The sequence below is a fragment of the Edaphovirga cremea genome (assembly GCF_003332275.1).
Lineage (GTDB): Bacteria > Pseudomonadota > Gammaproteobacteria > Enterobacterales > Enterobacteriaceae > Edaphovirga > Edaphovirga cremea.
In genome coordinates this window covers 173,015-288,357 of sequence record NZ_QOVA01000004.1, presented here as the reverse complement: position 1 = coordinate 288,357, position 115,343 = coordinate 173,015, and the positions used below count along the sequence as shown (strand labels likewise).

At 50.3% G+C, this 115,343-nt stretch carries 97 protein-coding genes (2 of these 97 running past the window's edge); 58 read left to right on the top strand and 39 right to left on the bottom strand.

Translation table 11 applies throughout. From position 1 onward, the window contains the following. Positions 1-290, bottom strand: partial view of a pilus assembly protein PilM gene (pilM, locus tag DRI82_RS08280; protein ID WP_114193029.1) — the start only. Its footprint begins 559 nt before the window's first position; only the first 290 of its 849 coding nucleotides appear in the window; it begins with the start codon at positions 288-290; the stop codon falls past the left edge of the window. A 121-nt stretch (positions 291-411) separates the two neighbouring features. On the opposite strand from pilM, the gene mrcA reads away from it, so the two are divergent. After that, positions 412-2,967, top strand: coding sequence for a peptidoglycan glycosyltransferase/peptidoglycan DD-transpeptidase MrcA (mrcA, locus tag DRI82_RS08275; protein ID WP_114193028.1), 2,556 nt, complete (start codon positions 412-414; stop codon positions 2,965-2,967). A gap of 73 nt (positions 2,968-3,040) precedes the next feature. Here the strand turns inward: mrcA and nudE are convergent, their stop codons facing one another. Further along, positions 3,041-3,589, bottom strand: a complete 549-nt coding sequence (gene nudE / locus DRI82_RS08270) for an ADP compounds hydrolase NudE (protein WP_114193027.1) — start codon at positions 3,587-3,589, stop codon at positions 3,041-3,043. Positions 3,590-4,088: 499 nt separating this feature from the next. On the opposite strand from nudE, the gene DRI82_RS08265 reads away from it, so the two are divergent. The 5 genes from DRI82_RS08265 to pckA all read left to right on the top strand — a co-directional run bounded on the left by DRI82_RS08265 (position 4,089) and on the right by pckA (position 10,191). After that, positions 4,089-6,236, top strand: coding sequence for an intracellular growth attenuator family protein (locus tag DRI82_RS08265; protein WP_114193026.1), 2,148 nt, complete (start codon positions 4,089-4,091; stop codon positions 6,234-6,236). Between the two features lie 101 nt (positions 6,237-6,337). Further along, complete coding sequence (gene yrfG, locus DRI82_RS08260; protein WP_114193025.1) at positions 6,338-7,009, top strand: GMP/IMP nucleotidase; 672 nt, start codon at positions 6,338-6,340, stop codon at positions 7,007-7,009. A gap of 24 nt (positions 7,010-7,033) precedes the next feature. Then, positions 7,034-7,441, top strand: coding sequence for a ribosome-associated heat shock protein Hsp15 (gene hslR / locus DRI82_RS08255; protein WP_114193024.1), 408 nt, complete (start codon positions 7,034-7,036; stop codon positions 7,439-7,441). Positions 7,442-7,466: 25 nt separating this feature from the next. Further along, the gene (gene hslO, locus DRI82_RS08250) at positions 7,467-8,345 is read left to right on the top strand and encodes an Hsp33 family molecular chaperone HslO (protein ID WP_114193023.1); all 879 of its coding nucleotides are present in this window, start codon (positions 7,467-7,469) and stop codon (positions 8,343-8,345) included. A gap of 226 nt (positions 8,346-8,571) precedes the next feature. Beyond that, positions 8,572-10,191 (top strand): phosphoenolpyruvate carboxykinase (ATP), encoded by a 1,620-nt coding sequence (gene pckA, locus DRI82_RS08245; protein WP_114193022.1) that lies wholly within the window; start codon positions 8,572-8,574, stop codon positions 10,189-10,191. Between the two features lie 104 nt (positions 10,192-10,295). Here the strand turns inward: pckA and DRI82_RS08240 are convergent, their stop codons facing one another. Genes DRI82_RS08240 through ompR form a run of 3 tightly spaced genes read right to left on the bottom strand, consistent with a single transcriptional unit; the run spans position 10,296 to position 13,236 of the window. Then, on the bottom strand, positions 10,296-11,108 hold the full coding sequence (locus DRI82_RS08240) for a MipA/OmpV family protein (RefSeq protein WP_114193021.1): 813 nt from the start codon (positions 11,106-11,108) through the stop codon (positions 10,296-10,298). Next, positions 11,105-12,520, bottom strand: coding sequence for a two-component system sensor histidine kinase EnvZ (gene envZ, locus DRI82_RS08235; RefSeq protein WP_245956796.1), 1,416 nt, complete (start codon positions 12,518-12,520; stop codon positions 11,105-11,107). Before envZ ends, DRI82_RS08240 begins: the two co-directional genes overlap by 4 nt. Beyond that, the gene (gene ompR, locus DRI82_RS08230) at positions 12,517-13,236 is read right to left on the bottom strand and encodes an osmolarity response regulator transcription factor OmpR (RefSeq protein WP_009635740.1); all 720 of its coding nucleotides are present in this window, start codon (positions 13,234-13,236) and stop codon (positions 12,517-12,519) included. Before ompR ends, envZ begins: the two co-directional genes overlap by 4 nt. A 409-nt stretch (positions 13,237-13,645) precedes the next feature. Here ompR and greB point away from each other — a divergent pair, with 409 nt between their 5' ends. The 6 genes from greB (at position 13,646) to DRI82_RS08200 (ending at position 21,288) form a co-directional block, all read left to right on the top strand. Continuing rightward, positions 13,646-14,116: a transcription elongation factor GreB gene (gene greB / locus DRI82_RS08225; RefSeq protein WP_114193020.1), complete on the top strand. Its 471-nt coding sequence runs from the start codon at positions 13,646-13,648 to the stop codon at positions 14,114-14,116. Positions 14,117-14,487: 371 nt separating this feature from the next. Continuing rightward, a complete protein-coding gene (gene lpxA / locus DRI82_RS08220; RefSeq protein ID WP_114193019.1) occupies positions 14,488-15,276 on the top strand; it encodes an acyl-ACP--UDP-N-acetylglucosamine O-acyltransferase in 789 nt (262 codons plus the stop codon). A gap of 267 nt (positions 15,277-15,543) precedes the next feature. Then, positions 15,544-17,880, top strand: coding sequence for a Tex family protein (locus tag DRI82_RS08215; protein WP_114193018.1), 2,337 nt, complete (start codon positions 15,544-15,546; stop codon positions 17,878-17,880). Between the two features lie 539 nt (positions 17,881-18,419). Beyond that, entirely contained in the window at positions 18,420-18,644 is a 225-nt protein-coding gene (gene feoA, locus DRI82_RS08210; RefSeq protein ID WP_114193095.1) for a ferrous iron transporter A, read from the top strand. 68 nt (positions 18,645-18,712) lie between these two features. Next, positions 18,713-21,028 carry a Fe(2+) transporter permease subunit FeoB gene (gene feoB / locus DRI82_RS08205; RefSeq protein ID WP_114193017.1) on the top strand — a complete coding sequence of 772 codons (2,316 nt, stop codon included), beginning with the start codon at positions 18,713-18,715 and terminating at the stop codon, positions 21,026-21,028. Positions 21,029-21,045: 17 nt separating this feature from the next. Continuing rightward, complete coding sequence (locus DRI82_RS08200) at positions 21,046-21,288, top strand: FeoC-like transcriptional regulator (RefSeq protein WP_114193016.1); 243 nt, start codon at positions 21,046-21,048, stop codon at positions 21,286-21,288. A 7-nt stretch (positions 21,289-21,295) separates the two neighbouring features. Here the strand turns inward: DRI82_RS08200 and bioH are convergent, their stop codons facing one another. Then, positions 21,296-22,078, bottom strand: coding sequence for a pimeloyl-ACP methyl ester esterase BioH (gene bioH / locus DRI82_RS08195; protein WP_114193015.1), 783 nt, complete (start codon positions 22,076-22,078; stop codon positions 21,296-21,298). A 52-nt stretch (positions 22,079-22,130) separates the two neighbouring features. Here bioH and gntX point away from each other — a divergent pair, with 52 nt between their 5' ends. Together gntX and nfuA are read left to right on the top strand one after the other, a co-directional pair. Beyond that, positions 22,131-22,814, top strand: a complete 684-nt coding sequence (gene gntX / locus DRI82_RS08190) for a DNA utilization protein GntX (protein ID WP_114193094.1) — start codon at positions 22,131-22,133, stop codon at positions 22,812-22,814. 59 nt (positions 22,815-22,873) lie between these two features. Next, the gene (gene nfuA, locus DRI82_RS08185; protein WP_114193014.1) at positions 22,874-23,449 is read left to right on the top strand and encodes a Fe-S biogenesis protein NfuA; all 576 of its coding nucleotides are present in this window, start codon (positions 22,874-22,876) and stop codon (positions 23,447-23,449) included. Between the two features lie 145 nt (positions 23,450-23,594). On the opposite strand, the gene malQ is transcribed toward nfuA, so the two are convergent. The 3 genes from malQ to DRI82_RS08170 all read right to left on the bottom strand — a co-directional run bounded on the left by malQ (position 23,595) and on the right by DRI82_RS08170 (position 29,653). Beyond that, positions 23,595-25,685 carry a 4-alpha-glucanotransferase gene (malQ, locus tag DRI82_RS08180; protein ID WP_114193013.1) on the bottom strand — a complete coding sequence of 697 codons (2,091 nt, stop codon included), beginning with the start codon at positions 25,683-25,685 and terminating at the stop codon, positions 23,595-23,597. Between the two features lie 9 nt (positions 25,686-25,694). Then, a complete protein-coding gene (malP, locus tag DRI82_RS08175; RefSeq protein ID WP_114193012.1) occupies positions 25,695-28,100 on the bottom strand; it encodes a maltodextrin phosphorylase in 2,406 nt (801 codons plus the stop codon). Between the two features lie 260 nt (positions 28,101-28,360). Further along, positions 28,361-29,653 carry a porin gene (locus tag DRI82_RS08170; RefSeq protein ID WP_245956795.1) on the bottom strand — a complete coding sequence of 431 codons (1,293 nt, stop codon included), beginning with the start codon at positions 29,651-29,653 and terminating at the stop codon, positions 28,361-28,363. A 744-nt stretch (positions 29,654-30,397) separates the two neighbouring features. On the opposite strand from DRI82_RS08170, the gene malT reads away from it, so the two are divergent. Beyond that, positions 30,398-33,112 carry an HTH-type transcriptional regulator MalT gene (malT, locus tag DRI82_RS08165; RefSeq protein WP_114193011.1) on the top strand — a complete coding sequence of 905 codons (2,715 nt, stop codon included), beginning with the start codon at positions 30,398-30,400 and terminating at the stop codon, positions 33,110-33,112. A gap of 1,617 nt (positions 33,113-34,729) precedes the next feature. On the opposite strand, the gene DRI82_RS08160 is transcribed toward malT, so the two are convergent. The 6 genes from DRI82_RS08160 to ulaA are packed head-to-tail and all read right to left on the bottom strand — an operon-like array spanning position 34,730 to position 39,173. Then, positions 34,730-35,419, bottom strand: a complete 690-nt coding sequence (locus DRI82_RS08160; protein WP_114193010.1) for an L-ribulose-5-phosphate 4-epimerase — start codon at positions 35,417-35,419, stop codon at positions 34,730-34,732. Then, on the bottom strand, positions 35,419-36,279 hold the full coding sequence (locus tag DRI82_RS08155; RefSeq protein WP_114193009.1) for an L-ribulose-5-phosphate 3-epimerase: 861 nt from the start codon (positions 36,277-36,279) through the stop codon (positions 35,419-35,421). Before DRI82_RS08155 ends, DRI82_RS08160 begins: the two co-directional genes overlap by 1 nt. A gap of 10 nt (positions 36,280-36,289) precedes the next feature. Beyond that, complete coding sequence (locus DRI82_RS08150; protein ID WP_114193008.1) at positions 36,290-36,946, bottom strand: 3-keto-L-gulonate-6-phosphate decarboxylase UlaD; 657 nt, start codon at positions 36,944-36,946, stop codon at positions 36,290-36,292. A gap of 12 nt (positions 36,947-36,958) precedes the next feature. Further along, positions 36,959-37,441, bottom strand: coding sequence for a PTS ascorbate transporter subunit IIA (gene ulaC / locus DRI82_RS08145; protein WP_114193007.1), 483 nt, complete (start codon positions 37,439-37,441; stop codon positions 36,959-36,961). Positions 37,442-37,449: 8 nt separating this feature from the next. Continuing rightward, positions 37,450-37,758 (bottom strand): PTS ascorbate transporter subunit IIB, encoded by a 309-nt coding sequence (gene ulaB, locus DRI82_RS08140; RefSeq protein ID WP_114193006.1) that lies wholly within the window; start codon positions 37,756-37,758, stop codon positions 37,450-37,452. A gap of 14 nt (positions 37,759-37,772) precedes the next feature. Further along, positions 37,773-39,173, bottom strand: coding sequence for a PTS ascorbate-specific subunit IIBC (gene ulaA, locus DRI82_RS08135; protein ID WP_114193005.1), 1,401 nt, complete (start codon positions 39,171-39,173; stop codon positions 37,773-37,775). Between the two features lie 414 nt (positions 39,174-39,587). Here ulaA and ulaG point away from each other — a divergent pair, with 414 nt between their 5' ends. The 5 genes from ulaG (at position 39,588) to DRI82_RS08110 (ending at position 43,879) form a co-directional block, all read left to right on the top strand. Further along, complete coding sequence (gene ulaG / locus DRI82_RS08130; RefSeq protein ID WP_114193004.1) at positions 39,588-40,652, top strand: L-ascorbate 6-phosphate lactonase; 1,065 nt, start codon at positions 39,588-39,590, stop codon at positions 40,650-40,652. A 127-nt stretch (positions 40,653-40,779) separates the two neighbouring features. Beyond that, entirely contained in the window at positions 40,780-41,535 is a 756-nt protein-coding gene (gene ulaR, locus DRI82_RS08125; RefSeq protein ID WP_114193003.1) for an HTH-type transcriptional regulator UlaR, read from the top strand. Positions 41,536-41,647: 112 nt separating this feature from the next. Continuing rightward, positions 41,648-41,977, top strand: a complete 330-nt coding sequence (glpE, locus tag DRI82_RS08120; protein ID WP_114193002.1) for a thiosulfate sulfurtransferase GlpE — start codon at positions 41,648-41,650, stop codon at positions 41,975-41,977. A gap of 264 nt (positions 41,978-42,241) precedes the next feature. After that, the gene (gene glpG, locus DRI82_RS08115; protein WP_114193001.1) at positions 42,242-43,072 is read left to right on the top strand and encodes a rhomboid family intramembrane serine protease GlpG; all 831 of its coding nucleotides are present in this window, start codon (positions 42,242-42,244) and stop codon (positions 43,070-43,072) included. A gap of 48 nt (positions 43,073-43,120) precedes the next feature. Next, positions 43,121-43,879: a DeoR/GlpR family transcriptional regulator gene (locus tag DRI82_RS08110; protein WP_114193000.1), complete on the top strand. Its 759-nt coding sequence runs from the start codon at positions 43,121-43,123 to the stop codon at positions 43,877-43,879. Positions 43,880-44,011: 132 nt separating this feature from the next. On the opposite strand, the gene DRI82_RS23805 is transcribed toward DRI82_RS08110, so the two are convergent. After that, entirely contained in the window at positions 44,012-44,185 is a 174-nt protein-coding gene (locus tag DRI82_RS23805; protein ID WP_157968031.1) for a hypothetical protein, read from the bottom strand. A 1,081-nt stretch (positions 44,186-45,266) separates the two neighbouring features. Between DRI82_RS23805 and glpD the strand changes: the two genes are divergently transcribed. Then, a complete protein-coding gene (gene glpD / locus DRI82_RS08105) occupies positions 45,267-46,778 on the top strand; it encodes a glycerol-3-phosphate dehydrogenase (protein WP_114192999.1) in 1,512 nt (503 codons plus the stop codon). 68 nt (positions 46,779-46,846) lie between these two features. On the opposite strand, the gene glgP is transcribed toward glpD, so the two are convergent. The 6 genes from glgP to asd form a co-directional block, all read right to left on the bottom strand. Further along, positions 46,847-49,294, bottom strand: a complete 2,448-nt coding sequence (glgP, locus tag DRI82_RS08100) for a glycogen phosphorylase (RefSeq protein WP_114192998.1) — start codon at positions 49,292-49,294, stop codon at positions 46,847-46,849. Positions 49,295-49,316: 22 nt separating this feature from the next. Then, a complete protein-coding gene (glgA, locus tag DRI82_RS08095; protein ID WP_114192997.1) occupies positions 49,317-50,750 on the bottom strand; it encodes a glycogen synthase GlgA in 1,434 nt (477 codons plus the stop codon). Between the two features lie 151 nt (positions 50,751-50,901). Next, positions 50,902-52,179 carry a glucose-1-phosphate adenylyltransferase gene (gene glgC, locus DRI82_RS08090; protein WP_114192996.1) on the bottom strand — a complete coding sequence of 426 codons (1,278 nt, stop codon included), beginning with the start codon at positions 52,177-52,179 and terminating at the stop codon, positions 50,902-50,904. A gap of 11 nt (positions 52,180-52,190) precedes the next feature. After that, the gene (glgX, locus tag DRI82_RS08085) at positions 52,191-54,176 is read right to left on the bottom strand and encodes a glycogen debranching protein GlgX (RefSeq protein ID WP_114192995.1); all 1,986 of its coding nucleotides are present in this window, start codon (positions 54,174-54,176) and stop codon (positions 52,191-52,193) included. Continuing rightward, entirely contained in the window at positions 54,176-56,359 is a 2,184-nt protein-coding gene (gene glgB / locus DRI82_RS08080) for a 1,4-alpha-glucan branching enzyme (RefSeq protein WP_114192994.1), read from the bottom strand. The genes glgX and glgB overlap by 1 nt, the downstream gene beginning before the upstream one ends. Before the next feature lie 423 nt (positions 56,360-56,782). After that, positions 56,783-57,886: an aspartate-semialdehyde dehydrogenase gene (gene asd / locus DRI82_RS08075; RefSeq protein ID WP_114192993.1), complete on the bottom strand. Its 1,104-nt coding sequence runs from the start codon at positions 57,884-57,886 to the stop codon at positions 56,783-56,785. A 210-nt stretch (positions 57,887-58,096) separates the two neighbouring features. Here asd and DRI82_RS08070 point away from each other — a divergent pair, with 210 nt between their 5' ends. Then, the gene (locus DRI82_RS08070) at positions 58,097-58,690 is read left to right on the top strand and encodes a YhgN family NAAT transporter (RefSeq protein WP_114192992.1); all 594 of its coding nucleotides are present in this window, start codon (positions 58,097-58,099) and stop codon (positions 58,688-58,690) included. A 95-nt stretch (positions 58,691-58,785) separates the two neighbouring features. Here the strand turns inward: DRI82_RS08070 and gntR are convergent, their stop codons facing one another. Further along, on the bottom strand, positions 58,786-59,781 hold the full coding sequence (gene gntR, locus DRI82_RS08065) for a gluconate operon transcriptional repressor GntR (RefSeq protein ID WP_114192991.1): 996 nt from the start codon (positions 59,779-59,781) through the stop codon (positions 58,786-58,788). A 135-nt stretch (positions 59,782-59,916) separates the two neighbouring features. Further along, positions 59,917-60,612, bottom strand: coding sequence for a pirin family protein (locus DRI82_RS08060; protein ID WP_114192990.1), 696 nt, complete (start codon positions 60,610-60,612; stop codon positions 59,917-59,919). 382 nt (positions 60,613-60,994) lie between these two features. Here DRI82_RS08060 and DRI82_RS08055 point away from each other — a divergent pair, with 382 nt between their 5' ends. Further along, complete coding sequence (locus DRI82_RS08055; RefSeq protein WP_114192989.1) at positions 60,995-61,504, top strand: GNAT family N-acetyltransferase; 510 nt, start codon at positions 60,995-60,997, stop codon at positions 61,502-61,504. 179 nt (positions 61,505-61,683) lie between these two features. Beyond that, positions 61,684-62,517: a MurR/RpiR family transcriptional regulator gene (locus DRI82_RS08050; protein ID WP_114192988.1), complete on the top strand. Its 834-nt coding sequence runs from the start codon at positions 61,684-61,686 to the stop codon at positions 62,515-62,517. Positions 62,518-62,584: 67 nt separating this feature from the next. Here the strand turns inward: DRI82_RS08050 and DRI82_RS08045 are convergent, their stop codons facing one another. After that, positions 62,585-63,793, bottom strand: coding sequence for an MFS transporter (locus DRI82_RS08045; RefSeq protein WP_411705125.1), 1,209 nt, complete (start codon positions 63,791-63,793; stop codon positions 62,585-62,587). Positions 63,794-63,914: 121 nt separating this feature from the next. Then, the gene (locus DRI82_RS08040) at positions 63,915-64,889 is read right to left on the bottom strand and encodes an alpha/beta hydrolase (RefSeq protein ID WP_114192986.1); all 975 of its coding nucleotides are present in this window, start codon (positions 64,887-64,889) and stop codon (positions 63,915-63,917) included. A 563-nt stretch (positions 64,890-65,452) separates the two neighbouring features. Here DRI82_RS08040 and DRI82_RS08035 point away from each other — a divergent pair. From DRI82_RS08035 to DRI82_RS08005, 7 genes are all read left to right on the top strand, one after another. Continuing rightward, a complete protein-coding gene (locus tag DRI82_RS08035) occupies positions 65,453-67,201 on the top strand; it encodes a condensation domain-containing protein (protein WP_114192985.1) in 1,749 nt (582 codons plus the stop codon). A gap of 2 nt (positions 67,202-67,203) precedes the next feature. After that, complete coding sequence (locus DRI82_RS08030) at positions 67,204-68,403, top strand: SDR family oxidoreductase (protein WP_114192984.1); 1,200 nt, start codon at positions 67,204-67,206, stop codon at positions 68,401-68,403. A 131-nt stretch (positions 68,404-68,534) separates the two neighbouring features. Next, complete coding sequence (locus DRI82_RS08025) at positions 68,535-68,846, top strand: DUF6506 family protein (RefSeq protein ID WP_114193092.1); 312 nt, start codon at positions 68,535-68,537, stop codon at positions 68,844-68,846. A 28-nt stretch (positions 68,847-68,874) separates the two neighbouring features. Then, positions 68,875-69,687, top strand: coding sequence for a helix-turn-helix domain-containing protein (locus DRI82_RS08020; protein WP_114192983.1), 813 nt, complete (start codon positions 68,875-68,877; stop codon positions 69,685-69,687). Between the two features lie 178 nt (positions 69,688-69,865). Beyond that, on the top strand, positions 69,866-70,495 hold the full coding sequence (locus DRI82_RS08015; RefSeq protein ID WP_114192982.1) for a TetR/AcrR family transcriptional regulator: 630 nt from the start codon (positions 69,866-69,868) through the stop codon (positions 70,493-70,495). Between the two features lie 265 nt (positions 70,496-70,760). Next, positions 70,761-71,357, top strand: a complete 597-nt coding sequence (locus DRI82_RS08010) for a TetR/AcrR family transcriptional regulator (protein ID WP_157968029.1) — start codon at positions 70,761-70,763, stop codon at positions 71,355-71,357. Positions 71,358-71,397: 40 nt separating this feature from the next. Further along, a complete protein-coding gene (locus DRI82_RS08005) occupies positions 71,398-71,724 on the top strand; it encodes a hypothetical protein (RefSeq protein WP_114192980.1) in 327 nt (108 codons plus the stop codon). A gap of 114 nt (positions 71,725-71,838) precedes the next feature. Here the strand turns inward: DRI82_RS08005 and DRI82_RS08000 are convergent, their stop codons facing one another. Next, entirely contained in the window at positions 71,839-72,624 is a 786-nt protein-coding gene (locus tag DRI82_RS08000) for an NAD(P)H-dependent oxidoreductase (RefSeq protein ID WP_114192979.1), read from the bottom strand. A gap of 90 nt (positions 72,625-72,714) precedes the next feature. Between DRI82_RS08000 and DRI82_RS07995 the strand changes: the two genes are divergently transcribed. Then, complete coding sequence (locus DRI82_RS07995; protein ID WP_114192978.1) at positions 72,715-73,608, top strand: LysR family transcriptional regulator; 894 nt, start codon at positions 72,715-72,717, stop codon at positions 73,606-73,608. A gap of 251 nt (positions 73,609-73,859) precedes the next feature. On the opposite strand, the gene DRI82_RS07990 is transcribed toward DRI82_RS07995, so the two are convergent. The 6 genes from DRI82_RS07990 to DRI82_RS07965 all read right to left on the bottom strand — a co-directional run bounded on the left by DRI82_RS07990 (position 73,860) and on the right by DRI82_RS07965 (position 78,429). Next, a complete protein-coding gene (locus tag DRI82_RS07990; protein ID WP_114192977.1) occupies positions 73,860-74,435 on the bottom strand; it encodes a TerD family protein in 576 nt (191 codons plus the stop codon). A gap of 74 nt (positions 74,436-74,509) precedes the next feature. Beyond that, on the bottom strand, positions 74,510-75,088 hold the full coding sequence (gene terD, locus DRI82_RS07985; RefSeq protein WP_114192976.1) for a tellurium resistance membrane protein TerD: 579 nt from the start codon (positions 75,086-75,088) through the stop codon (positions 74,510-74,512). 51 nt (positions 75,089-75,139) lie between these two features. Then, a complete protein-coding gene (locus DRI82_RS07980) occupies positions 75,140-76,183 on the bottom strand; it encodes a TerC/Alx family metal homeostasis membrane protein (protein WP_114192975.1) in 1,044 nt (347 codons plus the stop codon). A 25-nt stretch (positions 76,184-76,208) separates the two neighbouring features. Further along, a complete protein-coding gene (locus tag DRI82_RS07975) occupies positions 76,209-76,664 on the bottom strand; it encodes a tellurite resistance TerB family protein (protein ID WP_114192974.1) in 456 nt (151 codons plus the stop codon). 23 nt (positions 76,665-76,687) lie between these two features. Next, positions 76,688-77,848, bottom strand: coding sequence for a TerD family protein (locus DRI82_RS07970; protein ID WP_114192973.1), 1,161 nt, complete (start codon positions 77,846-77,848; stop codon positions 76,688-76,690). Further along, positions 77,848-78,429, bottom strand: a complete 582-nt coding sequence (locus DRI82_RS07965) for a TerD family protein (protein ID WP_114192972.1) — start codon at positions 78,427-78,429, stop codon at positions 77,848-77,850. The genes DRI82_RS07970 and DRI82_RS07965 overlap by 1 nt, the downstream gene beginning before the upstream one ends. A gap of 330 nt (positions 78,430-78,759) precedes the next feature. Here DRI82_RS07965 and DRI82_RS07960 point away from each other — a divergent pair, with 330 nt between their 5' ends. From DRI82_RS07960 to DRI82_RS07905, 12 genes are all read left to right on the top strand, one after another. Continuing rightward, on the top strand, positions 78,760-79,824 hold the full coding sequence (locus tag DRI82_RS07960; protein ID WP_114192971.1) for an ATP-grasp domain-containing protein: 1,065 nt from the start codon (positions 78,760-78,762) through the stop codon (positions 79,822-79,824). 6 nt (positions 79,825-79,830) lie between these two features. Continuing rightward, positions 79,831-80,973, top strand: coding sequence for a phosphoribosyltransferase domain-containing protein (locus DRI82_RS07955; RefSeq protein WP_114192970.1), 1,143 nt, complete (start codon positions 79,831-79,833; stop codon positions 80,971-80,973). Continuing rightward, positions 80,966-81,739: an HAD family hydrolase gene (locus DRI82_RS07950; RefSeq protein ID WP_114192969.1), complete on the top strand. Its 774-nt coding sequence runs from the start codon at positions 80,966-80,968 to the stop codon at positions 81,737-81,739. Before DRI82_RS07955 ends, DRI82_RS07950 begins: the two co-directional genes overlap by 8 nt. Before the next feature lies 1 nt (position 81,740). Next, positions 81,741-82,826 (top strand): cysteine protease StiP family protein, encoded by a 1,086-nt coding sequence (locus DRI82_RS07945; RefSeq protein ID WP_114192968.1) that lies wholly within the window; start codon positions 81,741-81,743, stop codon positions 82,824-82,826. After that, positions 82,826-83,773 carry an HpcH/HpaI aldolase/citrate lyase family protein gene (locus DRI82_RS07940; RefSeq protein ID WP_114192967.1) on the top strand — a complete coding sequence of 316 codons (948 nt, stop codon included), beginning with the start codon at positions 82,826-82,828 and terminating at the stop codon, positions 83,771-83,773. Before DRI82_RS07945 ends, DRI82_RS07940 begins: the two co-directional genes overlap by 1 nt. 73 nt (positions 83,774-83,846) lie before the next feature. Beyond that, positions 83,847-84,320: a tellurium resistance protein TerW gene (locus tag DRI82_RS07935; protein ID WP_114192966.1), complete on the top strand. Its 474-nt coding sequence runs from the start codon at positions 83,847-83,849 to the stop codon at positions 84,318-84,320. Positions 84,321-84,514: 194 nt separating this feature from the next. Then, the gene (locus DRI82_RS07930) at positions 84,515-85,153 is read left to right on the top strand and encodes a vWA domain-containing protein (protein WP_114192965.1); all 639 of its coding nucleotides are present in this window, start codon (positions 84,515-84,517) and stop codon (positions 85,151-85,153) included. 20 nt (positions 85,154-85,173) lie between these two features. Continuing rightward, positions 85,174-85,815, top strand: a complete 642-nt coding sequence (locus DRI82_RS07925; protein WP_114192964.1) for a TerD family protein — start codon at positions 85,174-85,176, stop codon at positions 85,813-85,815. After that, complete coding sequence (locus tag DRI82_RS07920; RefSeq protein ID WP_114192963.1) at positions 85,816-86,454, top strand: vWA domain-containing protein; 639 nt, start codon at positions 85,816-85,818, stop codon at positions 86,452-86,454. Between the two features lie 105 nt (positions 86,455-86,559). Beyond that, a complete protein-coding gene (locus tag DRI82_RS07915) occupies positions 86,560-87,600 on the top strand; it encodes a TerY-C metal binding domain-containing protein (protein ID WP_114192962.1) in 1,041 nt (346 codons plus the stop codon). Continuing rightward, positions 87,600-89,186 (top strand): PP2C family serine/threonine-protein phosphatase, encoded by a 1,587-nt coding sequence (locus DRI82_RS07910; protein WP_114192961.1) that lies wholly within the window; start codon positions 87,600-87,602, stop codon positions 89,184-89,186. Before DRI82_RS07915 ends, DRI82_RS07910 begins: the two co-directional genes overlap by 1 nt. A gap of 30 nt (positions 89,187-89,216) precedes the next feature. Then, positions 89,217-90,716 (top strand): helix-hairpin-helix domain-containing protein, encoded by a 1,500-nt coding sequence (locus DRI82_RS07905; protein WP_114192960.1) that lies wholly within the window; start codon positions 89,217-89,219, stop codon positions 90,714-90,716. Positions 90,717-90,859: 143 nt separating this feature from the next. Here the strand turns inward: DRI82_RS07905 and DRI82_RS07900 are convergent, their stop codons facing one another. Further along, on the bottom strand, positions 90,860-92,059 hold the full coding sequence (locus tag DRI82_RS07900; RefSeq protein ID WP_114192959.1) for a BaiN/RdsA family NAD(P)/FAD-dependent oxidoreductase: 1,200 nt from the start codon (positions 92,057-92,059) through the stop codon (positions 90,860-90,862). A 314-nt stretch (positions 92,060-92,373) separates the two neighbouring features. Between DRI82_RS07900 and pitA the strand changes: the two genes are divergently transcribed. Next, the gene (gene pitA, locus DRI82_RS07895; protein WP_114192958.1) at positions 92,374-93,873 is read left to right on the top strand and encodes an inorganic phosphate transporter PitA; all 1,500 of its coding nucleotides are present in this window, start codon (positions 92,374-92,376) and stop codon (positions 93,871-93,873) included. A 91-nt stretch (positions 93,874-93,964) separates the two neighbouring features. Here pitA and uspB read toward each other — a convergent pair whose 3' ends face one another. Continuing rightward, positions 93,965-94,300, bottom strand: a complete 336-nt coding sequence (gene uspB, locus DRI82_RS07890) for a universal stress protein UspB (RefSeq protein WP_114192957.1) — start codon at positions 94,298-94,300, stop codon at positions 93,965-93,967. Between the two features lie 571 nt (positions 94,301-94,871). On the opposite strand from uspB, the gene uspA reads away from it, so the two are divergent. Beyond that, positions 94,872-95,309 (top strand): universal stress protein UspA, encoded by a 438-nt coding sequence (uspA, locus tag DRI82_RS07885; RefSeq protein ID WP_114192956.1) that lies wholly within the window; start codon positions 94,872-94,874, stop codon positions 95,307-95,309. Between the two features lie 124 nt (positions 95,310-95,433). On the opposite strand, the gene DRI82_RS07880 is transcribed toward uspA, so the two are convergent. The 3 genes from DRI82_RS07880 to prlC form a co-directional block, all read right to left on the bottom strand. Beyond that, entirely contained in the window at positions 95,434-96,276 is an 843-nt protein-coding gene (locus DRI82_RS07880) for a MerR family transcriptional regulator (RefSeq protein ID WP_114192955.1), read from the bottom strand. A gap of 169 nt (positions 96,277-96,445) precedes the next feature. After that, positions 96,446-97,192, bottom strand: coding sequence for a 16S rRNA (guanine(1516)-N(2))-methyltransferase RsmJ (gene rsmJ, locus DRI82_RS07875; protein ID WP_114192954.1), 747 nt, complete (start codon positions 97,190-97,192; stop codon positions 96,446-96,448). Between the two features lie 9 nt (positions 97,193-97,201). Continuing rightward, on the bottom strand, positions 97,202-99,244 hold the full coding sequence (gene prlC / locus DRI82_RS07870) for an oligopeptidase A (RefSeq protein ID WP_114192953.1): 2,043 nt from the start codon (positions 99,242-99,244) through the stop codon (positions 97,202-97,204). A gap of 402 nt (positions 99,245-99,646) precedes the next feature. Here prlC and DRI82_RS07865 point away from each other — a divergent pair, with 402 nt between their 5' ends. From DRI82_RS07865 to DRI82_RS07810, 12 genes are all read left to right on the top strand, one after another. After that, positions 99,647-100,489 (top strand): 23S rRNA (adenine(2030)-N(6))-methyltransferase RlmJ, encoded by an 843-nt coding sequence (locus DRI82_RS07865; RefSeq protein WP_114192952.1) that lies wholly within the window; start codon positions 99,647-99,649, stop codon positions 100,487-100,489. A gap of 131 nt (positions 100,490-100,620) precedes the next feature. Then, a complete protein-coding gene (gene gorA, locus DRI82_RS07860; RefSeq protein ID WP_114192951.1) occupies positions 100,621-101,973 on the top strand; it encodes a glutathione-disulfide reductase in 1,353 nt (450 codons plus the stop codon). A 525-nt stretch (positions 101,974-102,498) separates the two neighbouring features. Continuing rightward, positions 102,499-103,224, top strand: a complete 726-nt coding sequence (locus DRI82_RS07855; protein WP_157968028.1) for a fimbria/pilus periplasmic chaperone — start codon at positions 102,499-102,501, stop codon at positions 103,222-103,224. Between the two features lie 124 nt (positions 103,225-103,348). Continuing rightward, positions 103,349-103,876, top strand: coding sequence for a CS1 type fimbrial major subunit (locus DRI82_RS07850; protein ID WP_114192950.1), 528 nt, complete (start codon positions 103,349-103,351; stop codon positions 103,874-103,876). A gap of 79 nt (positions 103,877-103,955) precedes the next feature. Next, positions 103,956-106,643 (top strand): TcfC E-set like domain-containing protein, encoded by a 2,688-nt coding sequence (locus tag DRI82_RS07845; RefSeq protein ID WP_114192949.1) that lies wholly within the window; start codon positions 103,956-103,958, stop codon positions 106,641-106,643. Between the two features lie 4 nt (positions 106,644-106,647). Continuing rightward, entirely contained in the window at positions 106,648-107,778 is a 1,131-nt protein-coding gene (locus DRI82_RS07840) for a CfaE/CblD family pilus tip adhesin (RefSeq protein WP_157968027.1), read from the top strand. Between the two features lie 135 nt (positions 107,779-107,913). Further along, complete coding sequence (locus DRI82_RS07835) at positions 107,914-109,044, top strand: CfaE/CblD family pilus tip adhesin (protein ID WP_157968026.1); 1,131 nt, start codon at positions 107,914-107,916, stop codon at positions 109,042-109,044. Between the two features lie 248 nt (positions 109,045-109,292). After that, positions 109,293-110,231, top strand: coding sequence for a LysR family transcriptional regulator (locus DRI82_RS07830; RefSeq protein WP_114192946.1), 939 nt, complete (start codon positions 109,293-109,295; stop codon positions 110,229-110,231). Positions 110,232-110,332: 101 nt separating this feature from the next. Further along, positions 110,333-111,454, top strand: coding sequence for a GNAT family N-acetyltransferase (locus tag DRI82_RS07825; protein ID WP_114192945.1), 1,122 nt, complete (start codon positions 110,333-110,335; stop codon positions 111,452-111,454). A 245-nt stretch (positions 111,455-111,699) separates the two neighbouring features. Beyond that, positions 111,700-112,722 carry an inner membrane protein YhjD gene (gene yhjD / locus DRI82_RS07820; protein WP_114192944.1) on the top strand — a complete coding sequence of 341 codons (1,023 nt, stop codon included), beginning with the start codon at positions 111,700-111,702 and terminating at the stop codon, positions 112,720-112,722. 329 nt (positions 112,723-113,051) lie between these two features. Continuing rightward, complete coding sequence (locus tag DRI82_RS07815) at positions 113,052-114,374, top strand: MFS transporter (RefSeq protein ID WP_114192943.1); 1,323 nt, start codon at positions 113,052-113,054, stop codon at positions 114,372-114,374. Between the two features lie 124 nt (positions 114,375-114,498). Further along, positions 114,499-115,275 (top strand): CDP-diacylglycerol diphosphatase, encoded by a 777-nt coding sequence (locus DRI82_RS07810; RefSeq protein ID WP_114192942.1) that lies wholly within the window; start codon positions 114,499-114,501, stop codon positions 115,273-115,275. A gap of 33 nt (positions 115,276-115,308) precedes the next feature. Here the strand turns inward: DRI82_RS07810 and DRI82_RS07805 are convergent, their stop codons facing one another. Further along, positions 115,309-115,343 carry the 3' portion of an AsmA family protein gene (locus DRI82_RS07805; RefSeq protein ID WP_114192941.1) on the bottom strand. 2,074 nt of this gene lie beyond the right edge of the window, so the window shows 35 of its 2,109 coding nt (coding positions 2,075-2,109); its start codon lies off the right edge, out of view — the gene reads right to left on this strand; it ends in the stop codon at positions 115,309-115,311.

Sequence of the window (115,343 nt, the reverse complement as noted above, 5' to 3'; positions counted from 1 at the left end):
TATGGCTCGCGCAATCTTGCGTCGGGAGTCGCCACATTGAGCTGCATGACACGTTGTACAGGTAGGGCAATTCGTAACGAGATCTTACCCGGCAGACAGCTTCGCCACTGGGACAAAATATGAATCATTGGCCCCCAATCGTTCAGCGCTCCCTCTCGCAGCATCTCGCCTGGCAAGGGGTGATGCCACCAATGGCGCAACTGCCAGCCATAACGGCGCTGTTGAACTGCCACGGCGCGCATGTACCCCGGTTGAATATCCAGACCCACCCGCCAAGATTGTTTGCGCATATAAGCCCGACCTCCTTATCGTCAAGATGATAAAAGTACGTATCCATGATGTAGGCTTGCCTTTATACTACTGCGCGGTTGTTTATAAACTGCCCAAATGACATTGAATGGGAATTCTCAGGTGAAGTTCGTAAAGTTTTTTCTAATCCTTGCAGTGTGTTGCATTTTGCTGGGAGCAGCCTCGATATACGGTTTGTACAAGTATATTGAGCCGCAGCTCCCGGACGTTGCCACGCTGAAAGACGTGCGCTTACAGACACCTATGCAGGTGTATAGCGCAGAAGGCGACTTGATCGCCCAATACGGCGAGAAACGTCGTATTCCCTTGACCTTGAGCCAGATCCCTCCGGAAATGGTTCATGCGTTTATTGCCACTGAAGATAGCCGTTTTTATGAGCATCATGGCGTAGACCCGATAGGGATTTTTCGTGCAGCCTCTGTAGCCCTGGTCTCTGGCCATGCTTCGCAAGGGGCAAGTACCATTACTCAGCAACTGGCAAGAAACTTCTTCCTCAGCCCTGAGCGCACTCTAATGCGCAAGATCAAGGAAGCGTTTCTGGCCATCAGAATCGAACAATTGCTGACCAAGGACGAGATCCTCGAACTCTATCTCAACAAGATCTATCTCGGTTACCGTGCTTATGGTGTGGGTGCCGCTGCGCATGTGTATTTCGGTAAGGATGTCGGCCAACTCACGTTGAGCCAAATGGCAACCATTGCCGGTTTACCTAAAGCGCCGTCAACCTTCAACCCGCTGTATTCCCATGATCGGGCCGTCGCCCGTCGTAATGTGGTTCTTTCGCGCATGCTCGATGAAAATTACATTACTCAGGCGCAGTATCAGGAAGCGCGTGGCGAAGATCTGGTGGCGAATTACCATGCACCAACTATCGCGTTCTCGGCCCCCTATCTCTCCGAGATGGTGCGTCAGGAGATGATCAAACAGTATGGTGAAAACGCCTATACCGACGGTTACAAGGTTTACACCACCATCACCAGGAAAAACCAATTGGCAGCACAAGAGGCGGTACGTTCCAACGTATTGGCCTATGACATGCGCCATGGCTACCGTGGCCCGTCCAACGTGCTATGGAAAGTGGGTGAAGCAGCCTGGGACCAGAAACAGATCGTCGATTCACTGAAAACCCTGCCGGTCTATGGCCCGCTGTTCCCGGCAGTGGTCACCCAGGTTGATGACGCACAGGCAACGGCCACCCTGGCTAACGGTGACCAGATTACGCTGCCGATGGCAGGTATGCGCTGGGCCCGTGCGTTCAAATCAGACAATTTGCAAGGCCCGACACCGAAGAAGGTGACGGATGTTGTGCGCGCAGGACAGCAAGTTTGGGTACGTAAAGTCGCTAATGACTGGTGGCTGGCGCAGGTTCCGGATGTGAACTCCGCGCTGGTTTCCATCAATCCCAAAGACGGTGCCGTCAAGGCGCTGGTTGGGGGCTTCGATTTTAACCAGAGCAAATTCAACCGTGTTACCCAGTCGGTTCGTCAGGTCGGTTCCAACATCAAACCCTTCCTGTATACCGCGGCATTGGATAAAGGATTGACGCTGGCGACCATCCTGAATGACCTGCCGATCAGCCGTTGGGATGCTGGTGCGGGCACCGACTGGCGGCCGAAAAACTCCCCGCCAACTTACGATGGTCCAATCCGTTTACGTCAGGGTCTGGGGCAATCGAAAAACGTGGTAATGGTGCGGGCAATGCGCGCTATGGGCGTTGACTATGCCGCCGAATACCTGCAACGTTTTGGTTTCCCTGCGCAAAATATTGTCCATTCAGAATCGTTGGCACTGGGTTCAGCCTCGTTTACCCCGATGCAGATGGTTCGCGGTTATTCTGTTCTGACCAACGGTGGCTATCTGGTTGATCCCTATTTCATCACCAAAGTTGAAGATGAAATGGGTAAAGTCTTTTTTGAAAGCAAACCCAAAGTGGTATGCGATACCTGTAACCTGCCGGTGATTTATGGCGATACGCATAAATCAGCCATGTTATCTGATGACAATGTGGAGAACGTGGCGGTTTCACAGGAAAATACTATCAGTACGGTTCCTATGCCACAGTTGGAGCAGGTAGCGCCGGGTCAGGTCGCACCGGGTGGCGAGCAACAATACGCGCCACACGTCATCAATACCCCGCTGGCATTCCTGATGCATGATGCCCTCAACAGCAACATCTTTGGCGAACCGGGTTGGATGGGAACGGGCTGGCGTGCCGGACGCGATCTCAAACGCAGCGACATCGGCGGTAAAACCGGTACCACCAACAGCTCGAAAGATGCCTGGTTCTCTGGCTACGGCCCGGAAACCGTGACATCTGTCTGGATCGGCTTTGATGACCATCGTCGCGACCTGGGTAGAAGTACCGCATCGGGTGTCATTGCGGATCAGATTTCCGGAGCAGAAGGCGGTGCCAAGAGCGCACAACCCGCTTGGGACGACTTCATGAAATCTGCGCTGGAAGGCATACCCGTACAGAAAATGGCACCGCCTCCCGGCATTGTCAGCGTCACAATCGATAAACGTACTGGTAAGCTATCCGATGGCGGTGGCGCCAGCCGTTCGGAGTACTTTATCGACGGAACGCAGCCAACCGAACATGCAGTACGTGATGTCGGTACAACGCTGATGGATAACGGCCAGTCTCACGAACTGTTCTGATTACTGCCAGTGACCTGCAATAAAAAAAACCGATCTGGCAGCAGATCGGTTTTTTTACGTCTGGTAACGGGGATCAGGGATGCAAAAACCGGTACGCCAGAAAAAGTGCGCTGACATTGCGCGCCTCACAAAAATCAGGCTGCTCCAGTAACTCCATCATTCGCGCGATAGGCCAACGAACCTGTGGCAAAGGCTCAGGTTCATCGCCCTCAAGACTCCGCGGATAGAGATCTTTGGCAATCACAATATTCATCTTGCTGGAGAAATAGGAGGGTGCCATCGTCAGTTTGCTGAGGATATCAAAGTGCCGGGCACCGTAGCCCACCTCTTCCATCAGTTCACGATCGGCAGCTTCGAGTATCCCTTCTCCCGGATCGATGAGTCCTTTCGGGAAACCCAGTTCGTACTCTTCAATGCCCACGGCATATTCGCGAATCAACAGCAAATCATCGCCAATGATCGGTACGATCATCACAGCTTCACGCTCAGAAGGCCGCATACGTTCATAAACTCGCTGGACGCCATTGCTGAACTCCAGATCCACAGATTCCACGTTAAACAGGCGTGAGCGCGCAACGGTTTCAACTTTAAGGATTTTTGGTTTTTGCAGGTTTTTATCCATGTTGTCCCCAAATTAATCATTCGCCTGATGAAGAGGAAAGCCATCAACCATCAATCTCCCCCCTTCGGTTGACCGTTGGCAGAATCTCTGGCTTGCGACACACTCTTCCCAGGAACTGGCTAAAACTTAGATCTTGATCTCATTGTGCGTTAATGCAAACCACTATCGCAATCTTTGTGCAAGTAATTTACTTGTTTTTAACAGTCACCACGATCTCTTTCCATCCGTTGCGCTAATCTGCAGAGTTTTAGTAAGAACCGATAACGAAATAAATACAGAGAATAGGATTATGCCGATACCCGCCCCTCTTGGCGGTTGCTATCATCGAATAACGGCCATTTACGTCAACATTGCACGCCAAAAAAATCAGGCAATACGCTGCCTAAGCTTGTTTCTATGAAACCAAGACGGTTCTACGATGCCAGAACAGCATGACTTAATGTAGGATATTGTTATCTAAAGAGTTGACGAGTGTCACGCGCGTCCGTATGGGGATAGGATGAGCACAACAGTTTCAATAATATTGGCCACAGTATTTGCTGTTTTGGTCGCAGTTGGGGGGTATATCGCGTTTATTTTGCGTCAGCGTAGCCCGCTTGCTGCAACTTTCCCCTTCCTGAAACCTACCCATCGTAAGCTACAGGCCGAAGAGCGCGCCGCTGTCGAACGCTATCTACAGCAGAATGAACGCCGTGGCGCAGGTTCGTTTTCCATTAGCACACACATGCTCGGGCTGAATGAAAAACTCACGCTCATCCCGCAGAGCGAGAATGTCTATCCTGTGACGCAGACGATTACCCGCTATGGTGTCGCCAGCGATGAACCCAATAAATGGCGCTATTATCTCGACACGGTTGAAGTCCACCTGCCGCCGTTCTGGGAACCGTATATTACTCAGGACAACCACGTCGAACTGATCAAAACGCAGAGTATTCCTTTGGTCATTTCATTGAATGGCCACACTCTCCTGAACCACGTCTATGAATCGACGCCTTTAGCGACGCCAGTTGTTACCTCGCCCGCACAAAACTCATCGATTCGCAAAGAAGAGAGTGAACATATTGAGTTGTTCAATATTCGCAAAGAGACAGTTCAGGAACATACCCTCAATCAATCCAATGGTGTGCGCGAAGCGTCTGCGATCTGCGTGGCATTGATATTGCTTTTTATCAGCCTGATCAGTCCGGTGATAGTCGTTCCCTGGTTGATTGTGGTTGCGGTGATTTTGGTTGGTTGGGCAAGCTGGGGTTTATTCCGTCGTCCTTCGAAAAAGGATTTGAAAGAGGTGCACTGCCTGCGTGGCACGCCCAAGCGCTGGGGTCTTTTTGGTGAGTCAAATCAAGGGAATATCAGCAGCATTACGCTTGGAATCATTGACCTGATTTATCCGCCTCACTGGCAGACCTATGTCACCCGCGATCTTGGGCAAAAGACGGATATTGAGATCTATTTGAACCGTCAGGTAGTCCGTCAGGGCAATTATCTGTCCCTGAACGATGAGGTGAAAAATTTCCCTTTGCAGCGCTGGGGAAAAAATATGGTGTTAATGTGTGGGTCGCTGCTGGTATTGGTGATGTTGCTGGCCTATATCCCAATGGGTTTACCGCTCAAGCTAAGTCTGGCCTGGATTCAAGGCGCAAACAGCACCCATGTCACCAGCGTTCAGGCGCTGGAAGGCACGCCGTTACGCATCGGCGATACCTTGAAAGTGCAAGGGTTCGGGATGTGTAGTATCCCATCGAATGACAAGAACAACCGCAGTTATGCGTTTATGCCTTTCGACTGTTCAGGAATTTACTGGAATCAAGCCGCTCCCCTGCCCTTACCTGAATCAGAAACCATTGAGAAAGCATCGGTCTTGCTCGCTACGGTGAATACACAGTTACATCCCATCAGTGGCAGCGATCAAAAGATAAACCCCCAGTTGGCGACCGCAATCGAAAAATCAGGAATGATTTTGCTGGATGATTTTCCTGATATTGTATTGAAAACGCAGGATTTGTGCAGGAGCGAAGACACTTGCGTCAGATTGAAGAATGCATTGATAAACCTGGGCAATGCGAAAAACTGGAATGCCTTGGTGAAACGCGCCCAATCGGGAGCCATGAAGGGAATGAACGTCCTGCTGCGGCCGGTAAGTGCTGAATCGTTGGACTCGTTGGTTAACACCGCGACATCCTCCTTCTTCATTCAAGAGACGCGACGTGCTGCTGAAGCGCTCAATAGCCCGCCGCCCGGTGGATTCCTGATCGCCAGCGATGAAGGCAAACAGCTGGTCAGCCATACGCCGTCGAATATTTCCCTGAATGAACTCGGCGCCCTGGAACAATGGCGTGAGTTGCAACGCTTATCCGGGATGCTCTTGCATACGCCTTTCAGTGCTGAAGGCATCATCACCAACATCACTATTGATGCCAATGGTACACGCCACATCTCCCTGCATAGCAAACCCGATGCGATCACGCTGTGGCGTTATCTTGGCACCAGCCTGTTGCTGGTTATTGTCTCGGTGAGTCTGCTCACAAATGGTTTTTTGCTGTTTAAACGCTTCAGGAAAAGTCAGCGCCGGATTGCAGATATCCAAAAACACTATGATAATTGTTTTAATCCTTCGCTCTCGTCAATGTCGTTACGATCCTTCGAGTAAAACGCGATATGCTAGGCTGACGCACTCGCACCACAACATCACCCTTTCAGAAGAAGACTGCATGGCCCGTCTGTGCATCGATCGACTATCAAGGAGTCGCCATGCCCCCCCATTTCAATTGGAAAGAGATCGACACTGTTTTGCTGGATATGGATGGCACACTGATTGATCTGGAACCCGATAACTACTTTTGGCTGCAATTGGTACCCAAGGCATTAAGCGAAAAACACGGGATGACTCTGGAACAGGCACGGAAAACCATTCATCAGGAATATACGGCTGTCCAACATACGATGAATTGGTATTGCTTTGATTATTGGTGCGAAAAACTGGATCTGGATATCTACCACATGACTAATGAGATTGGGGACCGTACTCGCGTCCGTGACGACACCGCCCCTTTCCTCAAGGCGTTGCGTGACAATGGTAAGAAAACGATTCTGCTGACCAACGCTCATCCGCACAGCCTGGCGGTAAAAATGTCGTATACCCGTTTGGACGATCACCTTGATTTATTACTTTCCACCCATACATTTGGGTATCCGAAAGAAGATCAGCGTTTATGGCATGCCGTACAGCAACAGACCGGTTTTGATCCGCAGCGGACACTCTTTGTTGATGACGGCGAACCGATACTGGATGCGGCCAAAACCTTCGGCATCCGCTATTGCCTGGGTATCGAAAATCCGGACTCTAGCATGGCTGTGAAGACATTCCAGCGTCATCCATCAATAAATGACTACCGGACTCTGTTACCTGCGTTTAGCTGCTGAACAACGTCCGGCCAGGAGAGTGTGATGAAGGATAAACCCGAAGCAGACAATGCCGTCAGGCTGGACAAATGGCTGTGGGCAGCGCGATTTTATAAAACCCGCGCCATTGCCCGCGAAATGGTCGATGGCGGTAAGGTGCATTACCACGGCCAGCGCAGCAAACCCAGCAAGTTGGTTGAATTGAATGCTGAAATCAAACTGCGTCAGGGAAATGATGAACGCACTGTGATTGTGCTGGCACTCAACGTTCAGCGGCGCGGTGCCACCGAGGCGCAACAGATGTACCAGGAGACGGAAGCCAGCATTCAGAATCGCGAAAAAGTCGCGCAAGCTCGCAAGATGAACGCGCTTACCATGCCGCACCCCGATCGCCGCCCTGATAAAAAAGAGCGCCGTCATCTGATAAAATTTAAATATGGCGAGTCCGACTGAGCGACTGCCACACTGAGAGAACATTATGGCTAACCACGACCAATTACACCGGTATCTGTTTGAGAATTACGCTGTGCGTGGCGAACTGGTATCGCTAAGTGAAACGTATCAACAGGTCATTGCCAATTATGACTATCCACCCGCGGTGCAAACCCTGCTGGGTGAAATGCTCATTGCCACCAGCCTGCTGACGGCAACCCTGAAGTTTGATGGTGACATCACTGTACAATTACAGGGCGATGGCCCGCTGAAACTGGCAGTCATCAACGGCAATAACCGGCAGGAGATGCGCGGTGTCGCACGCTTGCAAGGCGAAATTGCGGACGGCAGCACACTGCATCAGATGGTGGGCAACGGTTATCTGGTGATTACCATTTCGCCTACCGAAGGTGAACGTTATCAAGGCGTTGTCGGTCTGGAAGGTGAGAATGTGGCGGAATGCCTGGAAAACTATTTCCGCCAGTCAGAACAGTTGCCAACGCGCCTGTTCATTCGCACAGGTAATGTGGAAGGGAAACTGGCCGCTGGCGGTATGTTATTACAGGTTCTGCCCGCACAAAACGCCACCACCGATGAGTTCGATCATCTGGCACAACTGACCATGACGATCAAAGGTGAAGAGCTGTTTACGCTGCCCGCCAATGAAGTACTGTACCGCCTGTATCATCAGGAAGAGGTGACGTTATACGATCCTCAGAATGTGATTTTCCGCTGCACCTGCTCACGTGAACGCTGTGCTGATGCGTTGCTGACGCTGCCACCGGAAGAAATGCAGCAAATGCTGGAAGAGGACGGCTCTATCGATATGCATTGTGATTACTGCGGCAATGATTATGTATTTGATGCGATGGATATCGCTGAACTGCATTCAGGAGCAAAACCCGCAGACGATCAGATACATTAATAGTCCTTATGGGAGGGTAATAAACCATTACTCTCCTTGTACTTTTCCCATTTTTGCTGCTTTCCTCCCCTTTTCCGTTACTTTCTTTTCATACCCGACGTGTGCTACCTCCCATAACCGCGAAAAAAATTAGCGATATATTAATTCTTTGATAGTTGTCGCGTTAAATGTGAGCTGAATCCTTACAATTTGTACCAGTAGCAGATAACGACTAAGGAGCAGTGACATGAGTGTTAAAGGCATAACCCCCGCAGTCCTCGCGCAGTACGGCATTCAAAATGTCGGCGAGATAGTTCACAATCCAAGTTATGAGCTGTTGTTCACCGAAGAGACCTCACCTGATTTACAAGGCTATGAACGTGGCGTGGTGACCAACCTTGGTGCAGTTTCCGTTGATACCGGTATTTTCACTGGACGTTCCCCAAAAGATAAATACATCGTCCGTGATGACATCACCCGTGACACCGTGTGGTGGGCCGATCAAGGCAAAGGTAAGAATGATAATAAACCCCTAAGCCAGGAAACCTGGGCTCATCTGAAATCCCTGGTTACCAAGCAGCTCTCCAACAAGCGGTTGTTTGTGGTTGATGCCTTCTGCGGCGCCAATGCCGATACCCGTCTGAAAGTCCGTTTCATTACTGAAGTCGCCTGGCAGGCTCACTTCGTTAAAAATATGTTTATCCGTCCAACCGACGCAGAAATGGAAGGTTTCGAACCTGATTTCATCGTAATGAACGGAGCCAAATGCACTAACCCTGATTGGCAGAAACAGGGGTTGAACTCTGAAAACTTCGTGGCCTTTAACCTGACCGAACGCATTCAACTGATTGGTGGCACCTGGTACGGCGGAGAAATGAAGAAAGGCCTGTTCTCCGTGATGAACTACCTGCTTCCACTGAAAGGTATCGCCTCCATGCACTGCTCAGCCAACGTGGGCGAAAAAGGTGATGTGGCGATTTTCTTTGGTCTTTCAGGAACCGGAAAAACCACGCTCTCCACCGATCCAAAACGCCAGTTGATTGGCGATGATGAGCATGGTTGGGATGACGACGGCGTATTTAACTTTGAGGGTGGCTGCTACGCGAAAACCATCAAACTCTCAGAGCAAGCTGAGCCGGATATCTACCACGCGATTAAGCGCGATGCGTTGCTGGAAAACGTGACGGTGCTGGCTGATGGAACCATCGATTTCAATGACGGATCCAAGACAGAAAACACCCGTGTTTCTTATCCGATCTATCACATTGAAAACATCGTAAAACCTGTTTCAAAAGCAGGCCATGCCACCAAAGTGATCTTCCTGACCGCTGACGCCTTTGGCGTTCTGCCGCCGGTATCACGCCTGACGGCCAACCAGACCCAATACCACTTCCTGTCTGGCTTTACGGCCAAACTGGCCGGTACTGAGCGTGGAGTGACTGAACCAACGCCAACGTTCTCGGCGTGCTTCGGCGCGGCATTCCTGTCGCTGCACCCAACGCAATACGCAGAAGTTCTGGTTAAACGGATGCAGGCAGCCGGTGCACAAGCTTATCTGGTGAATACAGGTTGGAACGGTACAGGGAAACGGATTTCAATCAAAGATACGCGCGGAATTATCGATGCCATCCTCAGCGGTGAAATCGACAATGCTGAAACCTTTACCTTGCCTATCTTTGATCTGGCCGTGCCTACGTCTCTGCCAGGTGTGGATGACAGCATCCTCGACCCTCGCGCTACCTACGGCAGCATTGAGCAGTGGCAAGAGAAGGCTGAGGATTTGGCTCAACGCTTTATCACCAACTTCGATAAATACACAGACAATGATGCAGGCAAGGCCCTGGTCAGTGCAGGTCCAAAACCTTAATCATTTTTTCCGGGGCGGCTTCTGTAGCGCCCCAACTCGTTAATTGTGAGGCGTGGAAGCGTTATTCCGCGCCTTCTTTTTGCCATCAGTAAATTTACTATTTACTAGTGCCAGGCGTAACCCACGCCAAGACCGTAAGTGAGTTGATCGCGTTCACCGCGCTCGCGAATAATCGGGCTGTCGGCTGCCGCATTCATCATGTGCTGGTTAAAGACCAACGCTCCCGCGTACCAATTAGGTGTAACCTGAACCAATGCACCGATCCAACCGTAGATTTGCTGCAAGCCACCCCCCGGCTGGTACTCCGCCAAACCACTCGCCGCAGAATCTGCTGCAGTCACACCGTAGTAAGTTCGATTGAAATCAGCACTGACCCACGATGCACCAAGACCCGTCCCCAGCACTACCTTGTGACTGACCGGAACCCAGAAAGAACCGCTCACATTCAACCGCGCACCGTTGTATACCATGCCACCATTCGTGGTTAACGAAGCACCTCCGCGTAACCGATATGGCAATCCCTCGCTATGGATATATTCATAGCCAAAGAAGCCACCGGCTTCCACAGTGGTATCAATATCATGAATTTTTGACACCACGGCATCATCAACGTTGTTACGTCCCAACCGCAACGAAACAGCAGGCCCCCATTGCCAACCCGTAGTATTACCGAAGTTGTATTGTGCATAAGGGCCGTACCACTCCAGTAAACGACCGCTGTCGGTTTCATACCTCAAACCCGGCATCACCCCCAGCATACGTTGCTTGCCACCACTATATTCAGTGGTTGAGCCAATGCCAACGCCCACCAGATTAGGCAGGCCGGAGGGTAAATCAATAGGCGCAGCGAAAGCCTGGCTGGCTAATGCACTGACCGTCAGAATGCATAAGCCAGTCTTGGCCAAACGCTGCATCATGTATCGTTCTCTTTGTGGCTTGAGCTATCGCGCGGAGAGGGCAGCTCTTTAGGTTGTAGTGGAACAGATAACTCGTTTTTACTTCTTACTGTCACGGGCAGAGGAAGATAGGCACGGATACGCAGGCCACCGCGCTCACTGGTTCCGATATCCAGCGTTCCTGCATGCGCATCGATAATGCGCTGCACAATCGCCAACCCCAACCCGGTGCCACTTGTGCTCCGCGCACTGTCGCCGCGCACAAACGGCTGGAACAGGTGTTTAAGCTGGTCAGGTTTGATACCGGGGCCATCATCTTCAACCTGGAACCAGCCACGCTGCAACTCACGTCCACTGCTGACTTTAATCCACCCGTTACCGTAGCGGGCGGCATTCACCACCAGATTCACAGCAGCGCGTTTAATCGATAAGGGATGTACATCAACAATCAGTTCACCGTCAGCAAGTTCAGCTTCAATCACTCTCTCATAGCCACTTTCTACGGCAACAACTTCACCCATAATAGAGTTGAGATCGCTGAGTTCAGTCTGCATCTCCTGACCCGTGCGCAGATAATCGATAAACTGTTCGATAATGGCGTTACATTCCTCGATGTCTTTATTAATCGATTCTGCAAGGTAGCCATCTTCGGTACTCATCATCTCTGTCGCCAGACGGATACGCGTCAGCGGCGTGCGCAAATCATGGCTGACGCCCGCCATAAGCAGGGTCCGGTCATCAGCCAGCAGCTTAACGCCGGCAGCCATCTGGTTGAATGCCCGCGTGACGGAACGAACTTCTGACGCGCCATATTCGCGTAGCGGCGGGGGAATAATGCCTTTACCAACCTGAAACGCCGCATGTTCCAGCTCAACCAACGGTCGATTCTGTATTCGGATGAAAAGCCATGCGCCGCCAATCGCCAGTAACATGATCGCCAACGTATAACGGAACAGCGGGGAGAAGTCCCCCTGATGGATTTCAGTTAACGGTACCCGCACCCAAATATCGGGCGATAACCAGGTTTTCAGCCACACTACCGGCGAATTCTTGTTTACCTCAACGCGAACATCGGTCGGGCCACCCAACTGCTGCGCCATCTGCTGGCTAAGAAATTCATAATGCTGCGCCCAACGCAGGCCACTCTCTTCCGCAGCCGCATTGGTATAAAGTGAAATACCGAGTTCACGGTATATTTCCCGGCGAAATGCAGGCGGCACCTCAAGTAACGTGCCATCCTCCAATTGTAGCCGGTCGGTCATCAGCATACGGACTTCGTAGGCGAGAACCTTATTGAACTGCTGCAAACTTGGCAAAATAGCGAAGTTCAGCACCACGAGATAGGTCGTAACCAAGCTGACGAACAGCAAGGTCACGATCAACAGCAAGGTTCGGGCGAAGGAGCTACGCGGAGAAAAGCGCATTCGCCTCATGCTTTACTGCCGTCCGGCACAAATACGTAACCCAAGCCCCATACGGTCTGAATATAGCGAGGATGGGCAGGATCTTCTTCGACCATGCGACGTAAACGGGAGATCTGTACGTCGATAGAACGCTCCATCGCACTGTATTCACGGCCACGCGCCAGATTCATTAATTTATCGCGGGACAAAGGCTCACGCGGATGACTCACCAACGCCTTCAGAACAGCAAACTCGCCACTGGTCAGCGGCATAGGCTCATCTTCACGGAACATTTCGCGGGTACCAAGGTTGAGCTTGAATTTACCGAAAGAGATGACGGCTTCTTCCTGTGAAGGCGCGCCCGGCAATTCATTGGCCTGACGACGCAATACCGCGCGAATACGTGCCAGCAATTCGCGAGGGTTGAATGGCTTCGGAATATAATCATCGGCACCGATTTCCAGGCCAACAATACGATCCACTTCCTCACCCTTCGCCGTAACCATAATGATCGGCATGGGATTGCTTTGGCTCCGCAGACGGCGGCAGATAGATAACCCATCTTCACCCGGCAACATCAGATCCAGAACCATCAGATGGAAGGATTCACGCGTCAGCAGACGATCCATCTGCTCGGCATTGGCTACGCTGCGAACCTGGAAACCCTGCTCGGTCAGATAACGCTCTAACAGGGCACGCAGGCGCATGTCGTCATCAACTACCAGAATCTTGTGATTCTCTTGCATTTTTTTCACTCCCAAAGGCTCAATTGCCCGAAAAGAATATTTTTATTGCTAGGCGTGCATTGTTAAAAATACGCGCAAATACAGACAGCAATTTATGGTATACATTCTAGCCGAAATTGTTACAAAGCTTATTGTTTTCCCCATTTATCAACAATTTCATCATTGAGTCGACAGGGATACCTAATTGCAGTACATAACTTGAGCACTGTGGAGTAAGCCATATTTCCATTCGTTCTCTTAGCATAACCTGCCTTATACAGATTTTCTGTGCGCAAGAAATGCTTTCTTTCTGACGCAACGTGAAACTTATCTCAACGGGTGATTAATCCAATAAGCCGAAGCAAGGTCTACTTTAAAACCCCTCAGGTTGACGTTATAAAAGGGACAGATAAAGACATAGGTTGAGAATATGAAAAGCGATCTGGTAACCCGAGAGGGTTATGACGAACTGAAGCAAGAATTGGACTATCTGTGGCGGGAAAAACGCCCGGAGATCACTGAAAAAGTCTCCTGGGCGGCCAGTCTGGGCGACCGCAGTGAAAATGCTGATTATCAATATAACAAGAAAATCCTGCGCGAGATTGACCGCCGGGTCAGATTCCTGCGCAAACGTCTTGAAGTTCTGCGAGTCGTCGATTATTCACCGCAACAGGATGGCAAAGTCTTTTTCGGCGCCTGGGTGGAAGTTGAAAACGAAGAGGGAGACTCGAAGCGATTCCGCATTGTGGGGCCTGACGAGATCTACAAACGTAAAGATTATATCTCTATCGACTCACCCATGGCGCGCGCACTGATCAAAAAAGAGGTGGACGATGAGGTCAGCGTTCCCACACCTACCGGTCTAAAAAATTGGTATGTAATTGATATAAAATACAACTAATCTTAACAACCTCAGCGAGTGACTTTACTGGGGTTCAGATCATTCCCATGAACCAAAGGTCGAGATAACCAATATTTAATATTTATGAATTTACATTGAAAAATAAATAAAAATAATCTCTGCAAAATAGTGGCATTATCATAGCAACTGCACCGGAAAAAAATCCGCGCGGAGATTCTGTACGCAATCAATTTTACCGGGCGTCTCATTGCCCGGAGTAATGGAATCTCCTTATAAATCATCAGTAACCACGCTGATTTATCTGCCTCCCCGTTCAGCCAGGCCTGGGTCCCAGTGGACTCACACTCAAATTGATGCTGATTTCGCTGAGACAGATTAAAAGCGATCCCGCCATCGGGAGACTACGTTACATGATCCATTCAACAGCTTTTATTAGTTCGGGCTCAATTATTGAAGATGGTGCCATTATTGGTGCCAATGTTCATATTGGCCCCTTTTGCTACATCAGTGCAGGCGTCGAAATCGGTTCAGGCAGCGTGTTGACGTCACATGTGGTGATGAATGGCTTAACACGCATAGGTCGGAATAATCACATTGCGCAGTTTTGCTCGATCGGTGAAGTGAATCAGGATTTAAAATATCGCGGAGAGCCAACGCGGGTTGAAATAGGTGATGGCAATCGGATCCATGAAAAAAGCACCATTCACCGCGGTACCGTACAAGGGATTGGCGTCACCCGAATCGGCAATGATAATGTATTGATGGAAAATACCCACGTCGGCCATGACTGTATTATCGGTAGCCACTGTACCTTTGCTCACAACGTCAATTTAGGTGGGCACGTTGAAGTCGACGATTATACCGATTTGGGTGCGATGGCTGCCATCCATCAATTCTGCATCATTGGTACGCGCGTCAGGGCGGGTAAAGGAGCCTGTGTCGTTCAGGATATTCCCCCCTTCGTTTTAGCGCAGGGAAATCGCGCATCACCTTACGAACAAGATAACTATGCGCTAGAGCAGCAGGGCTTTGGTATCGAAGCGCGCAATGCAATAAGTCTGGCTTATCGATTGATCTACCGCAGCGGCAAATCCCTCGACGAGATTAAAATTCGTCTGGCAGCACTCGCGATAGATTCCCCGGTATTATTGCCGTTTACTGAATTTTTTCGCCGTTCCAACCGCGGTATTATCCGTTAGTGGTAAAAACTGACCGATCTCGCCGTCGATTCTGCGTTTGCCATACCCAACGCCAGGCGCAGAATCATTTCAGTATTATCCGATAATTCCCTCACCAATTCCCTGCATGTCCCGCCTGGAACAGGGATCCTGCGTGTTAAAATCGCGGTTTCAGCGACGGCGGTTTCCTCTCCACACCGCCGTGTCGCTGGCATTTTTAATGCTCAATCCGTATAACTGTCCCCTGTTTTCATTAACCCTTAACTGACCATTATTGATAACCGACTTATGAATGATCCACTGAGCCGCATTATTGCAACCGAACTGCAGGCCAGACCGGAGCAGGTTCTCTCCGCGATCCGTCTGCTGGATGAAGGTAATACCGTGCCCTTTATTGCACGGTATCGTAAGGAAGTGACCGGAGGGCTGGACGACACCCAATTGCGTCAGCTGGAAACCCGTCTCGGCTATCTGCGGGAACTGGAAGAGCGCCGTCAGTCCATCCTCAAATCCATTGAAGAGCAGGGTAAACTGACCGACGCGCTGGCCGCATCCATCAGCGGTACGATGAGCAAGACGGAACTGGAGGATCTCTATCTCCCCTATAAACCCAAACGCCGCACCCGTGGGCAAATCGCTATCGAGGCGGGTCTTGAGCCGTTGGCCGACAGCCTGTGGCAAAACCCCCAGCAAGAGCCAGAACTGGCCGCTGTGGCGTTTATAGACGCCGATAAAGGCGTTGCGGATACCAAGGCTGCGCTGGATGGTGCCCGTTACATCCTGATGGAGCGTTTTGCTGAAGATGCGGGCCTGTTGGCGAAAGTACGCCACTATCTTTGGAAAAATGCCCATCTGGTCGCGCGCGTCGTTGAAGGCAAGGAAGAAGAAGGCGCGAAATTCCGCGACTACTTCGACCACCATGAGCCTATCGCGCAAGTTCCCTCCCACCGTGCACTGGCGATGTTCCGCGGCCGCAATGAAGGAATACTGCAGCTTTCACTGAATGCCGATCCACAGTTCGATGAACCCCCGCGTGAAAGCCAGGGTGAGCAGATCATCATCGACCACCTCGCACTTCGCCTGAACAACGCCCCGGCGGACAGTTGGCGACGTGCCGTTGTGAACTGGACGTGGCGGATTAAAGTCCTGCTGCATCTTGAAACCGAGCTGATGGGCACGATTCGCGAACAAGCGGAAGAGGAAGCCATCAAGGTCTTTGCCCGTAACATGCACGATTTGCTGATGGCTGCACCGGCAGGCATGCGTGCAACGATGGGTCTTGATCCAGGCTTACGCACCGGGGTCAAAGTGGCCGTCGTGGACAACACCGGCAAACTGGTGGGGACGGATACGGTTTATCCGCACACCGGCCAGGCCGCGAAAGCCGCCGCCGCTGTTGCCGCCCTTTGTATCAAGCATAACGTTGAATTGGTTGCTATCGGTAACGGCACTGCTTCACGCGAGACTGAGCGCTTCTACCTCGAACTGCAAAAACAGTTCCCGAACGTTAAAGCGCAGAAAGTGATCGTCAGTGAGGCAGGAGCGTCCGTTTATTCAGCTTCTGAACTGGCCGCGCTGGAGTTCCCGAATCTGGATGTTACGTTGCGTGGTGCAGTTTCCATCGCCCGGCGTTTGCAGGATCCTCTGGCCGAACTGGTGAAAATCGATCCTAAATCCATTGGTGTTGGTCAGTATCAACACGATGTAAGCCAAAGCCAACTGGCGAAGAAACTGGATGCGGTCGTCGAGGATTGTGTGAATGCCGTCGGTGTCGATCTGAACACGGCCTCGGTACCGCTGTTAACCCGTGTCGCAGGTCTTAGCCGGATGATGGCGCAGAACATTGTGAATTGGCGGGATGAAAATGGCCGTTTCAACAACCGCGATCAACTGTTGAAAGTCAGCCGACTCGGACCTAAAGCCTTTGAACAGTGCGCAGGCTTCCTGCGTATTAACCACGGTGATAATCCGCTCGATGCCTCAACAGTGCATCCGGAAACGTATCCGGTCGTTGAGCGCATTCTGGCGGCAACCGAGCAGGCATTGCAGGATCTGATGGGTAATCCGACGGCGCTGCGCAACCTGAAAGCCAGTGATTTTACGAATGAAAAGTTCGGTGTTCCTACCGTTACTGACATCATTAAAGAGCTGGAAAAACCAGGCCGCGACCCACGTCCCGAGTTCAAGACTGCGACCTTCGCCGATGGCGTTGAAACCATGAACGACCTGACGCCGGGAATGATTCTTGAAGGCTCCGTCACCAACGTAACGAATTTCGGCGCGTTTGTAGATATCGGGGTTCATCAGGATGGACTGGTTCATATTTCATCGCTGGCTGACAAATTCGTGGATGATCCGCATACCGTGGTGAAAGCCGGGGATATTGTTAAAGTCAAAGTGATGGAAGTCGACTTGCAGCGTAAACGTATTGCATTGACGATGCGCCTTGATGAACAACCCGGCGAGGCGGCACCGCGGCGAAATAGCGGCAGCACACCGCCAGCCAATAACGCCCGGCCACAACAAAACCGGAATCAGCAGAATCGGGGCAATCCGCGAAGCAGTACACCGGCAGGCAACAGTGCAATGAGTGATGCACTGGCTGCTGCACTGAAAAAGCGCTAATTTCCCCAAGCCGCCGTGTTTTCACGGCGGCTATTAGTTCTGTTCATGACTATTCAGGATTATTTTCGAAGGTAAAGTAAATATTTGTTTCACTATTAATATGTCATAAGTCAAAATAATAACTCGTTGAAGTTAACAGCCCGTGTAACAATATGTCCTGCCACTTCCCTCTTTTACCAAGAAAGACAACACCCTCACCTTGGTGACTCAGGTTATTCAATGTTAAAAAATATCGCACTTCACGAATGATATACGTTAAGTAAGCGGCAACGTATTATCAAAAATGGATCCTGATATTTTATTCCTGACAAGTTCTTTAACTGATTTAACTTCCCAATCTCATTTGCATGTACCAAGGTTTAGTGACAAAATCGCCGAAATGATACTCAGTGAGTAAAACCACAGTTTGGTCTATTGAATTCACTGCCTTTACGTTGTTTATCTATTGTTTCGATAACCATTATCACTATCATTATTTTACGTATTCTCATTTAATTGCGGCGCAATGGCGCAGCATCATGGTAAACCAAGAAGGTTATATGCATCTTCTTCCAGAAAATACTTATAAAATTATCGGTTTCTCACCTGAAATCAGCCCTTCTTATCGCCAGAAATTATTGTCGCTGGGCATGTTGCCGGGCTCGTCATTTAATGTCATTCGCGTTGCGCCCCTTGGTGACCCAATACAAATCGAGACACGGCGCGTCAATCTGGTATTGCGCAAGAAAGATCTCGCGCTACTGATGCTGGATCAGCAATCCTGATCTCCAGGTGATGTGCGGGCCACGCCCTTGCATCCGTTGTTATTGACTTATTTCTCAGACGTTGGCTTATGAAATCACTCACCATCGGGTTAATTGGCAATCCTAACTCAGGTAAAACTACCCTGTTCAATCAGCTGACTGGCTCGCGTCAACGTGTCGGTAACTGGGCAGGTGTGACGGTAGAACGCAAAGAAGGGGGGTTTTCCACGCCAGAACATCAGGTAAAACTGGTTGATCTGCCTGGAACCTATTCTCTGACGACTATTTCTGAGCAAACCTCTCTCGATGAGCAAATTGCCTGCCACTACATTCTGAGTGGTGATGCCGACGTACTGATCAACGTGGTCGATGCTTCAAACCTTGAACGTAATCTCTATCTGACGTTGCAACTGCTTGAACTGGGGATTCCCTGCATCATTGCGCTGAATATGCTCGACATCGCACAGGGACAAAGCATCGCCATTGATATTCCCGCGCTCGCAGAAAAGCTTGGCTGTCCCGTGATCCCGCTGGTTTCCACCCGCGCAGAAGGAATTGCGGAACTGAAGCAGAGTATCGATCTGTTACACGCCTTCGAATTCAAGGCGCTGGTCAATTACCCGCCGCAATTGTTGAAGGAAGTGGAACATCTGGCAAACGCCATGCCCCCTGACCAGCCCCCACAGCAACGCCGCTGGCTGGCTTTGCAAATGCTCGAGGGCGATATCTATAGCCATTCCCGCGCAGGGCGGGCGGTTTCGCTCCTGACCAATTCGCGACATGCGCTTGAGCAACAACAGCAGGAAGATCCTGCCTTGGTCATTGCTGATGCCCGCTATCAAAGCATCACTTTACTGTGCGACGCGGTAAGCAATTCGCAACAATCCAGTCCCAATCGCCTGACGCAAATCCTCGACAAAATCATTCTCAACCGCTTTTTAGGGGTACCGATTTTTTTGCTGGTGATGTACCTGATGTTCCTGTTGGCAATCAACATTGGTGGCGCGCTGCAACCTATCTTTGATATTGGCTCCGCAGCCATTTTTATCCAAGGTTTGCAATGGATTGGTTACACATTCCATTTTCCGGACTGGCTGACCATATTTCTGGCGCAGGGGATTGGGGGCGGGATCAATACGGTTCTGCCATTGATACCGCAGATCGGCATGATGTATCTGTTTCTCTCTTTCCTTGAGGATTCAGGCTATATGGCGCGCGCCGCCTTCGTCATGGATCGCCTGATGCAGGCGCTGGGTTTGCCTGGAAAATCCTTCGTTCCGCTGATTGTCGGTTTTGGCTGCAATGTGCCATCAATTATGGGTTCAAGAACGCTTGATGCACCACGCGAACGCCTGATCACCGTCATGATGGCCCCCTTTATGTCCTGCGGTGCGCGGTTGGCGATTTTTGCCGTGTTTTCTGCGGCATTCTTTGGGCAGGATGGCGCGCTGATCGTCTTTTCCCTTTATTTGCTGGGCATTGTCGTGGCTATCCTGACTGGCCTGGTACTGAAATACACCATCATGCGCGGTGAAGCCTCGCCGTTCGTCATGGAGCTGCCGGTCTATCATGTCCCTCACCTGAAAAGTTTGTTGCTGCAAACCTGGCAACGCCTGAAAGGCTTTGTCTTGCGCGCCGGTAAAGTGATTGTTATCGCCAGTATTTTTATTGGTGCACTGAATAGTTTTTCATTCAGCGGTAAAGCGGTCGATGACATCAATGATTCGGCGCTGGCTTCCGTGAGTAAATTTATCACGCCGATGCTGGCCCCAATGGGTATCCATGCCGACAACTGGCAGGCCACCGTAGGCTTGGTCACTGGGGCAATGGCTAAAGAAGTCGTGGTCGGTACCCTGAATACGCTTTATACCGCTGAACATATCACCCATCAGGAATTTGATGCTGCCAATTTCAATTTACTTGATGAATTGGGGGGTGCCGTAAACGAAACCTGGCAGGGTCTGAAAGATACCTTCAGTCTCAGCGTGCTTTCCAACCCGATTGAAGCCAGCAAAGGCGACGGTGAAATGGCGGTGGGATCAATGGGCGTGATGAGCAGCAAATTCGGCAGCGCGGTTTCTGCGTATAGCTACCTGATATTTGTGCTGTTATACGTGCCGTGCGTTTCAGTGATGGGAGCAATTGCCCGTGAAACCAGCCGTGGCTGGATGACATTCTCCATTGCCTGGGGATTGAACGTCGCATACTCACTGGCAACGTTGTTCTATCAAATCGCCAGCTTCGGCCAACATCCACAGAGCAGCATAATGATTATCGCCATCGTGCTCATCGTAAATGCATTGATTCTCTTTGCGCTGCGCAAGGCACGCAGTCGGGTTTCCGTGAAGTTGCAAGCCAGCGACCCCGGCAACTGCTGTCAGAGCCCAGCCGGTGACTGTCACTAACCCAAAAGGAGCGCGCGATGGCCAGCCTGATTCAAGTTCGTGATGCTGTAGCCTTGCAAGGCAAGGTGAATGCCAGCCAACTGAGCCATCAGTTGGCCGCACCACGCCCACTGGTGGAAGCCATGCTGGATAGACTGGTAGCAATGGGGAAAGTGGTTCGTATAGAAGTGGATGATAGCGCCTGCCTAAGTGGTAGTTGTAAATCTTGCCCCGAAGCAAAGAAATGTATCACCATCGAATATGAAATAAAGCGGCACTGAAAAAAACCTACCCGCCAAAATCGATAACCAACGAAGCAAATATATCGGGATGGGAAATGAAGGGAGCATGGGCTGCTTTATCAATAATGACCGAATCCGAATAAGGCCAAAGTGTATCCAGAAGCGGTGCCACTTTACGGGGTACCAATCCATCCAACGCCCCGTAAATACGCAAAAATGGGACGTTAAGTGTCGTCAGCTTCTGCCGCAGATCGACGGTTCTGAGAATCTCAAGCCCGCCATTAAGTACGTCGACTGTCGGCACAGGTTGCTCAAGCACGATAGAACGAAGCAAACGGGCATCTTTCCTCGCACTCTCTGTACCCAACGTCTGCAACGCAAGAAAACGCTCCACCGTCCGCTGAAAATCCTCACTGAGTTGCTGCTGGAAACCCTGTAACACCTCTGGACGGATCCCTGGCCATGCTTGCTCGGTGCAAGAGGGTTCTTGTGCGGCGAAACAGGGTGATGACGCCACGGTGATAAGCCCATTGACGCGTTGTGGCGCCATCAGCGCGATCTGACTGGCAACCAATCCACCCAAAGACCATCCCAGCCAAAGCGCTTGGGGTGGCGCTTGCTCAATGACACATTGCGCCATATTGGTAAGGGACATGGCAGGAAAATCGTGGCTTCGTCCATAACCCGGCAAGTCGACCAGATGAAGGCGAAAATGCGGGGTAAGCCGCTCACTGATGAAACGCCATACTTCGGCATTCAACCCCCATCCGTGAAGCAACACAAGATCGCGATCTCCTTGACCAGAAGAGTGCCAGTAAAGCTGTGTCATAGGTTATTGTCCTGTTTGCAGTTATTTCATGGAGGATGACGATACGATGACTATGCTAACAATCGGCGGTCGCTGTTGGCTATGCCAACAAACGCTACATCGCCATCAAGACGGTATTTGTTCCCTGTGCCTGCGCCATCTGCCCTCGCCGCCGCTATGTTGCCCGCGGTGTGGGCTGCCTTCCGCACGTAATAATATCGCCTGTGGTCGCTGCATTCAGCATCCTCCACCCTGGAACGCCCTGGTGTTTGTCAGTGATTATCAACCGCCATTGAGCATGCTGATTAAGAAATTGAAATTCAGTGGTAAGCCGGAAGTCGCGGCACTCTTGGCGCGATTACTGTTGATTCAGTGGCTGTCACGCTATCGCGCTGGTGAAGTATACCGCCCTCAGCATCTGATCAGTGTCCCTTTACACCGCAAGCGAATGTGGGCGCGGGGATATAACCAAACCGATCTGCTGGCTCAACCGCTGGCACGCTGGACAAGATGCGATTATCATAGCTCAACCCTGCAAAGAATAAGGGTTACTCAACCGCAACAGGGTCTCCACGCCCACCAGCGTAAACGTAATTTACGTGGAGCATTCCGTTGCCAGCAAAACCTGACTTGCTGCCATGTAGCGTTATTGGATGATGTCGTCACCACCGGCAGTACGGTAACCGAGATTTGTAAAATATTGCTGAATCAGAGGGTTGCCTCAATACAAATCTGGTGTATTTGCCGCACCTTGTAGTCGGTGAGGGAATGGGCGTATTATAACCTACTGGAATAGTCAACTATTGAGCCAATGCTATGATCCGAATTACAGACTCTGCACAAGAGCATTTTGCCAAATTACTGGCAAACCAGGAAGAAGGCACCCAAATCCGTGTATTTGTAATTAATCCAGGTACGCCAACTGCAGAATGCGGCGTGTCTTACTGCCCACCCGATGCTGTCGAAGCGACCGATACCGAACTGAAATTTGAAAAGCTTTCAGCTTATGTGGATGAGTTAAGCGCCCCGTATCTGGAAGAGGCTGAAATCGACTTTGTCACTGACCAATTGGGTTCGCAACTGACCCTGAAAGCGCCAAACGCCAAAATGCGTAAAGTCGATGACAACGCTCCGCTGATGGAGCGTGTGGAATACGTTCTACAGTCGCAAATCAATCCACAATTGGCGGGTCACGGCGGTCGCGTCACGCTGATGGAAATCACTGACGACGGGTTGGCCATTCTTCAGTTTGGCGGCGGTTGTAACGGCTGTTCGATGATTGATGTCACCCTGAAAGATGGGATCGAAAAAGAGTTGCTGCAAAAATTCCCGGATCTGAAAGGCGTCCGTGATTTGACCGAACACCAGCGTGGTGAACACTCTTACTATTGATCTCCTTCATACTTGATATTGCAGGGATTTAGCTACACCAACGCCCCTGCATCTTCAATTAGTTTGGGTACATGAAGCAAATTGTGAACGCTGAAATGAAAAGGGCAACGCATTACGCGCTGCCCTTTTTTGTTTTGCAAAGAACCTAACTTACCGACACTTTCTTGCGACGTTTATCGATATCTTTGATCAATCGGTTTACCTGTGGATCGGCAAACATCTCATCCAGGGTATGGCTTAGTTTCCGCCGCCAATTAGGGTATTCATAACTGGTACCCGGAATATTGACCGGTGGTGCCATATCCAGCCAGTCCTCCGGTTGCAGCCCCAGCAAGGCACTGGCACTGTCAGCGATATAACGTTGCAGCCCTCTGTTGAGCACCGGTGACATCGACATCAATGCCGCCTTGTGTCCCAGCTTTTTAGGCACGCAACCATATTGATGCAACCCATTCAGCAACCCCTGCTTGGCCCGTTCGCGATCGGCATGCAGACCTGCCAGAATCACTTTGTCCGGATAAAGGCCCAACCTCTCGCCCAGCACCAAGTCATCACACTGCCAGTAACCACGCAATGTAGGTAAATCATGCGTGGTAATGGTCGCCATCGCCTGAACCGGATAGGATTGTGGTGCACGGAAAATATTCTCACCGTCGCGTTCGAAATAGAGCACTTTGTAAGAATAGACGCCGCTGTCGCGCAGTTTTGCCACAATCTCAACGGGAACCGTACCCAAATCCTCCCCAATGACCATGCAATTATGACGCTGGCTTTCAAGCGCCAGAATCGCCAGGAGATCGTCAACAGGATATTGGACGTAAGCACCCTGATCGGCGGTTTGCCCATAAGGGATCCACCATAACCGTAACAGCGCCATGACATGATCGATGCGCAGTGCACCACAACTGGTCATATTGGCACGCAATAGATCAATGTAAGGTTGGTACCCCCGACCAGCCATTACATGCGGATCCATCGGTGGCAAACCCCAGTTTTGCCCAAGCGGCCCCAGAATATCTGGCGGAGCCCCTACCGATGCCTTCAGACAATACAGTTCCCCATCACACCAGGTTTCCGCACTGGCTTGCGCAACACCTACCGCCAAATCGCGATACAGGCCGATCGGCATCGATAATTGCTGACTTGCTGCAAAACAGACGGCAAATTGCGAATCTGCCAACCATTGCATCCAAAGATAGAAATCAACGTCATCACGGTTGGATTGGTAAAACGCTTCAGTCGCGCGCTTCCCGTCACGATAGGTTTCTGGCCAGACGGGCCAACCCCACATCGTGTCATCAACGCGCATCAATACACTGTGCAATGCGTCATAGGCCGCCATCTGCCGCAGGCTGTGCCCACCCTGCTCAACAAAGTGCTGAAATGCACGCTTACGGCTGTTTTTCACGGGCAAGGCTTTGAATTGTGGCCAACTGAGTTTCAGTGCCTGCAATTTCAACTGCATTACCGCGGAATAGTTAACATCCTTTTCGCTGCGTGCCTGCGCCAGGGCAGATTGGGTTTCAGGCAATTGCCACCACTGCTGCGCCTCTTCTGTACGCTGAAACTCCTCAACGGCATTTACGTCGATATAGATGATATTCAGCCACCGGCGTGACGACGGGCTATAAGGGCTGGCACTTTCTGGACTGGCCGGATAGAGCGCATGAATGGGATTCAAACCCACAAAGGCCCCACCCCGTTCACCCACCTGCTGAACCATAACCTGCAAATCACCAAAATCGCCAATGCCCCAATTATTCTCTGAACGCAGGGTATAAAGCTGTACACACGCCCCCCAGATTTTCTTTCCGGCCAGCAGTGCATCCGGCTCATAACAGCGTTTCGGCGCGATAATCAACCGACATGACCACTGCTGCTCACCCTGCTCCAACGTCAATTGGTGGTAACCCAATGGCAACCGATCGGGTAACGTCAGGGTTTTTCCTCCACTGGCACGACCTTGCAGACGGGTACCGTTTTCTTGCTGCAACGTCCAGAAAAACTCGCCCTTACTGCCCAATGTCAGAGCCTGTGATTGGCCCTGGGTAAAAACTTTTACTGGGGGAAGTGGGAGAACATGCGTCTTCGCTACCGCTTGTTCTTCCCGCCCCATGGCAGTGAGCAATTTCAACTTGGTTTCGCTGGAAATTGCCTGCTGTTTTCCATGCGCATTGATGAAACTGGCGGCAATGCCTGCCTGCGTGGCAGCCTGATCGATCCGTGTACGATCCATGCCGTCTCCTTAGCGTTTGACTTGCCAAATGCGCTGCTGATAATCGCGGATCGAGCGATCGGAACTGAACATGCCAACCCGGGCAGTATTCAGAATCGCTTTTCGCGTCCATTCATCACGATCGCGGTACAGCACGTCCACCTTTTTCTGGGCTTCGCCATAGGCGGCAAAATCGGCCAGCACCAAATAAGGGTCGCCACCTTCCTGCAAACTATTTAACAGCATGGAGAAAGCTTCTTTATCCCCATTGCTATAAAAACCGCTGGCCAGTTCATCGAGAACTGCTTTGAGGCGTTTATCTTTTTTCTTCCAGGCCAACGGATCGTAGCCCTTGGCTTTAAGAGCCTTCACTTGCTCAACCGTATTCCCAAAGATAAAGATATTGTCTTCGCCCACCTGCTCAGCGATTTCCACGTTCGCTCCGTCCAGCGTACCCACGGTTAGCGCACCGTTCAAAGCCAGCTTCATGTTGCCGGTTCCTGACGCCTCTTTACCTGCTGTAGAAATCTGCTCGGACACATCCGCAGCCGGGATCATCAATTCAGCGACAGAGACACGGTAATCAGGAATAAAGACGACTTTAATACGATCGGCCACCAGCGGATCGTTGTTGATCTTCTCAGCAACCTGATTGATTGCATAGATAATGTTTTTCGCCAGGTAGTAACCCGGAGCTGCTTTTGCACCGAACAAAAACACCCGCGGCACCATGTCGAAATCAGGATTGGCGCGTAATTGCTGGTACAGCGAAACTATTTGCAACAGTGTCAGATGCTGACGCTTATATTCATGCAGACGCTTGATCTGAACATCAAAAATAGCGTCCGGATTCAGGGTAATCCCCATTACCTCATGCACATAAGCAGCCAACTTGACCTTGTTGTCATACTTGATTTGCTGATACTTCTTACGAAAATCAGCATCGTCGGCATAACTTTCGAGGTCCTTAAGCGCATCCAGTTTGGTAACCCACTCAGTTTTCAGCGTGTCATCAATCAGTGAAGAGAGTGCAGGGTTACACTGCTTCAACCAGCGACGTGGGGTAATACCGTTGGTTACGTTGTGGAATTTTTCTGGCCACAGTTGATGGTATTCTGGGAAAAGATCTTTCACCACCAAATCGGAGTGCAGTGCAGCTACGCCATTGACGGCAAAACCGGCGACGACGCAAAGATTGGCCATTCGAACCTGTTTATTGTGATGCACTGCCAGTTTGGCCCAAACATCTTTATCGCCCGGCCATTGCTTATCAACCAGTTTCTTAAAGTTGGCGTTAATCTGCTTAATAATGGAAAAGTGGCGCGGCAGCAGGCTGCGTACCAATGTTTCATCCCAGCATTCGAGTGCTTCTGGCATCAATGTATGGTTGGTGTAGGCGAAAGTACGGCTGGTAATGGCCCAGGCATCGCCCCAACTCATCTGGTGTTCATCGAGCAGAATGCGCAACATTTCCGGAATAGCGATAGTCGGGTGAGTATCATTGAGCTGAATGACTTCATAATCCGGCAATTCAGCCAGTTTACGGCCAGCCAGATGATGGCGACGCAATATATCGGCAACCGAACAAGCACACTGGAAATATTGCTGCATCAGGCGCAGCCTTTTACCTTGCTGATGGTTATCGTTCGGATAGAGCACTTTCGTCAGTTTCGCTGCATCAATACCCTGCTGTTCGGCATGCAGAAAGTCGCCGTCATTGAATTTTTCAAGATTGAACGGATGCTGATGGGTGGCCTGCCAAAGGCGCAGTGGTTGAGTGACGCCATTGCGATAACCCACTACCGGTAAATCCCAGGCTTCACCGCGCAGCATAAAATCAGGTCGCCAATGCTCACTGCCATCGGCGCGTTTTTCCACCTTCCCACCGACACCTACATCAACGGCCAGTGCTGCATTGTGCCGAAACCACGGGTAGCTTTCACGATGCCAGTCATCCGGTGATTCATGCTGTTTCCCACCAGAAAATGACTGGCGGAACAAACCATATTGATAGTTGAGACCATAACCAATCGCAGGCTGATCGACAGTTGCCATTGAATCCAGAAAACAGGCTGCCAAACGACCTAATCCGCCGTTACCCAATGCCGGATCAACTTCTTGCTCCAGTAGATCGCTCAGATTGATATCAAACTCTGCCAGTGCACCCGCAACCGTGTCATACCACCCCAGATTGATCAGATTATTGCCGGTCAATCGGCCAATCAGGAACTCCATCGAAATGTAGTTCACATGGCGTTTTACATCGGCGCGTTTGGTCGGCTGCGGTTGGGCTGAAAGTTGCTCAGCCAGTGCCGCACTGACTGCTTCCCACCATTGGTGTTGCGTCATTTCCTTTGCAGAACTGAGGCCAAAACAATGCCACTGGCGAGTAAGTGCCGCCAAAAAGACATCCTTTTTTAATGTTAGCTGTGACATAGAAAGGTCTGTTTCCTATAAGTGAGAAATTATATCGTTATCCTGACGATCAGCACTGTAAAAGGCATCATCCTGCCAGAGGCTTAGCCGGGGAGGAGAACTAGGGCGTAGCTTAAAGTGAGATCTCAAGCATTTGGATGAGGGGGTAATAGTATAAAAAAAGCCCACCGTGCGCTACGGTGGGCAACAAATAGACAGACACAGGGGAACTACTCTTTACTTACGGGCCCCAGCAGTCGAGCACCAGGGAAAATGATGACTTAGATAAACACACGCAGGCCGATCGCACCTAAATGATCGTCTACGCTGCCGTAATACCCATTATCGTTATACTTCTCGTAGCCATATTCCAGATAAGCAACGGCATTTTTGCCCAGCCAGTAATCTGTACCAATGGTGGTTGACTGGAAGGTCTGACCTTCCATGGCGTCATAACCTTGGGTCCAGTCAAAGTTGGCGTAGACAGACCATTGTGGCGTGATTTTGAGCTGGCTGGCCGCTTCCAGGCCGAGAATGCTCTCTTTGTCGCTGGTATCGCCTGGATGAGCCTGATAAACATTGGCACCTCTGCGCGCCGCCACCCCATCATCGACCTGGTTGACGTAATACGTCGCCTGAACGGCGTTGTACCATACGTGTTCGCCAACGTTAGTGGTGTATTTGGCATTGATACCCGAAGAGTAAGTGCTGCCGCTGTAGCCACCGCCACCGTTAGCCGCATCAACATCATAGTTGTTAAAGGCAAATGCGCCAGAAACTGAAAAACCGTTGTCCCACTTGTAAGCAGCAGTGACGGCCATCGCACCGTTCACATGCGCAGATCCATCGGCAAAGGCGTCATGCATATCTGTTGGGCCATCACCCCAGCCGCTACCAAAGCTGACTTTATCAACATCGTCATTACCCTGGCCCATCAAGCCAAAGCTGAAGTTATCGCCGAAATAACTATAGACCGCTGCCGAACCGACAATATCCGTCGACATCCCGGCGGTGTCATGTTTTGCCTTGCCGCCAAACTGATAGGTGGTATCAATACCCAATGCCCAATCGGTGGGTGCGAATTGTTTACCAAATGTTGCAACACCGTAAGTTTCGCTGCCGACACCCGCATAAGTCTGGCGCATATAAACATCGTTATCATCATTTTTGGTTGAAGAGTCCAACCCATAAACGCCCATTTCTGCATAACCAATAACGTAGTCACGCTGTGCGTTTATATTATGTCTGATAGCCAGACCAATACGGGAATCATTATTTTGGATACTGTGTTCTTGTGACTTTTTAGAGTCAGTTTTTGCTGTTAAACGAATAGAACCCAATAAACCGACAGAGGTGTCTTCGTTTTGATAGACAGTAATCCCTTTTGTCTGTGTCGCGGTGTAAGCAGGGGCAGGCGGAATTGGCGTCTGTACTGGCGCAGGTTGTGCAGGTTGAACAGGTACTGAGGTATCCGCCATCGCTGATGCTGAAAGGGCTGAACCAATCAGCGTGGCAAGTAACGTAAGATTTTTTATATTGGTTAATGTTTTTATATTGGTGAAAGAACGGGCCATTGCTATTACCTTTTATCTTTAGATGAACAATTCACTGAATTATTTATTGCGCAGTGAATTCGACATTAATAAACCATGTGAAATTTTTATTGAAAAAACGTCGATTACATTGATCATCGAAATGTTTATCAATCAATTAATTGATGGTGATTTGTTTGCAGCAAAGGCATTAAAATATGGCAAGAAATAATACACTATGTATTAAGTTGCAAAATTAGAAACGTGTCACAAACAAAATGATCATTCATAGAGTAATCATGTAGATATAAACAATATTAAAATGAGTCAGGATATGTAAATATAATAACAGAGAGAACATAAAACAATATTTAAATGACTTCTTATTTGCTATATAAATAGCATCCTGAAAAACCATCGTTTTTTAAATCAAATTCACGACACATATATTGCCTCCGTGAATATTTCCTAAAACCCCAATATCATTACGCTACAGCCTTACACGCCACAGTAAACGGCCATAACCATAAAGCGTTCCAACAAGGGAAGGTTCTTAAAAACACGATTAACCCTAATTTTTTCTGTATGTATTGATGAAAAAAATGGAAAATGTGATCTACTGCAACTAACTGTAATGGCAAACGCTAACCTTATTGCAATAAGGTTGAGGTTGTCAGACCTTAGCAGTACTGATTAATTACGAGCCGTGAAATAATTGATGTCTATATTCGACTGCAGACACTCTGGTCATGCTGTTGAGGTAAAGACGGTCTGTAAGGGAAGAGTATGCTGATCCCATCAAAACTGAGCCGTCCTGTACGGCTTCAAAATACTGTGATTCGCGATCGATTGCTGAGCAAACTATCGAGCGCCGCTAACTATCGTTTGACGCTGGTAAATTGCCCTGCGGGCTACGGTAAAACGACCCTCGTTGCACAGTGGGCCGCTGGTCAATCCGATTTGGGTTGGTATTCATTGGATGAAAGTGATAACCAACCTGAGCGTTTTATCAGTTATCTGGTGGCTGCTATCCAGCAAGCCACTGGCGGGCATTGCAGTAAAAGTGAAGCTCTGAGCCAGAAACATCAATATGCGACGATGTCTGCACTCTTCGCACAACTGTTCGTCGAATTATCAGAATGGCATCGGCCGCTTTATCTGGTCATTGATGACTATCATTTGATTACCAATGACAGCATTCATGAGGCAATGCGCTTTTTTTTGCGCCATCAGCCTGAAAATCTGACCTTGATTCTGTTGTCCCGAACCCTGCCACCGCTGGGTATTGCGAATCTGCGTGTGCGCGATCAATTGCTGGAATTGAGCATGCGCCAATTGGCATTTACTCATCAGGAAGCCAAACAATTTTTTGATTGCCGCCTCGCTTCGCCACTTGAGCAAGGCGACAGCAGCAGACTGTGTGATGAAGTTGAAGGCTGGGCAACTGCATTGCAGCTTATTGCCTTGTCCGCCCGCCAATCGACCTCTTGCGCACAGCAATCCGCCAAACGTCTTTCCGGCCTGAACGCCAGCCATCTGAGCGATTATCTTGTCGATGAAGTTCTCGATCGCGTGGATCCGGCTTCCCGGCAATTCCTGTTGCGCTGTTCTGTTCTGCGTTCCATGAATGATGCGTTGATCGTCCGTCTGACCGGTGAAGACAATGGTCAGCAGCGCCTGGAAGAACTTGAGCGTCAGGGGCTATTTATCCATCGGATGGATGACACGGGTGAATGGTTCTGCTTCCATCCTCTCTTTGCTTCTTTTTTGCGTCAACGCTGCCAGTGGGAGCTGGCAATTGAGCTCCCGGCCATTCACCGATCCGCCTCGGAAGGTTGGCTGGCGCTGGGTTATCCAGCAGAGGCCATTCACCACGCACTGGCTGCGGGCGATGTCGAAATGCTGCGTGACATTTTATTGCAGCACGCCTGGGCTTTGTTCAACCACAGTGAACTGGCCTTGCTGGAAGAGTGCTTGAATGCATTACCTTACCCGCGACTGGTACAGAATCCTAAACTGGCACTTTTGCAGGCCTGGCTGGCGCAAAGCCAGCACCGGTATGCGGAAGTTAATACCCAACTTGATCGTGCTGAGCAGGCTATGCGCGCTCAGCAATTAACCATTGATAAAACGTTGTCGGCTGAATTTGATGCCTTAAGGGCGCAAGTTGCCATTACCGCCGGGAAGCCAGACGAAGCAGAAAGACTGGCGACCGATGCGCTGAAATATCTGCCACTTTCCAGTTATTTCAGCCGTATTGTTGCCACATCGGTTACCGGCGAAGTTCACCACTGTAAAGGTGAACTGGCGCGGGCGCTGCCCATGATGCAACAGACCGAGCAGATGGCGCGCCGCCACGAATCCTATCACTACGCTTTATGGGCCTTACTGCAACAGAGCGAAATCCTGATCGCCCAAGGCTTTCTGCAAGCCGCTTACGAGACGCAGGATAAGGCGTTCGAGTTAGTCCAGGAGCAGCACCTCGAGCAGTTGCCAATGCATGAGTTTTTGCTCCGCTTGCGCTCGCAACTGCTTTGGTCCTGGTCACGACTTGACGAAGCGGAAGATGCCGCGAAGAAAGGGTTGGAAGTTCTTGCCAACTATCAACCGCAGTATCAGTTGCAATGTCTGGCAATGCTCGCGAAATGCTCATTGGCGCGAGGGGATTTAGACAATGCCAATCGCCATATGCAGCGTTGCGAATCGTTGCTCCACAGTGGTTCCTACCATCGTGACTGGCTGACTAACGCAGATAAAGCGCGGGTTATTTACTGGCAGATGACTGGCGATAAAGCGGCAGCCGCCAATTGGTTGCGCCATACCGAAAAACCGGGAATGGCGGATAATCATTTTCTACAGGGCCAGTGGCGCAATATCGCACGTGCACAAATTTTGCTGGGCCAATACAGCGAAGCCGAAGTGGTGTTGGATGAGTTGAATGAAAATGCCCGACGCTTTAGGTTGTACAGCGATCTGAATCGGAATTTGTTGCTGAGCAATTTACTCTACTGGCAAACCGAGAGGAAAGTTGAGGCGCAGAAAGCCCTGATTGAAGCGTTGTCGCTGGCGAACCGCACGGGTTTCATCAGTCATTTCGTCATTGAAGGTGAAGCGATGGCCCAGCAGTTGCGCCAATTGATCCAACTGAATGCACTTCATGAGTTGGATCAGCATCGGGCACAGCGTATTTTGCGCGATGTTAACCAGCATCACCGCCATAAATTTGCCCACTTCGACGAGAGTTTTGTCGATAAATTGCTGACTCACCCCCAAGTCCCTGAATTAATTCGAACCAGCCCATTAACCCAGCGCGAATGGCAGGTTTTGGGGCTGATCTACTCGGGTTACAGCAACGACCAGATTGCCAGCGAACTTGACGTTGCAGCCACAACCATCAAAACGCATATCCGTAATTTATATCAGAAATTAGGTGTTACACACCGGCAGGAAGCCGTGCAACAGGCGCAGAAGTTAATGCAGATGATGGGGTATAGTGCATAAGGTTTTGTTTTTGATTGCAAAGGTTTTTGGATGTCGCTATCGCGGGTGTTTTACTCTTAGCGAGTTAGGGTATAGGTGGGGATCAGAAGTGGCTTTATTGGTTGTTTTAAAACAGGCTCGGAGCAAGTTTCGGTTGATATCAGATTGGTTTGCGTGAAGGTCAAAAGATAGTTTTGCTGGTTAGATGCTTACGCTATGGTTTTGTTCTTTTAGTGTGAAGATCGGCATCTAAGCAAGGGGTGAAGCGCACCCCTTGCATCCACGCTTTCCGCAGCATAAATTGCCCGCGTTGCGGGTGCCTTCGGTTGTCATTCCGGCGGACGGGTCGGCTTTAGGCTACAGTCCCTGTAGCCGGACGCCTTTCGCCGCCGTCCTGGCGGCTCATCCCTGCCTCCATTCCGCCCTCAGCAATTTATGATGCTCAGGGAAGGTCAACGTCAAAATGAACTTTGTATTTCAATGTCTGTGAACGTCAAAAGATAGCTTTGCTGGTTAGATGCCTATGCTATGGTTTTATTCTTTTAGTGTGAAGATCGGCATCTAAGCAAGGGGTGAAGCGCACCCCTTGCATCCGCGCTTTTCCGCAGCATAAATTGCCCGCGTTGCGGGTTCCCTCGGTTGTCATTCCGGCGGACGGGCCGGCTTTAGGCTACAGTCCCTGTAGCCGGACGCCTTTCGCCGCCGTCCTGGCGGCTCATCCCTGCCTGCATTCCGCCCTCAGCAATTCATGATGCTCGGGGGAAGGTCAACGTCAAAATGAACTTTGTATTTCAATGTCTGTGAACGTCAAAAGATAGCTTTGTTGGTTGGAGGCTTTGGCTTGGTTTTCTTTCTTCTGCTGTGAAGCTGGCCTCCAAGCAGGGCCGTAAGCGCGGCCCTGCACCGCGCTTTTCCGCAGCATAAATTGCCCGCGTTGCGGGTCCCTTCGGTTGTCATTCCGGCGGACGGGTCGGCTTTAGGCTACAGTCCCTGTAGCCGGACGCCTTTCGCCGCCGTCCTGGCGGCTCATCCCTGCCTCCATTCCGCCCTCAGCAATTTATGATGCTCGGGGGAAAGACAAAGACAAAGACAAAAGAAATATAGAAATAAAACCAACATTAAAATATCAAGATTTCATACAGAAATTATCAACTCATTTGTTGTCTTATTTTTTTGACGTTTCTGTTTCCTTTGACTTTCACAGAGCGTCATGACTCGCTGAGCGAAGAACGCAGGCAGGGGCGAACCGCCAGGATGGCGGTTCGAGGCGTCCGCCCACATGGATGTGGGCTAAAGCCGACCCGTCCGCCGGAGAGATGAGCGAAGGGACCGGCGCAGCCGGCGAAGAATGCCGCGGAAAAGCGCGGTGCAGGGCCGCGCTTACGGCCCTGCTTAGATGCCGATCTTCACACTAACAGAACAAAATCATAGCGTAGGCATCTAACCAACAAAGCTATCTTTTAACTAACGTTCGCATCTACGCTTCAAGGTGAAAAATAGACGTATATCAACCGAAACCTGCTCCGAACCTGTTTTTAAACAACCCACCAATCAGGCAAGAAAACATCCTTAACCAAAAGCTTTAAAAAAGTGCCGGGGCGCACCCGCCCCGCTCACCAAATCGCGACTGGCGTTTGCCTACGCCACCTGCCCATAATACGCACCTGCACCGTGCTTACGCGTAAAATGCTTCTCCAGTAAGTCCGGGTTGATCTCACGGGCTGCGGGATTAATCGCCAGAGCAATCCATGCCATACGAGCGACTTCTTCCATCACCACCGCGTTATGTACCGCGTCGTCTGGCGTTCTTCCCCAGGCAAATGGACCGTGCTGATGAACCACCACACCCGGATTGTGCAAGGGATTATCGCTCCCGATCGTTTCTACGATAACAGCACCGGTCTCATGCTCGTATTCTCCTTCAATCTCTCCACGGGCCAGCGGTCGCGTACAGCGAATATTTCCATGAAAATAATCAGCATGTGTTGTCCCCATGGCGGGAATAGGCAACCCAGCCTGCGCCCATGCGGTCGCATGCGTTGAATGTGTATGCACAATCCCACCCAGCTCCGGGTAATGCCGATAGAGTTCAAGATGAGTAGCCGTATCCGAAGAAGGACGATAGCGACCTTCGACCGTTTTCTCGCTCATATCAACCACGACCATATCGTCTGGCTGCATATCCTCATAGGCTACGCCACTTGGCTTAATCACCATCAATCCACGATGGCGATCAATGCCACTCACATTGCCCCAGGTGAATGTCACCAACCCGAAACGCGGCAATGCCATATTCGCCAAATAGACTTGCTGCTTAAGTTGCTCCATCAGGCAACCTCCTCCACTAAAAGCCCGGCATTGCGCATACGGGCTGCGACCCAACTCCGCGCCTCCCTGACTGCCAATGTGGGATCGGGCGCAGATTCACTCCACATCTCAATCAAATAAGGGCCACGATAACCGCTTTCACGCAGGGTGGTAAAACAGCGCTCAAAATCTACTACGCCGCTACCAAAGGGAACGTTTTTGAAAATACCTGGCTGAGTATCTTTGACATGTACTGCCACAATATGACCCGCGCCAGAAGAGAGCTCCATCTGTACATCGTTATCCCAGGCTGACAGGTTGCCAATATCAGGGTAGAGCTGAAACCACGGGTTATTCAGATAGTGCGCATATCCCAACGCCTTACTGATCGAATTCATCAGTGGATAATCCATAATCTCCATAGCCAACGTAACCTGGGCACGGCTGGCCATCTCAACCGCCTGCTGCAGGCCAGCACGGAAACGCTCGCGGGTATTATCGTTAGCCTGTTGATAATAAACATCATAACCCGCCAGTTGTATGACCCGAATGCCGACATCCTGCGCAAACCGGATCGCTTTGTGCATAATCAGCAATCCGCGATCGCGTGTTTCATCATCTTCCGACCCCAGAGGAAAACGCCGATGGGCGCTTAGGCACATGGAGGGAATGCGAACCCCACTCTGCGAGATTGCAGCCACCAAGGTCAGCCGTTGCTCGCGACTCCAGTCGAGTCGTGATAAGCGGTCATCGGTTTCATCCACGGACATTTCGACAAAATCAAAACCCAGTTCACCCGCAAGCTGCAATCGCGCCAGCCAATCATCGCCGGGAGGCAGGGCTTTCTCATAAATTCCAAGGGGAACAGCGTTCTGTTGCATAGCGATTCCCTTAGCCCCATAACTGGCGGATAGAGTGTTTAAACTGTCTCGCTGCGGCCACGGGATCGGTGGCATCACGAATACTGCGCCCAGCGATAAATACGTGAATGGGAATGCCCTTGAAGAGCGGTAAATCATCCAGTGCCAATCCGCCCGTCACCGTGACTTTAAAACCCATACCGGAGAGACGTTTAATCGCGCTGATGTCTGTTTCACCCCAGGCGACCCCGGCGGCCTGCGCATCACGACTGCGGTGATAAACAACTTGCTGGATGCCCGCCCCGCGCCACTCTTGGGCTTGCTCCCAAGTCCAATATCCGGTGAGTTCTATCTGTACATCACCATTGAATTCTTTTGCGACCTCGAGTGCGCCTTTGGTGGTATTGATATCTGCACAACAAATTACTGTGACCCAATCAGCGTTTGCCTCAAAACACATACGCGAAAGTATCTTGCCAGCGTCGGCGATTTTGGCATCAGCCAAGACAATTTTCTCTGGATACAATGCCTTGAGATCGCGTACCGCACGCACCCCTTCGCCAACACAAAGAATGGTACCCACTTCGATAATATCGACTTCACTGGCAATCAAACGAGTCGTCTTGTAAGCGTCGTCCATTGTCTGGTTGTCGAGAGCGACTTGCAGCATCGGTAAGTTATGTGACATTGCGGGTTCCTTTTATTCTTCTGTCGCAGCGAGAGCCGCCGCAGTGGTGCGATCGATTAAATCCAGAACGTCCTGCTGAGTTTGGCAGGCTCGTAAACGGTCAAAGTTGGCCTCATCCTCAAACAAATTGACGACCTGCATAATGCCGACCTCGTTATGCGTATTGGCATCAATGGCCGCCAGCGTTATCAGGATATCGACGGGATCATTCTCCTCATGATTGAACACCAGCGGAGTTTTCAGCGTGACCAGCGCAAAACCGGTTTTCTTTACGCCCTCTTCCGGTCTGCCATGCGGCATGGCCAGACCCGGTGCAATAACAAAATAGGGACCGAATCGCTCTACACCCGCCAGAATGGCCTGATAATATTTCGGCTCCACCACGTCTGCGGCAACCAGGAGATCAACCCCAATTTTTACCGCTTCCTGCCAGGTTTCTGCCTCCGCCTGTAAACGAATGGAGTTATTTTCTGCGAGGGAATCTCGTAGTTTCATTTCTCCCCCTATTTTTTGAGATCGCCAGGAAAGTGAGCGCTGATGACTTCCATCAATTTGGGACCGAAGTCGGCGGCGGAAAGCATATTGCGGACCCCAACGACATATTTGTTGCCGCTGACGGTGATCTCATCGGCAATATGCGTTGAGGCAATAATCACATCCGCGCCGCTCAGTTCAGACTTGTACTCACCTACCGCGCAGCTGTTCATCGTATGGTCAACATTCTGCTGGGTAAGAAACTGCCCAACCTTCATTTTCATGATCATTGAACTGCCTTGCCCACACCCACAGACCGCCAGAATTCTTACTGTCATGATTTTCTCTCCGGTTAATTTGAAGCAGATTCAGATAATTGTTCTTTTTCAGCGTCTTCTTCGGCACGCAGTGTGCGTCCCGCAAAAAACATATATATCAACGCAATAGCAATAATGACGCCCATAAACCACAGGCCAGTGCTGAAACCCTGCATCATAGGTGGGGCGAGAATTGACCAATCGGCCATTCCCATCCACGCGCTCAGCCCTGTCAGCTTGATTGCCCAGACGCAGCCAAAAATTTCGATCATCCCCATCACCAGACAAATCTTCATTGCCGCACGCCAGCCGCCGAAATGGTTGGCGAACACGCCAATCGTGGCGTTGGAGAAAAACATCGGGATAAAACCAGGGATGATCATGATGGAAGAACCCACACCGAGCAGAATCCCAACGGCAATCAATTGCCCGATAGTGCCCCACATAAAACCCCAGACCACTGCATTGGGTGCAAAGCTATAAATGGCGGCACAATCGATGGCTAACACCGCGCCGGGGATCAGTCGTTGGGAGATGCCGTTGAATGCTTCGGTCAGTTCAGCGACAAACATGCGCACGCCCTGAACGATGATAAAAATCGCCACAGAGAACATCAGGCCAGTTTGCAGAATATAGATGGTCCAGTGGGTTTTCCCCGCCATCGCTTGCAGCGTATCCAGCCCGAATGAGCAAAGAATGATGCCAAAGAACAGCGTCATTACGATCGCGGTGGAAACAATGTTGTCATGGAAAATATTCAGCCAGCCAGGGAGCTTGAGATCCTCCACGCTCTCTTCTTTCTTGCCCAGATAGGGTGCAAGCTTATAGGCGAGCCATGATGCAAACTGCTGCTGGTGCCCAATTGAGAAACCACAGCCATCCGTCACTTCCTGCGTCGGTTTGTACATCATGTTTGAGGTAATTCCCCAATACAGGGAAACCAGAACTGAAGTACAGATAATCGTCGTCCACATGGGGTAGCCCATGATGAAGAAAAATACGGCGATCAACCCCGCCTGCTGGAACATGATATGCCCCGTGAGCATGATGGTACGGATGCCCGTGATACGCCGCAGCAATACATAGAGAATGTTCAGCGCCAATGCGATCAGTACGGCATATCCCACCCAACTGTACGCATCACCCATGCGCTCTATGGTTGCCATCATCGATGCATAGGTGTCTGATATTGCGCCATTAATCCCGTAAACCTCAGAGAGTTTGGCAACGACTGGCTTGAATGTGCTGGTCAGGATCCCAGACCCAGCCTGCAAAAGCATGAAACCGATAATGGTCTTTAACGTGCCTTTGATAATGACCGTGGCACTTTTCCTGAGTAGTAAATAACCAATCATGGTCACAATACCCAGCAGTAAAGGGGCATTGGTCATCACCTGGTTAAAGAAAACAGTAAAAATGGTATAGAGGGTTTGCATAACGCTCTCCGTGGCTTTTGGCTTAACCGTTCTTGATGCATTGCCGCCAAAGGGTAATGCATCAAGAATGTAAGAATTAAATCACTCTAACGCTCACGTTAAATCACTAAAAGATCTTTTGTGATTATATGTGAGCGGCCTCGCAAGTTATCTGTCACTCATTCATTCCATGAAAGAAAATTCACATTAAATATTAATAATATCAATTAGTTAATTATTTTTCTGAATTTATCTCGTTTTTTTCACTTTGCAGTTAATCATCAGAAAACGGTATTTCACTGCGATACTCCGCGCAAAATTACGTTGATCATAAATTTTTTCGATGCTAATTTCTCACCATAAAATCATAAATGATCTTGTTATGATAATTTATGATTTATTCATATCATCGAATTTCTGCCAGAGGGCCTTAAAATGAGTAAAGTGAAGAGCATCACCCGTGAATCCTGGATCCTGAGTACTTTTCCCGAATGGGGAAGTTGGCTGAATGAAGAGATTGAACAAGAGCAGGTTGCTGCCGGGAGTTTTGCCATGTGGTGGCTTGGATGCACCGGGATTTGGCTAAAGTCGCAGGGTCATGCCAATTTGTGTGTGGATTTTTGGTGCGGCGTCGGTAAGCAAAATCATGAGAGCCCGCTGATGAAGCAAGGCCATCAGATGCAACGTATGGCTGGCGTAAAAAAATTGCAACCCAATCTGCGCACAACCCCCTTTGTCCTTGACCCTTTTGCGATTAAAAACATCGATGCTGTCCTCGCGACGCACGATCATAACGATCACATTGACGTCAATGTCGCTGCGGCGGTGATGCAGAATTGTAGCGATGATGTCCCATTTATAGGGCCGCAAACCTGTGTCAACCTGTGGATCGGTTGGGGCGTCCCTGCTGAACGCTGTATCGTGGTAAAACCTGGCGATGTAGTAAAAATAAAAGATACGGAAATTCAAGTGCTTGATGCATTTGATCGCACGGCGCTGATCACCCTTCCAGCCGATCAAACTGCAGCGGGCGTTCTACCTGATGGAATGGATCTTCGCGCGGTGAATTACCTGTTCAAAACCCCGGGCGGCAGCCTGTATCACAGCGGTGACTCCCATTACTCCAACTACTTTGCCAAGCATGGAAATGATCATCAAATTGACGTTGCGCTGGGGTCGTATGGTGAGAACCCGCGCGGCATCACCGATAAAATGACCAGTGCGGATATTTTGCGGATGGCAGAATCGTTGAATGCCAAAGTCGTTATTCCTTTCCACCATGATATCTGGTCAAACTTCCAGGCCGATCCGCAAGAAATCCGTGTCCTGTGGGAAATGAAGAAAAACCGTCTGAAATACGGGTTCAAACCCTTTATCTGGCAAGTTGGGGGCAAATTCACCTGGCCACAAGACAAAGATAACTTCGAGTATCACTACCCGCGTGGTTTCGATGATTGCTTTACAACCGAACCCGATTTGCCTTTCAAATCATTCCTCTGAACCGCGTAACGGGCTGCGCAGGCATCTTCTGCGCAGCCAATCTCGGGCTCGATCCGAAATGATGATTTTAATTGCATAACCGCTCGCCTATAATCACGCGGTAATCATTACCCTCCGCGGAGTCTCCATGACAGAATCACAACGACATAATGCCATTCTTGAGTTGCTCCAGCGTCAGGGACAAATCTCCGTCGCCGATGTCATCGGGAGTTTCGATATTTCCCCGGCAACAGCCCGAAGGGATATCAATAAACTGAATGAATTGGGGAAACTGCGTAAAGTGCGCAACGGGGCAGAGGCGATCAGTTCCCAGCGACCGGCCTGGACTCCGCTGAACATTCACCAGACGCAGCATTTGAATGAAAAAATGCGTATCGCCAATGCAGCAGCACAACTCTGTCAACCGGGTGAAAGCGTAGTCATTAACTGCGGATCAACGGCATTTTTGTTGGGGCGTGAGATGGCAGGCAAAGACATCCAGGTCATTACCAATTACCTGCCTTTGGCAAACTATCTGATCGAGAAGGAACATGACAGCGTCGTAATCATGGGGGGGCAGTACAACAAGAGCCAGTCAATTACTCTCGCTCCGCAGGATGGTGATGCCAGTCTCTATGCGGGCCATTGGATGTTTACCAGTGGCAAGGGGCTGACAATTGACGGTTTATATAAAACCGACATGCTGACTGCCATGGCCGAGCAGAAGATGTTGAATTATGTCGGTAAACTGGCAGTTTTAGTCGACAGTAGCAAGGTCGGGCAGCGCGCCGGGATGCTCTTTAGCCGTACCGAGCAAATCGATGTCGTTATTACGGGTGAGGAAGCGGACGCGGCGATTGTTGAGCAATTACGACAGCAAGGCGTGGAAGTGATTCTGGTTTAACGTCTATATTCGAGCAGCGTTTACGAAGACTTTTCTCCTATTCCCTATTGTTGCCCGGGTCTTAATGACCCGAAGAGTCGTTACTGTCATAATTGATGAGGCAATGAGCAGCATGGAACAGTTTGAAGCAATCAACGTTGAGCAGGCGTTCAACCGCTTGCAACAGGGCAATGCGGTATTGGTTGATATTCGCGATCCACAAAGTTTTGAGGCGTCCCATGCGTCTGGTGCATTTCATTTAACCAATGACAGTATGCAAACGTTCATGCAGCGCACTGACTTAGAAACCCCGGTGATGGTGATGTGTTACCACGGCATTAGCAGTCGCGGTGCGGCACAATACCTATTAAATCAGGGTTTTGAAGCTGTATACAGTATTGATGGCGGCTTTGAGGCCTGGGCACGCGAATTTCCCCTAAACCTGGAGCCCGTCAAAAAATAATCACCTCTTATCCCACCGAGTCGAATGCAGGGTTTACCTCTCTACCCTGCGTAATTTTTCTTACGCATATCATCGTGTTACTCTCCTCTTTCATTCTTAACTCCGACAATTTATTCATTGCTGCAATCGCTGGCATATTCGCGCATTATCAGGGCATACAGCAATCAGAGTGCAGGTTATAATCGAGACATCATCCCATTTTCCTGGTTATGATTTTTTCAGGAACATATTACAAACCAACACATTAAGCGGTCATCGAAAAATATGGTTCGAGTAATTGCGTTGTCCAATCCACGGCTGGCTCAGGCTTTTGTCGACTTTATGGCAACCCGTGGGATCACCGTTGAGATGCAGAGAATTGGTCATGATGCCGAGTTATGGCTTGCTGACGATTCACACCTGACTGATGTCGAACAGCAACTTGAGTTATTTCTGCAAGATCCTTTGCATCCCCGCTATCAGGAAGCCAGTTGGCAAGCGGGTAAAACTGATAGCACTATTACTTATCAACGCTATTCCTATCTCCAGCGAATCCGCAGTCAGGCAGGCCCGTTGACGCTGTCAGTGATGGTGTTGTGTATTGTTATCTATGTGCTGATGCAAATCATAGGTGATGACAATGTTATGGTGTGGTTGGCGTGGCCGAACAGCAGCCAATATTTCCAGGTATGGCGCTGGTTCAGTCATGCACTCCTGCACTTCTCCATGCTGCATATTCTGTTTAATCTAATGTGGTGGTGGTACCTTGGCGGTCCCCTTGAAAAACGCCTCGGAACGGGTAAATTACTGACAATTACCTTGATTTCAGCGCTATTGAGCGGTTACGGGCAGTCGATATTCAGCGGTGTATACTTCGGTGGATTATCGGGCGTCGTCTACGCCTTGATGGGGTATGTCTGGCTGATGGGTGAATTGGCTCCCCAGCGGGGACTGAATCTTCCTCGGGGATTAATGATCTTCTCAATTCTATGGCTGGTTGGCGGATATTTCGATATTTTTGGTTTATCGATCGCCAATGCCGCGCATGTTGTAGGTTTAATCATTGGCTTACTGATGGCGTTTATCGATACACGGATTACGCGTACTCTAAAATAATGAGTTATTGTTAACCAACGCCTTACGCTGGCGTATTAGGGGATTATCTTGAAGCAAACACAGCGACATGACGCAATTATTGAGCTGGTACGCCTGCAGGGTTACGTCAGCACGGAAGAGTTGGTTGAGCATTTTGCCGTTAGTCCACAGACCATTCGTCGCGATCTCAATGACTTGGCCGATCGAAATAAAATTCAGCGCCATCACGGCGGTGCGGCACTGCCTTCAAGCTCAACCAATGCGGCGTATCACGATCGCAAGGTGATGTGGTCGGAAGAGAAAGCGCGGATTGCACAACGGGTAGCCAGCCAGATTCCTGACGGCGCAACGTTGTTCATTGATATTGGCACGACCCCCGAAGCTGTTGCCCACGCGCTACTCAATCATAAGAACCTGCGCGTGGTAACCAATAATCTGAATGTCGCAACGCTCTTGACCGCAAAAGAGGACTTCCGTCTGATTTTGGCTGGCGGAGAGGTTCGTACGCGTGACGGTGGGATTATGGGTGAAGCCACATTGGACTTCATCTCCCAGTTCCGCCTCGATTTTGGTATTTTAGGGATTAGCGGCATCGACATGGATGGCTCGCTTCTGGAGTTTGACTACCATGAGGTTCGCACCAAACGGGCGATCATTGAGAACTCCCGCTGCGTTATGCTAGTGACTGATCATTCGAAGTTTGGACGGAATGCGATGGTTAATCTGGGGAATATGAATTTGATTGATTATCTTTTTACCGATCAAATGCCGCCACCCAGCGTGATGAAGATTATTGAGCAACATGAAGTTCAATTGGAGTTGTGTTAGTGCTGGTGGCGCCTGTTTGGCGCTATGGGTGTTGGTTTGCGGCATGAGATGCCGGACTGGTTGGTTGGTTGGTTGGTTGGTTGTTTTAAAAGCTAGTTCGGAGCAGGTTTCGGTTGGCTTACGATCGCTATTCTACTTTAACGTTTTCGCCTCAACCGACAAAGGGCCGCCAGTCGCCGCGGCCCTTTGAACCCGGGCTTTTTCGCTACACGACTCGTCGGCTGCGCCGATACCTTCACTCATCACTCCGGCGGACGGGTCGGCTTTAGCCACCAGTCCCTGGCGGCGGACGCCTCTCACCGCCATCCATGGCGGTTCGCCCCTGCCTGCGTTCTTCGCTCAGCGAGTCATAACGCTCTGGGAAGGTCAACTGAAACATCAACAGATAAAAAGATGATGATTAATTGATAAAATCCTGAGGTTTTAATTTTGTTTTTATTTCTCTATTTCTTTTGTTTTTGTCTTTTGACCGTCCCCTGAGCATCATAAATTGCTGAGGGCGGAATGGAGGCAGGGATGAGCCGCCATGGATGGCGGCGAAAGGCGTCCGGCTACAGGGACTGTAGCCTAAAGCCGACCCGTCCGCCGGAATGACAACCGAGGGCACCCGCAACGCGGGCAATTTATGCTGCGGAAAGCGTGGATGCAAGGGGTGCGCTTCACCCCTTGCTTAGATGCCGATCTTCACACTAAAAGAACAAAATCATAGCCTAAGCATCTAACCAGCAAAGCTATCTTTTGACGTTAACAGACATTGAAATACAAAGTTCATTTTGACGTTGACTTTCCCCCGAGCATCATAAATTGCTGAGGGCGGAATGAAGGCAGGGGCGAACCGCCACGATGGCGGTGAGAGGCGTCCGCCCATATGGATGTGGGCTAAAGCCGACCCGTCCGCCGGAGTGATGAGCGAAGGGACCGGCGCAGCCGGCGAGAAATGCCGCGGAAAAGCCCGGGTTCATAGGGGACGGCTAGGTCCCCTATGGCGGTTGAGGCAGCAAGGTTCAAGTAGAAAAATAGACGTATATCAACCGAAACTTACTCCGAGTCATTATTAAATATCAACAACATAGCCAAAGCCTCCAACCAAAGCCTTCTTTCAACGCTCGCGTCTAAGCCTCAAGTCGAAAACAAATCTCATCTCAACCAATACCTGCGCTATGAAATCGCCCCCAATCGCCAGATTGGCAAAAAAAATCCAAGCCCATTTCCGGGCTCCCCTCCCCCAATAGCGCCCGGGGCGCGCTCTCGCCCCCCAAAATGTTTCCTCTATCACACATAAATGTTTTTATTTGGTTAACCCTTGGCTTATTTGTTGGTTTTTGATTACAATAATGAGCGAAAACGAACATAATAGAGCTGTTTCGAACATCTGGAGGAAGATGACGTGGAAACCAAAGACTTGATCGTAATCGGTGGCGGCATTAACGGTGCCGGTATCGCTGCGGATGCAGCCGGGCGCGGGCTCTCTGTACTGCTACTGGAAGCGCAAGATTTGGCCTGCGCTACCTCTTCAGCCAGTTCAAAACTGATTCACGGTGGCCTGCGCTACCTGGAGCACTATGAATTCCGTCTGGTGAGTGAAGCACTGGCAGAGCGTGAGGTACTGCTCAAACTGGCACCTCATATCGCTTTCCCTATGCGCTTTCGCTTACCCCACCAGCCGCATCTACGCCCGGCGTGGATGATCCGGATGGGTCTGTTCCTGTACGATCACCTGGGTAAACGCACCAGCCTGCCAGCCAGTAAAGGCTTGCGTTTTGGTCCAGACTCGGTGCTCAAACCTGGATTGGTGCGCGGTTTCGAATATTCTGATTGCTGGGTAGACGATGCCCGTCTGGTGGTCCTGAATGCTCAGGAAGTGGTTGAACGTGGCGGTGAAGTTCGCACCCGGACCAAAGTCACCCGTGCATGGCGCGAAAATGGTCTGTGGATGGTCGAAGCAGAAGATGTCTCGAATGGCAAAACCTACACCTGGCGCGCCAAAGGGTTGGTGAATGCCACCGGTCCCTGGGTGAAACAATTCTTTGATGATGGCCTGAAACTCAAATCGCCATACGGTATCCGCCTGATCAAAGGTAGCCACATCGTGGTTCCCAAAGCGCATAATCAGCCGCAGTCATACATCTTGCAGAATGAAGATAACCGTATCGTGTTCGTCATCCCCTGGTTGGATGAATTCTCAATTATTGGCACTACCGATGTTGAATATCACGGCGATCCTAAAGACGTGAAGATTGATGACAAAGAAATCAGCTACCTGTTGAAAGTCTACAACAACCACTTCAACAAACAGTTGAGCCGTGATGACATCGTCTGGACCTATTCCGGTGTGCGCCCACTGTGTGACGACGAATCAGACTCACCACAGGCTGTAACCCGTGACTACACGCTGGATATCGCCGATCAGCAAGGTGCCGCGCCTCTGCTCTCCATCTTCGGGGGTAAACTGACGACCTATCGTAAGCTGGCTGAGCACGCGATGGAGAAACTGTCTAAATACTATCCGACAGCCGGTCCTGCGTGGACTAAAAACGGTTTGTTGCCCGGCGGCGATATCGGCGATGATCGCAGCAGTTATGCGGCAAAACTTCGTCGTAGTCGTTCATGGTTACCCGAGTCACTGGCGCGCCGCTACACCCACACGTACGGTAGTCACAGTGAATTGATCCTGGCTGACGCACAAAGTCTGGGCGATTTGGGTGAAAACTTTGGCCACGATTTTTATGAAGCCGAACTGCGTTATCTGGTCGAAAAAGAGTGGGTCAGGGAGTTGGATGACGCGATCTGGCGTCGGACCAAATTAGGTATGTGGCTGAATGAAACGCAGCAGTTGCGCGTTGCAGATTGGCTGGCCGAACATGTGAAAAACAAGAAAATATTGTCGTTGGCTTCCTGAGAAAAGTGCCGTCTTGGGAGCATGAAGGAATAGAGCCTCCCCCGCTATGGAGGAGGCTCTTTAAAGAACTACAGTTTTACCGGCTTAATATTCCAAATTTCATCGGCGTATTCCTGGATCGTGCGATCCGACGAGAAATATCCCATGTTGGCAATATTCAGCAACGCCCGACGCGTCCACTCCTCAGGCTGTTGATATAACTCATCAACTTTATCCTGTGTATCAACATAGCTGCGATAATCTGCCAGCAATTGATAGTGATCGCCCAGGTTGACCAGTGAATCAAACAGATTGCTGTAACGCTTAGGCTCTTCAGGACTGAATACCCCAGTGCCGAGTTGCGTCAGCACCTGATGCAGTTCACTATCTTGCTCATAATAGGTACGCGGATTGTACCCACCACGCCGCAGTTCCTCGACCTGCTCAGTCGTGTTACCGAAAATGAAAATATTCTCTTCACCGACGTGCTCAAGCATTTCGATGTTCGCACCGTCCAGCGTACCGATGGTCAGTGCCCCATTCAGGGCAAATTTCATGTTACTGGTGCCAGATGCCTCAGTACCCGCCAGAGAGATCTGTTCAGAAAGATCGGCTGCCGGAATGATCATCTGCGCCAGACTGACGCTGTAGTTTGGAATAAATACCACTTTCAGTTTTTCATGCGCACGCGGATCGTTGTTGATCACTTTCGCGACATCGTTGATCAAGCGAATAATCTGCTTGGCGGTGTAGTACGCCGATGCCGCTTTACCGGCAAAAATCACGGTGCGTGGTACCCAATCAGATTCAGGCTCGGCCAGAATCCGGTTATAGCGGGTGATCACATGCAACACATTCAGCAACTGACGCTTGTATTCGTGAATACGCTTAATCTGCACATCAAACAGCGACGCCGGATTAATCACAATATTCAAATGCTGGGCAACGTATTGAGCCAGATTCCTCTTGTTCTCCAGCTTGGCTTTTTGCAGATCATGCAGAAAACTCGGGTAATCCTTGTTCTGCTTGAGCTCAGAAAGCTGCTCAAGATCGGTCCGCCAGGTCTGCCCGATAGTGTCATCGAGAACTTTGGACAAAGGCCGGTTAGCGACGCCCAACCAACGACGCGGCGTCACGCCATTGGTTTTGTTACAGAAACGCTCGGGATATAGGCGGGCGAAATCGGCAAACAGTGACTGCACCATCAATTCTGAGTGCAGCGCTGAAACTCCATTGACCTTGTGGCTGGCAATAACGGCCAACCATGCCATACGAATCTTGCGCCCATGGTTTTCATCAATGATTGATACCCGCGCCAGTAATTCTCTGTCGTCAGGCACTTTTTCCTTCACTTCTTTCAGGAAGAAATCATTGATTTCAAAAATGATTTGCAGATGGCGTGGCAGGATCTTACCGATCATATCTACCGGCCAGGTCTCAAGCGCTTCCGTCATCAATGTATGGTTGGTGTAAGAGAAGACCTGAGTCACTACTTTCCAGGCCGCTTCCCAACTGAATTTATGTTCATCAATCAACAGACGCATCAATTCTGGAATCGACAATACCGGATGGGTGTCATTAAGATGTATCGCGATCTTATCGGCCAGATTATCGAAGGTCTGATGGGTCAGGAAATGACGGTTGAGAATGTCCTGTACGGTCGCCGACACGAGGAAATATTCCTGGCGCAGTCGTAATTCCCGTCCCGAATAGGTTGAATCATCAGGGTAAAGTACGCGCGATACGTTCTCAGAGTGGTTTTTGTCTTCCACCGCAGCAAAGTAATCGCCTTGATTGAATTTACCCAGATTGATTTCATTACTGGCCTGAGCTCCCCAAAGCCGCAGCGTATTGGTCGCGTCAGTATCAAAACCCGGAATGACCTGATCGTAGGCACACGCCAGAATCTCTTCGGTTTCGACCCAGCGGGTTTTTGCCCCTTCATGCTGAATCCGTCCGCCAAAACGCACCTTGTAGCGAGTATTATGGCGCGGGAATTCCCACGCATTGCCATAATCCAGCCAGTTGTCCGGTGATTCGGCTTGCTGACCATCTACAATTTTTTGGCTGAACATCCCGTATTCATAACGGATACCGTAGCCACGTCCCGGCAATGCCAGCGTTGCCAATGAATCCAGAAAACATGCCGCCAGACGCCCCAACCCACCATTGCCCAGTCCTGGATCGTTTTCTTCTTCGATCAAGTCTTTCAGTTCCAGGCCCATCTCATTCAGCGCCTGCTCAATATCCTCATAAATACCAATGGATAACAGGGCGTTGGATAAGGTCCGGCCGATCAGGAACTCCATGGAAAGGTAATAAACCTGTCTGACATCTTGCGAAAGCTGTGCGCGGTTGGAGCGTAGCCAACGTTCGACCATACGATCGCGAACTGCAAACAGTGTGGCATTCAGCCAGTCGTGTTTATTTGCTATGGATGGATCCTTGCCAACCATAAACATCAATTTATAGGCGATAGAGTGTTTAAGTGCTTCAACACTAACTGTCGGTGAGGTGTAGTTAAATGGTGAACTCATTTGGCATTCCCCAAGAATATGATTACAACAGGCGTTGATATAACGACAGATACGCCTCAGCGGCTCTCTGCCAGCCAAAATCAACGCTCATGGCGTGACGCTGGACATGTCGCCAATGTTTAGGCCTGCTCCACAGCACCATGGCACGGCGAATGGCATTCCCTAACGCACTCGCCGTACTGTCCTCAAAAACAAACCCACTGGCCGTACCGTCGGCAAGATTCTCCAGCGCACAGTCAACAACTGTATCTGCCAACCCCCCAGTTCGCCGTACCAGTGGTAACGTGCCATATTTCAACCCATACAGTTGCGTCAGTCCGCAGGGCTCGAAACGGCTTGGAACCATAATCACATCTGCACCACCAATAATCCGGTGGGAGAATGCCTCATGATAACCAATCTGAACGCCAACCTGGCCAGGATATTGCGCAGCTGCAGCCAGGAAAGCCTGCTGTAAGTTTGCATCTCCTGCACCCAGAATGGCAAGTTGTCCGCCTAATTCCAACAGTTGTGGCAATGCATCAAGAACCAGATCCAGCCCTTTCTGATTGGTGAGGCGACTCACAACTGAAAACACCGGGACAGACTCATCAACGTCCAATCCCATAACCCGCTGTAAATACGATTTATTAATTACCTTGGCTTTCAGATCTTCCGCGCTGTAGCGTGCCGAAAGCAGAATATCGTCATGCGGATTCCAGATTGCATCATCAACGCCATTCAGAATACCCGTCAGGCGCCCTTCCCGCTCGCGTTGCTGCAACAGGCTCTCCATCCCATAACCGAATGCAGGCTCAGTAATTTCGCGCGCATAGGTAGGGCTGACCGTAGTGATATGGTCAGCGTAAAAGAGACCCGCCTTGAGGAAGGAGATCTGCCCGTGAAACTCCAGTCCATGCATCTGGAAATAAGCATCCGGCAAATACAACTCATGCAGATGATGGCCGTAATAAAGCCCCTGAAACGCCAGATTATGGATGGTGAACACGGTTTTTGCGGGGTGTCCACGCGCGGCAATATAGGGGCAAGCCAAACCGGCATGCCAGTCATGTGCATGCACCACGTCCGGTCGCCAGTAACTGTCCAGGCCGCTTGCCATCTCCGCCGCGATCCAACCCAGCAGGGCAAACCTGATGTGGTTATCCACATAAGCATTTAAAAACTGATCGTGATAAGGGCTACCCGGGCGATCGTACAGCCAGGGTGCATCTATGATGTAGACGCCCACACCTTTATAATGCCCGTAACGCACACCTACGGTTCCAGCAAAGGTATCGACCGTCCTGACCAATTCCGTTTCTGGAATACCTTTGTAGATATCGGGGAAACCCGGAATTAATATCCGGGCATCTGCACCTTCCGCGATTTGAGCTGCTGGCAGCGCACCAGCAACATCTGCCAGCCCTCCGGTTTTTAACAGTGGAAACAGCTCAGAACACACATGTAAAACCTGCATCATCGCTCCTGATTGTCGGTTCCGGTTCTCACAGATACCGGACAAAACACACATTGGTGAGAAAACGGGTGATCCTTGCATCATTTTCCATTGCTCAGATCCCCGCCATTACCCTTTTCATGCGCAATACGCATAGTGCGCAGTATTAGTATTAAAGCTTGGCCAGCATCTCGCGCGTGACCAGTACAACACCGCCTTCAGAACGATAAAAACGCTTGCTGTCTTCTTCCGCGTTTTCGCCGATCACCATCCCTTCAGGGATATGGCATGCCCGATCGATAATGCAGCGCCGTAAACGACAAGAGCGGCCCACATTGACGTCAGGCAGCAATACGGTCGAATCGATGGTACAGAATGAATTTATCCGCACCCGTGGAAATAACACCGAGTGCACCACCACGGATCCGGAAACAATACATCCACCGGAAACCAGTGAGTTCATGGTCATTCCATGGCTTCCTGATCGATCCTGAACAAATTTTGCCGGTGGTAGCGGCTCCATATGGGTTCGAATCGGCCAGGCACGATCGTACATGTCAAGTTCTGGCGTCACTGACGCAAGATCAAGGTTGGCTCGCCAGTAGGCATCCAGCGTACCGACATCGCGCCAGTAAGGTGTGCGCTTGGCATCTGACGTCACACAAGAAATCGTGAACGGGTGTGCCCAGGCTTTGCCTTGCTCCGTAATTTTCGGAATCAAATCCTTGCCGAAGTCATGGGTAGATTCGGCGATAGACATATCTTCTTCGAGAAGTTTGAAAAGATAGTCCGCATTAAAAATGTAGATCCCCATGCTCGCTAACGCCATATCAGGATGGCCCGGCATGGCTGGCGGATTTTCTGGCTTCTCTAAAAACTTGAGAACCTGATGCTCATCGGACACTTCCATGACACCGAATTCACTCGCTTCGCTGAGTGGTACCGGCAGGCACGCGACCGTGCACTCCCCGCCCTTCTCAACGTGATCGAGCAGCATGCGCGAGTAATCCATTTTGTATATATGATCACCAGCCAATATCACAACATATTTGGCACCGTAGCGCCGGATAATATCGAGGTTCTGATAGACCGCATCTGCGGTCCCTTTGTACCAATGTTCAGTACTTAAACGCTGTTGCGCAGGTAACAGATCGACAAACTCGTTCATTTCTTCATTCAGGAACGACCAGCCGCGCTGAATGTGCTGCACTAACGTATGTGAATGATATTGCGTAATTACACCAATCCGGCGAATACCCGAATTCATGCAGTTGGATAAGGCAAAATCGATGATGCGAAACTTACCGCCAAAATGCACAGCCGGTTTTGCCCGTGTTGATGTCAGATCTTTCAGGCGTGAACCCCTGCCACCAGCCAAAATGAGCGCGACGGAATCAGTGGGCAACTGCCTGGCTAACATCAGGGTATCTCTATTCTCATAACTCACCATGAACGACTCCTTTATTCTTGTGCGAACACGCAAATTGAATGCGCTGGTGCACGCCAGAGCGCGTGCTCTAGCTGGTTTTCTTCCTGATTAAATGGAGGGACAGCAACCCATACACCTTGAGGTATTGCCATATCACATTCACTGTCTGCCGCATTAATCATGACCAACCAACGACTGGAGAGCAGGATTTGTAGTTGCTGCTGCGGTCCTCTCTCCCAACGCTGCGGATTCATTTGACGCCCCTGGGCATTCAGCCAACGCACATCGTCTTTTCCTTCCTGCCACCAATCGTCTTGCTGCAAAGCAGGGATCTGCTGACGCAGCCGGATCAAACCAGCGGTAAATTCAGTAAGGGATCGATCGGCGTTTTGCCAATTGAGCCAGGTTATTTCATTGTCCTGACAGTACGCATTGTTGTTGCCCTGCTGACTGTGGCCCTGTTCGTCCCCGGCCAGCAGCATTGGCGTCCCTTGCGATAACAGCAACGTAGCGAGCAGCGAGCGCTGCACATTATGACGACGTGCAATTACCGCCTCTTCTGCCTCTAATCCTTCTGTTCCATGGTTAAAACTATAGTTATTTCCGTGGCCATCACGGTTATTTTCTCCATTAGCCTGATTATGTTTATAGTTGAAACTGAGTAAATCGAGAAGAGTAAAGCCATCGTGCGCCGTCATCATATTGATGCTGGCATACGGCTTGCGCTGCCCGCGCTGATAAACGTCGCTTGATGCGGCAAAACGACTGGCAAATTGTCCCAATGGCATCCGCCCGTTGAGCCAGAAACGACGCATATCATCACGATAGCGATCGTTCCACTCGGCAAAGTGCCCAGGATAATTTCCCAACTGATAACCACCCAGGCCAATATCCCAGGGTTCAGCGATCATTTTGCAACGTGACAGCAGGTCATCCTGTTGCATGGCAATAAACAGCGGCGCGTCTTGCCGAAAAGTGGGAGTACGTCCCAACACCGTTGCCAAGTCAAAGCGGAAACCGTCCACATGACATTCCGCGACCCAAAAACGCATACAATCAATGACCCATTGCACTACAGCGTCATCAACCAGCCGGATAGCATTGCCGCAGCCGGTCACATTGTCGTAATCACCGCTTTGATGCAGCCAGTAGTAGCTGCGATTATCCAAACCACGCAGCGAAAGAGTCGGACCTTCGAGATCCAACTCTGCTGTGTGGTTGAACACCACATCCAGAATGACTTCAATACCGGCCTCATGCAGCGCTTTGACCGCCTGACGGAATTCATTCAGCGCCGAGACGCCATCCTTTCTTGAGGCATAACGCGGATCGACCGCAAAAGGTGCCAGCGGGTTATAGCCCCAGTAATTGCTTAACCCCAGCCGCAATAGGCGTGCCTCATCGGCAAACCACTGCACAGGCTGCAATTCGATCGCAGTAATCCCAAGCGCCATCAGGTACTTAATCATCACCGGATGGGCGAGTGCCGCATAAGTGCCGCGGATCTCCTGGGGAATATCCGGATGCAGCCGCGTCAGCCCCCGGACATGCGCCTCATAGATCACCGTTTTCGCCCACGGCGTACCCGGCGGCGTGTCGTTCCCCCAGTCAAACTCCTCGTGGCTCACCACACACTTTGGGGCAACGCTGGCGCTATCCTGCTCATCAGGATGGTTAATGCCGTCATATAAAAAGGGATGATCGGTAACGCGCCCCTCTAATTCACGGGCGTAAGGATCGACCAGCAATTTATGCGGGTTAAAACGCAACCCGCGAATTGGCTCAAACGGGCCCGATGCGCGAAAACCATAGCGCTGCCCTGGCTTTCCGCCGGGCAGATAGCCATGCCAGAAATCACCACTGCGGCTGGGCAATACCAGCCGCTCTTCTTTTCCGTGCTTATCAAATAAACAGAGTTCAATTTGTTCCGCGTTTGCTGAAAAGACACTGAAATTGATTCCCTTACCATCAAACAAAGCCCCCGCTGGTGAAGGAGAACCTTTTTCGAGTTGACTCATTACCCCTCCTTGATGAGATAAATCGTTGCCAATGGGGGGATGGTCAGTAACAGTGAATGTTCACGTTGGTGACTGCCAATCGCATCGCTGAAAAGCTCACCCTGATTACCCAGATTGCTACCGCGGTAGAAATGGGAGTCGGTATTGAGAATTTCGCGATAACGCCCCGGCTGATTGATTCCTATACGATAACCATAACGTGGAACCGGGGTGAAATTGCTGACGGCAATCAATTCTCGGCCAGACTTATCGCGACGAAGGAAGGCATAAATAGAATTTTCATGGTCGTTGACGACCAACCATTCAAAACCCTGTCGCTCAAAGTCCAATTCGTAAAGAGGTGCCTGCTGCTGATAACAGTGATTGAGATCGCGAACCAGATTTTGCACGCCGCTATGCCAGCCGTCGTGACCTTCCAGTAAATGCCAGTCCAGACTGGTATCGAAATTCCACTCACGTCCCTGGGCAAATTCACAGCCCATGAACATCAGCTTTTTACCAGGATGGGCCCACATGAAGCCGTAATAGGCACGGAGGTTGGCAAATTGTTGCCAGGCATCACCAGGCATGCGATCGAGAAGCGACCCTTTGCCGTGCACAACCTCATCATGCGACAGAGGCAGGACAAAGTTTTCGGTATAGTTGTAAAGCATACCGAACGTGAGCAGATCGTGGTGGTGTTTGCGGTGAACCGGATCATTTTTGAGGTAATTGAGCGTGTCGTGCATCCAGCCCAGGTTCCATTTGTAATGGAATCCCAGACCATTTGAATCCGGGGGCAATGTCACGCCGGGATAATCCGTTGACTCTTCTGCTAACGTCACCGCGCCAGGCAACTCTTTGCCAAGCGTCTGGTTGGTGTATCGCAGAAACGCAATGGCCTCAAGATTTTCCCTGCCGCCGTAGTAATTGGGTACCCACTCACCTTCAGCGCGGCTGTAATCGCGGTAAATCATGGACGCAACGGCATCAACGCGCAGGGCATCAATGCCATAGCGCTCAATCCAGTAAAACGCATTGCCTGCCAGATAGTTCCTGACTTCATGGCGACCATAATTGTAGATCAGCGTATTCCAGTCCTGATGATAGCCTTCACGCGGGTCGGCATATTCATACAGTGCGGTGCCATCAAATTGCGCCAACCCGTGATTATCACTCGGGAAATGGCCCGGCACCCAGTCGAGAATGACGTTAATCCCGGCCTCATGCGCACTGTCTACGAACGCCTTGAACTCGTCTGGCGAACCGAAACGACGCGTTGGCGCATACATGCCCAACGGTTGATATCCCCAACTGCCGTCAAAAGGGTGCTCATTTATCGGCATCAACTCGATATGGGTAAAACCCATATATTTAACGTAATCGATGAGTTGTTTTGCCAGCTCACCATAACTGAGCCAGAAATTATTGTCGGTATGACGTCGCCAGGAACCCAGATGAACTTCATAAATCGAGATCGGGCGATCAAAATCATTGCTGCGTTGGCGTTCAGCCGTTGTGACCACCTTTTCTGGCAGCGGGCTGACCAACGATGCGGTTTCAGGGCGCATTTGTGCTTCGAAAGCGTAAGGATCGGCTTTCAGGACAATATTGCCGTTACTGTCGATGATTTCATATTTGTAAGTCTGCCCACGTTGGACAGCGGGGAGGAAAAGCTCCCAAATACCACTCTCTTTACGAAAACGCATTGGATGGCGGCGACCATCCCAAAAGTTAAACTCGCCAACTACCGAAACGCGCATGGCGTTTGGTGCCCACACCATGAAACTCACACCGTCGACGTTATCCAGCGAGGACAAATGCGCGCCCAGTCGCTCATACGGGCGAAGGTGGGTGCCTTCTGACAGCAACCAGATATCCAGTTCCTGTAGCAATGGGCCAAAGCGGTAAGGGTCATCCAGTCTGTAGGTTTCATCGTTCCAGATAACTTCCAGTTGATAACGGAAAGTTTTCTTGCGTCGTGGCATAACGCCAACAAAAAAGCCCCGCTCATCACGGCGGGCGAGTTCTGCCACTTTTTTCCCACTTTGGGTATCAATTACCCAAACCTGGCTGGCGTCGGGCAACAATGCACGAACTTCCAGGCCAGCCGCGACCTGATGCATGCCGAGAACTGAAAAAGGATCGGCATAGTGGCCGGAAAATATTTGATTTATCACATGTTGATCGGGAAGTACTGACATGGCATTTCGTCCTATGACTAATGGTATGATTAAATTTAACTACTTCATTTAATTACCAAATAAAGGCTCCATTCCCATATTGCTATCCTTCGCCCCTTAAAAGCGTGACTAAGGAGCAGTATTGCGAATTTCTCTTGTGCGCTTCCTCCCATTCCACTCTTTTTCTGTTTTACTTGCGCGGCCAATTGCAGTGCATGACACCGCTCTACCACGTTTAAGCATAGACAAAGGTTGTTAAGAAAATCGGGGAAAAGACAGGGAATTTTTCTCACTCCGAAAAACAGAAAGAAGCCCTATCGTCTTTTCAGAATAACGCTGTTTTTTTTGCCAAACGAGTCCGAAACAGGACACCGTTTTGGCGGTCTGCTGACAAGAAATGAAGAAACAGAAAAGGACGCGGGGCGACAAGCGCCCCGCGACGAATTAGAGCACTATGCGCAACATGCGGCGCAAAGGTTCAGCCGCTCCCCAGAGAAGCTGGTCTCCGACGGTAAAGGCTGAAAGATACTCCGGCCCCATGTTAAGTTTACGCAAGCGGCCCACTGGTGTATTCAGCGTGCCGGTAACCGCAGCAGGCGTCAGTTCACGCATGGAAAGTTCGCGGTCGTTAGGGATGACGCGAACCCAATCATTATGCGTCGCCAGAAGCTGTTCGATTTCGCCCAGCGGCACATCTTTTTTCAGTTTCAGGGTGAATGCCTGACTGTGGCAACGCAGTGCACCAATGCGCACACACAAGCCATCAACAGGGATCACGCTCGAAGTATTCAGGATTTTGTTGGTTTCAGCCTGGCCTTTCCACTCTTCACGGCTCTGACCGTTGTCGAGTTGTTTGTCGATCCATGGAATCAGGCTACCCGCCAGCGGAACACCAAAGTTATCCATTGGCAGTGTGCCACTGCGGGTCAATGCCGTCACTTTGCGCTCAATGTCGAGAATGGCAGAGGCAGGATCCTGCAGTTCTTTCGCCACGTCGTTGTGCAGCATACCCATCTGGCTCAGAAGCTCACGCATATGGCGCGCGCCACCGCCCGATGCGGCCTGGTAAGTGGCAACCGACGCCCACTCAATCAGATCGTGGGCAAACAGACCGCCCAGCGACATCAACATCAGGCTGACCGTACAGTTACCGCCAACAAAGGTCTTGATCCCCTGATCCAGCCCCTGGCTGATGACCGCCTGGTTAACCGGGTCGAGGATGATAATAGCGTCGTCTTTCATCCGCAGAGAAGATGCTGCGTCAATCCAGTAGCCTTGCCAGCCGATTTCACGCAGCTTAGGATAGATTTCGTTGGTATAATCGCCGCCCTGACAGGTGATAATCACGTCCAGCGCACTGAGTGCATCCACATCGAAGGCATCCTGCAACGTGCCTTGCTGCCCCGTAAAGGCTGGAGCGGGCTGACCGTGCTGTGAGGTAGAGAAGAACACCGGGCGGATGGCATCAAAATCGCGCTCTTCGATCATGCGTTGCATGAGAACAGAGCCGACCATACCGCGCCAACCGACGAAACCTACATTTTTCATAAATACTGTCCTGCCATGGAAGGTGGTTGCTGCATTGAACCGAAGCCTGCGCCATAAGCGTCAGACATAAAAAAACATTATCAACAACCTTACAAAATGTGTACGAAGTGGCAAGTGAAATTATTCGATAGTGAGGGATTTGTTAGCAGCCCCGCTTATAACAAGGCGTTACCGGACGCATTTCCGGACTTTTTCAGGATTGGGTAGACAATGACAGAGATGATTTCGGTTACGGTGCTGCTGTTTTTGATTATGGATCCGCTGGGCAACCTGCCGATTTTCATGTCGGTGCTGAAGCATCTTGAGCCAAAAAGACGCCGGGTTGTGGTGATCCGTGAGATGTTGATTGCCCTGCTGCTGATGCTGATTTTTCTGTTTGCGGGTGAAAAGATTCTGGCATTCCTTAACCTGCGAACGGAAACCGTCTCTATTTCCGGTGGGATTATTCTGTTTTTGATCGCTATAAAAATGATTTTCCCCTCGCATGAAAGCAACGCCAGCGGATTGCCTGCTGGCGAGGAGCCGTTTCTGGTGCCGCTGGCGATCCCGCTGGTCGCCGGGCCGTCAATTCTTGCGGCCCTGATGCTGCTTTCACACCAATACCCGCACCAGATTTCTCATCTGGTTGTGGCGCTACTGATTGCCTGGGGATTGTCGATGGTGATCCTGATCTTGTCCGACGTTTTTCTGCGCCTATTGGGCGACAAAGGGGTCAGCGCACTGGAACGCCTGATGGGTCTGATTCTGGTTATGCTCTCAACCCAGATGTTCCTTGACGGCATCCGCGCCTACCTGAAAATTTAGTCTCTCACTGGCGATCTTGATGAGGTCATTGCGCGCAGCGTCGCGGCGTTACAGGAATGGCCTCGCCAGCAGCCAGCCTCTTCGCCTGAGGCGTGTCAGATACTGCCACCGGGAGACAAGGTGAAGCCGACATCGACCATCTGGGGTGTCACGCTTTCACCACGTAATCTTGCCAGCAAACGTTCGGCGGCAATCTGCCCCATTTTTTCGCGGGGTGTGAGTACGCTGGCGAGTTTAGGCTCCATAGCCTGCCCGATGTCGTGACCATGAAAACCCGCCACAGCGATATCCTGCGGAATGCGTAATCCCTGCCGTTGGCATTCAAACACTGCGCCCACCGCCAAATCGTCGTTGGTACAGAAAACGCTGTCGATCTGCGGATATTCCACCAGCGCCTGCCGAAGCATTTCTGCCCCTGCGGAATAGGATGATGAACGCGGGGTCATAATGCTATGGGGCTGCAAACCCGCCTCTCGTATCGCCTGCTCATAGCCTTTCAGCTTGATCAGCGTCCGCTCATCGTGACGCGCCCCGAAATAGACAACATGCTTATGTCCGCGTGAAATTATTTGCTCGGTCATCCGCCGTGCGGCCTCGAAGTTATCGAAACCTACCGCCAAATCGACACACGGCGAAACGCTGTCCATCAGTTCCACGACCGGGATACCGGCGACTTCAATCATTTTCAGGGTACGCGGGGTGTGCTGACGTTCAGATAAAATCAGCCCGTCAATATTGTAAGAAAGCAGGGAGGTTAACCGGAGCTCTTCGCGTTCAGGCTGGTAGCCGTAATGCGCCAGCATGGTTTGATAGCCACGCGCATCGGTAACGCTTTCAATCCCGCGCAAAACCTCGGCGAAGACCTGATTGGTCAATGAGGGAAGCAGAACACCAATCGCACTGCTCTTGGCATTGGAAAGGATATCGGGTGCGCGGTTGGGAATGTAGCCCAACTCGTCGAGAGCGATGGCAATTTTACCCTGTAGCGGGACTGAAACCTGGGCAGGATCGCGCAGATAACGGCTGATTGTCATCTTGGTGACACCGACGCGGTCGGCAACATCCTGTAGCACTGGCCTTTTTTTCTTCATTATCAACGGAGTGGGCTAAGGTTGAGGAAACGTAGTGTAGCATAACCGTCAGCGGTTAAACCTCGCTGAGATGGTTTTTTGCTATGACGGCGAACAGTGTTGATTACTGTTCGCCGTACTGTTTCCCTGCCACTATCAGACAGGAGGCAAATCAAACAACAGGATTTCACTCTCTTCATCGGCATGAATCGAAAGAGCCACTTCATCCCAGACCGCAAAGGCATCGCCGGTCAACGCTTTATAACCGTTGATGGAAACGTTGCCCCGGACAACCTGAACCCAGATGCGGCGTTCGGCTTCGATCGGGTAAACGGTTTGCTCTTCTTTCTTCAAGGCCCAGCGCGACAACGTCATATCCTGAAAGACTTTCAGTGAACCGTCGCGGGCATCCGGAGACAGAACAAGCTGACGGCCCTGCGGCGCATCAAACATCCGCTGCTCATAGCGTGGCGGTAAGCCATTGGTATCAGGAATGATCCAGATCTGATACAGATGCAGCGGGCGATCGCTGTTGCCATTGTACTCGGAGTGTTTGACCCCGGTACCGGCGCTCATAATCTGGAATTCACCGGCATGGATCTGTTCTTTGTTACCCATGCTGTCCTGGTGCTCAACCGTACCTTCCAGAACATAGGTCAGGATTTCCATATCTTTATGCGGATGGGTACCAAAGCCCTGTCCGGCATCGATCACGTCTTCATTAATCACTCTTAATGCAGAGAAACCCATAAAGTCTGCATCATAGTAGTTAGCGAAGGAGAAGGTGTGCCAGCTATCCAGCCAACCATGATTGGCATGACCACGATCTTGTGCCTTACGTAGATAAATCATATTCAACTCTCCTCAATGTTTTCTCTAGTTTAGCCCTAGCCTGAGAATATGAAAGCGTAAAAATCTAACCCCTCTATTCAAAAAATTAGAACGAGCCAGCAGCGATAACGCAGAGAATTTGAGCAGAGGATGGATGAATTTCAGGCAAAAAAATAGCCAGCACCCGAGCTGGCTAAATAAACACTGGAAGCAATGTGAGCAATGTCGTGCCTTCGCAAAGAGACATCAGCATGTCAGTGCTGTCTCCCCGGAACGCACGGCAATAATAATCATTATCATTCGTATTTGTAAAGTTCTTTTTGAATAATTTTTTATTGTTGACTCATACGTATAAACGGATAATTTTAAAGGTTATTCAACCGTAAAAAGCAGGGAGACATTGATGGGAGACATCACCATCCGCCACGTACAAGCCGAGGATTACCAGCAACTTCATCAGCTTTACGCTCATCAGGAAGTTTACAGCGACACCCTGCACCTACCCTTTACGTCCAGCGAACAGTGGGTAAAACGCAGTTCTGAGCAACCCGTCGGCTTCTATAATCTGGTGGCACTCACTGACGGGAAAATCGTCGGACAGTTAGGGCTGGAAGCCAATCAGCGTCCACGCCGACGCCACGTCGCGACGTTTGGACTAGGCGTGCATCCTGACTATCAGGGACAAGGTGTTGGCAGCCGTTTGATGGCAGCGATGATTGATATGTGCGACAACTGGCTGAATATTCAGAGAATTGAGCTAACGGTATTCAAGGACAATGCGGCAGCTATCGCACTGTATCGTAAATTCGGTTTTCAGCATGAAGGCACTAGCCCGCACTTTGCATTGCGTAACGGCGCATTTATCGATGCCTATCACATGGGCCGAATAAAGCTTATTGGCTCTGCTGGATAGCAGAGAAGCGTCGTCATTGGTCCAGCAGATTGGAGCCCGTCTTGAGGATATGACTACATCCTCAAAATATTTGGGGGTTCATCAGGAAACGTGGTGCAGTGAAATTTTCCATCCATCTGGTAGAATATCTGAATCACCGGGCAAGCCGGGGCTCCTTTCACAATTCGAAGAACCCTATAATGAATAATTCTACTCAGCTTTCTATGCTGCAAGATGAGATCCGCCGTCGTTATGACACGCTGAGCAAACGCTTGAAACAGGTAGCCCGCTATATCCTGGATAACAGCAATAATATTGCCTTCGATACGGTCGCCTCGATTGCCGCGCAAGCCAATGTTCCCCCTTCAACCTTAATCCGTTTTGCCAATGCCTTTGGTTTCAACGGGTTCAACGAGATGAAACAGATCTTCCGTCAACATCTGATGAAAGAGACCGTCAACTATACCGAACGCGCCCGCCTGTTTCGCCAGACCGCCACAAACGATAATGTCGTACCTGAAAAACCCGCTGAAATTCTCAACGTTTTCACCATGGTAAATTCTCAGGCGTTGCAGCAATTAGCCATGCAGACCAATCCTGAGCAGTTGGAAAAAGCCGTTGAGATGCTGAACAAAGCCGACAATATCTACGTTATTGGTTTGCGTCGTTCATTCAGCGTGGCCTCATACCTGACTTACGCGTTGCTGCACCTTGAACGCCGGGCGTTTTTAATTGATGGACTTGGCGGTATGTTCACGGAACAGTTGAGTATGGTGAAGCCAAATGACGTCGTGATCGCCATCAGCTACTCTCCGTATGCGCAGGAAGCGATTGACCTTGTCGCTTTGGGAGCCAAACAGGGCGCACAGCAAATTGCCATTACCGACAGCCAGGTAAGTCCGTTGGCCGCGTTCAGTGACGTCTGTTTTGTTGTCAGGGAAGCACAGGTTGATGGATTTCGTTCCCAGGTGGCCTCTATGTGTTTGGCACAAACGCTCGCGGTGTCCCTCGCACTCTACAATGCGAAGAATTAGCCACGCATGATCGGCTTCCCAGGTAAATTTCCATAATCTTACCGGGCCAGCCATCACATTCAGTTAATCAGGATTTCTGCGGCTCACCCTGCTGCTGGCGTATCATTCTCAGCGCCAGTAGCAGGCTCAGGAATACCGCGAACGCCGAGGCCAGATAAATGGCCGGTACACCCGCGCGGCTCATCAGTAGCCCGGCCAATGGCCCGGTGATACCCAGAGAAAGATCGAGGAATGCGGTATAAGTTGCCAGCGCACTGCCCTGATTTTGCTGCGGAAGCCGTTTGACCGCCTCTACGCCCAGCGCAGGGAAGACCAACGAGAATCCCGCGCCCGTCAATAATGCCCCCAGCAATGCCATCACCGGAGAGACAGCCAGCCAGACCATCAATAAGCCGATGATCTCCACGCAGAAGCAGACTACGGATACGCGCAGGCCGCCAAATTTGCTGATGCAATTGGGCAGTAACAGACGCGTCCCCACGAAAGCGCAACTGAAAATGGTCAGTGAAAATGCCGCGCCACCCCAGCCTTTATCCGCATAAAAGAGAGTAATGAATGTGGCAATCACCCCAAAGCCTGAAGACGCCAGCCCGAGGATTAGGCCGTGCGGCAACACTTTGCCGAGAACGGTCGAAAAAGGCAGAGGTTTCGCTGCCGACGACGCCACGCCCGGTTTGGGAATCGCCAGCATTATTGCCAGCGCAGCAATACACATGACGCTGAAGGAGAGTGTTTTCAAACCACCGAATTGATGTATCAGCACGCCCAGCGGAGCACCGATAGCCATCGCACCGTAAGTCACCACGCCACTCCACGAAATCACTTTCCCGATATGTCGTGAACCGACCAGACCAATCCCCCACAGCGTTGATCCCGTTCCGGCAAAACTCTGCCCGACGCCCAGCATCACCCGCCCGACGCACAGGAGTGTCAGGCTCAGTATCGGCACGGCGCTCTGCCAGGCGGCCAAAAGATAGAAAACACCACTCAACAGGCAGCCCGACAAACCAAAAAGGACAATACGTTTGGGCCCGACTCTATCGACATAACGCCCGGCATAGGGACGACTCAACAGCGTGGCAAAATACTGTAAGCTCACCACCAACCCGGCCCAGAAGGCGCTGTACCCTAGTTGATCATGAACGTACCCCGGTAAAACGGCCAACGGCAATCCAATAGTCAGATAGCTGGAAAAGTTGAAAATCATGATCGACAGGATACGCAAATTGACCTGGCCACTGGTCAGTAATGCGGAAGGGGTCGAGGCGGGCGGCATGTGCGTTGACATTCTCTTGGTCAATGAAATAAAGCTGCGCGAAGAGTATACACACTCTTCGCGCGCTCATCATCGGGCGTTTGCCAGAATTTCTGCCGACTGACGCTGACGGAAAAGCAGGCTATTTGAGATGTTTTTTAATTTCTGCTGCCGCCTGCGAGATCGCCTGTTTTATTGCCGGGATCCCACTGAGAGGATTCAGCAGGCCGTAGTCATGAATCAGTCCGTTATAGCGAACCGTGGTCACATGCACACCCGCTTCATTCAATTTCCTGCCATAGGCTTCGCCTTCATCACGCAATACATCGAACTCGGCGACCTGGATTAAAGCTGGTGGTAGCCCAGCCAGCTGTTCTGGTGCCGCTTGCAGGGGCGATGCATGAATCTCTTGTCGTTTGCTGGCATCTGGGGTGTAGGCATCCCAAAACCACTTCATCATGTTACGCGTCAGGAAAAACCCCTCGGCATAAGCATGATAGGATTCGGTATCAAAATTGGCGTCCGTCACCGGCCAGAAAAGTACCTGATAACGAATGGCTGGCGCGCCCTGTTCTTTCGCCATCAATGTCACCGCCGCAGCCATATTGCCACCCACGCTGTTGCCGACAACGGCCAGACGCTGACCCTCCACCTTGATTTCATAGCCATGTTCAGCGACCCAACGCGTGGCCGCGTAGGCTTCATTAATCGCGACAGGATAGTGTGATTCAGGTGACGGCGTGTAATTTACAAATACCGCTGCAGCACCACTCTCAACGACCAAATCCCTGACCAACCGCTGGTGCGTAGGGAAATCACCAAGGATCCAACCGCCGCCATGGAAAAACATAAACACTGGCAGCATGGAATTCACACCCGATGGCCGTACAATATTCAGCGTAATCTCATGCCCGCCCGACTGGATGACTTTTTCACTGACCTCAATGCCGGAGAGATCGACTTCAACTGATTTCTGCGCACCGACCAGAACCTGCCGGGCTTCTTCAGGGGTCAATTGCTCCATAGGTTTGCCATCACCGGCATTGAGTTCACTGAGAAATTTATCGACGTTACGCTCTGTAGCAGCTTGTTCAGGTTTGACTAAGGGGGTCATCATATACTCCTGATTTTTCGAGTCGGATATTAAGTATAGAAGTCATGCTCAAATCCTGCTCAACAGTAAAATATCAGGTGGTTTTATGTTGACCATTACGCAAGTCCAATGAAATACCAATGCATAAAAATTAAATAAGTAAAGATTTTCTTGTGCTAATTACTCATCCAATATTGGATGGCGCTGTTTTTATTTAAAGAATAATGTAACGATCTCTAGGACTTTTTCTTATAAAAATAAACAAACGAAAACATATCGTTAGCAGTAAAAGCAACTTTCAGGCCAGAAAGAATTATTATACTTTGAAATAGTTTTCTCTGAAAATTTTATATCGAACATGATAAATATCCCTCCACAGCATAAACAGCTCCATTTTCAACCAACAATCCATAATTAGATTAAAAAAAGCATGATTACGCAATCATATTATCGAAACGCTTAATTATAACTACATTGTCTGAACTAATTTGTACTACTTATTTTTACGGGGAAAAAGAGTTGATGTCAGGAAATTAAAACCACACATCAAGTGCTCATTTTACCAACGGGTTAGCAGAATAAAGAAAATGTCGATTCAACCATCTGAATATATTGAACATGAAAATACCCCATACACTTTCACCCACGCGAATAAAGGTCGGGCCGGTAAAGTGCATCTGCAATGGCAGTTGCCTGAATTGGAAGGTAATAAAAGATCGTCTGCACCCTATGCGCCACCTCGCACGCAGACAGAAATTCTGCTCGCCGGAATCTGGGCGGAAGTACTGGGATCTCGCCAGCCTATTGGTCGCAACGATGATTTCTTTATTTTGGGAGGACATCCACTGCGGGTGACTCAAGTACAAAAGATATTCCATGCGCGCAGCGGCAACCGTCGCCCACTGCATGAGTTTTTTTCTTTTCCGCGACTGCGTGATTTAGCGAAAATAATCGATTCGAGCAAAAATCATGTACCCGTGACCTCTTTTTTCAGTATCCGACACCGGGCACAATATGGTGAATGGATCCCCCTGACCAGCGAACAAAAACAAAAATGGTTGGACGATCAACATCGGCAGACACCTTTGCATGTCATTCCTGCCACATTCCATATTGAGGGTGAGCTGGATATTCCCCGACTGGAGCATGCCCTCCATCAGTTGATACTCAGGCATGACAGTTTGAGAACTTCGATTATTGAGCAGGAGGGAGAGGTATATCAGTATGTCCATGATGTTGCCTTTTCCCTGCCGTTAATAACACTCCGCAGTGGTTACGAATTACAACAAAGGCTCAAAAGGGAAGTCGAACAGACCTTTGACTTTTCTCGTGGGCCTTTGTGGCGTATCGCTCTTTTTAAGGTAATGAAAAGCAGTTGGTATTTATCGATAACGTTTCATTCGATCATCGCTGATGGGGGGTCGATAGAAAATTTCTACCGCGAGTTGGAGATTCTCTATCGAGACAGCCCGACAGTTAAAACGTCCTTACTCCCCACATTGCCACTCCAGTACGCCGATTACTGCTTATGGCAACATCGTCATGATTTCTCGGCTGATCTTGTTTTCTGGCAGCGCAGACTGGCAGGGGTTACGCCGCTAAATCTGCCAATAAAAGATCGTTTGCCAGTAAATCTTAATGTGACTAAAAGCGCAGGTACGGAGCGCCGGACGCTTAACCTTACGCCAGATCTCTATTCGCAGTTGGAACGTTTTGCCGCGCAACACCACACCGGGCTATTCACCCTTTTTTACAGTGGCTTTGCACTACTGTTGTCGCACTATTGTTCGCAAAAAGACATTGCCCTCAGCACCCTTTGGCCAAATCGCCCTTTCAGTGGCCTTTCTGGACTCATCGGCCATTTCGCCAACAGGCTGATCCTGCGCACCAGTGTGGATATGACACAGTCAGTCTCCGCCTTTTTACAACAAAACCACCAGCATTTGACAGCGACGTTTGAGCACGGTTTTGTCCCGGTGCAACGTGTTCTGGCGCAAACAGATCTGCCCTATTGCGATAACGGTCAGCATCCGCTCTGTTCTGTGGCTTTGGTTATGCAACAAAGTGATATCACGCAATTGAATCTGGCTGGTGCAAAAGTCACGTTTTGCCCGCTTCCTGAGATACCCGCAACCTTTGATTTACTCCTCAACATCACTTTGCAGCAAGGGAGATGCATGAAGATTGAAGCCTGTTATCGCCAGGATCTCTGGTCATGCGACATCATGAATGCATTACTGGGCGATTATGGTCGCATTCTTGCTGCGCTGAATTCTGCCGCGCTTTTGGCAGACGTCCCGTTAGCTAACTCCCCTGCCAGGAAATTCGTGCCGTGAATATGTTCAGTCAAAATGCCCGGCTGTGTACGCCGTCTCAAATGTTTGCTTCCTTCCAGCAACCACGTTGTGAACGAGATCAGTGGCTGAGCCAATGTGCCACTTTCCCTACTGCACCACAGCAACCGAGTGAGAATGTGTTACTGACCGGAGCCAATGGTTTTCTTGGCGTTCATCTGATCCAGCAGCTACAGAAAATGCAGCCTGAGACGACAATCTATTGTCTTGTGCATGCGAAAACGCCTGAAGAAGCACAAAGTAAACTGTATCTCGCATGCCAGGATCGCGGCATCTCATTGAACAAGCAGCGTACCGTTGTCTTGAACAGCGATCTGGAAGTCGCCCGTTTTGGATTATGTCCTGAACGTTGGCGGCAGTTAGCTGCCGTTGTCGACACAATCTATCACTGCGGGGCGCGGGCCAATCCTTTGCATAGTTACACGACGCTGCGTAACGCCAATGTCATCAGCACGCTGGAATTGCTGTCGCTGTGCCAACTTGGCCGGGCTAAGCGGTTTTTCTATATTTCATCGTTGTTTGCCGCAGCCCAGCAGAGCAATCATCTGTATGAGAAATCGGTGGCTGAAAGCCCACTGATTATGAACGGCTATGTCCAGTCCAAATGGGTGTGCGAGCGTCTGATCGAAGAAGCGTTTTCCCGCGGCCTTCGCGGCAGTATTTATCGCATGGGTGCCATGACGGGCAGCACGCGCTATGGCACTTTCAATGCGGGCAATCACACCCTCAATTTGATTAAAGGTTGTCTGCAATTAGGCGTCGCACCCGCGTGGGGTTTCCGCCAGCTTGACCTCAGTCCTGTCGATCTTCTGGCTAATTTGCTGATCCACAGCAGCATAAATAATCTGCACCCTGAGCAGTGCGTCAATCTGGGTTATTTAGCCTCGATCGGCTGGCGCAGCCTGTTCGAATTTCTGGTCAGCAGAGGGCATCGCGTTGATTTAATCAATCCTCGCATATGGGCAAGAAATCACGTGGCGTCAGTGAATCAGGACAATGCGTTGTATCCGTTCAAACCTTTTTACTGCGAGCCTGATGAGCCGCCCCACCTCGTCATCGAGCGGCAGTACGTCAAGCAGCGCGATATCAATCTCAACATACTTTCGCTATTGGATACCTATTATCGCTATTGGAGTGCGAAGGATTTCATGACTTTCTATGCACCGGACCCAATACCTCATTAGCCTGATAATCCCTCCAGCACCGTGGTGTTAAAACATGCCCTGTCGGATTGGTACAATACGACGATCTTGCCGGGGCGTAAGATCCCCCATTCTTGATAATGAAAAGCGATAATGGAACGGGAAAAACTGCAATGACCGATATTTTGAAAGCCGCTTTTATTTTTGTTGCTCCTCATGCAGTAGCTGAAACGCACAATGCCTGGGTAAAAACAGAGCAAGTACATGTTAAAATGATCGCAGTGAGCAATTATCTGCAGGCGGGTGATTTGCTCAGTGCGCTGTATGAGGAAGGCATTCGGGCGATCGAATTGTGTGCGGGGTTTGGTCATCTGGGTGTGGCGCATATGGTAGAGAAGGCGGCAGGAAAAATGCACGTCGGGGTCGTCCGCTTTGACCTTCATCCAGGGCTGGGAAATGTGAGCGGAGACAGCCTGTTTAAATAAAACGGAGAAGTGCGAGGTAATCATCAGCATGCAACGGCGCAGTGATCCCTGCGTGGGTCTGGCTAATTGGATAGCCCATTTTTGGTGCTGGCAAATGTCGGCGGGTACGGTAATGCCCGATCTCTTTCCCGGCACGGGGGGAGAACTCCTGTTCAATCTGGGTGATGCCCTGCAAGTTGCGACGATTCCCTTAAACGCTGAATCGGCAACTGATTACCTCTTCGTACCCAAGGGCGGGGCCATTCTGCTTCGCCCGCGCAAAGCCCGGCTAACATTCACCGCCAAGGGTAACGTTGATATCCTGTCAATTCGGCTCCGTTCGGCAACCTGTTTCCCCCTGCTGGGCATCGCATTGGATGAGTTGGATGACGTCCCCATTTCACTCGCCGATCTCGGTCTGCGTTTTCCTGTCCCAGCGTTGCTGGATTTGCCTTACGAAGCGCGCATCATGTGGCTCGAACACTGGCTGATGACACTGCTTGACCGCTGCTATTTGGCGAACCCGGCGGTGGTATGGGCCGTTAACCGACTCTATTACGGTGATGACCCCTCGATTATCCGTAATCAGTTGGGGCTGACAGAGCGGACGATGCAAAGAAGAATTCACCAATTTACCGGCGTCGATGCGCGCTATTTTTGCCGTACTGCCCGATTCCAAAGAACGCTGCGCCAGTTACTCACCGAGGGAAATGTACTTGATAGCGCAATGCATCACGGCTATTGTGACCAGTCCCATTTTATCAAGACATGCCGGCTATATAGCGGCCTCACTCCTACGGAGCTTTTAACACAACAGTATCGACGGCTTAACTATTACGCGCCTCCCGATCTCTTTCCATAGCCCGTCCGTATTTCTCTCTCTTTTTGTATCAATCATCGTCCGACGCATGTGATGGGTGGTAAACTCTGTCCCGTCGTCTTGCACAAAACAGTATCTTGAACAAAACCATACCTTGAACAAAACAGTACCTTGAACAAAACAGTATCTTGAACAAACAATGTCATTGAGAAAGCCAGTTATGAAACGGACAGTCAAAGCACCCGAAGTCAGACGCGCCGAAATACTCGACGTCGCCGGAACGCTGTTTGAAAACAAAGGTTTTTCGTCAACGTCAGTTGACGAGATTGTCCGTACGGCGGGCGTCGCCAAAGGGACGTTTTACTATTACTTCAAATCGAAAGAAGACGTGCTTGATGCACTGGTGCAAGAAGTCAGCAGTAAAATGGCCGAACAGTCGCAGGCGATTGCTGACGATCCTGAGAGGGGTGCCATCGAGAAAATTTGTGCCATTGTCGGGGCGCAAAAAGGGGTCGGAGAGGATGAGCGGAACATTGTCGATGAAATGCATCGACCCGAAAACCGTGAATTGCACGATCGCCTTAACATCGAAACTGTCCGCGTTTTTGGCGCTATTCTCGCGACCGTGATTGAACAGGGAAACAAAGAGGGTGTGTTTCAGGTTGACGATCCCCTCAGCACCATTCAATTCATTCTGGCGGGCTCTCAATTGCTGTTCGGGTACGGGGTTTTCAACTGGACGCCCGAAGAAGAAACCGCCCGTAAAGTGGCGATGCTGACGCTGATTGAACGCGCCTTCGCTGCGCCTCCCGGATCATTCGCTGCTCTGACGAGCGAAAAACTGATTTAGCATTCTGCTTTCTCACGCGACATAAACTTTTGGGCTGAATCACCCTGCCGTTCTTCCTCGCCTGAAAAATGGCCAGGCTGCCTGCTGCCATTACATCTACCCCCCTTGCCATTCCCTCGTTATCACGCGGTAATTATCTGCAATCAGCCTATTGACTGACCGTCAGTCAATAGGCTACTATGCGTTCATCTTCTACACATTCAATGGGAATGAAGTGAATATGAAACGGAACGTAGAAATACCGCAAGTCAGGCGTATTGTGATAATGAACTCAGCTAAGCGGCTGTTTAATAAAAATTATTCTGAGACATCTGTAGATGAAATATCCCGCTGCGCGGGTGTGGGCAATGACGTTTTCTATCATTATTTCGCCTCCAAACAGGCCGTACTGGAAGCACTGGTACAAGAATTCATCGCCAATATGGCGGAGTACTCGCGCTCAATTGCCGAGACGCCCGGAATTGGTGCAATTGAGAAAATTTGTATCATCGTGAGCGGCCAACAAACTATTCAGGCGGGTGAATACGCGATTCTCGAAGCCATGCATCGACCCGAAAATCGCGCACTGAATGACGGCAGTAATATTCAGACCGTGAAAATCTTTGGCCAAATTCTGGCATCGGTTATTGAGCAGGGGAATCAGGAAGGTATTTTCCAGGTTGACGATCCGCTGGGCGTTGCCCAATTCATTCTGGCCGGTTCACAGCTATTGCTGGGACAAGATGGATTCCACTGGACACCTCAAGAACGGATGGCGTTGAACCGAATGATGTTAACGCTGATTGAACGGGCTTTTGGTGCCAATCCCGGCTCTTTTGCACCGGTGCTGGGTAAAAGTCTGGCGATGAATTTAGCGTCGTAAGTTTTCAAGGAAAGATCACTCCAACAAGGTTAGGAATATCATGGAAAGAAAATGTGTTATTGCGTTACCCCTTATTTTTTTGATGGTGGGCTGTGCAACCAAACAATATCCGCAGACCCCGATGATCAGTACCGAAGAAGCCAGATTGCTTGATTGCAAACAGATACAACAAGAAATCGTCAAAACGAAAAGCATTGAGATGGAAATAGAACGAACCGGGGATTTCGACGGCAAGACGGTACTTGGTGTTTTGGGCGATTTGGGTATTGGCAATGGTATCGCCAAAGGTGACGCCAGAAAAAAAGTGGCTGCGCGACTGACCCAACTTGACGCCCTCAAGACGGCCAAGCAGTGCCCGGTATTCTAGTTGACACATTGGTAAGTAACGAAAATCATTGCCGCACAAGTAATTCATTGTGCGGCAGGCACTTTAAATAGCTCACATCGCGCTAGTAACTTAACGATGATAGTTACTTCATGATTATACTGACGGCACGATGTGAGCCGCGAAACCTGACTGCTCCGGCGCGACATCCGAGCGCAGTGTAAGTGCCGGAATGTCATACTCACCCGCGTTTTGCGGACGGAAAGGGATCGGTGGTGTCGTCCAAAGATCGTCAAGCCGTTGACCAAGGGCATCACACACTTTTGCAAACCCTGCACTATCAATTTTGTTGGTACGATAAATCGTAAACGGCGGTAAAACGTCAAAACCGGGATAGTACAGAATTCCATGATGGATGGGGAACAACAAATCCTCTATTGGGCCATTGATACCCCGCGGGCTGTAATGGGATTCCCAGCCTCCCGCAGTGACAATCAGCATCGCCCTCTTCCCTGCAAAACTGCCTTCGCCATAGCGATCTCCCCAGCGAACGTCGGAATGCTCCCCAACACCGTAGGCCAGACCATAGGCATAAACACGTTCCACCCAGCCTTTCATGATCGCGGGCATCGAAAACCACCAGAACGGGAACTGAAAAAGTACCGCGTCCGCCCACATCAGTTTGTCCTGTTCACGCTTAATGTCTTCACTCTGCGTTCCCATTTGGAACGCATGTTTCGACTCCAGAGAGGGATCGAAACGCGTTTCAGTCTGCCGATCCGTGCTGTCATCTGCATCGAGCGCAGCTTTCCACTTCATGGCATACAGGTCAGAAACCTGAACAACGTGCCCGGCATCTTCCAGGTGTTTAACCAGAAAGTGCTTTAGCGATCCGTTCAACGATTGGATTTCAGGATGGGCATAGACGAGAAGAATATTCATAGTGGCTTTCTCAATATCGGGTTTAGGAATAGCAGGGTAGGATGTTGTGAGGTATGTTGAAAATGAATAACTCATATACAAGGTATTAAGATGAATAATCTCCGAAAGCTGGATCTCAACCTGCTGGTGACATTGGATGTGCTTCTTTCAGAGCATAATGTGACCCGGGCAGCGCAACGCCTGAACTTCTCCCAGCCTTCAGTCAGCGTTCATCTCGCCAAGCTTCGGCAGATTTTTGGTGACCCGTTGCTGCTGCCCGGACCGCGGGGGATGTTGCCTACTGCGAGAGCCGAAGAATTGCGCGAGCCTCTGCGCCAGGCGCTGGATGCGCTTGAACGCGCAGTGTCTCCCGCCGATCCCTTTGATCCCGCCACCGCGACGAATACGTGGCGTGTTGCTGCAACCGATTATGGCGAATCCGCAGTTTTGCTGCCTGCGTTAGCCGGTTTACGCACGGCAGCGCCGGGAACCCGCATGGCCGTCATTGGCACTGCACCCGTGCATATCGCCAAACACGCAGAGCAGGGTGAGATTGACCTTGCGCTGCACAATAGCGATTGGGCACCACCCGGGTTGCACCGACGGATACTTTTTTCCGAGAAGTATGTGCTGGTTGGCCGTGTTGGCCATCCGCGTTTGAAACAGCGGCCAACGCTTGCGCAATTCTGTCGCTTCGACCATGTGATTGTGTCGCCGGCTGGCGGTGGATTCAGCGGTATTACCGACGAAAAACTCTCGCAGGCAGGTCTTTCGCGCCGTGTCGTGCTTTCGGTTCCCCACTTTCTATTCATGATCTCGGTGTTGGCAAGCACGGATCTCGTCGCGATGGTGCCTTCACGTCTGGTTCGCGATATCCCTTCCTTGCAGGTTGTTGAACCGCCAGTTGATGTTCCAGGCTTCGAACTCGCCATGCTTTGGCACGAACGCTCACATCGCGATCCGGCACATCAATGGCTTCGCCGCTATTTCACCGAGTCGGTGTAAGCCATTATCACGGTTTTGGGAATGGGTATGTTGTGCTTCAGGCTGCCTGGTTATTTGAATGAGAGCTTTTTTCTGCTCCATCCATTACACCGTCAAACTGATGTGCAATGACTGTCAGGCTGAAAGAAACCTTATTTCTCAGTTCAGTGCGGGAGCTACGGAGATAAAGAGAAGATTAAATGAAGAGGGGCACGATCTGACGTTTAATTAACCCCGGCACATAGCACCGGGGTTCGTATTACAAACAGGCGTTAGATGTTTACGCCATGCTGGGAAGCCAGAGCTGACAACCCACCGATGAAACCCTGACCCACGGCTTTGAATTTCCATTCAGCACCGTTGCGATACAGTTCACCGAAGATCATCGCCGTCTCGGTGGACGCGTCTTCAGACAGGTCGAAACGAGCGATTTCTGCACCAGTGTCATTGTTGTACACGCGCATGAAACTGTTGCTCACCATACCAAAGTTCTGTTTGCGGCCTTCGGCATCGTAAATGGTGACAGCAAAAACCAATTTCTTCACGTCGGCCGGGACTTTGGACAGGTCGATTTTAACCTTCTCATCGTCACCATCGCCTTCACCAGTACGGTTATCACCCTGGTGCTCAACGGAACCACATGGGCTCTGTTTGTTATTGAAGAAAATGAAGTTGGCGTCGGAAAGCACTTTGCCATCCTCACCTACCATAAATACGGAAGCGTCCAGATCGAATCCCTGACCGTCTGTAACACGCGCATCCCAACCCAGGCCGACCATGGCAATATTCATGGTTGGTGCTTCTTTAGTGAGGGATACGTTACCGCCTTTAACGAGAGAAACTGCCATTTTAAAGCTCCTGCTTACGATTGGATTGAGAGGCAGTCAGTGACTGCCTTTGTTAAACGAAAATGACGTTGCTATCAGGAAGCGTTGATGCCGTATTCAGCACATACGGACGCCAGACCACCCGCATAACCCTGACCCACGGCACGGAATTTCCACTCCGTGTTGTGACGATACAGTTCACCAAACAGCATGGCTGTTTCTGTGGAGGCGTCTTCCGTCAGATCATAACGCGCAACTTCAGTCTGGTTGTCGTCGTTTGCCAGACGAATAAAGGCACCTGATACCTGACCGAAGCTCTGGCGACGGGTCTGGGCATCATGAATGGTGACTACGAAGACAATTTTGTCAACATCAGAGGGGATGAGATCCAGTTTGATTTTCAGGGATTCATCATCACCGTCGCCTTCGCCGGTACGGTTATCACCGGTATGGGTGACTGAGCCATCACTGGATTTCAGATTGTTATAGAAAATGAAGTCCGTATCGTTACGTACTTTGCCATTTGCAGCCAACAGGAAAGCCGATGCATCCAGGTCAAAATCCTGACCGTCAGTAGAACGGGCATCCCAGCCTAACCCCACCAGAACATTTTTCATGGTCGGGGCTGCTTTGCTCAAAGAAACATTACCGCCTTTAGAAAGAGAAACACTCATTTTGTAACCTCTTAAGTTGATGTTTTCGTATTCAGATTCAAGAACGAGAGATTAGTTCTCCTTTTTTTCTTCAGGAGTCGACTTTCCCGGGAACATCACACTCACGATAATACCTACCGCCAGTACGCCAAGGACAACAAACAAGCTCGCGGTGGCTGAAATGTTGTAGCCATGGTGCCAAATATGGTCAGTCGCGTTCAGACCCAGCTTCGCCGCGATAAAGAACAGCAACACAATAACGGCTTTTTCAAGATGCACCAGGTACTGTTTCAGTGCCTCAAGAACGAAGTAGAGGGTACGCAAACCAAGAATAGCGAACATCATTGCACTGTAGACAATCAGCGGTTCACGGCTGACGGCGATGATGGCCGGTACTGAGTCAAAAGCAAACATGACATCAGAAAGCTCAACCACAGCCACACAGAGCATCAGCGGCGTTGCATACAATGCCACCTTGGTGCCACGCCCAACGGTGACGTCCTTGTTTTCCGGTTTCGCCAGTTCTTCGTTAACTTCTTTCTGGGTCAGCAGGAAGTCATGACCTCTCAGTTTTGGCCAAATAGGGAAGAAACGTTTTACCAGACGGTATGCCAAATGCTGCGAATAGTCTTCAATTTCATCATCGTCACCCCCGCTTCTCAGCATCATGACCGCAGTCCAGGCAACAACCAGTGCAAAGATGATCTCGACATAGGGCCCGAGGCTCAGGAGCCCGGTCCCGATCGCAACAAAGATACCGCGGAAGACGATTGCCCCCACAATCCCCCAGTACAGAACGCGGTGACGATAACGATCTGGTACGGCAAACCAGGAGAAAATAGCCATCATCACAAACAGGTTATCTACCGACAGCACTTTTTCCAAGGCATAACCGGTAACAAACAGACTGGCGACTTCCGCTCCGTGATGAATGTAGAGGAAACCAGCAAATGCCATCGCGATAGCAACCCAGAATACGGACCAGAGTGCCGCACTTTTCAGCGAGATAGGCTTGTCATGACGATGCATGAACAAGTCGATAAAGATGGCGCCGACAGACAGAGCAATGAAAACAATGACTGTTTCCGTCGGAAAACCGATATGCGTTGATACCATAAATAACCCTTAGATGAAGCTTAAATCAGAGGCCAAATTCAGCCGGGTCAAAACCCAGCGCGATTGCGATCTCGCGTACAGCCTGTTTTTCATTCTGGTCGAAATCACCGTCGCTTTTCGCGACCGCAATCCCTACACGAATGGCCAGTTGTGCGGCTTCAGGCTGATCTTTCAGCGCGAGAATATGTTGCATTGTTTCCCCTTTACCGATTTCAATATCGAAATCAAAGCTGGAAATCAATTTGTTGAAGAATTCGATCACTTCAGTGGTATCGAAAACTTTTAATTCATCAGATGCGCGGAGAAAACCGATCATCTTCTGTTTTTCTTCAGCGCTGACACCGTCGCTGGCTATGGCAATGCGGGCACAGACAGCCACCGTACCTTGCATGAACTTCTTGTTTTTGAAGCGGCTCACTTGTTTGGTCAGTTCTGTGCGGCTGGCATTCACTGCCCCTTTCATCTTGTCAAAAAAGCTCATTCTGCAATCCTCGTTACCTGTCGTTACTTCGAACCCGCTTTCCAGCGGAAACCCCAGCCGAATGCGTCATCCATATCGCTGTGGCCTTTGAAGAACTGGTTGATACGCTCAACCTTGATAGTTCCCTGCTCATTGACCAGTCTGGCGATAGCACACATGTTGCGGCTGTTTTGCCCCTCAGTCATACGTGTTTCGATAGGCGGTTGATCCGGGATATGGAGAGTCACTACACCATCCGTCTTATCCCAACTTGCCGCCCCTTCATAGATGAAAGCATAAATCAGCACCTGCTGGATGTTCTTCCACTCGCGACCGTTGATGTACAACCATTCACCACTAGACACATCACCGGTGCGGTCATCACCCTGCAATTCAACATAGGGCCGGCTATTTAAACGACCAAAATTGTTGCCCAGCGCCTGAATTACCCCTTTTTCGCCATTGGTCAGTTCGACAAAAGCGCCCAAGTCGAGGTCAACCCCTTTATTGGAGCTGAACATTCCGCGCAAACCTGATGGCGCACTACCCCGATGCCAGTTCAGGTTGATGCGAATTTCGCCAAAGTTGTCACGCTTCTCGAGGCTAATCGTCGGCTTTTCTTTGGTGAGTGACACTTTGCTCAGGTTGACTCTGCTCGGGGCAGGCGTCGGAGCCGGAGGGGGTACCGGAGTCGGGGCTGGAGCCGGAGAATCCGCCACCTCCACACCGAAGTGCTCAGCCAGCGGCTTAAGCCCGCCGTTGAAGCCCTGCGCGATAAAGCGGAATTTCCAGTCGGCGTTACGACGGTACAACTCACCCAGAATCAGTGCCGCTTCCTGACGCCCGGTCAGTTCAACGTTACCGCTGATCAGCACTTCATTATCGGCCTCAAGCTGAATAGAGAGACGTTGCAGGCCAGAAACTGTCTGGCTACCGTCACAGGTGACAGCAAATGCCACTTTCTGCACGTCCGGATGCAGGCGGTTAACGTCGACCTGGAAAGACGTATTATTGCCTTCAGGGGTAAAGGTAATGGTGTTGTCGTCATTCGCCTGCTGACCGTAAAACACCATGTCGGTATCGCCCTGCACTTTGCCCGTGGCGAAGAGCCGGAATGCCGAGGCATCAACTGGCGCGCCAGACTGAACCCGGACTGTCAGTGCTTTTGCGGGAACGGGGGCATTGCCCCCTGGAGTCATATTCATTAACGCACCACCGTAGAAACGATATCAGAATGCATGTCGTCAATAGTACGACCACGGCAGGCGTGACCATGAGCAGTGAAATCCCACTGGCCGTTGTTGCGGCGCAAAGACGCAATAACAATCCCTGTATGAGACCCTTGCTCAGTGAGTTGGTAACGTGCAAGTTCTTTACCCGCCTGATCCACCACGCGGCAGAATGCGTTATCAACGTCATTGAATGTCTGACCGCGGAAACTGTTTACCGTGAATGCCAGATACTCGGCATTCTGGGGTAAACGGTTCAGGTCGACGCGGATGACTTCATCATCACCGTCACCTTCACCGGTAAGGTTGTCGCCGCTATGTACAACGGAGCCGCAGTCGGACTTGAGTTTACGGAACCAAATGGTATCGATTTTATTCCCGGACTTATCCAGCAATACACAACCTGCGTCGAGGTCAATGGAACTGCTTGCGCCAAAAAGACCGCCAAATAATCCTTTTTTCTTAATCGGATCCCAACCCAGACCAAACTGAAGCTGGCTCAGGGCAGAAGATTGTTTGCTGAGCGATACCGTTTCGTTTTTCCTTAATGAAACCATATTTGAATTCCTTAAAAGAGGTATTGAAAAGAACAACACTTTTTACACCAAAACCCGTGAACAAAAAAATCATATCATGATGAAGTTCTCGATCAAGGCCATTTTTGATGGTTATTTTTACAATACATACAATATATTGATATTAAACGGTTTTTATTTTCTCAATCTTCAAGACTTTGGCGATTTTTGTCGTGAGATTATTACAATTTTGTGAAATTTGAATTTCGTGACAGAGGAATCATAATATGATTGACATGCAAAATTTACGTACATAGACTCACTGCAGTTCTCTTCACTTAACTACTCAGCCCAAGACGGGAATTTATACCGATGACGCATAAAATTTGGCTCATGGAAGGACTGTCTTCCCAGCGAGATATCATTCAGGGAATTAAAGCTTTTGCTCAAAAAAAAGGGGCGGACGTTAGCGTTATTGCCTCTCATCGCAATCAGCGTAATGAAATTCTGTCGCAGGCTGATCACTCTCTTCTTGAGCCGAAAGAAGACGATCAACGCCTCTCTTTTATTCTGTCGATCGTCGACCAACTCGGTATTCAGGCCATCCACACCGGTCGTAACTGCCTATGGTTCGAATCTCACCGCCAGGAGATTGAAAACTCCGGTGCGAAGTTGACGACCGGGGCCATTGGCGCGCCACAATGTGAACTGGCAGATGATAAAGTGAGTTTCGCCCAGTTCATGGAGAAAAAAGGGCTGCCGGTCGTGCCGTCTATTCTCGTGGAGTCCGTGGATGAATTACGCCGTCTGCTCGCCCTTTCTCCCTTTGGGACACAACCAATGTGCATAAAACCTGTCAGGGGGATTTATGGTATGGGGTTCTGGCGGTTTGATGAGACCGTTTCACCGATGGCGGCATTCACTCACCCGGACAGCCGCAAGGTGAACGCTCACCTGTATATCTCTGCCCTTGAACAGGCAGGGATCTTTGAGCCCCTGGTGCTGATGCCTTATCTGTCTGGCCCCGAGTACTCTGTCGATATGCTCGTTGAACGAGGCAAAGTACTGGCCGCGGTAGCCCGCCGTAAAGAGGGCGCATTTCAATATCTGGAAAACGCCGGGGAGGCTTATGAACTGGCGATTTCTTGTGCAGAAGTGATGCAGGCAGATGGTTTGGTGAATGTTCAGACCCGTAACAACGCATCCGGGCAACCGGTTCTGCTCGAAATCAATATGCGACCATCAGGTGGCATTGGCTATACCCGCTACAGTGGCGTTAACCTGCCAGGCTTATTCGCCATGCGCCAGTTGGGTCTCATGAGCCAGCAGGATATCGCGGATGAGGCCAGCAGTGCATTTTCCCCGGCGATGGTCCGTTCCGTTACCGACGTCATCAGCTACGACCCGACGCTCACCAACCTTCTTCAGCAGGAATAAGTCACCATGAACATCTCTACCGACCATCCTGTCTACCGCCGTATACTCTCATGCGGAACCCTGAGCGTGACCCCAACCAGGGGGGAGATCTCCCTTGATGACCTGTTTGATATTGCAGAACGACGCAATCCCAAACGCGCATTTTTGTTCGTCAGTAAAGTCCTTGGCAGGCATATCCCGGTATCCCCGCATGTGATGCGGTCGATATATCGGCAATTGGCCGAACAGATCCCCTCGATTCCTGAAGGTCCGGTGCTGTTTATTGGTATGGCAGAAACCGCGGTAGGGTTGGGGGCCGGTGTGTTTGACGAAGTCAGGCCGCGGGTTGCTGATCCTGTCTTTCTGACCTCCACCCGTCATCCGGTGGAAGGCGATCTTCTGTGCGAATTCAAAGAAGACCACAGTCATGCCACAGATCACCTCATCTACTTACCTGGCGATACCGAGCTTCGCCGTCGTGTGCTTGAGGCGCAGACCGTTGTTCTGATCGATGATGAGGCCACCACGGGGAATACCTGCATTAATTTGCTCGCCGCATTACGCGATATGGCCGGACTGAAACATATTCGACAGGTTATTGCCGTCACATTGACCGACTGGAGTGGCAACGCTATCGCCGAGCTATGTCCCCTGCCGGTGCAAACCGTTTCGCTGGTTCAGGGCGACTGGCACTGGGAAAGAAATCCGGCGGCCCCTGTTCCCATCATGCCGCAGGTCAACGTCACCGCGTCCGGAAACGTCCCTGTCACCGGCAGGCAGAGTTGGGGACGACTCGGCATGGCAGCCCCAGCAGGCGATCTGGGCAGATCCATTCACGTTGAGGCTGGCGAAAAGTTACTGGTACTTGGAACCGGCGAATTTGTCTGGGAACCGTTTTTACTGGCTGAGCGTCTGGAGAAGCAAGGGGCGGACGTAAAATACAGTTCGACGACCCGTTCTCCGATTGCGACGGGTTTTGCCATCCAGTCCGCCATTGCGTTCACCGACAACTATGGGCTCGGCATCCCTAATTTTGTTTATAACGTCGCACATCAGCGTTTTGACCGCATCCTGTTATGCATTGAAACGCCGGAAGAAAGTGTCGACCCTGTTTTATTGGAGGCGCTAAGTAAAGTGGCTCCTTCTATTGAGATCGTTTGCTATGAATAAACCCGTCATTTTTTCCGACCTGGACGATACCCTTTTTCAGACACGGCGAAAAATGGTGGATGAGCTGCGGCTTGACCCCTTCCGTACCGGCGCACTGGATCGCAGCATGGAACCGCGCAGTTTCATGACTGAAGAACAATCCATGCTGGTGGACTGGATGCTGGAGCAGGCAGAACTTATCCCGGTGACCGCCCGGGGAACCGAGGAGATCAGACGGGTTACCATTCCCTTTCGCTCATGGTCGGTGACGACACATGGTGCAGTGATTCTCAATGCTCAGAACCAGCCTGATGAAGGGTGGAAAACGCTGATGCTGGAGAGCCTGAAGCCTTACGCAGAGAAACTCATTTCCATGCAGCGTCAGATTACCGAGTTAATGGAAGCAAGGAATATCAATGGATGGGCGCGGATAAACTACGAATATAACGATACGCCGATTTATCTGGTCATGAAGCATCGGGACAGCACCAGACTCGATGAGTTATATGCCATTGGTGATGAAATTGAGCAGATTTTCTCAACCGACGGTTTTTATATTCACCGCAACAGCAACAATATCGCCTGGCTGCCGGTACCGGTAGAAAAAGGTTTGGCCGTGACTTATTTGCTGAATAAACTTCGCGAAGAACGGGGTGTTTTTCCCGTTATCGGGTTGGGTGACAGTCTGAGCGATCATCGCTTTATGAAACTCTGCACATGGTATGGCTTACCCCGTCAGAGCCAGTTCGCTGAGAAAATCACCAGCAAAATTTTCGGAGAACAATAATATGCGCGACCGTGATTACATCCCTTTTTCAGGTTCGTACCTGCCCGAAGATGTCCATTTTCTGCTTAACCCGGTGGAAATCGAAATGACCCCAGTGGCGCTGAAGGAACAGCTCATTCAGTCAGGTGCACGGCATTATTCCGACATGTTGAGTCAGGAACCGGAACCGACAGCATGGCATCTGGATTTATTCGCACAGGCGCTGACGCTCGGCTCTGAACGCCTGGCAAAAGAAGTGGTCATGCTGGCTAAGGCGCTGATCCAGCGCTTCGGTAACACGCCGGTGGTGCTGACGAGCCTTGTTCGTGCCGGCGTGCCCCTTGGCGTAATGCTTCACCAGACGCTGCGCGCGATGGGCAAGGAATCCTATCACTATGGTATCAGTATCATTCGTGACCGTGGTATTGATACGATAGCATTGGACTGGATTGAAAAACGTCATGGCACAGAAGGCATTGTGTTTGTCGATGGCTGGACGGGAAAGGGAGCGATTACGGGTGAACTGATCCGCTCCCTGAAGGATCGTCCCGGTTACCCTGCCCAGCCCCGCCTGGTTGTGCTGGCTGATCCCTGCGGATGCTCCTGGCTCGCTGCCAGTGATGATGACTGGTTAATACCTTTCGGTATCATGGGGGCTCCGGTCTCTGGTTTGATTTCGCGCTCAATCTGGTCGTCGGAAGGTTTGCACGGCTGCGTCATTTGCGACCACCTCCTTCAGTACGAATGCAGCCGAAAAATGGTCGACAAGGTGACGGAATTCCGTGACACATTAAACCTCTCGCACATCGCGGCCAGTGAATGGGATCCGCGACAGAAAGCGTATCTTAAAAAACAGAGTGAACATGTGATCGACGCCCTGGCGAGCAGGTATCAGATTACCAGCATCAACCGAATCAAGCCGGGCATTGCAGAGGCAACACGGGCTGTCTTGCGACGCGTTCCTGACCATGTTCTTGTGCGGTCCGTCAATGATCCTGACGTGGCTTTGCTGGTCTATCTCGCCCGTGAAAAAGGCATCGCCATTACTGAAGTTGATGACGATATAGGTCAATACCGTGCGGTCACTATTATCAAAAAGGTGCACTGATGAATAAACGGCTCTCCCCATGGCATCTGGGTGCAACGTTATATATGCCCGCGACCCGTACAGACATTGCCGAGGCAATTCTGAACAACAAAATTGACGGATTGCGTTCCCTGGTTATCTGTCTCGAAGACGCAGTGAGTGAATCCGATATCCCCACTGCGTTGAGCAATCTGCGTGAACTCCTGGCAATCCTTGCCCAGGCGAAGGCCAACAACGGCAACAGCCACTGGCCGTTGGTGTTTGTTCGCCCGCGACACATAGAGATGGGGCAAATGCTGGCCGCCAATATGGACCTGAGTCCTATAGACGGTCTGGTACTGCCGAAATTCACACTGGCCTCCTTGCCTGGCTGGTGGGAGATTGTTCGGGATACCCAGCTTTGTATAATGCCGACACTGGAAACCGAAGAGGTTTTCGACGTCGTGCAAATGCGCGAACTCGCGACTGCGCTTCAGGCTCATCCCTGCCACCAGCGGATTATTGCGTTACGCATTGGGGGCAACGACCTAATGAATGTCATTTCCCTCAGAAGGACACGTCACTTCACCCTGTATGACGGACCGATGGGTTATGTGATCAAAATGCTGGTGGCGATTTTTGCCTCCCGTGATTTTGCCCTGACTGCGCCGGTCTGTGAGCATATCGACGACCATCAGATTATGGACAGGGAGCTGGCGCTGGATATGGCGCACGGGCTGGTGGGGAAAACTGCCATTCACCCTAATCAAATCAGTAAAATAGAGCAGGCCCTGATGGTCTCGTCGATCGACTATGCTGACGCACTGCGGATCCTGAACTCCACTCAGGCGGTCTTTAAATCACAGGGAGCCATGTGTGAACCCGCAACCCACCGGCGCTGGGCCTCAGGGATCCTCGCTCGTGCACAGGTTTACGGTATCTCTGCGGAGCAGGCGCAAAATGGTGTCCGCCTCATGACGGTTACGTAAAAGAACTGGAGGTTGTCATGTTTATCTTTCAGTCCATAGAACCATTGAACATAAATGCAGGCAGTAACTAATTATGCAACTCAGTACGCGACAGGCCCGAATCTTCACGTTGGCAAATCTTCTGGGCTCAGGAAAACCGGTTTCTGCAACCCGAATTATTTCGTCGCTTGACTGTTCAGAGCCGACATTAACCCGGGCCCTGAAGGAGCTCAGAGACTCCTACTCTGCGGAAATAAAGTACAGCAAGGCCACACACTCTTATCAGCTCGTTACCCCCGGCCAGCTTGATAAAAAAACATTACGCCGCATGAGTGAAGCGCTTACTGCCAACGCAGAGATTAAAACAGGTGAAATAGTCAGCAGGGTTATTCTGGATAAAGATAAAAAGAAGGCTGTTTCGCTTTCACTGAAAATGTCAGCCTTGCGCAAGATAGATAAATTGTCCCGGCTGAGTGGCACCACCCGGAGTGAGGCCGTTGAAATGCTGGTGATCAATTGTATTGATACGTTGATAAGCGGCCTCCCGACCAGAAAGAAAGGGGTGTAAAATCCAATAGCCCGTGCAGGGATCCTTGTATTCAGGCACGGCTTGATTTCTTTTGCTTTTCCTTTCAGTTACCCCTTTTACTTCGGCAATACTCCCTGTTTCGAACCGTTGACCTCTTGCTATTTCTGTTGAGATAACGACCAAATGAATTATTATGTCAAAAATATCACCACTAATAATAGTAGGGAAATTACATGCGAAGACTCCCGGTCTATCTGGTACTTGACACATCGGGCTCGATGACAGGCGAGCCGATTGAAGCCGTTAAAAACGGCGTTCAAATGTTGTTATCGACGCTTCGACAAGATCCCTACGCGCTTGAAACAGCTTATGTTTCTGTTATTACTTTTGATACCGCCGCTCGCCAGGCCGTTCCCCTGACCGACCTCCTCAATTTCAAATTACCCGACCTTGTGGCGAGGGGCACCACTGCCCTGGGTGAAGCCCTGTCTCTGGTTTCAGCCTGTATCGAACGCGAAGTACAGAAAACCACCGCCGAGACAAAAGGTGACTGGCGTCCACTGGTATTCATCATGACCGATGGTTCACCGACGGATGACTACCGCCAGGGAGTCAGTGCCTTCAAAGCGGCACGCACAGGCGTTGTCGTGGCTTGTGCCGCAGGGCATGCCGCCGAAACGAAAGTTTTGCAAGAAATTACTGAAATCGTTCTTCAGCTGGATACAGCGGACTCCTCATCCATTAAGGCGTTTTTCAAATGGGTCTCTGCCAGTATTTCCGTAGGAAGTCAGAAAGTGGAGTCCGGTAAAAAAGAGGTTATCGGGCTGGATGATTTACCTCCACCGCCACCAGAAGTAAATGTGGTTCTCTAAATCATAACCAAGGAGTAGTTATGTCAGTTAGTTTGCGTAAAGGGCAAGGAGTCAGCCTCAGGAAAAATGAATTCGATCTCTCCTCTGTCACGATTGGCCTGGGCTGGGACATCAATGAAGAGAAGAAAGGATTCATGGGGGGATTATTCGGCAAAAAAGCCGCTGAGTACGATCTCGATGTGAGTGCTTTTCTGTGTAATGCGCAAGGGAAAGTCACCGATCTGGGTGATGTGGAAAATGGCAGATCTACCCTTGTGAATGGCGATATCATTTTTTTTAATAGTCTCAAACACAAATCCGGCAAAATCTGGCTCACGGGTGATAACCGCACCGGCGCAGGTGACGGCGATGACGAACAAATCATTGTCCATCTGAATACACTGGATCCGAAATACGAAAAAATCGTTTTTATTGTCCAGATCTATAACGGACGCGAACTTCAGCAGCATTTTGGCAAAGTCCAGAATGCCTACATCAGAGCGGTCGATGCCAAAAATGTCGAAATGGCACGGTTTGATCTGTCAGGCGGCCCTGCGTTTAATAATCAGTGTTCCATGCTCTTTGCTGAGCTGGTCAGAGAGGATTCCGGCTGGAAACTGAACGCTATTGGAGAACCTTCAGAATCAGATACGTTCGTCACTCATCTGAAAGGTTACATCTAAATGAGAAGGTTACCGGTTTATCTGTTGATCGATACGTCAGGCTCGATGCGTGGTGAGTCCATACATGCGGTTAATGTGGGCATTCTGGCCATGCTGAGCGCCCTGAGACAGGATCCCTACGCGTTAGAAAGTGTACATATCTCCATCATTACCTTTGACAACGAAGCCCGCGAATTTATTACGCTCACCGCGCTCGAAGATTTTCAGTTTTCTGACATCACCGTTCCGAGTGCAGGTGGAACATTTACCGGTGCCGCACTTGAATGTCTTCTCCACTGCGTAGACAGGGACATCAAACGCTCAGATGGCGATGAAAAAGGCGACTGGCGTCCTCTGGTCTTCCTCATGACCGACGGCACGCCATCAGACACCTACGCCTATGGCGAAGCCATTAAGGAAGTCAAAAAGCGCGCGTTTGGCTCGATAATCGCGTGTGCAGTCGGTCCGAAAGCCAAACATGAACATCTTAAGCAACTGACATCACAGGTTGTCGCGCTTGAGACGCTGGATTCAACCGCTTTTTCCGGCTTCTTCAAATGGGTCTCGGCAAGTGTTTCATCAGGAAGTTCCAGTGCAGGCGTGACATCTGGACAAGAGAATCTCCCGCCACCACCGCCTGAAATACAGCTGGTACTGTAGTCAACAGGCAAAGACCCGAAACCAGGGGCTTTGCCTCTACTGTTAGCTGGCCAGGTACACACCACGTCATGTTAAAAGGAATGAACGCTTGATGAGGGTTTTGTTATGAGAAGACTGCCCATTTTCTTCGTACTCGACTGTTCCGAGTCCATGATCGGGGAAAATCTGAAGAAGATGAATGACGGCTTGCAAATGATCGTCAATGATTTGAAAAAGGATCCCCACGCGCTGGAGACGGCCTGGATTTCTGTCATTGCATTTGCGGGTGTTGCAAAAACGATCGTGCCATTGGTTGAGGTTGCCGCTTTCTATCCTCCTCGCCTGCCCATTGGCGGTGGCACCAGCCTGGGGAGTGCGCTGAATGTGTTATCCCAGCAAATTGATCGACAGGTCAGGAAAACCACCGCAGAGCGTAAAGGGGATTGGAAACCCGTCGTTTATCTCCTGACCGATGGTCGTCCAACGGACGATGTTGCACCAGATATAAAACGCTGGCAGGAACATTATGCCCGTAAGGTTAATATGATAGCGATTGGGTTGGGCTCATCAGCCGACCTGAATATCCTGCGCCAATTGACGGAAAACGTGCTGCTCTTTACCGAAGCACAGGAAGGGGATTTCACCCGCTTCATCAAATGGATAACAGCCTCCGTGGTGGCGCATAGCCGCAGCGTTGGCGAAGAGTCCCCGCCTCTTTTAAGTAAAACCGATCATATTGTCAGGCTGGCGAAGGATGAGGTAACCCGGGCTTATGATGAATCCTGCGTCACGTTTGTAGGCCGTTGCAACAAATCCAGACGCCCGTATCTGATGAAGTATGAACGTCCGAATGTCAATCTCTCGTCGCTGGACTTCAAACTCAATATCCATGGTTTTAATCTGACAGGCTGTTTTCCAATAGATGATGAATATTTTGCCTGGAGCGATGAGTCAGCCTCCACTATTCAGGTGAATACCAGCGAGCTGCACGGCGCCCCGGGTTGCCCTCATTGTGGCAATGCCACGGCATTTGCCGTGTGTTCATGCGGGAAATTACTCTGTATCAATGGGCCAGAAACGGTGATCTGTCCGTGGTGTGATAAAAATATCTCCTTCAGTGAGAATAGCGGTAAGTCAGATTTTGATGTCAGCCGAGGGAAAGGTTAATGGAAACAAAAACCGCCCGGAACATAACGGCGTTGAAGAGTCTCCTTCAGGAGAGAAACATTTCAATTCCTGATTCCACCCTGACCGCACTCTGTGAAGATACTGAAATTGACGATCTGCTTCAGGAAGTCGTCAATAAAATTATCATTAAAACAGAAAAAACCACACCTGCAGCGGAGGTGAATTTATCCGATCCTGACGATCTGCAAAACGTTCAGGAGCCACCCGTTGATCCTGAAGAGATCGACGCCAGCGCGGGGCAGAATATCGCTGAAGAGAATCAGCAGGCTATTGACGATCTGGCGGCAAAGACCGAGTCAGAGGAAACACTGCTGTCAGCGATGGCGGCACCCCCGTTAAAACCCGGTCAAGTCCCGTTGGAGGGTAGCCCAGTGACAACGCAAGTACCTGAACACCGTCAGCCAATGGCAAAAATCAATATCGCCAATGCCCGGGTCGGTATCCCCTTTCACTCTGAAATAGACATAATGCTGGATAATGGCACCCCGGCCACCATTCAGGGCGTCTCCCTGCCAGAAGATATCGGGATTGCATTTGATCCCATCACCTCAACACTTGCGGGAACACCAACCAAAAGTGGCGATATTGAGATGAGTGTTACGTGGTCCTGCTACCCAACTATCTCCTACACCACCGCTGTTTTGCTTATTGTGAACCCTGATCCACGCAGTTTATGGAAAATCATCGATCCCCCGACTGATGACAGATATTACAAATCAAATATTGATAGCAAAATGATTGTCGACGGCGGGGTTAGAATTGCAGCAGCCAGTCGCCGGGGGCGCTCGCATGAGCATGTTGGCTCCTTCCGCGACGATGACTTTTTTATCTCACACAATGCCGGGAATGGCTGGAGCGTACTGCTGGTCGCCGACGGAGCCGGGAGCGCGAAAAACTCCCGTGAAGGTTCGCGAATCGTGACAAAGACGGTCGGGGACTATCTGGTCAAACAGTTGAATGGCGAACACGACCTGCCAATAGAATCCTTGATCGATAAATGGGATAGCGAGTCGCAACGAGCCGTCGGCCCCTTCTTTGGCGATTTATTTCATAAAGCGGCACGGCTTGCCGTCAACAAACTGAACAGCGAAGCGATTGAGGCCAATGAGCCAGTAAAATCGTATTCGACTACCCTTTTGGCCACCCTCTCGTTCAGGTCCGGCGATGACCTGTTTGCCGCCTCATTCTGGATGGGCGACGGTGCCATTGCCGCATATGGCCCTGCCGGGAGAGTCCGATTGCTTGGGACGCCTGACAGTGGCGAATATGCCGGACAAACTCGTTTTCTGGATAATGACGCCGTAAAGGATGCGGATTTCAATAAGCGCATCATTATCGGCAAGTGGAAGGATATTTCTCATCTGATACTGATGACCGATGGCGTGTCCGATCCGCTGTTTGAGACTGACAATGGTCTGCAATCAGCGGATAAATGGGATGCATTGATTACGGAGATTTCCCCGTGTCTGAGCGATGACGCACTTGCGGCGGAGCGTCTGACAGAGTGGTTGAACTTCTTCTCGCCTGGGAATCACGATGACCGGACGATCATCATCTCCTGGTAAGCGCGTTGGTATCAAATACTGGTGATTTTTATGGCAAATATTATTACCTGCACGACAAAGGATGGTGAAACCGTCCAGTATGTTGATGAGATTATCGGCTCCGGTTCGATGAAGGACGTCTACTTTTCTCCGGATAGAACCTATGTCGTCGCTTTCTATAAAAAGCCGCAAACGGATCAGGCGAAAGAACGCGTCGCGATGATCACAGGCCGCTACCGCCAAAATATTTTTGAGCAGGCGGGCGGCGAATATTGGAAAGAGTTATTCTGCTGGCCTACGAGTGTCGTTGAGCACAACGGTAAAATTGGTATCGTGGTGCCGACGTATCAAAGCCACTTTTTCTTTAAGTACGGTTCTAAAAACGACGACTTCCTCGGGATCAAGGGCCGTGAAAAAGAGGGAAAATGGTTTGCCAGCGCGAATAACCAAAACAAGTTTCTGGACCCGAGGGAACGCGGCAATATTCTCAACTACCTCAAGGTGTGCCTGCTGTTAACCCGCGCCGTGCGTCGCATGCATGCTGCTGGGCTGTGCCACAGCGATCTGAGTTATAAAAACGTCCTGATTGACCCAGAACAGGGGCATGCCTGCATTATAGATATTGATGGCCTGGTGGTTCCGGGTAAATATCCGCCGGACGTTGTCGGAACACCGGATTTCATCGCGCCAGAAGTGGTGAAGACCACTCACCTGTTGAAGGAAGACAGCCAGAGGATATTGCCGAGCATAACGACGGACAGACACGCCCTCTCGGTACTCATCTATATGTACCTCTTTTACCGCCATCCATTACGCGGCGGGAAAATCCACGATATGGATGACGAGATGCGTGATGAGGCGCTTTCGATGGGCGAAAAGGCGCTATTTATTGAGCATCCCACCGATCACAGTAACGCCGTGAAACTCAATCAGGTCAGTCCGTCCTCTTTACCTTGGGCTAATCCGCAGAAAATCCCTTACACCATCGTCGGACCCTATCTGACGCCTCTTTTTGAGAAAGCGTTTATTACCGGTTTGCATGAACCAGCCAAACGCCCGACGGCTGACGAGTGGGAAAGTGCGCTGGTCAAAACCGTTGACCTGATCCAGCCCTGCCAGAACCCGACCTGCGAGCAAAAATGGTACGTTTTCTCCGGGAAAACCCAACCTGTTTGTCCCTACTGCGGGACGCCCTACACCGGAAAATTGCCGATTCTTAATCTGTATTCATCGAGAAAAACGGGAAGTTTCCGGCCTGATGATCACCGGTTGATGGTATGGAGCGGGCAATCGCTTTATGCGTGGCATGTAAACAGGTTAATTGCCCCGAATGAAAGAACCACCGCGGAACAAAAAAAACGGGTGGGCTATTTTCTTTTCCATCAGGATCAGTGGTGGCTGGTGAATGAAGGAATTGACGGACTGATGGTGCTGCCAGAGAAACGAAAGATTGATCTGGGGGATAAGCTTGCCCTGACTGATGGCCTCCAATTTGTGCTGTCAGCCGAGGAGGGCGGAAGACTTGTCGTGGTTCAGTTGATTTCCAACTGATTGCCATTAATTTCCAACTGATTGTTATTGGTTTCCAACTGAGCACTAATAATTTCCAAATGATCGTTATTCATGCATCCTGCGGGATGCATGAATAAGTAGTAAAACATTAGCGCCCTAGGCTCGTTATTTTTTTGATTTTATTACCTATTTTCATAAACCAATGCCTGCGCACAGGCCCAGGCGGAGCTCCACGCCCACTGGAAGTTATATCCTCCCAGCCAGCCGGTCACATCTACCACTTCGCCGATGAAATAGAGTCCCGGAACCTGATTCGCAGCCATGGTTTTGGACGACAGCTCGCGCGTATCCACACCACCGAGAGTCACTTCCGCCGTGCGATAACCTTCCGTGCCGTTTGGTTGGACGCGCCATTGTTGCAACGTATCGATCAACTCCACCTGCTGCGGGACATTGAGCTGTTTCAATGTCACATCAGGTAATTGTCCCAGCGTTTGCAGGCATTCAACCAACCGCTTGGGCAGCTTTTGTGCCAGCGTATTCTTGACGCTCTGATTGGGATGCGCGACGCGCTCAGCGTTGATAAATGCCTCCAGATCGACGCCTGGAAGTAAGTTAACACTCACATACTCACCGGGCTGCCAGTAGCTGGAAAGCTGGAGAATAGCCGGGCCAGACAGGCCGCGATGGGTAAAAAGAATATTCTCTTTGAAGGTCACCCCATTTTCAGCCGTCACGACAGCAGGCACCGAAACGCCAGAAAGCGTCTGCAAGTGGTCAAGTAGCGGTTTATGCAGCGTAAAAGGCACCAGGGCGGCACGCGTTGGCAGCACCTTAAGGCCAAACTGTTCTGCCAGCTTGTAACCGAATGGGGTCGCGCCCAGACCTGGCATGGAGAGTCCACCTGCAGCGACTACAAGTGAGCGAGCGCTCACTTTCTCACCATTAACGGTCAGCAGAAAACCGTCTTCCGTTTTTTCCACGCCCAATACTTCGCTGCGCAGGCGAAGCGTGACTTGCCCCAGTTCGCACTCTTTTAGCAAGAGATCGACAATCTGTTGGGCCGACTCATCGCAAAAAAGTTGGCCCAAGGTTTTTTCGTGGTAGGCAATGCCATAGCGACTGACCAGTTCAATGAAATCCCATTGGGTATAACGCGCCAGGGCGGACTTGCAGAAATGGGGATTATTGGAGATATAGGCTGCCGGTTCCGCATACATATTGGTGAAATTGCACCGACCGCCGCCCGACATCAAAATCTTCCGTCCGGCTTTTTTACCGTTGTCCAACAATAGGACGCGACAGCCACCCTGACCTGCCTGCGCGGCACAAAACATCCCGGCTGCGCCCGCACCAATGACTACCACATCAAACTGTTCCACCCGGTCTCTCCTCCATAAAATCATCATACTTTGGGCGTTACGCTAACTGTTCAGTTATGTGCTAAACCCTATATAAGGCGAATTCTTGCGCCATTTTGGCGGCCGATTGTAAATCGGGCGCTCTCTTCACGCCATAGTAAGAAATTGTTAGTTTACGTAAATGCCATTAACCTTATGATTTTTAATCATTAATGACCATAAGGAGAGCCCTCCATCATAACTTATGTCAAGAAAAGGTCATATTTTGCTTTTCCACGCACCCTATTCTCGCGGATAATGCGCCGCGTTCATGTCCACAAACTGGCGTAACGCTTATGCTACATCTGTTCGCTGGGCTGGATTTCCAAACCGGCCTGTTACTAGTACTCGCGCTGTTGTTCGTGTTGTTTTATGAAGCCATCAATGGTTTCCACGATACCGCCAACGCGGTTGCGACTGTTATTTATACTCGTGCCATGCGTTCGCAAGTTGCGGTCGTTATGGCTGGGGTCTTTAACTTTCTTGGCGTAATGCTCGGCGGTTTGAGTGTTGCCTACGCCATCGTCCATTTATTACCGACCGATCTCTTACTTAATGTGGGTTCCGCTCACGGCCTGGCCATGGTCTTTTCCATGCTTCTGGCGGCGATTATCTGGAATCTGGGAACCTGGTATTTCGGCTTGCCGGCGTCCAGCTCCCATACATTGATTGGTGCAATCATCGGTATCGGTTTGACCAATGCAATCATGACTGACAGTTCAGTGGTGGATGCGTTGAACGTACCGAAAATGATCGCTATTTTCCTGTCATTGCTCATCTCTCCACTGGTGGGTATGGCCGTGGCAGGCTTGATGGTGTTTGTGCTGCGCCGTTTCTGGAGCAGTACGAAAAAACGTCGTCGTATACATTTGACACCCGCCGAACGTGAAAAGATTGACGGTAAACGTAAACCGCCATTCTGGACCCGTATCGCACTGATCCTTTCTGCCATTGGTGTGAGTTTCTCTCACGGTGCCAATGATGGTCAGAAAGGTATTGGTTTGATTATGCTGGTATTGATTGGCGTGGCACCTGCGGGTTTCGTGCTCAATATGAATGCGACTGGCTATGACATCACACGCACCCGCGATGCTGTCACCCATCTTGAGCAATTTTATCAACGCCACACTGAAACATTGCCGCACGTTATTGCACAGACTCCGCTGGTCCCTACTCCGGAAGAAACAACTCCGGATACTCCGGCCGAGTTCCATTGTGATACGTCACGTGCCGGGATTGCCATAAGCAAAGCCCAGGCGTTGCTGGCCAATCTGCAAAGTTACAGCGAACTCACAGTTGATCAGCGCAACCATATGCGCCGCTTGCTGATGTGCGTTGCGGATACCGCAGAGAAAGCCGCCAAGCTGCCGGAGACCTCAGTAGAAGACCAGCGCTTCCTGAATGACTTGCGTAGCGATCTGCTGGAAACCGTTGAGTACGCACCAACCTGGATCATCGTTGCCGTTGCGCTGGCACTGTCGCTGGGTACCATGGTGGGTTGGAAACGTGTTGCAACCACCATCGGTGAGAAGATTGGCAAGAAAGGAATGACCTACGCGCAGGGCGTATCTGCCCAGTTGACCGCGGCCATCTCCATAGGTGTAGCCAGTTATACGGGTATGCCGGTATCCACTACCCATGTACTCTCTTCTGCCGTTGCCGGGACTATGATTGTTGATGGTGGGGGCGTACAAAGCAAAACCGTGAAGAACATTTTGTTGGCCTGGATACTGACCCTGCCAATTTCCATCGTTCTTTCTGGCGTGCTGTATTGGATTTCACTGCAATTTATCTGATTGTGATCAGAAGCAGATAGGTTGTAGGGAGTTAGATAGCAAAAGGCGGCCCAATCAGGAGCCGCCTTTTTTCTGCCCGTCTGTCGCCAGACTAGTACCAAATCATCATCGCCATAAGACTGATGACCACCAACCCACACAGCGCACTGGTCAGAACGAACTGCCCCCTTACGCGTGCACAGCGGTGAATAAATTCCGGATCGTGATGATCAAGATAGCGTTGGGAAAAGATATAACGCACCAGCCTGATCTGCTTGCTGGGTTGACCATGCGAAGTAAAGAATCCCCCACCATCAACATATTGATATAGCAGTGGATCGCACCCCCGCAAAACCACCAGCAGCGCCCGCAAAGAAGAATAGTAACGCGCCATGTTAATCACGCATACCACACACAGAGCCCAAAACAGCGCAACAGTACTGATCATGCTTCCCCCCTTAAGGCAATACGGCCTGCGGGTAACACCCTCTCCCACCCGCGGCTTCTACGCCTACCTCTGCCTCACGTGCCCGATACCACCAGGGCTACCATCACCCACCCCCTGCAACTCTTTTTTCAACACTCGCAAGCGCCTGCTTATACCCCGCAATTCACTCACTCATTATTCAGTGTAGAAAACTAAACGAGAAAGAGAGAGGGCGATTAATAATTTATCACTACATCCTGTTATTCATTCTGTCAATGACATCCGTGTACACAATGCGGTTGCACTCAGTACCCGGTCAAAAACTGCAGGTTTCACCTGGCGCTCATTTAGAAAGCTATACTTAATGATGCCTGCGCAAATGTAGGCTGATCGCGATATTGTGACGGTAATTATTGGATTTCCCCTTTACAGGGTGTAAAACAAAAGAAGAGATATGAAGGGCTTATAGTTTGTGTTGGGAGGTTGTGATCCTAACGACACTTCAATTGCATTGCTGAATGTTAGAATCAGACAACATCGTTACGACATTTACTTCGCAATTTTTTAACGACTTTATGGAAGGAGTATTCTTATGGCTTACAAGCACATTCTTATTGCTGTTGACCTGTCCCCGGAAAGCAAGATCCTGGTGGAAAAAGCGGTTTCAATGGCAAGACCTTACAATGCCAAAGTTTCCCTGATCCACGTCGATGTTAACTATTCCGATCTGTATACCGGTCTGATTGATGTCAATCTTGGTGACATGCAGAAACGTATTTCAGAAGAGACCCATCACGCGCTGACCGAACTTTCGCAGAATGCTGGCTACCCGATCTCTGAAACACTCAGTGGAAGCGGGGATTTGGCTCAAGTGTTGGTAGATGCGATTAAAAAATACGATGTGGACCTGGTGCTATGCGGACACCATCAGGATTTCTGGAGCAAGCTGATGTCTTCAGCTCGCCAGTTAATCAACACGGTACATATCGATATGTTGATTGTGCCGCTGAAAGATGAAGATGACGACTGATTCAGCCTCTCCTGAGGGAATAGCCCGATAAACAAAACGCCCGCCATTAAAACTGGCGGGCATTTCTGTCTCTGCCAAGACATTATTTTATAAGCAATTTTTCTAGAACACGATCTGGCGGCGCTCAGGTTTCAGATTGCGGGGACGACTGCGCTTCCCTTCTCAATCCGTCGGTCACCAGCTTGCCAACCCGTTGGGCAACGGCTCGGGTGGCGGCTTTTTTCTTCAATTGGGTGACTTTACCTACCAACATTACCGGCAGACCTTGCTTCAACCAGTCATCGAATAGCGCTTGCTGTACCTCGCTCAGCCGTTTGTCCGACCAGAGCAGATAATGATCCATCTCGAATTGGGTCAAATCCGGCCAGGATACCGGGTGTGGAATCAGCTCCACGCGCAACCCTTCACTGACCAACTGGATGGACTCCAACCACAGCTCAATGCTGCTGCGGTTATTCCACGCCACCAACAGTACCCTCGCACCGGAATGCTTGCGCGCAGTGGTCAACGCAAACGTGGCATATTCAATAATGGCGCAATCCAACACGCTCGCCTGCTGTTGCCACCCTGCAGGTTTTGCTGAGGATAAACTCTTGCGTATCGGCCGCAATATATCATTGACCAGATTCCGCCCCGGATACTCACGCCCAAAGCGCCACAACAGGTTACGTAATTTATTTGGCTGTGGGGGATCCAACAGCTCACACAGCTCTTTTCTCTGCGTCTGCCACCCCAACTCAATATTATCAACCTCACCCGCGATAATGCCGCGGACCTGATTTATGGGGACTCCCTTCGACAACCATTCCAGAATAAGATGCGCCTGAAACAGATCCTCGTCGTTGTAGAAGCGTTGTCCCTTGTCATTGCGAACGGGATTAAGTAACCCGTAGCGCTGCCATGCGCGCAGTGTTACTGGATTCACTCCACAAAGTCCGGCAATAACTTCTATGCTGTATGCCGACATAAACTCTCCGAAGCATTGATAAATTGTATAGAATTGGAATCTATAAGTTAAATCAACCAATTTGTATAGGATTTGTTGTGCAATTTCAGTAGTAAACGACAATAGTTTGACTTAGCTCGACCTAAGACTAATCCCGGGTCTCACTAATCAACATTTCTGCGGGCTGTTTTTAAAGCGGAGTATAGAGGTCGAAACGGTGCGATTTTGTCGTTACTGCGGCTTGCGCCGGGACGTTGGCCAGTGGAGGGGCATAGTCAGGGCGTTTTACCACCACCCGCTTGGTCGCCAATGCGCGAGCCGGTGCCAATAGACCGTCTGCATCCAAATCCGGCCCAACCAGCGATTGAAATACCCGCATCTCCTTTTTCACCAACGCACTTTTCTGCCGATGGGGATACATGGGATCCAGATAAACCACCTGCGGGCGAGGTGCAATATCGGCCAGCGCCGTTAAGCTGGAGGCGTGCAATAACGTTAAACGCTGCTGCAACCAGGGTCCAATCTCCGCATCCCGATAACCACGCTGCAAACCATCATCCAACAGTGCGGCAACCACCGGATTACGTTCCAGCATACGCACCGTACACCCGAGTGCAGCCAGAACAAAGGCATCACGACCCAATCCGGCGGTAGCATCCACCACATCCGGCAGATAACTGCCTTTAATACCCACCGCCTTGGCAACCGCTTCTCCGCGTCCGCCACCAAAACGCCGCCGGTGCGCCATTGCACCCGTCACAAAATCGACGAAAATGGCACCCAGTTTCGGCTCATCGCGCTTGCGCAGCTCCAGCCGTTCAGGCGTCAATACCAGCGCCATCAGCGCGTTGTCATCAGACGCCAACTGCCAGCGAGCGGCCAAAATCGATAAGGCGCCGGGGTCGGCGCCTTCTTCACATAATAAACAGATGCTCACGCGGCACTATTACCCTTTAATTCCGTAATGGCGCAGCATAGCATCCAGTTGCGGTTCGCGGCCACGGAAGCGTTTGAACAACTCCATCGGCTCTTCAGAACCCCCGCGGGACAGAATATTATCCAGGAACGATTGCCCGGTTTCGCGGTTGAAAATACCTTCGTCTTCGAAGCGCGAGAAAGCATCCGCCGACAGGACTTCTGCCCACAGGTAGCTGTAATAGCCAGCCGCATAGCCTCCAGCGAAAACATGGCTGAACGCGTGCGGGAAACGGCCCCAACTCGGCGATGGAACCACCGCGACCTGTTTTTTCACCTCGGCCAACGTTTGCAAGATTTGCGCGCCTTTTGCCGGATCGTATTCATAATGCATGCGGAAATCGAACAGGCCGAATTCGAGCTGACGCAGGATAAACAGCGCAGCCTGATAGTTTTTCGCAGCCAGCAATTTGTCGAGCATCTCTTGCGGCAACGGTTCGCCGGTCTGGTAATGGCCGGAGATAAACTCAAGCGCCTCAGGCTCCCAGCACCAGTTTTCCATAAACTGGCTCGGCAGTTCGACCGCGTCCCACGGCACACCGCTGATACCCGATACGCCAGCCGTATCAATTTTGGTCAGCATGTGATGCAAGCCGTGACCAAATTCATGGAACAGCGTCGTCACTTCGTTGTGGGTGAAAAGGGCCGGTTTGTCGCCGATTGGCCGGTTGAAATTACAGACGAGGTAAGCCACGGGTTTTTGCAGTTCGCCATTGGCTTTGCGCAAGCTACCCACGCAGTCGTCCATCCAGGCACCGCCGCGTTTGTTTTCACGCGCATACAGATCCAGATAGAAACTGCCGCGTAAATCACCGCTCTCATCAAACAAATCGAAGAAACGCACTTCCGGATGCCAGACATCGACACCTTTACGCTCTTTGGCGGTGATACCGTAAATACGGTTGACCACTTCAAACAAACCGCTCAATACCCGCTGCTCCGGGAAATATGGGCGCAATTGCTCATCGCTGATCGAGAACAGATGCTGTTTCTGTTTTTCGCCGTAATAGGCTAAATCCCAGGCTTCCAACGTCTCTACGCCGTGGTGCTCTTTTGCAAAAGCCTGTAGTTGAGCCAGTTCCTGCTCACCTTGTGGACGGGCGCGTTTCGCCAAATCATTCAGGAAATCGATGACCTGCGCCGGGCTTTCGGCCATTTTGGTCGCCAGCGATTTTTCAGCATAAGAGTTGAATCCCAGCAATTGTGCAAGCTCATGACGCAGTGCCAACTCTTCGGCCATCACTTCGCTGTTGTCCCATTTACCGGCATTCGGCCCCTGATCGGAGGCGCGGGTACCGTAGGCGCGATACATCTCTTCACGCAGTGCCTGATTGTCGCAGTACGTGAGAACCGGCAGGTAGCTTGGAATATCCAGCGTCAGCAGCCAGCCATCCTGTTCTTTGGCTTGCGCCATGGCTTTAGCCGCAGCCAGCGCGCTTTCCGGCATACCGCTGAGTTGCGCTTCATCGGTAATCAGTTTGCTCCAGCCCATCGTCGCATCCAGCACGTTATTGCTGTACGTCGAACCCAATTCGGAAAGACGTGCGGAGATTTCACCATAGCGTTTCTGTTTTTCTGGCGACAGGCCAATGCCCGACAGCTCGAAATCACGCAGGGCGTTCTCTACGGCTTTTTTCTGCGGTGCAGTGAGGCTGGCGAAATGCTCACCCTCTTTCAAATCGCGGTAAGCCTGATACAAACCGGCATGCTGACCCACCCACGTGCTGTATTCCGACAGCAACGGCAGCGCTTCTTCATAGGCGACGCGCAGTTCCGGGCTGTTTTTCACCGAGTTAAGGTGGCCGATTGGCGACCAGATCCGGCTCAGGCGATCGTCACTGTCCGCCAATGGCTGGCACAGGGTTTCCCAGGTAAAGGGCCCACCTTGTGCCACGACCTTTTCGATAGTCTGGCGACTTTCATCCAAAACGGACTTCACAGCAGGAACAATATGTTCAGGACGAATGTCAGAAAACGGCGGCAGGGAGAACGGGGTCAATAACGGATTTGTCATAGGGCAGTCCTGATTATCGTTTTGGGCATGGAGCTCACGCAGCACGCCGTGAATGCGGATGAATAAATAACATGAGGTCAAAAGAGGGGAAAATCAATGGCTGGAAATGCCTAATGAGAGAAGATCGCGTTCTCTTCTGTGGGTTTTCAACTGTTGTGCGTCTTGCCAATGAAGTCTTTGGAGTTAAATTTCCGGCGACCTGTTTGTCAACATTGAGAATGTTTTAGCCTGCCTATTTGTCACGCTTTTCACTTTTTAGCCGCCAGACAGTTTATACTGGCCGCCATAAGCGTTTTTGCGCCCAGGGAAAGCGCATGAACTGCCTCACCAACACAGTATAAATTTTCGGTAACTTACTGATTTTACTGTAAACATCAATAACACCGGAAAGCACACAACACTATGCTAAGTTATCGCCACAGCTTCCATGCTGGTAATCATGCCGACGTCCTGAAACATACCGTCCTGAGTTTGATCATCGAATCTCTGAAAGAAAAAGAGAAACCGTTGTTGTATCTGGATACTCACGCTGGCGCTGGTCGCTATCAACTCAGCGGTGAGCATGCCGAGCGCACCGGTGAATATCTGGAAGGGATTGCTCAAATTTGGCAACGCGACGATGTGCCGGAAGAACTGAACGCCTACATGAGTGTAGTGAAGTATTTCAACCGAAACGAGTCGTTGCGCTATTACCCGGGTTCACCGCTGATTGCCCGCCAGTTGCTGCGTGAGTATGACAAGCTGCATATGACCGAACTGCACTCCAGCGACTATCCGCTGCTGCGCAATGAATTCCTCAAAGACGATCGCAGTAAAGTGCTGCGTGCCGACGGCTATCAGCAGTTGAAATCGCAACTGCCTCCGTTGTCACGTCGCGGCCTGGTACTGATCGATCCGCCTTATGAATTGAAAACGGATTATCAGGATGTGGTGAAAGGGATTCAGGAAGGCCATAAGCGTTTTGCCACCGGCACCTACGCGTTGTGGTATCCGGTAGTCTTGCGCCAACAGATCAAGAAAATGCTCCGCGAACTGGAAGCGACGGGCATTCGTCGTATTCTGCAAATCGAGCTCGGCGTGCGTCCTGACAGCGATCAGCGCGGTATGACCGCATCCGGCATGATTGTGATCAATCCGCCGTGGAAACTGGAACAACAAATGAATAATGTGCTGCCCTGGCTGCACAAGGTGCTGGTTCCGTCCGGTAAAGGCCATACCCTGGTCAAATGGGTTGTTCCTGAATAAGCCGTTCAAGCCGGGGTGTCCTGCTCCGGCTACCTTCACCTATCACAATCATTGATGCAAACTTTGCGACAATGCAGCATCTGGCGTTAAACTCTATCCTCTTCTGAATCCTCAACTCACGGAAAACCCTGATGACGAAACATTACGACTATCTGGCAATTGGCGGTGGCAGCGGCGGTATCGCATCGATCAACCGGGCGGCCATGTACGGCCAGAAATGCGCGCTGATTGAAGCCAAAGAGCTTGGCGGCACCTGCGTTAACGTGGGCTGTGTACCGAAAAAAGTGATGTGGCATGCGGCGCAGATCGCAGAGGCCATTCACCAATACGGTCCAGACTATGGATTTGATACCACCGTAAATGCCTTTGACTGGAAAAAACTGGTCGCCAACCGTACCGCCTATATCGATCGCATCCACACTTCGTATGACAACGTACTCGGTAAAAATAAAGTGGATGTGATTAAAGGTTTTGCACGTTTTGTTGATGCGCATACCGTTGAAGTGAATGGCGAAAAAATTACTGCCGATCATATTCTGATCGCCACTGGCGGACGCCCAAGCCACCCGGATATTCCTGGCGCAGAATACGGCATCGATTCAGACGGCTTTTTTGATCTCGACGCGATGCCAAAACGCGTTGCGGTTGTCGGCGCAGGTTATATTGCCGTCGAAATCGCCGGTGTGTTGAACGCACTGGGTGCAGAAACGCATCTGTTCGTGCGCAAGCATGCACCGCTGCGCACCTTTGACCCGATGATTGTTGAAACGCTGGTCGAAGTCATGAATACCGAAGGCCCGGCGCTGCATACCGAATCCATTCCTAAAGCCATCGTGAAAAATGCCGACGGCAGCCTGACCCTGCAACTCGACAATGGCAAAGAGTTCAACGTTGATTGCCTGGTGTGGGCGATCGGTCGTGAACCTGCCACCGACAATTTCAATCTCGCCGTGACCGGTGTCAAAACCAATAGCAAAGGTTATATCGACGTTGATAAATATCAGAATACCAGCGTCAAAGGCATTTATGCCGTTGGCGATAATACCGGTGCGGTTGAACTGACCCCGGTGGCCGTTGCCGCAGGACGCCGCCTGTCTGAGCGCCTGTTCAACAACAAACCCGAAGAACATCTGGACTACAGCAACATCGCGACCGTGGTGTTCAGCCATCCACCGATCGGCACTATTGGCCTGACAGAACCGCAAGCCAGAGAGAAATTCGGTGACGATGAAGTCAAAGTCTATAAGTCATCCTTTACCGCCATGTACAGCGCAGTAACGCAGCACCGTCAGCCTTGCCGCATGAAACTGGTGTGTGTCGGCAAAGAAGAGAAAATCGTTGGCCTGCACGGCATCGGTTTCGGCATGGACGAGATCCTGCAAGGCTTTGCCGTAGCGATAAAAATGGGCGCGACGAAGAAAGATTTCGACAACACCGTGGCGATCCACCCGACTGCCGCTGAAGAATTCGTTACCATGAGATAATTGTGTAGGAAAAGCGCTTACACAACGGATCACTTTCTGCATTTTTTCTTTCAGGTCAGGGGCATAAGTCTCCTGACTTTTTTTATGCCTATTGTTCTCTCACAAACGTCAATGTTGCTGCGAAAGTGTCCGCCGATACATGGATGGACTCCCTGATTCATTTGCTTCCCATCACGCTACTGTTCGTTCGTCCCGCAAAAAAACCTTATCCAGAAAAGACTTAATACTAAAAATCCTAATTATTTAGTATTTGAAACTTTATTATTTCGATTTGAGTGTATCTTAAGCTGTCCATAAATGGATAATTGCCCCCCATACACAGTGTTTAAATGTATGAAATAAATTTTACCTTTGACGGAATGGATATTATTGAAATATCGCATACGTCATGAGGTTTTTTCTCAATTAAGGATATGGCTGTAATGATTCACACTCATTATCATCCAACTTCGCACTAACACAAATGAAACACTATTCGATTTCATTATACAAACCCTCTGGAATACGTACTTATTGGTAAACAACATGAAAATTAAATTTTCTCGACTCACATCATTACTTTTGGCCTCGCTATTTTTAAATTGCGCACATGCCAATATGACCGTCTACCCTATGGCTCTGGGCCTGGATAATAAAGGGGAAGGCAGCGTTCGGATTATATCTAAATCCAATGACGTGCAATTCATTAAAACAACCGTATACAAAATTGATCAGCCCGGGACACCCCAGGAAAAAGAAATACCCGTTTCGACCAAAGATGCCAGTGCATTGGTTGTAATGCCTCCGCTCTTTGCCATACCGGGCGGATCCAGCAAACTGGTACGCATGATTTCCATGGAACCCACGGAAAAAGAAGTCATGTATCGCGTGAAGTTTGAAGGTGTTCCATCCCCTGATGGCGATGAGAGCGCGACGCAAAAAACGAGCGTGGCAACGCACCTTAGTGTCAGCCTGGTCTGGGGCGTACTCGTCAGTGCTCCCCCTGTCACACCAACAATCAATTTAGCGCTGTCACCCGATCATCATCAAGTGATGAATCAAGGTACACAGCGAGTTAAAATTACCGGGGTTGGCCTTTGTCTTCCCGGTCAGAAAAATAACCAGTGTCATTGGATTGAAGAGAATAAAAATATATTCCCGGATGGTTCTTACTCTCTTCCCAAGGATTCTGGATATAACCATGTCGTACTGAAATATAACGACTGGATCAAGAAAACAAGCGATAACACTATAGAATTTGACCTTCCATAATCACGGAAGATGTCAGATATATTTACCGTGTCCAGGATGAGACGTTAGAGTAAATAACAAAAATTCTTTAATAGTAACCTATTTTAAACCCAAGAACGACGTCGTTCATCACAAGGATATACCCATGAAACACTCACTCGTAAAACCATTAATCGCTGTACTGTTTTTAACAGCCTCTGCCTCGGCGCTGGCCCTGGATAAAAATATCACCGTGACTGCCAATATCGATTCATCACTTGATATGACACAGTCTGATAATACTGCACTACCCACCTCTGTTGCCATGCAATACTTTCCAGGTACTGGGCTGGCATCGGTAACTCTGCAAACTAAAATCTGGTCAAATGCGACAACGACTGACAGTGGCAATATCCATGTGCAACTGGCTACTGATCCTCTTCTGACCAATACTTCCGGCAACAACACTCAGATCCCCCTGGAAGTCACCTATGGCGGTAAAGTCCTCACTACTTCCGATACCGAAGGATTGACGGTTTTGCAACTGTTCCCGAATGGTGACGTTGGTACAACCACAGGGTCGATCGTTGAGCCGTTGGTTATTTCTCAGAAAGTACCGGGTGCGCAGGTAACAGGTTCTTATGCAGGTGTGGTAAGTCTGTACCTGTATCAGGATACTGCTACCGGCGCATAATTATAATTGATTGCCCCCCATACGATGAGGGGGCAATTATTTCATTTCTTTTTCTTACCTCGATACCACTGATATTCATATGCGTAGAAATCTACTGGCTCTTTTATGCTTATCCGTAATAGGATCGGGCAGTTGTGATGCATCGACGAAAATACCGCCCGGATTTGAAATACTCGCGCGCGGCGAACAAGAATCTGTTGATGTTATTCTGGCAGGGAAACATGTTGGTAGATTTGATGCCATAGTCAGCCTTGATAATGTACAGTTTTCAGAGCCAGATAAAGTCTTGGCTGCATTGGGCCTGTCGATAAAACCCCTGGATAAAGAATATCAAACCTTGCTGCAAGGTCTGTCTGCACCACTCGCACGCCATGGTGAAGACAGTTGTGGTTATTTGCAAAAAAATGCAGGGTGCGGTTTTTTACAAACCGACTCTGTCGCTGCTATTTATGATGAAAGCGAAGATAGTGTTACATTATTTCTGCGTAAGGATTGGCTTCCCAACAATAATGAACAAAATCTCTACCTTACCCCGACCACTAATAATGTTGAAAATGCCCTTATCCATGAACAAAATTTCAATGTGGTGTCACAAGGCGATTATAAAAGTCTGTACCTGCAAGGCGTAGGGGCTCTGGGAGTCACGGATAACAGTTATATTGGCGCCCACTGGTCTTTTGATGCGTCGCAAGATGACGACGAGAATGAAAATAATGCGGATGTCAGCGATCTGTACTACCGCTATGATATTAACCAACGTTTCTATACGCAATTAGGTCGCATGGATAACCGCACCCTGTTCAATGCGCAGGGCGGTAATTTCGCTTTCACCTTTCTCCCGCTGGGGGCAATTGACGGCATGCGAGTAGGGAGTACCCTGAGTTATCTCAATAAAGCCGAAGCCAGCCAGGGAACGCCCGTGACGGTATTGCTTTCACGAAATTCCCGTGTAGACGCCTATCGTAACAACCAGCTCCTGGGGACTTTCTATCTCTCGGCGGGCAACCAGAATATAGATACGTCCAACTTTCCCAACGGCAGCTACAGCGTGCAGTTGCGTATTTATGAAAGTAACCAGCTTGTACGTACCGAAATCTCCGCCTTTACCAAGACCGGGAGCCTTAGCGACGGTCACATACAGTGGTTTTTACAAGGTGGCCGTATCAGTGACACCGACGAAGACGAGCAAAAGGGGTCTGCCTTTCAGGCTGGATTTCGCATCCCGCTGGCAGCAACCCTTAACAACACCGTTGGGGTAGCCTCGGTCGACAACCAAAAATCGATAGAAGTCGGGCTTGATTACTCCGTTGATCAGAATGCGCTTGGCTCCCTGGGACTGTCCGGCAATGTTTATCGCGGTGACGAAGACATGCGGGGAGACAGCGAGCAGATCACCTACTCCAAAAACAGTTGGCCTACACTCAGTTTTTACCGTTATCGCACATCCGGCGATCAATGTAACGACACCCAAAACAATGACAGCAATGATTACAACACGTTAGGGTGCTATGAAAGTATCAATGCGACGGTCAACTACAACGTCAAGGGATGGAACCTGATACTGGGTTATATACAATCCCAAAACCACGCGGATACAGAAACGCCGTATCAATCAGATAAGTCGTTTGAAGACAATATGCTGAACCAGACTACGGAGAATTCCACGTCACGCACCTATCAATTCAGCGGTTCACATTCTTTTACCCGCGGAGACTGGGTAATGAGTACTACGCTTGGCGCGTTTCACCGTAATGATGACGGCTACGAAGACAGCGATAATGGCATCTATGTCTCCCTGTCATTCTCGCAGTCACCACATCAGGACTCAGCAGGTAAAAGCCAGACGACCAATCTGGACGTTAACTACCGCAGCAGTCATAACGACGGTAACCAAACATCTTATAACGTCTCGCACACCTGGTATGACGACCAGAACAGCCATCGTGAACTCGAACTTCAGGCGGGGGGAATCAACACGGATACGGTTGATAGTGCGGTCACCGGTCGGGTGGATGGTCAGTACGGTAATTTGACCGGCACCTTGTCAGACAGTTATGACACCAAGGATAACGATCACACTACGGCATTCAGTGGTTCATACAATTCCACCGTTGCAGTGAGTCGCCACGGTATTTACTGGGGCGGGCAAGGCACGGGTGACCCTGCGTCGGGTGTGGTGGTGAATGTCGATAACATTGATGACGATGACAACAGTACCCAGGTTGATGCGCAGGCTTCGGGAAGCGCCCTTGTTCACCTCACTGCGGGTAGAAGCGCCTTGCTGCCCCTGGCAAGTTTTGAAGAAGGTAGCGTGGAGGTTCGCGACAGCAGCAGTGTCAATTCAGGTGGCAGCACCACAGAGTTGCTGACGGGGGCTGGCGCACGCGATGTCTTGCTACTGCCGGGCAAACTGAGCCGCCGGAAGGTGTCCGTAGATCACAGCTATGGGTATATCGGCAATCTACTGTTGCCTATTGCCGCAAAAGCAAACCCGATTCTTGGGATCAACAGCAAAATGTTGTTGCTCTCGGAAGACGGTAGCTTTACCGCTGAGTTAAGCACCAAATCGGCAGCACTGTATTTGATCTCGGGTGAGAATTTTTACCAGTGCCCGTTAAACGTGAAAAAGCAGCGCCTCGTCGTGCGTTACGTTGGCTCGTCAACATGCCAGTCGATCGCACTGCAAGCGATGCCAGACAGTGTTCGTGACCTGGCCGTAGTCAAGATGAAAAGAACGAATGAAATGGAGACGGCGTCAAACCGGTAACTCAATGACAAACTTCAAAAAATACATAATCTTACTGGGCTGTTTATTGGGTGCAGGGCAGGTCTGGGCAAGCTCTGATGTCACCATCAATCCCCCACAGTATGACCTGATGTCGCCGCCGTCATCAGATATCACTGTTTGGAATAACGCACAGGGTATAGAAACCCCAGGCGATATAGCAGGATCGAATTACGGCTGGGTGTGTCATAGCAACTCAGATCCCGTAACGGGGGCGTGTGCGACAGAGATGACAGATGATAAATCCGGAAGTACCCCAATCAATGTCCAATTTGTTGAGAAACGTTCAGGGATGAAACAGGTACTCACTCTGCAAGGGACTAAATATGAAGGACTACCTGGCAGCGGTTGCAATTGGTTTGGCCCATTCCCAATGAATTCAGTTGGATACGCCGCCCATAATTGCTACGGTAGCAATTATGATACTGCTTTTTTGACTGTAATTATCCCCGGCAGTGAGCTGGGTAAACTGCCTGTCGGTGGTGTTTGGGAAGCCACACTTGAACTTCAGCTCGTTGACGCCAATAACGTATATCTCGCTGAATATACAGCCCATATCACCCTGAGCGCCACCGACAAAAATCATGCCGATATTTATCTGCCCGCCTACGGGGAAGCGGCTCCGCTGGTCGAACTCGATTTGCATCCGCGTGGTGCTCCTGATGGCAATGCCTATGCCCAGGACGTCACTTCGCTGGATATGTGTTTGTATGATGGCTATAACGCCAGCAGCACCCGCTATGACGTCACGCTCAAGGATGAGGGCAGATCGGCGCCAGACCGCGACCCTAAAGATTTTTCCATTTACCGCGATAAGGCGACGACAGACGAAGCTGTCGATCGGATTGATTATCATGTACAGATGCAGGCCCCTACCAGCAGTAACGGCGGAGGCGGATTGATTGACGTGGCCAACAATCAGAACATTACATTAACCAATATTAACAACGGCGAGATCCGGCCCGTGCGTCTGCCGAATATGCGTTATCCCGTACTCTGTGTACCGACCCCCCTGATATTGAGCGTCGATAAATTCAACGTGATGGATAAAAATGAGGGTTTCTATCAAGGGACACTGACTGTCACGTTTACTCCGACGACATTGAGCGTCGATTAAGGGTATGGGTTTTCTTTCCCTCGTCAACATGCCAGTCGATAACACTGCAAGCGATGCCAAACAGCGTTCGTGACCTGGCCGTAGTCAAGATGAAAAGAACGAATGAAATGGAGACGGCGTCAAACCGGTAACTCAATGACAAACTTCAAAAAATACATAATCTTACTGGGCTGTTTATTGGGTGCAGGGCAGGTCTGGGCAAGCTCTGATGTCACCATCAGTCCCCCACAGTATGACCTGATGTCGCCACCGTCATCAAATATAAGCATTTGGAATAACGAAGCGGGTATGCAAACTCCGGGTGATATAGCAGGATCGTATTACGGCTGGGTGTGCCATAGCAACTCAGATCCCGTGATGGGAGCATGTGCGGCAGAGATGACAGGGAATACATCCGGAAGTACCCCCATCAATGTCCAATTTGTTGAGAAACGTTCAGGGATGAAACAGGTGCTGACTCTGCAAGGGACTAAATATCAAGGATTACCTGGTGGTGGCTGTAATTGGCAGGGTCCATATCCAATGAATTCAATGGGCCACCTTAATGTATATTGCTACAGTCAACCTTTAAATACTTCATTTTTGACCGTTACTCTTCCCGGCAGTGAGCTGGGTAAACTGCCTGTCGGCGGTGTTTGGGAAGCCACACTTAAACTTCAGCTCGTTGACGCCAATAACGTATATCTCGCTGAATATACAGCCCATATCACCCTGAGCGCCACCGACAAAAATCATGCCGATATTTATCTGCCCGCCTACGGGGAAGCGGCTCCGCTGGTCGAACTCGATTTGCATCCGCGTGGTGCTCCTGATGGCAATGCCTATGCCCAGGACGTCACTTCGCTGGATATGTGTTTGTATGATGGCTATAACGCCAACAGCACCCGCTATGACGTCACGCTCAAGGATGAGGGCAGATCGGCCCCAGGCCGCGACCCTAAAGATTTTTCCATTTACCGCGATAAGGCGACGACAGACGAAGCTGTCGATCGGATTGATTATCATGTACAGATGCAGGCCCCTACCAGCAGTAACGGCGGAGGCGGATTGATTGACGTGGCCAACAATCAGGACATTACATTAACCAATATTAACAACGGCGAGATCCGGCCCGTGCGTCTGCCGAATATGCGTTATCCCGTACTCTGTGTACCGACCCCTCTGATATTGAGCGTCGATAAATTCAACGTGATGGATAAAAATGAGGGTTTCTATCAAGGGACATTGACTGTCACGTTTACTCCGACGACATTGAGCGTCGATTAACGATATGGGTTTTCTTTCCCTCGCTCCCCATTCTCAAGGGGAGCGTCACTCATCCTAATCTTAAAAAAACAACCACATAATCAGAGCCACTAAAACTGCCTATATCACAGAAAAATCCCACCATTAGACTATAATTCGAAAACGTTTATAACAAAACAAACTCACTTATGGGTAATGCTCTGAATTTGTAAAAATTTAGACATTACCTATCGTTCGTTCAAAATTCATTCGCGTTTATAAGGACTATCATGAGTGGAAAACCCGTCCCTTCGAATCTTCAAAAAATTAAATTCTTTGACTTAAACTTACTGATAGAATTTGAAGTCATCTTTATTTTCAGCAGTGTGAAGTTAGCAGCAGAAAAACTTAACATGAGCAGTTCCTCTGTCAGTCAGTCCCTCAATAAACTACGCCAACGTTTATCTGACCCTTTATTTGTACGTGACGGACAGAAACTGGTACCTACGACAACGGCAATCAAATTTCATTTATTGATCGGCAATGAATTAGGTGGTCTCGTCGATAAAATCCTTAATTTTACCTCAAATAGTGAACACAGTAGATTCGTTATTTACTCTTCAACGTATGCTGCTCAGCGTATTTTACCTGATCTGTGTGCCGCGTTAGACAACAGTGAGTTAAAATGCAATATTGAGCATATCTCTGCCGATTCGGCATTAAATTCCGGCGAGGATATTCTGGCACATCGCAAAGCAGACATTGTGTTTGATACTCAACCCTATTATGCGTTTTCAACCGTTACCAAGAAGTATCTCAGCGATAAGATCATCGCTGTAAGTAGTAATAAGCATCCCAGAGTGAATGAAGTTCTGACAAAAGAGATCATGAAAAATGAGCCATCAACGTTTCTGAACGTTAAAACGTTGGGACTTTTACGCACGCAAAGGAAAATAATGGAATATCTCGGAGAAAGAGATTTTAATTTTGAAAGCAGTTCCATTATGGTAAATGCTTCAGTTTCAGCAAAATCAGACAAAATCAGCCTTATTCCCGAATGGTTTTATGCAGAAATCGGTGAAAGTCTTGGCTTGAAAAAATTAACCTGCGACTTTGATTTTGACCCTGTAGATCATTATATTGCCTACAATAAAAGCATGCTGTCTAATACAAACTTTGTTCGGCTTCTGGAAGTGATGGAATCAATAACCAAAGTTTCCCTACAATAGCGTTCACTGCAAGGGTTCTGTTGCATATCAGCTGCCGTTGCATATCAGATTCCGTTATAAATCAGATTCCGTTATAAATCAGATAGTGAGAGGAAAACACCATGCCCTTAACGTCGCTGGGTCGTCTGGCGGATCTCCCTGCCAGCCAGTGGGATGCTCTGGTGCCTGTCGGCCAGCCTTTTCTGCGCCACGCTTTTCTCTCTGCGCTGGAAGACAGCGGCAGTCTCGGCCCCTATTCGGGTTGGCGAGCCGAACATCTGTTGTGGATCGAAAACGGCCAGTGTGTGGCGGCCATTCCCGGCTACCGGAAGTGGCACTCTTATGGAGAATATGTTTTTGACCAGGGTTGGGCGCAAGCCTGCCAACGGGCGGGCATTGAGTACTATCCCAAATGGCTGGGTGCCGTTCCCTTCAGTCCAGTCACCGGGTCGCGTCTATTGGGGGATGAAACTGCGGCGCTAAAACTCCTGGAGAATCTGCCGGACTATCTTGCGCGGCACGCCTTATCCAGCGCTCACGTCAATTTCACCGATCCCCACGCCAACCGGTTATTTGAAGGGCAACCACACTGGCAGCGTCGGTTGGGCTGTCAGTACCATTGGCACAATCGCGGCTTTCGGGATTTTCAGGATTTCCTTGATACGCTTAGTTCGCGCAAACGTAAGCAGATGCGCAAAGAGCGCCAGCAGGTTGCGGAGCAGGGCATCGAGTTTGAATGGCTTGAGGGCGCGCAGATCAACGAAGCGCAGTGGGACTTTATCTACGCCAGCTATGCCAACACCTATATTGTGCGACGCCAGACACCCTATTTAACGCGGGATTTTTTCAGCTTGCTGGCAGAACGCATGCCCGAAACCCTGCGCGTGGTTATGGCTAATCAACACGGTAAACCCGTCGCCATGGCATTCAGCCTGATTGGGGGCGACACGTTTTATGGCCGTTATTGGGGATGTCTGGCCGAGTTCGATCGGCTGCATTTCGAAACCTGCTTTTATCAGGGGATGGATTACACCATCGCCAACGGGCTGGCACGCTTTGATGCGGGGGCGCAGGGTGAACATAAACTGATTCGCGGCTTTGAACCCGTCCTGACTGACTCCTGGCACTATCTGCGTCATCCCGGCCTGCATCTGGCTGTCGCCGACTTTCTGGCGCAAGAGCAGGTTGCGGTTCGTGCATGGGCGGAAGAAGCGCGATTATCCCTTCCCTTCCGCCGGGGCTAACCAGTACATCAATTTACACTTATAAATACGGCATAATGGTTTTCACTGTCTCATTAATTCGCACAATAGAGTTGGTTGATGAATCAACTGGAGTCGATGTTTCAGACCGCGCCTTCCGCTGTCACGGGTATAATGAAAACGTACATGGAGTAACCGCTCGTTTTCGCGCAAGGCCACGCCTGCCGCCATGTCAGCTATAATTTATTCAGGAATTATTCTTGTCTTGCTAAGGAAACTGCTGATTAATGCCTATTGTTGCAGAAAAAAAAACGGATACGCCTGACAGTGAAAACAGCGAAAAACCACTGATCACCATGAAAACCGGCAATCAAAAAGTGGATCAAACATTGTCCACCTTTTCACGGCTGGTCTCGCGGATTCAGGCCTGGCCTGCCGTGGCCCATCTGATTCGTGCCACCGATCGATTCAACGACAGATTGGGCAGCCAGTTTGGTGCTGCGATCACTTACTTCTCCTTCCTGTCGCTGATTCCGATTTTGATGGTCTCCTTCGCCGCAGTCGGGTTTGTGTTGGCCTCCAACCCCGACCTGCTGGCCGAGCTGATCAACAAAATCGTCAATAGCATCAGCGATCCTGCGCTGGCATCGACCCTGAAAAGCACCGTGAACACGGCCATTCAGCAGCGTACTGCCGTTGGGATTTCCGGGCTGTTTATTGCGTTGTATTCAGGCATCAGTTGGATGGGAAATTTGCGGGAAGCCATCCACGCGCAATCCCGCGATGTCTGGGAACGCAATCCGAAAGATAAGGAAAAGATCTTTTCCCGCTATGTCCGTGACTTTATTTCACTTACCGGTCTGGTTATCGCACTTATTATCACGCTGTCGCTGACATCCATCGCCGGTTCGGCACAGCAGACCATCGTTGATGCGCTCGGTCTGGGCGGCATTGAATGGCTGCGCCCGGTGATGACCATTATTGCGCTCACCATCTCGATTGCCGCCAATTACCTGTTATTCCTCTGGATATTCTGGATTCTGCCCCGCCATAAACCGAAGAGGAAAGCCCTGCTGCGCGGAACATTGATCGCAGCAATTGGCTTTGAAGCGATCAAATTTGTGATGACCATGATGCTGCCACGGTTGGCGAGTTCCCCCTCAGGTGCCGCCTTCGGTTCAGTTATCGGACTGATGGCCTTCTTCTATTTTTTCGCTCGCCTGACGCTATTTTGTGCTGCCTGGATTGCGACCGCGAAATATAAAGGTGATGAAACCATGCCTGAACCAGGTCGTGGAAAATCTGCCTAGACCTTGCTAACACACCAGTCATCTCCGCGTGACTGGTGTTTCACGCTATTTTTAAGGCAAATAACCAGTGTATCATTCCGATACAAAAGGTATGCCAGCGTAAAAACCAGCATATCTGACTAAAGCGATGCTTTTATTTTTTAATTTTACAGTGTGTTATTCTGAATTTAATCCATACATCAAACTTATGAATGGCGAAAAAGTCGAATCAACAGAGATTGTCCTTTTTGGACGTTTTATTGCCAATAGCCACAAAGTGACCCCATTGATCCTGCTGTTTACTGTGCTTTAAGATGATTTTTTTCAGAAATTATCAATAAGAAACATTTATGCAAGCCAGCATCACTCAACCTGTTGATTCAGAATCAGAATCTATTCCAACCAACTCGCGTAGCAAAGTCATTATTGCCTCGCTGGTCGGGACGGCTATCGAGTTTTTTGACTTTTATATTTATGCCACCGCAGCAGTCATTGTGTTTCCGCATATCTTTTTCCCTCAGGGCGATCCGACGGCAGCCACATTGCAATCATTGGCGACATTTGCCATCGCCTTTATCGCCCGCCCGATCGGTTCTGCGGTGTTCGGCCACTTCGGTGACCGCGTAGGCCGAAAAGTGACGCTGGTTGCCTCGCTGCTCACCATGGGGATTTCTACCGTAGTGATCGGCCTGTTGCCCGGTTATGCAACTATTGGCGTGTTTGCCCCGCTGTTACTGGCACTGGCCCGCTTCGGCCAGGGTCTGGGACTGGGCGGTGAATGGGGCGGCGCGGCGCTGCTGGCAACGGAAAATGCGCCGGCGAATAAGCGTGCGCTCTATGGTTCCTTCCCACAGTTGGGAGCCCCCATCGGGTTTTTCTTCGCCAACGGGATGTTCCTGCTGCTCTCATGGTTGCTGACTGACGAACAGTTCATCAGTTGGGGCTGGCGTATCCCGTTCCTGCTCTCGGCGGTTCTGGTTTTGATCGGCCTGTATGTCCGCGTCTCCCTGCATGAAACGCCGATCTTCGCCAAAGTTGCCAAGGCCGGTAAGCAGGTGCGCATCCCGATTGGCACGCTATTCAGCAAACATATGAAAGCGACCATTCTGGGAACGTTCATCATGCTGGCAACCTATACGCTGTTCTATATCATGACAGTGTATTCGTTGACCTACGGCACGACCGCGCCACCGCTGGGGCTCGGTTATACGCGTAACAACTTCCTCCTGATGCTGATGCTTGGCGTGATTGGGTTTGGTCTGCTGGTACCCGTTGCCGGACAGATGGCAGACAGTTTTGGCCGTCGCAAAACCATGATTGGCGTGACGATGCTGATGATTGTGTTTGCATTGAGCTTCCCAACGCTGCTGGGTTCAGGTTCTACGGTGCTGGTTATGGCATTTCTGGTGATCGGCTTTATCATCATGGGGATGACGTTCGGCCCTATGGGTGCGCTGCTGCCGGAACTGTTTCCCACCGAAGTGCGTTATACCGGCGCCTCTTTCTCGTATAACTTCGCCTCGATTCTCGGCGCATCGGTAGCGCCGTATATCGCCACCTGGCTGGCGACCAATTATGGTCTGTTCTATGTGGGTCTCTATCTGGCTTCCATGGCGACCATCACGCTGATTGCGCTGCTGTTGTCGAAAGAAACACGCCACGAATCACTGTAAAGTCCTTCACGGCGCTGCCTCTTGCAGCGCCGGTTTATTTCCTGCTTCATCAATTTTTCATTGGAATGACATTGCTACCGCCTCTATGCTGCGTAACAGTTATCTCCACTGAGAAAAATCCTCCATGTTCCGTCAACGTCGCCTGTTTTTTACCCTGGGGTTTTTACTGCTGATCCTCGCCTCAGCGGCTGTCTACCGTTTTTGGCCGCATCCTTCCCATCCCGATGTGCTCTGGCATATCCTCAGCGAACAATGCCTGCCAAATCAGCGTGCAACGGGAAAACCGCTGCCCTGTGCGCAGGTCGATGAACCCGCGGGGTTTGTGGTACTGAAAGATCGCAACGGTCCGCTACAGTATCTGCTGATACCCAGCGCTAAAATAACCGGTATGGAAAGCCCGCAGCTTCTTAAGGTCGAAACACCCAACTTCTTTTCCCTGGCTTGGCAGGCGCGGCATTTTATGGCAGAAAAGCGCGGTATGCCCATCGATGACAGCAATATTTCCTTGGCAATAAACTCTGAATGGGGGCGTACGCAAAATCAATTACACATCCATATCTCATGCTTGCTACCTGAAGTGAAAAATCAATTAAGCGCACAGGCCGGGCAACTCAGCTATCGCTGGCAACCTTTGCCGGAAAAACTGCGCGGTCACGCTTATCTGGCTCGCAGGGTCAGTGCGCAAGAGCTAAATACCAAAGGGGCATTCAGGCTTCTGGCAGAGGGGGTGCCGCAAGCCAGGGAAAATATGGGGCACTTCGGTTTGGCAATGACTGTCGTCCCTGGGGGGGAATTCCTGCTGCTGGCGAGTCAACGTAATCTGCTGACCCTGAATCTGGCCTCTGTCGAAGAGATTCAGGACCATCGTTGCGCAGTCCTGGATCTCCCGCCAGCGGCATAACGCAGGATCCCTGTATCAGGGATCCCGTTGGTTTTACTTGGCTTGCTTCATTTTTTGCAATAGGGGTC

Bases quoted from the DNA above. Each gene is read 5' to 3' on its own strand.
- DRI82_RS07995 (WP_114192978.1), top strand. From the start codon at position 72,715: ATGAATAATCTCCGAAAGCTGGATCTCAACCTGCTGGTGACATTGGAT.
- DRI82_RS07970 (WP_114192973.1), bottom strand. From the start codon at position 77,848: ATGAATATGACTCCAGGGGGCAATGCCCCCGTTCCCGCAAAAGCACTG.
- DRI82_RS08240 (WP_114193021.1), bottom strand. From the start codon at position 11,108: ATGATGCAGCGTTTGGCCAAGACTGGCTTATGCATTCTGACGGTCAGT.
- ulaA (WP_114193005.1), bottom strand. From the start codon at position 39,173: ATGCAAACCCTCTATACCATTTTTACTGTTTTCTTTAACCAGGTGATG.
- glpE (WP_114193002.1), top strand. From the start codon at position 41,648: ATGGAACAGTTTGAAGCAATCAACGTTGAGCAGGCGTTCAACCGCTTG.
- glgP (WP_114192998.1), bottom strand. From the start codon at position 49,294: ATGAGTTCACCATTTAACTACACCTCACCGACAGTTAGTGTTGAAGCA.
- DRI82_RS07960 (WP_114192971.1), top strand. From the start codon at position 78,760: ATGACGCATAAAATTTGGCTCATGGAAGGACTGTCTTCCCAGCGAGAT.
- gntR (WP_114192991.1), bottom strand. From the start codon at position 59,781: ATGAAGAAAAAAAGGCCAGTGCTACAGGATGTTGCCGACCGCGTCGGT.
- DRI82_RS08035 (WP_114192985.1), top strand. From the start codon at position 65,453: ATGTCGATTCAACCATCTGAATATATTGAACATGAAAATACCCCATAC.
- DRI82_RS07980 (WP_114192975.1), bottom strand. From the start codon at position 76,183: ATGGTATCAACGCATATCGGTTTTCCGACGGAAACAGTCATTGTTTTC.
- DRI82_RS07855 (WP_157968028.1), top strand. From the start codon at position 102,499: ATGAAAATTAAATTTTCTCGACTCACATCATTACTTTTGGCCTCGCTA.
- DRI82_RS08050 (WP_114192988.1), top strand. From the start codon at position 61,684: ATGAATAATTCTACTCAGCTTTCTATGCTGCAAGATGAGATCCGCCGT.
- yrfG (WP_114193025.1), top strand. From the start codon at position 6,338: ATGCCCCCCCATTTCAATTGGAAAGAGATCGACACTGTTTTGCTGGAT.
- glgA (WP_114192997.1), bottom strand. From the start codon at position 50,750: ATGCAGGTTTTACATGTGTGTTCTGAGCTGTTTCCACTGTTAAAAACC.
- feoB (WP_114193017.1), top strand. From the start codon at position 18,713: ATGAAATCACTCACCATCGGGTTAATTGGCAATCCTAACTCAGGTAAA.
- yhjD (WP_114192944.1), top strand. From the start codon at position 111,700: ATGCCTATTGTTGCAGAAAAAAAAACGGATACGCCTGACAGTGAAAAC.
- DRI82_RS07815 (WP_114192943.1), top strand. From the start codon at position 113,052: ATGCAAGCCAGCATCACTCAACCTGTTGATTCAGAATCAGAATCTATT.
- pckA (WP_114193022.1), top strand. From the start codon at position 8,572: ATGAGTGTTAAAGGCATAACCCCCGCAGTCCTCGCGCAGTACGGCATT.
- DRI82_RS08070 (WP_114192992.1), top strand. From the start codon at position 58,097: ATGACAGAGATGATTTCGGTTACGGTGCTGCTGTTTTTGATTATGGAT.
- gorA (WP_114192951.1), top strand. From the start codon at position 100,621: ATGACGAAACATTACGACTATCTGGCAATTGGCGGTGGCAGCGGCGGT.
- DRI82_RS08015 (WP_114192982.1), top strand. From the start codon at position 69,866: ATGAAACGGACAGTCAAAGCACCCGAAGTCAGACGCGCCGAAATACTC.
- DRI82_RS07950 (WP_114192969.1), top strand. From the start codon at position 80,966: ATGAATAAACCCGTCATTTTTTCCGACCTGGACGATACCCTTTTTCAG.
- DRI82_RS08040 (WP_114192986.1), bottom strand. From the start codon at position 64,889: ATGATGACCCCCTTAGTCAAACCTGAACAAGCTGCTACAGAGCGTAAC.
- DRI82_RS07940 (WP_114192967.1), top strand. From the start codon at position 82,826: ATGAATAAACGGCTCTCCCCATGGCATCTGGGTGCAACGTTATATATG.
- DRI82_RS08045 (WP_411705125.1), bottom strand. From the start codon at position 63,793: ATGCCGCCCGCCTCGACCCCTTCCGCATTACTGACCAGTGGCCAGGTC.
- glgX (WP_114192995.1), bottom strand. From the start codon at position 54,176: ATGAGTCAACTCGAAAAAGGTTCTCCTTCACCAGCGGGGGCTTTGTTT.
- DRI82_RS07930 (WP_114192965.1), top strand. From the start codon at position 84,515: ATGCGAAGACTCCCGGTCTATCTGGTACTTGACACATCGGGCTCGATG.
- DRI82_RS07835 (WP_157968026.1), top strand. From the start codon at position 107,914: ATGACAAACTTCAAAAAATACATAATCTTACTGGGCTGTTTATTGGGT.
- ulaB (WP_114193006.1), bottom strand. From the start codon at position 37,758: ATGACAGTAAGAATTCTGGCGGTCTGTGGGTGTGGGCAAGGCAGTTCA.
- glpG (WP_114193001.1), top strand. From the start codon at position 42,242: ATGGTTCGAGTAATTGCGTTGTCCAATCCACGGCTGGCTCAGGCTTTT.
- nfuA (WP_114193014.1), top strand. From the start codon at position 22,874: ATGATCCGAATTACAGACTCTGCACAAGAGCATTTTGCCAAATTACTG.
- DRI82_RS08010 (WP_157968029.1), top strand. From the start codon at position 70,761: ATGAACTCAGCTAAGCGGCTGTTTAATAAAAATTATTCTGAGACATCT.
- DRI82_RS08200 (WP_114193016.1), top strand. From the start codon at position 21,046: ATGGCCAGCCTGATTCAAGTTCGTGATGCTGTAGCCTTGCAAGGCAAG.
- DRI82_RS07920 (WP_114192963.1), top strand. From the start codon at position 85,816: ATGAGAAGGTTACCGGTTTATCTGTTGATCGATACGTCAGGCTCGATG.
- hslO (WP_114193023.1), top strand. From the start codon at position 7,467: ATGGCTAACCACGACCAATTACACCGGTATCTGTTTGAGAATTACGCT.
- pitA (WP_114192958.1), top strand. From the start codon at position 92,374: ATGCTACATCTGTTCGCTGGGCTGGATTTCCAAACCGGCCTGTTACTA.
- DRI82_RS07905 (WP_114192960.1), top strand. From the start codon at position 89,217: ATGGCAAATATTATTACCTGCACGACAAAGGATGGTGAAACCGTCCAG.
- DRI82_RS08215 (WP_114193018.1), top strand. From the start codon at position 15,544: ATGAATGATCCACTGAGCCGCATTATTGCAACCGAACTGCAGGCCAGA.
- glgB (WP_114192994.1), bottom strand. From the start codon at position 56,359: ATGTCAGTACTTCCCGATCAACATGTGATAAATCAAATATTTTCCGGC.
- DRI82_RS08155 (WP_114193009.1), bottom strand. From the start codon at position 36,279: ATGCAACAGAACGCTGTTCCCCTTGGAATTTATGAGAAAGCCCTGCCT.
- DRI82_RS07840 (WP_157968027.1), top strand. From the start codon at position 106,648: ATGACAAACTTCAAAAAATACATAATCTTACTGGGCTGTTTATTGGGT.
- envZ (WP_245956796.1), bottom strand. From the start codon at position 12,520: ATGAGGCGAATGCGCTTTTCTCCGCGTAGCTCCTTCGCCCGAACCTTG.
- DRI82_RS07810 (WP_114192942.1), top strand. From the start codon at position 114,499: ATGTTCCGTCAACGTCGCCTGTTTTTTACCCTGGGGTTTTTACTGCTG.
- DRI82_RS07830 (WP_114192946.1), top strand. From the start codon at position 109,293: ATGAGTGGAAAACCCGTCCCTTCGAATCTTCAAAAAATTAAATTCTTT.
- DRI82_RS08170 (WP_245956795.1), bottom strand. From the start codon at position 29,653: ATGGCCCGTTCTTTCACCAATATAAAAACATTAACCAATATAAAAAAT.
- DRI82_RS08020 (WP_114192983.1), top strand. From the start codon at position 68,875: ATGCAACGGCGCAGTGATCCCTGCGTGGGTCTGGCTAATTGGATAGCC.
- DRI82_RS07925 (WP_114192964.1), top strand. From the start codon at position 85,174: ATGTCAGTTAGTTTGCGTAAAGGGCAAGGAGTCAGCCTCAGGAAAAAT.
- DRI82_RS07910 (WP_114192961.1), top strand. From the start codon at position 87,600: ATGGAAACAAAAACCGCCCGGAACATAACGGCGTTGAAGAGTCTCCTT.
- DRI82_RS07935 (WP_114192966.1), top strand. From the start codon at position 83,847: ATGCAACTCAGTACGCGACAGGCCCGAATCTTCACGTTGGCAAATCTT.
- uspB (WP_114192957.1), bottom strand. From the start codon at position 94,300: ATGATCAGTACTGTTGCGCTGTTTTGGGCTCTGTGTGTGGTATGCGTG.
- DRI82_RS08000 (WP_114192979.1), bottom strand. From the start codon at position 72,624: ATGAATATTCTTCTCGTCTATGCCCATCCTGAAATCCAATCGTTGAAC.
- DRI82_RS07915 (WP_114192962.1), top strand. From the start codon at position 86,560: ATGAGAAGACTGCCCATTTTCTTCGTACTCGACTGTTCCGAGTCCATG.
- uspA (WP_114192956.1), top strand. From the start codon at position 94,872: ATGGCTTACAAGCACATTCTTATTGCTGTTGACCTGTCCCCGGAAAGC.
- DRI82_RS07975 (WP_114192974.1), bottom strand. From the start codon at position 76,664: ATGAGCTTTTTTGACAAGATGAAAGGGGCAGTGAATGCCAGCCGCACA.
- DRI82_RS08160 (WP_114193010.1), bottom strand. From the start codon at position 35,419: ATGGAGCAACTTAAGCAGCAAGTCTATTTGGCGAATATGGCATTGCCG.
- ulaC (WP_114193007.1), bottom strand. From the start codon at position 37,441: ATGAAACTACGAGATTCCCTCGCAGAAAATAACTCCATTCGTTTACAG.
- malQ (WP_114193013.1), bottom strand. From the start codon at position 25,685: ATGGATCGTACACGGATCGATCAGGCTGCCACGCAGGCAGGCATTGCC.
- terD (WP_114192976.1), bottom strand. From the start codon at position 75,088: ATGAGTGTTTCTCTTTCTAAAGGCGGTAATGTTTCTTTGAGCAAAGCA.
- lpxA (WP_114193019.1), top strand. From the start codon at position 14,488: ATGATCCATTCAACAGCTTTTATTAGTTCGGGCTCAATTATTGAAGAT.
- DRI82_RS23805 (WP_157968031.1), bottom strand. From the start codon at position 44,185: ATGGCGGTGAGAGGCGTCCGCCGCCAGGGACTGGTGGCTAAAGCCGAC.
- greB (WP_114193020.1), top strand. From the start codon at position 13,646: ATGAAAAGCGATCTGGTAACCCGAGAGGGTTATGACGAACTGAAGCAA.
- bioH (WP_114193015.1), bottom strand. From the start codon at position 22,078: ATGACACAGCTTTACTGGCACTCTTCTGGTCAAGGAGATCGCGATCTT.
- malP (WP_114193012.1), bottom strand. From the start codon at position 28,100: ATGTCACAGCTAACATTAAAAAAGGATGTCTTTTTGGCGGCACTTACT.
- DRI82_RS07865 (WP_114192952.1), top strand. From the start codon at position 99,647: ATGCTAAGTTATCGCCACAGCTTCCATGCTGGTAATCATGCCGACGTC.
- nudE (WP_114193027.1), bottom strand. From the start codon at position 3,589: ATGGATAAAAACCTGCAAAAACCAAAAATCCTTAAAGTTGAAACCGTT.
- ulaR (WP_114193003.1), top strand. From the start codon at position 40,780: ATGACAGAATCACAACGACATAATGCCATTCTTGAGTTGCTCCAGCGT.
- DRI82_RS08150 (WP_114193008.1), bottom strand. From the start codon at position 36,946: ATGTCACATAACTTACCGATGCTGCAAGTCGCTCTCGACAACCAGACA.
- DRI82_RS07850 (WP_114192950.1), top strand. From the start codon at position 103,349: ATGAAACACTCACTCGTAAAACCATTAATCGCTGTACTGTTTTTAACA.
- DRI82_RS08265 (WP_114193026.1), top strand. From the start codon at position 4,089: ATGAGCACAACAGTTTCAATAATATTGGCCACAGTATTTGCTGTTTTG.
- glgC (WP_114192996.1), bottom strand. From the start codon at position 52,179: ATGGTGAGTTATGAGAATAGAGATACCCTGATGTTAGCCAGGCAGTTG.
- DRI82_RS07955 (WP_114192970.1), top strand. From the start codon at position 79,831: ATGAACATCTCTACCGACCATCCTGTCTACCGCCGTATACTCTCATGC.
- DRI82_RS07990 (WP_114192977.1), bottom strand. From the start codon at position 74,435: ATGGCAGTTTCTCTCGTTAAAGGCGGTAACGTATCCCTCACTAAAGAA.
- DRI82_RS08055 (WP_114192989.1), top strand. From the start codon at position 60,995: ATGGGAGACATCACCATCCGCCACGTACAAGCCGAGGATTACCAGCAA.
- hslR (WP_114193024.1), top strand. From the start codon at position 7,034: ATGAAGGATAAACCCGAAGCAGACAATGCCGTCAGGCTGGACAAATGG.
- DRI82_RS07845 (WP_114192949.1), top strand. From the start codon at position 103,956: ATGCGTAGAAATCTACTGGCTCTTTTATGCTTATCCGTAATAGGATCG.
- DRI82_RS07965 (WP_114192972.1), bottom strand. From the start codon at position 78,429: ATGGTTTCATTAAGGAAAAACGAAACGGTATCGCTCAGCAAACAATCT.
- DRI82_RS07825 (WP_114192945.1), top strand. From the start codon at position 110,333: ATGCCCTTAACGTCGCTGGGTCGTCTGGCGGATCTCCCTGCCAGCCAG.
- malT (WP_114193011.1), top strand. From the start codon at position 30,398: ATGCTGATCCCATCAAAACTGAGCCGTCCTGTACGGCTTCAAAATACT.
- DRI82_RS08060 (WP_114192990.1), bottom strand. From the start codon at position 60,612: ATGATTTATCTACGTAAGGCACAAGATCGTGGTCATGCCAATCATGGT.
- feoA (WP_114193095.1), top strand. From the start codon at position 18,420: ATGCATCTTCTTCCAGAAAATACTTATAAAATTATCGGTTTCTCACCT.
- ompR (WP_009635740.1), bottom strand. From the start codon at position 13,236: ATGCAAGAGAATCACAAGATTCTGGTAGTTGATGACGACATGCGCCTG.
- DRI82_RS08005 (WP_114192980.1), top strand. From the start codon at position 71,398: ATGGAAAGAAAATGTGTTATTGCGTTACCCCTTATTTTTTTGATGGTG.
- DRI82_RS07945 (WP_114192968.1), top strand. From the start codon at position 81,741: ATGCGCGACCGTGATTACATCCCTTTTTCAGGTTCGTACCTGCCCGAA.
- DRI82_RS08025 (WP_114193092.1), top strand. From the start codon at position 68,535: ATGACCGATATTTTGAAAGCCGCTTTTATTTTTGTTGCTCCTCATGCA.
- DRI82_RS08030 (WP_114192984.1), top strand. From the start codon at position 67,204: ATGTTCAGTCAAAATGCCCGGCTGTGTACGCCGTCTCAAATGTTTGCT.
- gntX (WP_114193094.1), top strand. From the start codon at position 22,131: ATGCTAACAATCGGCGGTCGCTGTTGGCTATGCCAACAAACGCTACAT.
- asd (WP_114192993.1), bottom strand. From the start codon at position 57,886: ATGAAAAATGTAGGTTTCGTCGGTTGGCGCGGTATGGTCGGCTCTGTT.
- ulaG (WP_114193004.1), top strand. From the start codon at position 39,588: ATGAGTAAAGTGAAGAGCATCACCCGTGAATCCTGGATCCTGAGTACT.
- prlC (WP_114192953.1), bottom strand. From the start codon at position 99,244: ATGACAAATCCGTTATTGACCCCGTTCTCCCTGCCGCCGTTTTCTGAC.
- DRI82_RS07880 (WP_114192955.1), bottom strand. From the start codon at position 96,276: ATGTCGGCATACAGCATAGAAGTTATTGCCGGACTTTGTGGAGTGAAT.